Source organism: Candidatus Nanopelagicales bacterium (assembly GCA_018003655.1).
Classification (GTDB): Bacteria; Actinomycetota; Actinomycetes; order S36-B12; family UBA10799; genus JAGNDY01.
On the sequence record JAGNDY010000001.1, the window covers coordinates 1 to 115,005 of the forward strand.

General features: G+C 63.3%; 111 protein-coding genes and 2 tRNA genes (1 of these 113 only partly in view). 81 read left to right on the plus strand and 32 right to left on the minus strand.

The window, feature by feature from the left end; all coding sequences use genetic code 11:
- Positions 1-301: 301 nt before the first annotated feature.
- Together KAZ48_00005 and KAZ48_00010 are read right to left on the minus strand one after the other, a co-directional pair.
- Positions 302-934: a DUF4870 domain-containing protein gene (locus KAZ48_00005; protein ID MBP7971152.1), complete on the minus strand. Its 633-nt coding sequence runs from the start codon at positions 932-934 to the stop codon at positions 302-304.
- Between the two features lie 77 nt (positions 935-1,011).
- On the minus strand, positions 1,012-1,977 hold the full coding sequence (locus tag KAZ48_00010; protein ID MBP7971153.1) for a PrsW family intramembrane metalloprotease: 966 nt from the start codon (positions 1,975-1,977) through the stop codon (positions 1,012-1,014).
- Between the two features lie 61 nt (positions 1,978-2,038).
- Here KAZ48_00010 and hrcA point away from each other — a divergent pair, with 61 nt between their 5' ends.
- The 9 genes from hrcA (at position 2,039) to era (ending at position 9,611) form a co-directional block, all read left to right on the plus strand.
- Complete coding sequence (gene hrcA / locus KAZ48_00015; protein MBP7971154.1) at positions 2,039-3,082, plus strand: heat-inducible transcriptional repressor HrcA; 1,044 nt, start codon at positions 2,039-2,041, stop codon at positions 3,080-3,082.
- 84 nt (positions 3,083-3,166) lie between these two features.
- The gene (dnaJ, locus tag KAZ48_00020; GenBank protein ID MBP7971155.1) at positions 3,167-4,291 is read left to right on the plus strand and encodes a molecular chaperone DnaJ; all 1,125 of its coding nucleotides are present in this window, start codon (positions 3,167-3,169) and stop codon (positions 4,289-4,291) included.
- Between the two features lie 28 nt (positions 4,292-4,319).
- Positions 4,320-5,120, plus strand: a complete 801-nt coding sequence (locus tag KAZ48_00025) for a 16S rRNA (uracil(1498)-N(3))-methyltransferase (GenBank protein MBP7971156.1) — start codon at positions 4,320-4,322, stop codon at positions 5,118-5,120.
- A gap of 4 nt (positions 5,121-5,124) precedes the next feature.
- On the plus strand, positions 5,125-5,466 hold the full coding sequence (locus KAZ48_00030; protein MBP7971157.1) for a histidine triad nucleotide-binding protein: 342 nt from the start codon (positions 5,125-5,127) through the stop codon (positions 5,464-5,466).
- Positions 5,467-5,490: 24 nt separating this feature from the next.
- Positions 5,491-6,471, plus strand: coding sequence for a PhoH family protein (locus KAZ48_00035; protein ID MBP7971158.1), 981 nt, complete (start codon positions 5,491-5,493; stop codon positions 6,469-6,471).
- Positions 6,468-6,956, plus strand: coding sequence for an rRNA maturation RNase YbeY (gene ybeY / locus KAZ48_00040; protein ID MBP7971159.1), 489 nt, complete (start codon positions 6,468-6,470; stop codon positions 6,954-6,956). The genes KAZ48_00035 and ybeY overlap by 4 nt, the downstream gene beginning before the upstream one ends.
- Positions 6,911-8,314 (plus strand): HlyC/CorC family transporter, encoded by a 1,404-nt coding sequence (locus tag KAZ48_00045; GenBank protein ID MBP7971160.1) that lies wholly within the window; start codon positions 6,911-6,913, stop codon positions 8,312-8,314. The genes ybeY and KAZ48_00045 overlap by 46 nt, the downstream gene beginning before the upstream one ends.
- Positions 8,311-8,673: a cytidine deaminase gene (locus KAZ48_00050; protein MBP7971161.1), complete on the plus strand. Its 363-nt coding sequence runs from the start codon at positions 8,311-8,313 to the stop codon at positions 8,671-8,673. The genes KAZ48_00045 and KAZ48_00050 overlap by 4 nt, the downstream gene beginning before the upstream one ends.
- Before the next feature lie 2 nt (positions 8,674-8,675).
- A complete protein-coding gene (era, locus tag KAZ48_00055) occupies positions 8,676-9,611 on the plus strand; it encodes a GTPase Era (protein ID MBP7971162.1) in 936 nt (311 codons plus the stop codon).
- A 13-nt stretch (positions 9,612-9,624) separates the two neighbouring features.
- On the opposite strand, the gene KAZ48_00060 is transcribed toward era, so the two are convergent.
- Genes KAZ48_00060 through KAZ48_00070 form a run of 3 tightly spaced genes read right to left on the minus strand, consistent with a single transcriptional unit; the run spans position 9,625 to position 15,114 of the window.
- Positions 9,625-10,938 carry an AI-2E family transporter gene (locus KAZ48_00060; GenBank protein MBP7971163.1) on the minus strand — a complete coding sequence of 438 codons (1,314 nt, stop codon included), beginning with the start codon at positions 10,936-10,938 and terminating at the stop codon, positions 9,625-9,627.
- Between the two features lie 40 nt (positions 10,939-10,978).
- Positions 10,979-13,636, minus strand: a complete 2,658-nt coding sequence (gene otsB, locus KAZ48_00065) for a trehalose-phosphatase (protein ID MBP7971164.1) — start codon at positions 13,634-13,636, stop codon at positions 10,979-10,981.
- Positions 13,633-15,114 (minus strand): trehalose-6-phosphate synthase, encoded by a 1,482-nt coding sequence (locus KAZ48_00070; protein ID MBP7971165.1) that lies wholly within the window; start codon positions 15,112-15,114, stop codon positions 13,633-13,635. Before KAZ48_00070 ends, otsB begins: the two co-directional genes overlap by 4 nt.
- Before the next feature lie 58 nt (positions 15,115-15,172).
- Between KAZ48_00070 and recO the strand changes: the two genes are divergently transcribed.
- Genes recO through KAZ48_00085 form a run of 3 tightly spaced genes read left to right on the plus strand, consistent with a single transcriptional unit; the run spans position 15,173 to position 17,641 of the window.
- Entirely contained in the window at positions 15,173-15,904 is a 732-nt protein-coding gene (gene recO / locus KAZ48_00075) for a DNA repair protein RecO (GenBank protein MBP7971166.1), read from the plus strand.
- A gap of 40 nt (positions 15,905-15,944) precedes the next feature.
- Complete coding sequence (locus tag KAZ48_00080) at positions 15,945-16,727, plus strand: isoprenyl transferase (GenBank protein ID MBP7971167.1); 783 nt, start codon at positions 15,945-15,947, stop codon at positions 16,725-16,727.
- Between the two features lie 2 nt (positions 16,728-16,729).
- Positions 16,730-17,641: a cation transporter gene (locus tag KAZ48_00085; GenBank protein ID MBP7971168.1), complete on the plus strand. Its 912-nt coding sequence runs from the start codon at positions 16,730-16,732 to the stop codon at positions 17,639-17,641.
- Between the two features lie 47 nt (positions 17,642-17,688).
- Here KAZ48_00085 and KAZ48_00090 read toward each other — a convergent pair whose 3' ends face one another.
- Positions 17,689-18,084, minus strand: a complete 396-nt coding sequence (locus tag KAZ48_00090) for a transcriptional repressor (GenBank protein ID MBP7971169.1) — start codon at positions 18,082-18,084, stop codon at positions 17,689-17,691.
- Positions 18,085-18,131: 47 nt separating this feature from the next.
- Positions 18,132-18,434, minus strand: coding sequence for a hypothetical protein (locus tag KAZ48_00095; protein MBP7971170.1), 303 nt, complete (start codon positions 18,432-18,434; stop codon positions 18,132-18,134).
- A 169-nt stretch (positions 18,435-18,603) separates the two neighbouring features.
- Here KAZ48_00095 and KAZ48_00100 point away from each other — a divergent pair, with 169 nt between their 5' ends.
- From KAZ48_00100 to KAZ48_00120, 5 genes are all read left to right on the plus strand, one after another.
- Entirely contained in the window at positions 18,604-19,014 is a 411-nt protein-coding gene (locus tag KAZ48_00100) for an antibiotic biosynthesis monooxygenase (protein MBP7971171.1), read from the plus strand.
- Between the two features lie 92 nt (positions 19,015-19,106).
- The gene (locus tag KAZ48_00105; GenBank protein ID MBP7971172.1) at positions 19,107-20,486 is read left to right on the plus strand and encodes a glycine--tRNA ligase; all 1,380 of its coding nucleotides are present in this window, start codon (positions 19,107-19,109) and stop codon (positions 20,484-20,486) included.
- Positions 20,487-20,514: 28 nt separating this feature from the next.
- Positions 20,515-21,621, plus strand: a complete 1,107-nt coding sequence (dusB, locus tag KAZ48_00110; protein MBP7971173.1) for a tRNA dihydrouridine synthase DusB — start codon at positions 20,515-20,517, stop codon at positions 21,619-21,621.
- 110 nt (positions 21,622-21,731) lie between these two features.
- A complete protein-coding gene (locus KAZ48_00115) occupies positions 21,732-22,430 on the plus strand; it encodes a YdcF family protein (GenBank protein MBP7971174.1) in 699 nt (232 codons plus the stop codon).
- Between the two features lie 7 nt (positions 22,431-22,437).
- A complete protein-coding gene (locus tag KAZ48_00120) occupies positions 22,438-23,661 on the plus strand; it encodes a deoxyguanosinetriphosphate triphosphohydrolase (GenBank protein ID MBP7971175.1) in 1,224 nt (407 codons plus the stop codon).
- 9 nt (positions 23,662-23,670) lie between these two features.
- Here the strand turns inward: KAZ48_00120 and KAZ48_00125 are convergent, their stop codons facing one another.
- On the minus strand, positions 23,671-24,897 hold the full coding sequence (locus KAZ48_00125) for an aminotransferase class V-fold PLP-dependent enzyme (GenBank protein ID MBP7971176.1): 1,227 nt from the start codon (positions 24,895-24,897) through the stop codon (positions 23,671-23,673).
- 48 nt (positions 24,898-24,945) lie between these two features.
- On the opposite strand from KAZ48_00125, the gene KAZ48_00130 reads away from it, so the two are divergent.
- The 6 genes from KAZ48_00130 to KAZ48_00155 all read left to right on the plus strand — a co-directional run bounded on the left by KAZ48_00130 (position 24,946) and on the right by KAZ48_00155 (position 29,969).
- Positions 24,946-26,928: a DNA primase gene (locus tag KAZ48_00130; protein ID MBP7971177.1), complete on the plus strand. Its 1,983-nt coding sequence runs from the start codon at positions 24,946-24,948 to the stop codon at positions 26,926-26,928.
- Between the two features lie 67 nt (positions 26,929-26,995).
- On the plus strand, positions 26,996-27,502 hold the full coding sequence (locus KAZ48_00135) for a hypothetical protein (protein MBP7971178.1): 507 nt from the start codon (positions 26,996-26,998) through the stop codon (positions 27,500-27,502).
- 108 nt (positions 27,503-27,610) lie between these two features.
- Positions 27,611-27,683: transfer RNA gene (locus tag KAZ48_00140), tRNA-Asn, on the plus strand.
- Between the two features lie 111 nt (positions 27,684-27,794).
- On the plus strand, positions 27,795-28,655 hold the full coding sequence (locus KAZ48_00145; GenBank protein MBP7971179.1) for a MoxR family ATPase: 861 nt from the start codon (positions 27,795-27,797) through the stop codon (positions 28,653-28,655).
- 9 nt (positions 28,656-28,664) lie between these two features.
- The gene (locus KAZ48_00150) at positions 28,665-29,858 is read left to right on the plus strand and encodes a VWA domain-containing protein (protein ID MBP7971180.1); all 1,194 of its coding nucleotides are present in this window, start codon (positions 28,665-28,667) and stop codon (positions 29,856-29,858) included.
- A gap of 37 nt (positions 29,859-29,895) precedes the next feature.
- Positions 29,896-29,969 (plus strand) — tRNA-Ile (locus KAZ48_00155).
- 93 nt (positions 29,970-30,062) lie between these two features.
- On the opposite strand, the gene KAZ48_00160 is transcribed toward KAZ48_00155, so the two are convergent.
- Positions 30,063-30,575: a hypothetical protein gene (locus tag KAZ48_00160; protein MBP7971181.1), complete on the minus strand. Its 513-nt coding sequence runs from the start codon at positions 30,573-30,575 to the stop codon at positions 30,063-30,065.
- Positions 30,576-30,722: 147 nt separating this feature from the next.
- On the opposite strand from KAZ48_00160, the gene KAZ48_00165 reads away from it, so the two are divergent.
- Positions 30,723-32,075: a hypothetical protein gene (locus KAZ48_00165; GenBank protein MBP7971182.1), complete on the plus strand. Its 1,353-nt coding sequence runs from the start codon at positions 30,723-30,725 to the stop codon at positions 32,073-32,075.
- 16 nt (positions 32,076-32,091) lie between these two features.
- Here KAZ48_00165 and KAZ48_00170 read toward each other — a convergent pair whose 3' ends face one another.
- The 3 genes from KAZ48_00170 to KAZ48_00180 all read right to left on the minus strand — a co-directional run bounded on the left by KAZ48_00170 (position 32,092) and on the right by KAZ48_00180 (position 35,239).
- A complete protein-coding gene (locus tag KAZ48_00170) occupies positions 32,092-33,363 on the minus strand; it encodes a hypothetical protein (protein ID MBP7971183.1) in 1,272 nt (423 codons plus the stop codon).
- A gap of 142 nt (positions 33,364-33,505) precedes the next feature.
- Complete coding sequence (locus tag KAZ48_00175) at positions 33,506-33,700, minus strand: hypothetical protein (GenBank protein MBP7971184.1); 195 nt, start codon at positions 33,698-33,700, stop codon at positions 33,506-33,508.
- Positions 33,701-33,868: 168 nt separating this feature from the next.
- Complete coding sequence (locus KAZ48_00180) at positions 33,869-35,239, minus strand: glycosyltransferase (GenBank protein MBP7971185.1); 1,371 nt, start codon at positions 35,237-35,239, stop codon at positions 33,869-33,871.
- A 181-nt stretch (positions 35,240-35,420) separates the two neighbouring features.
- Here KAZ48_00180 and KAZ48_00185 point away from each other — a divergent pair, with 181 nt between their 5' ends.
- Positions 35,421-36,008, plus strand: coding sequence for a GNAT family N-acetyltransferase (locus tag KAZ48_00185; GenBank protein ID MBP7971186.1), 588 nt, complete (start codon positions 35,421-35,423; stop codon positions 36,006-36,008).
- Between the two features lie 22 nt (positions 36,009-36,030).
- Here KAZ48_00185 and KAZ48_00190 read toward each other — a convergent pair whose 3' ends face one another.
- Genes KAZ48_00190 through KAZ48_00215 form a run of 6 tightly spaced genes read right to left on the minus strand, consistent with a single transcriptional unit; the run spans position 36,031 to position 42,209 of the window.
- Positions 36,031-38,529, minus strand: a complete 2,499-nt coding sequence (locus tag KAZ48_00190) for a hypothetical protein (protein MBP7971187.1) — start codon at positions 38,527-38,529, stop codon at positions 36,031-36,033.
- Complete coding sequence (locus tag KAZ48_00195) at positions 38,519-39,502, minus strand: DUF1839 family protein (protein ID MBP7971188.1); 984 nt, start codon at positions 39,500-39,502, stop codon at positions 38,519-38,521. The genes KAZ48_00190 and KAZ48_00195 overlap by 11 nt, the downstream gene beginning before the upstream one ends.
- Positions 39,499-40,413: an amino acid--[acyl-carrier-protein] ligase gene (locus KAZ48_00200; GenBank protein MBP7971189.1), complete on the minus strand. Its 915-nt coding sequence runs from the start codon at positions 40,411-40,413 to the stop codon at positions 39,499-39,501. The genes KAZ48_00195 and KAZ48_00200 overlap by 4 nt, the downstream gene beginning before the upstream one ends.
- A 4-nt stretch (positions 40,414-40,417) precedes the next feature.
- Positions 40,418-41,572, minus strand: a complete 1,155-nt coding sequence (locus KAZ48_00205) for an acyl-CoA/acyl-ACP dehydrogenase (protein MBP7971190.1) — start codon at positions 41,570-41,572, stop codon at positions 40,418-40,420.
- A complete protein-coding gene (locus KAZ48_00210) occupies positions 41,569-41,814 on the minus strand; it encodes an acyl carrier protein (GenBank protein MBP7971191.1) in 246 nt (81 codons plus the stop codon). The genes KAZ48_00205 and KAZ48_00210 overlap by 4 nt, the downstream gene beginning before the upstream one ends.
- A gap of 14 nt (positions 41,815-41,828) precedes the next feature.
- A complete protein-coding gene (locus KAZ48_00215) occupies positions 41,829-42,209 on the minus strand; it encodes a holo-ACP synthase (protein MBP7971192.1) in 381 nt (126 codons plus the stop codon).
- A 196-nt stretch (positions 42,210-42,405) separates the two neighbouring features.
- Between KAZ48_00215 and KAZ48_00220 the strand changes: the two genes are divergently transcribed.
- Genes KAZ48_00220 through KAZ48_00240 form a run of 5 tightly spaced genes read left to right on the plus strand, consistent with a single transcriptional unit; the run spans position 42,406 to position 48,412 of the window.
- Positions 42,406-43,719: a lipopolysaccharide biosynthesis protein gene (locus tag KAZ48_00220; protein ID MBP7971193.1), complete on the plus strand. Its 1,314-nt coding sequence runs from the start codon at positions 42,406-42,408 to the stop codon at positions 43,717-43,719.
- Entirely contained in the window at positions 43,716-44,819 is a 1,104-nt protein-coding gene (locus KAZ48_00225) for a glycosyltransferase family 4 protein (protein ID MBP7971194.1), read from the plus strand. The genes KAZ48_00220 and KAZ48_00225 overlap by 4 nt, the downstream gene beginning before the upstream one ends.
- Positions 44,816-46,261 (plus strand): hypothetical protein, encoded by a 1,446-nt coding sequence (locus KAZ48_00230; protein ID MBP7971195.1) that lies wholly within the window; start codon positions 44,816-44,818, stop codon positions 46,259-46,261. Before KAZ48_00225 ends, KAZ48_00230 begins: the two co-directional genes overlap by 4 nt.
- Positions 46,245-47,252: a GNAT family N-acetyltransferase gene (locus tag KAZ48_00235; GenBank protein MBP7971196.1), complete on the plus strand. Its 1,008-nt coding sequence runs from the start codon at positions 46,245-46,247 to the stop codon at positions 47,250-47,252. Before KAZ48_00230 ends, KAZ48_00235 begins: the two co-directional genes overlap by 17 nt.
- Positions 47,253-47,287: 35 nt before the next feature.
- The gene (locus tag KAZ48_00240; protein MBP7971197.1) at positions 47,288-48,412 is read left to right on the plus strand and encodes a GNAT family N-acetyltransferase; all 1,125 of its coding nucleotides are present in this window, start codon (positions 47,288-47,290) and stop codon (positions 48,410-48,412) included.
- On the opposite strand, the gene KAZ48_00245 is transcribed toward KAZ48_00240, so the two are convergent.
- Positions 48,355-49,890 carry a polysaccharide biosynthesis C-terminal domain-containing protein gene (locus tag KAZ48_00245; protein MBP7971198.1) on the minus strand — a complete coding sequence of 512 codons (1,536 nt, stop codon included), beginning with the start codon at positions 49,888-49,890 and terminating at the stop codon, positions 48,355-48,357. The two genes, KAZ48_00240 and KAZ48_00245, sit on opposite strands and share 58 nt — an antisense overlap.
- Before the next feature lie 116 nt (positions 49,891-50,006).
- Here KAZ48_00245 and KAZ48_00250 point away from each other — a divergent pair, with 116 nt between their 5' ends.
- Both KAZ48_00250 and KAZ48_00255 read left to right on the plus strand, forming a co-directional pair.
- The gene (locus KAZ48_00250; GenBank protein MBP7971199.1) at positions 50,007-51,206 is read left to right on the plus strand and encodes a glycosyltransferase; all 1,200 of its coding nucleotides are present in this window, start codon (positions 50,007-50,009) and stop codon (positions 51,204-51,206) included.
- Between the two features lie 99 nt (positions 51,207-51,305).
- On the plus strand, positions 51,306-52,724 hold the full coding sequence (locus tag KAZ48_00255) for a hypothetical protein (GenBank protein MBP7971200.1): 1,419 nt from the start codon (positions 51,306-51,308) through the stop codon (positions 52,722-52,724).
- A gap of 3 nt (positions 52,725-52,727) precedes the next feature.
- Here the strand turns inward: KAZ48_00255 and KAZ48_00260 are convergent, their stop codons facing one another.
- Positions 52,728-54,221, minus strand: a complete 1,494-nt coding sequence (locus KAZ48_00260; GenBank protein MBP7971201.1) for a CoA-acylating methylmalonate-semialdehyde dehydrogenase — start codon at positions 54,219-54,221, stop codon at positions 52,728-52,730.
- Between the two features lie 100 nt (positions 54,222-54,321).
- Between KAZ48_00260 and KAZ48_00265 the strand changes: the two genes are divergently transcribed.
- Positions 54,322-55,119, plus strand: a complete 798-nt coding sequence (locus KAZ48_00265) for a glycoside hydrolase family 16 protein (protein ID MBP7971202.1) — start codon at positions 54,322-54,324, stop codon at positions 55,117-55,119.
- Between the two features lie 105 nt (positions 55,120-55,224).
- Positions 55,225-55,662, plus strand: a complete 438-nt coding sequence (locus tag KAZ48_00270) for an SRPBCC family protein (protein ID MBP7971203.1) — start codon at positions 55,225-55,227, stop codon at positions 55,660-55,662.
- 56 nt (positions 55,663-55,718) lie between these two features.
- Here KAZ48_00270 and KAZ48_00275 read toward each other — a convergent pair whose 3' ends face one another.
- Positions 55,719-56,024 (minus strand): antibiotic biosynthesis monooxygenase, encoded by a 306-nt coding sequence (locus KAZ48_00275; GenBank protein ID MBP7971204.1) that lies wholly within the window; start codon positions 56,022-56,024, stop codon positions 55,719-55,721.
- Positions 56,025-56,195: 171 nt separating this feature from the next.
- On the opposite strand from KAZ48_00275, the gene KAZ48_00280 reads away from it, so the two are divergent.
- Complete coding sequence (locus KAZ48_00280; GenBank protein ID MBP7971205.1) at positions 56,196-56,771, plus strand: J domain-containing protein; 576 nt, start codon at positions 56,196-56,198, stop codon at positions 56,769-56,771.
- A gap of 36 nt (positions 56,772-56,807) precedes the next feature.
- Here KAZ48_00280 and KAZ48_00285 read toward each other — a convergent pair whose 3' ends face one another.
- The 6 genes from KAZ48_00285 to KAZ48_00310 form a co-directional block, all read right to left on the minus strand.
- Positions 56,808-57,731 carry an SDR family NAD(P)-dependent oxidoreductase gene (locus tag KAZ48_00285; protein ID MBP7971206.1) on the minus strand — a complete coding sequence of 308 codons (924 nt, stop codon included), beginning with the start codon at positions 57,729-57,731 and terminating at the stop codon, positions 56,808-56,810.
- A gap of 65 nt (positions 57,732-57,796) precedes the next feature.
- Positions 57,797-58,240, minus strand: a complete 444-nt coding sequence (locus KAZ48_00290; protein ID MBP7971207.1) for an SRPBCC family protein — start codon at positions 58,238-58,240, stop codon at positions 57,797-57,799.
- A 137-nt stretch (positions 58,241-58,377) separates the two neighbouring features.
- A complete protein-coding gene (locus KAZ48_00295) occupies positions 58,378-60,273 on the minus strand; it encodes an acetyltransferase (GenBank protein ID MBP7971208.1) in 1,896 nt (631 codons plus the stop codon).
- 127 nt (positions 60,274-60,400) lie between these two features.
- Positions 60,401-63,529 (minus strand): error-prone DNA polymerase, encoded by a 3,129-nt coding sequence (locus KAZ48_00300; GenBank protein MBP7971209.1) that lies wholly within the window; start codon positions 63,527-63,529, stop codon positions 60,401-60,403.
- 53 nt (positions 63,530-63,582) lie between these two features.
- The gene (locus tag KAZ48_00305) at positions 63,583-65,151 is read right to left on the minus strand and encodes a DNA polymerase Y family protein (GenBank protein MBP7971210.1); all 1,569 of its coding nucleotides are present in this window, start codon (positions 65,149-65,151) and stop codon (positions 63,583-63,585) included.
- Positions 65,151-65,858 carry a hypothetical protein gene (locus KAZ48_00310; GenBank protein ID MBP7971211.1) on the minus strand — a complete coding sequence of 236 codons (708 nt, stop codon included), beginning with the start codon at positions 65,856-65,858 and terminating at the stop codon, positions 65,151-65,153. The genes KAZ48_00305 and KAZ48_00310 overlap by 1 nt, the downstream gene beginning before the upstream one ends.
- Before the next feature lie 154 nt (positions 65,859-66,012).
- Between KAZ48_00310 and KAZ48_00315 the strand changes: the two genes are divergently transcribed.
- From KAZ48_00315 to KAZ48_00325, 3 genes are read left to right on the plus strand one after another with little or no spacing between them, the layout of a single operon-like run.
- Positions 66,013-67,818, plus strand: a complete 1,806-nt coding sequence (locus tag KAZ48_00315) for a DUF2207 domain-containing protein (protein ID MBP7971212.1) — start codon at positions 66,013-66,015, stop codon at positions 67,816-67,818.
- 49 nt (positions 67,819-67,867) lie between these two features.
- Positions 67,868-68,434 (plus strand): LemA family protein, encoded by a 567-nt coding sequence (locus KAZ48_00320; protein ID MBP7971213.1) that lies wholly within the window; start codon positions 67,868-67,870, stop codon positions 68,432-68,434.
- Positions 68,435-68,439: 5 nt separating this feature from the next.
- A complete protein-coding gene (locus KAZ48_00325) occupies positions 68,440-69,288 on the plus strand; it encodes a hypothetical protein (protein ID MBP7971214.1) in 849 nt (282 codons plus the stop codon).
- A 43-nt stretch (positions 69,289-69,331) separates the two neighbouring features.
- Here the strand turns inward: KAZ48_00325 and KAZ48_00330 are convergent, their stop codons facing one another.
- Complete coding sequence (locus KAZ48_00330; GenBank protein ID MBP7971215.1) at positions 69,332-70,126, minus strand: SGNH/GDSL hydrolase family protein; 795 nt, start codon at positions 70,124-70,126, stop codon at positions 69,332-69,334.
- 217 nt (positions 70,127-70,343) lie between these two features.
- Here KAZ48_00330 and KAZ48_00335 point away from each other — a divergent pair, with 217 nt between their 5' ends.
- From KAZ48_00335 to KAZ48_00345, 3 genes are all read left to right on the plus strand, one after another.
- On the plus strand, positions 70,344-70,871 hold the full coding sequence (locus tag KAZ48_00335; protein MBP7971216.1) for a DUF3145 domain-containing protein: 528 nt from the start codon (positions 70,344-70,346) through the stop codon (positions 70,869-70,871).
- Positions 70,872-70,945: 74 nt separating this feature from the next.
- Positions 70,946-72,484, plus strand: coding sequence for an MFS transporter (locus tag KAZ48_00340; protein ID MBP7971217.1), 1,539 nt, complete (start codon positions 70,946-70,948; stop codon positions 72,482-72,484).
- A complete protein-coding gene (locus KAZ48_00345) occupies positions 72,369-73,259 on the plus strand; it encodes a pirin family protein (GenBank protein ID MBP7971218.1) in 891 nt (296 codons plus the stop codon). The genes KAZ48_00340 and KAZ48_00345 overlap by 116 nt, the downstream gene beginning before the upstream one ends.
- A 16-nt stretch (positions 73,260-73,275) precedes the next feature.
- Here the strand turns inward: KAZ48_00345 and KAZ48_00350 are convergent, their stop codons facing one another.
- Positions 73,276-74,034, minus strand: coding sequence for an IclR family transcriptional regulator (locus KAZ48_00350; GenBank protein ID MBP7971219.1), 759 nt, complete (start codon positions 74,032-74,034; stop codon positions 73,276-73,278).
- A gap of 113 nt (positions 74,035-74,147) precedes the next feature.
- Here KAZ48_00350 and leuC point away from each other — a divergent pair, with 113 nt between their 5' ends.
- The 3 genes from leuC (at position 74,148) to KAZ48_00365 (ending at position 76,959) form a co-directional block, all read left to right on the plus strand.
- Positions 74,148-75,560 (plus strand): 3-isopropylmalate dehydratase large subunit, encoded by a 1,413-nt coding sequence (leuC, locus tag KAZ48_00355; protein MBP7971220.1) that lies wholly within the window; start codon positions 74,148-74,150, stop codon positions 75,558-75,560.
- Positions 75,561-75,584: 24 nt separating this feature from the next.
- Complete coding sequence (leuD, locus tag KAZ48_00360; protein MBP7971221.1) at positions 75,585-76,172, plus strand: 3-isopropylmalate dehydratase small subunit; 588 nt, start codon at positions 75,585-75,587, stop codon at positions 76,170-76,172.
- A gap of 193 nt (positions 76,173-76,365) precedes the next feature.
- On the plus strand, positions 76,366-76,959 hold the full coding sequence (locus KAZ48_00365) for an HU family DNA-binding protein (protein MBP7971222.1): 594 nt from the start codon (positions 76,366-76,368) through the stop codon (positions 76,957-76,959).
- A 94-nt stretch (positions 76,960-77,053) separates the two neighbouring features.
- On the opposite strand, the gene cofC is transcribed toward KAZ48_00365, so the two are convergent.
- Positions 77,054-77,740, minus strand: a complete 687-nt coding sequence (cofC, locus tag KAZ48_00370) for a 2-phospho-L-lactate guanylyltransferase (protein MBP7971223.1) — start codon at positions 77,738-77,740, stop codon at positions 77,054-77,056.
- Positions 77,741-77,922: 182 nt separating this feature from the next.
- On the opposite strand from cofC, the gene KAZ48_00375 reads away from it, so the two are divergent.
- From KAZ48_00375 to KAZ48_00390, 4 genes are all read left to right on the plus strand, one after another.
- Positions 77,923-78,645 (plus strand): 1-acyl-sn-glycerol-3-phosphate acyltransferase, encoded by a 723-nt coding sequence (locus KAZ48_00375; protein ID MBP7971224.1) that lies wholly within the window; start codon positions 77,923-77,925, stop codon positions 78,643-78,645.
- 84 nt (positions 78,646-78,729) lie between these two features.
- The gene (locus KAZ48_00380; GenBank protein MBP7971225.1) at positions 78,730-79,746 is read left to right on the plus strand and encodes an NAD(P)-dependent glycerol-3-phosphate dehydrogenase; all 1,017 of its coding nucleotides are present in this window, start codon (positions 78,730-78,732) and stop codon (positions 79,744-79,746) included.
- Between the two features lie 15 nt (positions 79,747-79,761).
- Positions 79,762-80,874, plus strand: a complete 1,113-nt coding sequence (locus tag KAZ48_00385) for a D-alanine--D-alanine ligase (protein ID MBP7971226.1) — start codon at positions 79,762-79,764, stop codon at positions 80,872-80,874.
- Positions 80,871-81,587, plus strand: a complete 717-nt coding sequence (locus KAZ48_00390) for an N-acetylmuramoyl-L-alanine amidase (protein ID MBP7971227.1) — start codon at positions 80,871-80,873, stop codon at positions 81,585-81,587. Before KAZ48_00385 ends, KAZ48_00390 begins: the two co-directional genes overlap by 4 nt.
- Positions 81,588-81,596: 9 nt before the next feature.
- Here KAZ48_00390 and KAZ48_00395 read toward each other — a convergent pair whose 3' ends face one another.
- Positions 81,597-82,082 carry a DUF3515 domain-containing protein gene (locus KAZ48_00395; GenBank protein ID MBP7971228.1) on the minus strand — a complete coding sequence of 162 codons (486 nt, stop codon included), beginning with the start codon at positions 82,080-82,082 and terminating at the stop codon, positions 81,597-81,599.
- Positions 82,083-82,086: 4 nt separating this feature from the next.
- On the opposite strand from KAZ48_00395, the gene KAZ48_00400 reads away from it, so the two are divergent.
- A complete protein-coding gene (locus KAZ48_00400; protein MBP7971229.1) occupies positions 82,087-83,097 on the plus strand; it encodes a thiamine-phosphate kinase in 1,011 nt (336 codons plus the stop codon).
- Positions 83,098-83,139: 42 nt separating this feature from the next.
- Here KAZ48_00400 and KAZ48_00405 read toward each other — a convergent pair whose 3' ends face one another.
- Positions 83,140-83,331, minus strand: coding sequence for a 50S ribosomal protein L28 (locus KAZ48_00405; protein MBP7971230.1), 192 nt, complete (start codon positions 83,329-83,331; stop codon positions 83,140-83,142).
- A gap of 316 nt (positions 83,332-83,647) precedes the next feature.
- Here KAZ48_00405 and KAZ48_00410 point away from each other — a divergent pair, with 316 nt between their 5' ends.
- The 32 genes from KAZ48_00410 to whiG all read left to right on the plus strand — a co-directional run.
- Entirely contained in the window at positions 83,648-85,309 is a 1,662-nt protein-coding gene (locus KAZ48_00410; GenBank protein MBP7971231.1) for a DAK2 domain-containing protein, read from the plus strand.
- 45 nt (positions 85,310-85,354) lie between these two features.
- The gene (gene recG / locus KAZ48_00415) at positions 85,355-87,598 is read left to right on the plus strand and encodes an ATP-dependent DNA helicase RecG (GenBank protein ID MBP7971232.1); all 2,244 of its coding nucleotides are present in this window, start codon (positions 85,355-85,357) and stop codon (positions 87,596-87,598) included.
- 2 nt (positions 87,599-87,600) lie between these two features.
- Positions 87,601-88,170 (plus strand): 16S rRNA (guanine(966)-N(2))-methyltransferase RsmD, encoded by a 570-nt coding sequence (gene rsmD / locus KAZ48_00420; GenBank protein MBP7971233.1) that lies wholly within the window; start codon positions 87,601-87,603, stop codon positions 88,168-88,170.
- Between the two features lie 87 nt (positions 88,171-88,257).
- Complete coding sequence (coaD, locus tag KAZ48_00425; GenBank protein MBP7971234.1) at positions 88,258-88,743, plus strand: pantetheine-phosphate adenylyltransferase; 486 nt, start codon at positions 88,258-88,260, stop codon at positions 88,741-88,743.
- Between the two features lie 46 nt (positions 88,744-88,789).
- Entirely contained in the window at positions 88,790-89,473 is a 684-nt protein-coding gene (locus KAZ48_00430) for a hypothetical protein (GenBank protein ID MBP7971235.1), read from the plus strand.
- 166 nt (positions 89,474-89,639) lie between these two features.
- A complete protein-coding gene (locus KAZ48_00435) occupies positions 89,640-90,218 on the plus strand; it encodes a DUF177 domain-containing protein (GenBank protein ID MBP7971236.1) in 579 nt (192 codons plus the stop codon).
- A gap of 3 nt (positions 90,219-90,221) precedes the next feature.
- Positions 90,222-90,398, plus strand: coding sequence for a 50S ribosomal protein L32 (rpmF, locus tag KAZ48_00440; GenBank protein MBP7971237.1), 177 nt, complete (start codon positions 90,222-90,224; stop codon positions 90,396-90,398).
- Positions 90,399-90,416: 18 nt separating this feature from the next.
- Positions 90,417-90,707, plus strand: coding sequence for an acyl carrier protein (locus KAZ48_00445; GenBank protein ID MBP7971238.1), 291 nt, complete (start codon positions 90,417-90,419; stop codon positions 90,705-90,707).
- Positions 90,683-91,426 (plus strand): ribonuclease III, encoded by a 744-nt coding sequence (locus KAZ48_00450; protein MBP7971239.1) that lies wholly within the window; start codon positions 90,683-90,685, stop codon positions 91,424-91,426. Before KAZ48_00445 ends, KAZ48_00450 begins: the two co-directional genes overlap by 25 nt.
- Positions 91,410-92,303, plus strand: a complete 894-nt coding sequence (mutM, locus tag KAZ48_00455; GenBank protein MBP7971240.1) for a bifunctional DNA-formamidopyrimidine glycosylase/DNA-(apurinic or apyrimidinic site) lyase — start codon at positions 91,410-91,412, stop codon at positions 92,301-92,303. Before KAZ48_00450 ends, mutM begins: the two co-directional genes overlap by 17 nt.
- Positions 92,304-92,486: 183 nt before the next feature.
- On the plus strand, positions 92,487-92,708 hold the full coding sequence (locus KAZ48_00460; GenBank protein MBP7971241.1) for a hypothetical protein: 222 nt from the start codon (positions 92,487-92,489) through the stop codon (positions 92,706-92,708).
- Between the two features lie 90 nt (positions 92,709-92,798).
- Positions 92,799-96,380 (plus strand): chromosome segregation protein SMC, encoded by a 3,582-nt coding sequence (smc, locus tag KAZ48_00465; GenBank protein MBP7971242.1) that lies wholly within the window; start codon positions 92,799-92,801, stop codon positions 96,378-96,380.
- Positions 96,381-96,431: 51 nt separating this feature from the next.
- A complete protein-coding gene (ftsY, locus tag KAZ48_00470) occupies positions 96,432-97,580 on the plus strand; it encodes a signal recognition particle-docking protein FtsY (GenBank protein ID MBP7971243.1) in 1,149 nt (382 codons plus the stop codon).
- Between the two features lie 215 nt (positions 97,581-97,795).
- Complete coding sequence (locus KAZ48_00475; GenBank protein ID MBP7971244.1) at positions 97,796-99,175, plus strand: ammonium transporter; 1,380 nt, start codon at positions 97,796-97,798, stop codon at positions 99,173-99,175.
- On the plus strand, positions 99,172-99,510 hold the full coding sequence (locus KAZ48_00480; protein ID MBP7971245.1) for a P-II family nitrogen regulator: 339 nt from the start codon (positions 99,172-99,174) through the stop codon (positions 99,508-99,510). The genes KAZ48_00475 and KAZ48_00480 overlap by 4 nt, the downstream gene beginning before the upstream one ends.
- Positions 99,511-99,659: 149 nt before the next feature.
- Positions 99,660-101,048: an ammonium transporter gene (locus tag KAZ48_00485; GenBank protein ID MBP7971246.1), complete on the plus strand. Its 1,389-nt coding sequence runs from the start codon at positions 99,660-99,662 to the stop codon at positions 101,046-101,048.
- Positions 101,048-101,386: a P-II family nitrogen regulator gene (locus KAZ48_00490; protein MBP7971247.1), complete on the plus strand. Its 339-nt coding sequence runs from the start codon at positions 101,048-101,050 to the stop codon at positions 101,384-101,386. Before KAZ48_00485 ends, KAZ48_00490 begins: the two co-directional genes overlap by 1 nt.
- 3 nt (positions 101,387-101,389) lie before the next feature.
- Positions 101,390-103,696: a [protein-PII] uridylyltransferase gene (locus KAZ48_00495; GenBank protein MBP7971248.1), complete on the plus strand. Its 2,307-nt coding sequence runs from the start codon at positions 101,390-101,392 to the stop codon at positions 103,694-103,696.
- A 9-nt stretch (positions 103,697-103,705) separates the two neighbouring features.
- Positions 103,706-105,283: a signal recognition particle protein gene (gene ffh / locus KAZ48_00500; GenBank protein ID MBP7971249.1), complete on the plus strand. Its 1,578-nt coding sequence runs from the start codon at positions 103,706-103,708 to the stop codon at positions 105,281-105,283.
- A gap of 143 nt (positions 105,284-105,426) precedes the next feature.
- Entirely contained in the window at positions 105,427-106,098 is a 672-nt protein-coding gene (gene rpsP / locus KAZ48_00505) for a 30S ribosomal protein S16 (protein MBP7971250.1), read from the plus strand.
- Entirely contained in the window at positions 106,098-106,340 is a 243-nt protein-coding gene (locus tag KAZ48_00510) for an RNA-binding protein (protein MBP7971251.1), read from the plus strand. Before rpsP ends, KAZ48_00510 begins: the two co-directional genes overlap by 1 nt.
- Complete coding sequence (gene rimM / locus KAZ48_00515; protein ID MBP7971252.1) at positions 106,324-106,932, plus strand: ribosome maturation factor RimM; 609 nt, start codon at positions 106,324-106,326, stop codon at positions 106,930-106,932. Before KAZ48_00510 ends, rimM begins: the two co-directional genes overlap by 17 nt.
- Positions 106,933-106,937: 5 nt before the next feature.
- The gene (trmD, locus tag KAZ48_00520) at positions 106,938-107,675 is read left to right on the plus strand and encodes a tRNA (guanosine(37)-N1)-methyltransferase TrmD (protein ID MBP7971253.1); all 738 of its coding nucleotides are present in this window, start codon (positions 106,938-106,940) and stop codon (positions 107,673-107,675) included.
- A 95-nt stretch (positions 107,676-107,770) separates the two neighbouring features.
- Positions 107,771-108,127, plus strand: a complete 357-nt coding sequence (gene rplS, locus KAZ48_00525) for a 50S ribosomal protein L19 (protein ID MBP7971254.1) — start codon at positions 107,771-107,773, stop codon at positions 108,125-108,127.
- A 67-nt stretch (positions 108,128-108,194) separates the two neighbouring features.
- Complete coding sequence (gene lepB / locus KAZ48_00530) at positions 108,195-108,929, plus strand: signal peptidase I (GenBank protein MBP7971255.1); 735 nt, start codon at positions 108,195-108,197, stop codon at positions 108,927-108,929.
- On the plus strand, positions 108,929-109,678 hold the full coding sequence (locus tag KAZ48_00535; protein ID MBP7971256.1) for a ribonuclease HII: 750 nt from the start codon (positions 108,929-108,931) through the stop codon (positions 109,676-109,678). The genes lepB and KAZ48_00535 overlap by 1 nt, the downstream gene beginning before the upstream one ends.
- The gene (locus tag KAZ48_00540; GenBank protein MBP7971257.1) at positions 109,668-109,988 is read left to right on the plus strand and encodes a DUF2469 domain-containing protein; all 321 of its coding nucleotides are present in this window, start codon (positions 109,668-109,670) and stop codon (positions 109,986-109,988) included. The genes KAZ48_00535 and KAZ48_00540 overlap by 11 nt, the downstream gene beginning before the upstream one ends.
- Positions 109,989-110,088: 100 nt before the next feature.
- A complete protein-coding gene (locus KAZ48_00545; GenBank protein ID MBP7971258.1) occupies positions 110,089-110,475 on the plus strand; it encodes a YraN family protein in 387 nt (128 codons plus the stop codon).
- 5 nt (positions 110,476-110,480) lie between these two features.
- Positions 110,481-112,076 carry a YifB family Mg chelatase-like AAA ATPase gene (locus tag KAZ48_00550; protein ID MBP7971259.1) on the plus strand — a complete coding sequence of 532 codons (1,596 nt, stop codon included), beginning with the start codon at positions 110,481-110,483 and terminating at the stop codon, positions 112,074-112,076.
- Positions 112,073-113,194, plus strand: coding sequence for a DNA-processing protein DprA (gene dprA, locus KAZ48_00555; protein MBP7971260.1), 1,122 nt, complete (start codon positions 112,073-112,075; stop codon positions 113,192-113,194). The genes KAZ48_00550 and dprA overlap by 4 nt, the downstream gene beginning before the upstream one ends.
- 76 nt (positions 113,195-113,270) lie before the next feature.
- The gene (locus tag KAZ48_00560; protein ID MBP7971261.1) at positions 113,271-114,179 is read left to right on the plus strand and encodes a tyrosine recombinase XerC; all 909 of its coding nucleotides are present in this window, start codon (positions 113,271-113,273) and stop codon (positions 114,177-114,179) included.
- An 85-nt stretch (positions 114,180-114,264) separates the two neighbouring features.
- Positions 114,265-115,005, plus strand: partial view of an RNA polymerase sigma factor WhiG gene (gene whiG / locus KAZ48_00565; GenBank protein MBP7971262.1) — the 5' portion only. The gene runs 111 nt beyond the window's last position; only the first 741 of its 852 coding nucleotides appear in the window; the start codon lies at positions 114,265-114,267; the stop codon falls past the right edge of the window.

A 115,005-nucleotide genomic window follows, 5' to 3' on the forward strand; every position in this document is an offset into this window, starting at 1 on the left:
CGCTTGACCGTAAGCAGGTGGCGGCGTTCCACCATCACCCGGGGGCGGGGGGACGTTTTCAGACATGTTGTGGTCCTCTCTTGGGGGATGGCATCGGGTCACGCGGCTGCCATCCCTGGATGCTGACGATCCGCAAGATACCGCTCTTTGTCCCATCGCAGTGGAAATCTTGCCAGTAGCGGCGCGTCAGTATCAACGACCTCGGTCACCCGTTTGTCGAATGTTGCGTCACTCGACCACTTGAAGCCTGCTGACTATTGCCTATTGCCACGACCGACCAGTCCGGCGGCCGGGGATCGAGTTACTTAACGAACCGCAGGATTCCTGGGATTCGCCAGACGTCGCCGCTGTTGGCCTTGACGGCGCCGACGACGTTGACGATTAACGAAAGGACGCCGATCAAGATGCTGGCGAACCACACGATGAGGAACACGATCCCGGCGGCGGAACTGCTGGCGATCGAAACGACCACTGCAACCACTACCGCCGCGATCAACGCAGTGAATGTTGCAATGGCGACGGTTATCTGAAAGTTCAACGATTCCTTGGCGACGTCACGGACAAAAGCCGACCGCTCCTTGAGGACCAGCAGGATGATTAGCGGTGCTAGGAAACCGCCAATGATCGCGAGCAGATACGACATCATCGCCCAGGTTCGCTCGTCTTGTTGCGAAAAGGGGCGAGGGGCGGGTGCTGGATACGCGTATGGCGGCTGGCCCGCGTAAGGCTGGGCGTACTGCCCTCCTGGCGGATACTGACCCGGCTGGGCGTACTGCCCTGCCGGCGGGTACTGACCGGCTGGTGGATACTGCCCGCGCTGAAAGTAATCCGCGTACCGACCAGGTTGGTCGGACTGGCCGGGGTCACCCTGCGGCGTTGCGTCGGATGGGCCGGTTTCGGCTGGCTCACCGTTGGGCGGTTGATCCTGCGACATGCGTCCTCCGTGGGTTGTTTCAACCCATGCTAGTGCCGACATCCTGGGCAGTTGCTGGGAAATTGGTACGGGTTGTGTCAGGACGTTAGGGAAGTTCCGGACTTGGGACCGTGCGGAAAGCCATGGACCAGCGCCCGACCCTTGACCCACATCCGGTTCGCCAGCAAGATTCCGATCAGTGCGCAAGCCGTCAGCAGCGCCCAGGAGTACACCGCCACTAGGTGCACTTGACTGGCCGTCGGATCGGGCAACCTGCCAGCCTCCACCGCAGGAATTGAGACGGGCTGCCCAATGGTGATGTATGTGAGCGCGACCGCCAAACCAGCCGACGCATCCCAGACCGCGTGCAGCAGGACGACCACGCACCACCACCCGAGGACGCTGGCAGATACTCGCAACTTGTCGTTCCTCGCCGCAGCGAACAGTGCACCGCCCAGCAAGGCCGTCCACAATCCGTGCCCCACCGGCGTGAGTAGTCCGCGGACGAGCTGCGTCTCGATCACAGGCAAGAAGTCGGTGGCGCTCGGCTGAGCCTTGAGCAGCGCGTTGAACGCGTACCCTGCTGATTCGAAGGCCGCGAATCCGAAGCCAACGGTGGCGCCGAGCACCATTCCGTCGCGGCGGTGGTAGCTGGTGAAACCCCGTGCCAGCAGCCAAACGAGCACGATCTTGACCGTCTCTTCAATGACGGCGACCCCGGGGTAGAAGGCAAGCGGATGGTCGACCAGGAGCACCGTCTCCAGGAGGGCTGACACCACAACGCCGAGCAGACCAGCGCCGGCAAATGCGGTGACGAGCAAACGCACGCTCAGTTGGGACTCCTCGCCACCGGGGGCAACACCGGAGTACTGCTCGCGTTCGATTGCCCACAGGGTGAAGGTGACGGGTCCCAGGAAGCTGCCGGTGAATATCGCCGAGGGAATGAGCGAGGTCTCCTCGGTCCACCAGAGCACGGCGATCGTGACCAGCCACAGCAGAAACCCGAAGACGAGTACCCGCAGCCACAGGCGACGCTTACGGGTCGGCGGTGCGGTTGAGGTCATGATGGTTCACCCTAGGGTTGGACTGCTGAGCCGCGCTAGTTCGACAGATAGAGTCACGAGCATGACGGACGAGCGCAGACCTGGCTCAGATGAGCGCAAACTGGAAGTACTGCGCGCCATCATCGAGGACTTCGTCACGACGTCCGAGCCGGTCGGTTCCAAGGCAATCGTCGATCGTCACAGACTTGGTGTGAGTTCGGCGACCATCCGAAACGATATGGCCCTGCTGGAAGACGAGGGGTACATCGTTCAACCGCACACATCCGCTGGCCGAATCCCAACGGACAAGGGCTACCGGCTGTTTGTCGATCGGCTCTCGAAAGTCAGGCCACTGAGTCAAGCCGAACGCAAGGCGATTCATCTGTTTCTTGACCGGGCCATCGATCTGGATGACGTCATGGCCAGCACGGTCCGGTTGCTCGCCCAATTGACCAGACAGGTCGCACTCGTCCAGTACCCGTCGCTGACTCGGTCGTCAGTTCGCCACGTGGAGTTGGTGTCACTTGGCGGGACACGACTGCTGCTCGTGCTAATTGCCGACACTGGCCGCGTCGAGCAGCGGGTGGTCGAGGTGCCCGTCGGCATCGGCGAGGACTCTGTTGGTCGCTTGCGAAGCGCACTCAACGGTGCCGTCATCGGCCGTCAGTTCACAGAGGTGGGTGAGCGCGTCGCCGAGTTGCCAGGTCAGTTCAGCGATCAGGAGCGGTCCGCCGTGGCATCGGTGATCGCCACCCTGCTCGAAACGGTGGTTGAGCGGCACGAGGAGCGGATCGTCCTCGGTGGCACAGTCAACCTGGCGCGAGCTGGCGGCGACTTCTCCGAGACCCTCGAGCCGGTCTTGGAGGCCCTTGAGGAACAGATGGTGCTACTGCGGTTGTTGGGTGAACAGGCGGACGTTGAACAGCAATTGTCCGTCACGATCGGACATGAGAACTCAGTCGAGGGTCTTGCCGGTGCCTCGGTCATCACTGCGGGATATGGCAGTTCTGGCCAACACATCGCTCGGCTGGGGGTGGTGGGTCCAACTCGAATGGACTACCCAGGCACCATGGGAGCAGTGCATGCGGTTTCGCGGTACCTCGGTCGCATGATCGAGACGCAGTAATAGTTCCGTCGGCACCACCGAGCCAACGACAGTGACAACCAACGACAGTGACAACCAACCTCTACACGGCGGGATCGATAGACAGTGGCCACGGACTACTACGCAGTGCTCGGCGTTCAGCGCGATGCCACCGGTGAGGAACTCAAGCGCGCGTACCGCAAGTTGGCCCGCGAACTGCACCCCGACGTGAACCCAGATCCGGCCACCCAAGAGCGGTTCAAGGAAGTCACCGCCGCCTACGAGGTGCTCTCCGATCCGGCGAAGCGGCAAATGTATGACCTCGGCGGAGATCCTCGCGGCGGTCAGGCTGGTGGATTCCCAGGTGGCTTCGGCTTCGGCGACATCATGGACGCCTTTTTCTCAGGGGCAGGCGGTGCCGGCGGTGCGCGCGGGCCACGGTCACGCAAGCGCCGTGGCCAGGATGCGCTGATCCGGATGGAAATCAACCTGCAAGAGGCAGTTTTTGGAACGGTTCGGGACATCACCGTCGACACGGCGGTGGGTTGCACAACGTGCCACGGCGAGGGATCTGCACCTGGCACCGGCCGGGTGACCTGCACAACCTGTCAAGGTCGCGGCGAGGTCCAGACCGTGCAGCGGTCGTTCCTCGGCCAGGTGATGACGGCGCGTCCTTGCCCGCAGTGCGGCGGCTACGGGGATTTGGTTGCGGTGCCGTGCCCCGAGTGCGCGGGTGATGGCCGGGTCCGCACACGCCGAACCCTGACGGTCAAGGTGCCCGCAGGGGTGGACACAGGTACCCGGATCCAACTAACCGGTGAGGGTGAGGTCGGGCAAGGCGATGGCCCACCAGGTGATCTCTATGTCGAAATCCTGGAAGCACAGGACGAGGTCTTCCAACGGCACGGCGACGACCTGCATTGCACTGTGACCATCCCCATGACAGCGGCCGCCCTTGGCACCAGCATCTCGCTGGACACTCTCGACGGCCCAGAGCCGATCGACATTCGATCCGGCACCCAGTCCGGCACCGAGGTGAAGTTGAAGGGCCGCGGTGTGACCCACCTGCGTGCCAGTGGTCGTGGTGACCTCTTTGTTCACATCAGCGTCGAGACACCAACCAAAATCGATCCCCAGCAGCAGGCACTCCTCGAGCAACTTGCGGGTCTGCGCGGCGAGGAGAACCCAACCGGGCAGGTGACCGCCGGTAAGTCGGGGATGTTCTCGCGGCTGCGCGGCGCTTTCCGCTGATGCGCGCCGAGCGCGCACGAGTGCGCGCATGACCCCGGCCCTGTTCGTGATCGCCGAATCCGACTTCGCGCAGCTCACTGTCGGGTCGACGTACACCCTTGCCGGGGACGAGGGCCGCCACGCCGTTTCCGTTCGGAGGCTGAACGCGGGCGAGAAGCTGTGGCTCACTGATGGGGTCGGGAATGTGGCAGTGGGGGCTGTCCTGTCGACCCAGGGCAAGGATCGCCTCACGGTCGAAGTCTGCTCGCTGGTGACCGAGCAGCCAGCTTCTCCATCGGTCACAGTCGTCCAGGCCCTCATCAAGGGTGATCGCATGGACCGTGCGGTCGAGGCGATGACCGAGGCAGGCGTTGACCGGATCGTGGTCTGGGTAGCTGCCAAGAGCATCGCTCGGTGGCGGGTTGAGCAAGTGAACAAGGCCATGACGAAACTACGTCGACGGATTGTGGAGGCAAGCAAGCAGTCGCGTCGCCGTCACTTCCCGGAACTGTCCGGTCCGGTGGACACCGCCGCCCTTGCTGCGGGACTCGGCGATGGATCGCTCGTGCCGGGCAGCGGTCAGGTGCTGGTGCTTGTTCTCGATGAGCAGGCGCAGGAGACCATCGCTGACGTTGATTTCAGCCTGGCCAACCGAATCGTGCTGGTCGTCGGACCGGAAGGGGGAGTCGCTGCCACCGAACGCGCCCAACTCGCTGCCGCCGGAGCCCGCCTCGTGCAAATGGGGCCCACGGTTATGCGCGCGAGTACGGCTGGAACGGTCGCGCTCGGCGCGGTGATGGCCGCAGCGGGAAGATGGGCTCCTCCTGACATCTCGAACGTGCCAGACTGAGACCGTGAGTGACTGCCTTTTCTGCGCTATTGCGAGCGGGGACATACCCGCTACCGTCGTGTATTCCGACGACCAAGTCGTTGTCTTCCGAGACCTCAACCCGCAGGCTCCCACCCACGTGTTGGCAATCCCTCGGACCCACTACACGGACGCCGCCGCTTTAGCGACGGCTGAGCCCGAACTGGCCGGGGCACTGCTGGCGGCGGTAGGCAAAGTGGCCCGAGCGGAGGGTCTAGCTGACGGTTATCGCGTGGTATTCAACACCGGTTCACACGGTGGGCAGACGGTAGACCACGTGCATGCCCACCTGCTCGGGGGCCGACAACTAACCTGGCCACCAGGATGACGAACCGACCGAGATTGCGTGCGTATGACGACCACTGACACCAAAACCACCATCAAGGTCCCCTCATCTCAGTCGATGGTGTCGTTGCTCGGAGTCGGCGACGAGGTCCTGCGGGCCATCGAGACAGCGCTGCCGGACATTGAGTTGCAGGTCCGTGGCAACGAGATCACCGCTGTGGGTCCGACCGCCGAAGTGGATCTGGCCAAGCAACTTTTCGGCGAGCTTCTGATGGTGTTGCGATCAGGTCACTCGGTCACGCCCGATGCTGTGGACCGATCGATCGCGCTGCTCAAGTCCGACGCCGACGTGTCCCCGTCACAGCTCCTGACCGCCGGAATCCTGAGTAATCGTGGCCGTTCGATTCGACCAAAGACCCTCAACCAGAAGCACTATGTGGACGCGATTGACAAGCACACGGTCGTGTTCGGTATCGGCCCAGCAGGCACCGGCAAGACCTACCTGGCCGTGGCAAAAGCGGTCCAAGCGCTGCAGTCCAAGGCAGTCAACCGGATCATCCTGACTCGCCCGGCAGTGGAGGCGGGGGAGCGGCTCGGATTCCTACCCGGGACTCTGAGCGAGAAGATCGACCCCTATCTGCGACCGTTGTACGACGCGTTGCACGACATGATCGACCCCGATTCCATCCCCCGACTCATGACCAGCGGCACCATCGAGGTCGCTCCGCTGGCGTATATGCGTGGACGGACACTCAATGACGCATTCGTGATCCTCGACGAGGCGCAGAACACTACGCCGGAGCAGATGAAGATGTTCCTCACGCGGTTGGGATTTGGGTCGACGATCGTGGTGACCGGTGACGTTACCCAAGTAGACCTTCCGGGCAGCACACGTAGCGGACTGAGGGTCGTTCGCGACATCCTCAAGGGTGTGCCCGACGTTGAGTTCTGCGAGTTGACCAGCCGAGACGTAGTGCGTCATCCATTGGTCGGCCGCATCGTCGACGCCTATGGACAATACGACGAGGATCGGCACAGCCAGTCATGAGTATCGACATCGCGAACGAGTCCGGACAGGACTGCGACGAGGACTCCCTCGTCGCGCAGGCGCGGTTCGTCCTGGCGCGGCTGCGATTGCACCCAGACGCTGAACTCTCACTCGTCCTGGTCGATGAGGCCACGATGACCTCTCTGCATGAGCGGTGGATGGACGAACCGGGTCCGACCGACGTGTTGTCTTTCCCGATGGATGAGCTGCGGCCCGGACGCGACGACAAGTCCGCCGATGAGCCCGACGCCGGACTGCTTGGCGATGTGGTTATCTGCCCGTCCGTTGCCGCCAGGCAGGCCGAGGTGGCTCGCCATTCCGAGCGCGATGAACTCGGGGTGTTGCTTACCCATGGGATTCTGCATCTGCTGGGCTACGACCATGCCGAACCGGCAGAAGAGCGGCTGATGTTCGGATTGCAGGGCCAACTCGTCGCTGAATGGAATCGATCGACTTCCGCCCAAGCGGCTGGCGGCCCATCGTGAAGGGTGACGGCGAACTGCTGGTCGTGGCGGCCGTCCTGGTCGTGATCAGCATGTTCCTGGTGGCTATCGAGCAGGCGATGACCCGGGTCTCCAAGTCCCGTGTGCTGGACATGGTCAGCAATGGGGTTCGCGGTAGCGACCGACTCCTGGTCGTGATCAATGACCGCGCTCGGTACATCAACGTCATTCTCATGCTGCGGATGGCAACGCAGACCTTCGCGGTTGTCTTCGTCGCCGTCGAGGTGCTGCAGGAGTTTCCACAGAACAAATGGCGCGCGATTGCCGTGGCTGGCGTCTGCATGTGGCTGATCGGCTTTGTTGTGTTGGGAGTCGCGGCTCGAACGCTCGGCCAGCAGCATCCAGTCGGGTTCGCGTTGCGCGGCGCGCGCCTCGCGCGCATCTTGTCTTCCGTGAGCGGGCTATTGGCCAAGGTGCTCATCACCATCGGCAATGCCATCACCCCTGGGAAGGGATACCGGGAAGGTCCATTCGCCACCCAAGCCGAACTGCGCGAGATGGTCGACCTGGCGGAGGCCGACGATGTGATTGAAGCGGACGAACGTCAGATGATCCACTCGGTGTTTGAGTTGGGCGACACGATTGCTCGTGAGGTCATGGTGCCCCGCACCGAGATGGTCTGGATCGAACGCGACAAGAGCCTGCGACAGGCGCTGTCCTTGGCACTGCGTTCCGGGTTCAGCCGCATCCCCGTCATCGGGGACAGCGTCGATGACATCGTTGGCATCGTCTACATCAAGGACTTGGCCCGCCGGTCGTTCGAGCATCACAGTTCGGAGCGATCAGAGAAAGTCAGCAAGATCATGCGATCGGTGGCGTTCGTGCCGGATTCCAAACCCGCCGATGAGCTGTTACGTGAGATGCAGGCCGACCGAGTTCACGTCGCAATTGTGGTCGACGAGTACGGCGGCACCGCTGGCTTGGTGACGATCGAAGACATCGTGGAGGAGATCGTGGGGGAGATCACCGATGAGTACGACGTCGCCGAGACCCCGGAGTCGGAGGAGCTGCCAGACGGTGCCTGGCGCGTGAGTTCGCGGATGCAACTCGATGACTTGGCCGAGCTCTTGGAACTCGACATCTCCGAAGATGTCGAGGGCGTCGAGACCGTCGGAGGCTTACTCGCAAGGCGGTTGGGCTTCGTTCCGATTCCGGGATCCCAGATTGACGTTGAGGGTTACCACTTGATCGCAGAGTCGGCCGCAGGTCGACGCAACCAAATCGGGACAGTATTGGTGACATCAACCCCCGCGACACCACAGGCCACGTCGCCGTATTCCACATCTGATGAAGTAGCGAGTGACTCTGCTGACGCCACGTCAAACGCGGAGAGCGCATGAGCGTCGTTCGTGAAATCAGCGAGGAAGACAACAAACTGATCGCGCTCGCACGGGGCGCACGGGCCAGGGCCGGATCGCCCGAAGGGGCAGCCGTTCGCGATGACACCGGGCGGTCCTACTCGGCTGCCACCGTTGACCTGCCGAGCGTGAAGCTCACGGCCTTGCAATTGTCCGTAGCGACCGCGGCGTCGGCGGGTGCGGCTGGCTGCGAAAGCGCCGTCGTCGTCACCGGCGCCACTGCGGTTGACGCGCTCGACCTTGCTGCCATCCGAGACCTAGCAGGCGATGACGTGCCAGTGCTGCTCTGCGATCTACGCGGTGAGGTCATCGCGTCCGTGTCATCAGGGTCCGGCGCGTGAGCGTGGAGTCCGGGGCGGGCGCCGGCAGCTACCGCAGCGGCTTTGCCTGCCTGGTAGGTCGTCCTAATGCTGGCAAGTCCACCCTCATCAATCGGATGGTGGGGACGAAGATCGCGATCACCTCGGACCGCCCCCAGACAACCCGGCGAACGGTGCGCGGCGTTGTCACTCGGCCGGATGGTCAACTGATCTTGGTCGACACTCCCGGCCTGCACAAACCACGGACCCTGCTCGGAGAACGCCTGAATGACTTGGTCCGCACGACCTGGGTAGATGTCGACGCAGTCGGTTTCTGTGTTGCCGCGGATGAGAAGACCGGACCCGGTGATCGCAATCTCGCCCGGGAACTCGCGTCGGCCACCCGCAAACCGGTATTTGCTGTGATCACCAAGACCGACATCGCGACGCCGGCACAGACCGCCGAGCGGCTCGCGACCGTGCAGCAGATGTGCGTCGCGGAGGGTCTTGAGATCGCTCACTTCGTGCCGGTATCGGCGGTCAGCGGCAGCAACGTAGATGAGTTGACCGAACTGCTGGTGTCCGTTCTGCCGCTGGGACCGAGGCTCTACCCCGGAGACGAAGTGACCGATGAGTCGGAGGAATCGATGATCGCCGAACTCATTCGGGAGGCATCGCTCGCGGGTGTGGTTGAAGAATTGCCACACTCCATCGCGGTCACCATCGACGAGATGGCGATGCGCGAGGGTCGCTCGCCGGACAAACCGCTGATGGATATCCACGCCACCATTCACGTAGAGCGAGAAAGCCAGAAACCGATTGTCATTGGCCGACGTGGTTCGCGGTTGAAAGCGATCGGCATGCAGTCGCGCAAGAACATCGAACGCCTTGTTGGGGTGCCGGTCTACCTGGACATCCACGTTCGCGTCGCCAAGGAATGGCAACGTGACCCCAAGCAGCTACGGCGGTTGGGGTTTTAGACCACGGTTTGGGTCAGTCTCTGGTTGCTGGCGAGGCCGCGTCAGCCGCACCGGAGGCTGGCGGGGAGTTATCTTCCCGCTTGCGCACCTTTTTCTCGATGGCGTGGTGTTCGAGCAGTTCGTAGCGTCTGCCATAGGTCTCCACGATGGCCAGCAGCATCGCGGCGATCGGAATGCCGATAAGCGCACCGATGGGTCCGAACAGCGCTGCGCCAACGATGACGGAGGCGAATGCGACGGCTGGGTGAATGTCCATTGTCTTGGCGCTGATCTTGGGGGCCAGGTAGTAGTTCTCCAACTGTTGATACACAGTGCCAAAGATGACGATCCAGACAACATCCCACGGATCGTTGAAGACCGCGACCAAGCAGGGCAGGAGCAAACCAAGATAGGTGCCGAGGGTGGGAATGAACTGACTGATGACGCCGGTCCAGATTCCCATTGGCAGCCAGTAGGGGATGTCAATCAAGTAGAAGAAGGCCGAACTGACGACCGACAGCAGAATCGCCAGGAGGAGTCGGGAGACGACGAATCCGCCGGTCTTGCGAATGGCGATCTCCCACACTTGGTTGAACACCAACTGGCGACGCTGTGGCAGCCAGGACGCCACGGTGTCACGGATTTTGGGCCCCTCGGCGGCGAAGTAGTAGCCGAACAGCAGCAGCGTGAAGAACTGGAAGATGAAGCCGACAAGACTCGACAGGATCCCAAAAGCGCCGCCCGCCAGGTTCGCTGCGATATTGGCGACCTGGGTTGGGGAGACGTTGAGTTGCTGCTGAATCTCGGTCGCATCGAAGGTGGTGTCGAACGTTCGATTTACCCAGTCGACGATGTCGACCAACGACGATGGCACGGCGGTGATGAGCTGAGTCAGCTGGCTCACCAGCAGGCTTCCGAATGCCAGCAGGAATCCAACGGCAAAGCCAGCGAACAGGATCAACGTGAGCAGCGTGCCCAGCCGTCGGCCGATCCCACGCCGCTCCAGATAGCTGACAATCGGATCCATCGCGATCCCAAAGAGCCATGCCAACAGCAGGAGGAAGATGAAGTTGCCGAGTCTGCTGAAGGCCCAATCGCCGATCCAGACGACCACGACCAGCAGGAGCACGGTGATCGCGGAACGGCGAATCCAGCGTGGATCCATGGTGATCGACCAGCGCTTGCCGTTCGCGGGGTCCACGCTTGCATCAGTGGAAGGGCCCCCGTCGCCACCGTCGGAGCTGGTCGAGGGGTCGCTAGGCCCGTCCGACGAGTCCGAGTCGGCCTCCGGATCAGCCACATCGGTGGATTCGACGACGGTCGCGACGGGGCTGGAGGTCTCGGACATGACCCGAGTTTGCCGCAGGCGGCTATCGGCTGAGGGCGTGCTAGAGCGGCGTGTCGGCGCTGTTTTCCAGCAGCATCGCGCAGCGAATCAAACCCAGATGGGAGTACGCCTGCGGGTGGTTGCCCAGACCCCTGTCAGTGCCGGGGTTGTACATCTCCGGCAGCAGCCCAGTGGTGCCGGCACAGTTGAGGTACTGGGCGAACAGGTTGTGGGCCTCGTCCCACAGGCCCGCCATTGAGTAAGCCTCGACCAGCCAGCTGGTGCAGATGTTCATGCCGCCCTCGGTTCCGGGCAGTCCGTCGTCATGTCGGTACCGATAGACCGTTGGCCCGTCACGCAGGGAAGCCTCGACGGCTCGGATTGTGCCGATCGCGCGCGGGTCGCTGCCTTCGATCATGCCGGAGGTGATGACCGCCAGCACGCCGGCATCGACGTCCGTTCGGCCGTAGGCGGAGATGAATGTATTGAGTTCGGAGTCCCAGCCATTGGTCAGGATGTCCTGGCGGATGAGTTCGCGCAGTGCCACCCAATCGGAGCGCTCTGCCCGAGCCATGGCAATCACCTGGATTGCTTGGTCCACGGCCATCCAGCACATGACTCTGGAGTGGACGTGTTCACGGGGAGCATCGCGGATCTCCCAGATGCCGTGGTCCGGTTCGCGCCACCGTCGAGCGACAGCTTCGACGCAGGCGTTGACGGTCTCGAGGTCTCGGCCAGTCACGAATCCGCGAGCCGCTGCGGTCTCTGCGACCATCGCGCAGATGGGCCCAAACACGTCGAGTTGAACTTGGCCTTGGGCTGCGTTACCGATCCGCACTGGGCGACTGCCCGCGTATCCCGGCAGCGTATCGACCACCGCCTCCGGGCCCAGGATGGTTCCTTCCAGCGTGTAGAGCGGGTGGACCCGATCCGGGGCGGTCGCGACGTCCAAAATCTGGGAAAGCCAATCCATGAACGCATCGGCTTCCTTGGTGCTGCCAAGTTGGCTAAGCGCGCCCACGGTCATGGCAGCGTCGCGCAGCCAGCAGTAGCGGTAGTCCCAGTTCCGAATCCCGCCAATCCATTCGGGCAGGCTCGTCGTTGCTGCGGCCAACGCCGCGCCAGTCGGCTCGTAACACAGGGCTTTGAGGGTTAGGGCCGAGCGCACAACGCTCGCGCGGTGGTGCTCAGGCAGTTCCAGCGAGCCAACGAATGCCTGCCAGCGGTCGTGGTTGAACTCGCGGCGATCGGACTCAGGCACTGGATGTGGTTCAAGATCGTTGGTACCCGATCGCAACTCGACGACGTAGGTACCGCCAGCGGGATCGATGATCGCCGATGCGGTGGGGTGCGGCCCGACGTGGCTGATTTCCCAGTCCAGCCCGGGAGCGAAGAGGACGAGCGGATCGGAGGTGCCCATCACCCGGATGCCATTGTTGGTCGCCTCCAGGCTCACCGGCACCGCACCGAACTGTGGGCGTGGGGCGAAGGAGATCCACACCGGCGCCGTCCCGGTGATGGATCGGACGAGTCGAAGTTGCGATTCTTGCCCGGCAGTTCGGCGAGACGAATAGTCCAAGTAGTCGGTGACTGTGACCCCAGCCCACTTTGTCGCCACCGTCATGGTCTTGTTGACATAGTTCTGACTCAATGGCCGACCGGAACGGACGGGTTTGATTGTCAGATGACCAGCCTCCGGATCGCCCAGCAACCCAGCAAAGATGGCTGGCGCGTCCGGTCCGGGATGGCACAACCAATTGATGCTGCCGTCGGGGGTCAGCAGTGCGATGTCGATTCCGTCGCCGAGCAGCGCGTGGTCCTCGATTGGGACGGCGCTTGCCCCAGCGAGCCAGGCTTCGCGTTCTTCGCCGAGGACGGCCAAGGCCTCGATGACGTCCTGGGGACCATCGATGCGGTAGCCAGCCGCAGTCGCGCCCTCACCGACTTTGATACCCATGTCGCCGTCTGTGAGGGTCTCGAACACGTGCTCATCGGTCACGTCGTCGCCAATGAACAGGGCAGCGGTGGAGTCGTTGATCTCGCGCAGGTCCCGCAGCGCGCTGCCCTTGTCCGCGTCGACGATTGAGATCTCCAGAACCTTCTTGCCGGCCTTGAGAAAAGCCTCTGGATCGTTGTCGAAGTGCTCATGCAAAGCGGCGATGACAGCCTCGCCCGCGTCGTCGGCGGCACGGCGCACGTGAACGGCAACTGCAGCCGGTTTGAGTTCGAGTTGGACGCCCTTGACGTTTTCGGTGATCGCGACACATCGTTCGGTCACGCGAGCGAGCCGCTCGTCGGCGTCGTCGCCAGCACCGTGGATAGCACCAAGGTCGAACTCGGCTCCGTGACTTCCGACCAACTGAATCTCGGCCGGGAGTCGAGACATCGCGGCGAGGTCTCGCAGCGCCCGACCGGACACGACCACCACGGTCGTTGCGGGCAAGCCCGCTAAGTGGCGCAGGACATTGACCGCCTCCGGCAGCGGCCTGGCCTGGTTCGGGTCATTGACAATGGGGGACAGCGTGCCGTCGTAGTCACAGCCGATGAGCAATTGACCTGTTCGGGCGATGTCGCGTAGTGCCAGACGCAGGCCGGGGGCGATCTGCGAGGTGTCGACTCCGGAGAGCTCGTCCTCGGGTATGCCGACGGTGTAGGCAGCGGCCGCGCCGACATGACGTTCGGGCTCGCTGGTGGGTCCCGGGTCGATTGTCGAACTCATTCGGAGGGTTCCGCCTCACCGGTTCCATCGGGGAATTGCGCAGCATGCACATGGTCGGTGTGGGCCAGGGTCCCGAGGAAGTCCTGCGCCCAGCGCTGGACGTCGTGCTCCTGAACGTGCCGACGCATCGCCCGCATTCGCCGCTGACGCTCTTCCGGGGTCGCCGAGGCTGCTGCGACGACGGCCTCTTTCACGCCGTCGGCGTCATAGGGGTTGACCAACCACGCCTGGGGAAGTTCCCGAGCCGCGCCGGTGAACTCGCTCAGTACCAGCGTGCCGTCACCGTCGACGCGCGCGGTGACGTACTCCTTGCAGACCAGATTCATGCCGTCGCGCAGCGGCGTGACGAGCATGATGTCGGCGGCCTGATACAGCGCCACCAACTCCGCTAGTGGTAGCGAGTTGCGCACATAGTGGATCGCTGGCGCGCCGATCTGGCCGAGTTCGCCATTCGTATGGCCCACGATCAATTCGACGTCGTCGCGGATCCGCTGGTATTCATCGACGTTCTCGCGACTCGGTGTCGCAACTTGAACCAGGACCGTCTCATCCGGGTTGAGGCGGTTCTCCCGCAGGAGTTCGGTGTAGGCATTCAGCCGAACGTCGATGCCCTTCGTGTAGTCGAGGCGGTCAACCCCCAGCAGCATCGTCTTCGGGTTACCCAAGTCCTCCCGGATCTGCTTGACCCGGGCCGCGGTCGCCTCGTCGCGGGCGATCTCGTCGATGCGACCCACGTCCACGGAGATGGCGAAAGCGCTGACTTTTGCTTCGCGGCGGCCACCATGCGCGCCGGGCACCTCTACGACGTCGCCCTTTGCCGGCCAACCGAGTAGACGTTCGGTGACTGCTAGGAAGTTCCGGGCACCGCCGGTGGTTTGGAAGCCCACAAGGTCCGCGCCCAGCACGCCGAGCACGATGCTTCGGCGCCAGGGCAATTGCAAAAACAGATCAGGAGCGGGAAAGGGGATGTGCAGGAAGAAGCCGATCTTCAAATCTGGTCGCAACGAGCGCAACATCGCGGGGACCAACTGCAGTTGGTAGTCGTGTACCCAGACCGTCGCGCCCGGCTGCGCGGCCCTCGCCGCCGTCTGGGCGAACAACATGTTGACTCGCCGGTAGGCGTCAAACTGATGGCGGTGATAGCTAGGCGTGACGATCGCGTCGTGGTACAGCGGCCAGAGCGCTGAGTTGCTGAATCCGTCGTAGTACAACTCCACATCACGACGGTTAAGCGGCACTTCCAGGACTCGATAGTCGCGGTTGTCGTCGTACTCGGGAATGGGCGGAAGCTTGTCCTTACCGAGCTCGGCGTAGTGGCCGTTCCAGCCAATCCACGTACCGTCTCGGCCCTTTAACGACGGTTCGACGGCAGCAACGAGGCCACCCGGTGACGTCTTCCAGGTAGTTGATCCATCTGGCTTCTCAACTGCCTCAATTGGTAGTCGATTGGCAACCAGGACCAGATCATCACCAGACACGACTCCAAACTAGCGCGCCGGGTGATGTTCGCGCGAGCGTGAGGGGCAAACTGGCTTGGTGCCGACCTACCGAGAGACCGCCCTGGTCCTGCGTACGCAGAAGCTCGGAGAATCCGATCGGATCGTCTCGCTGCTGACCAAGGGGCGAGGCAGGGTCCGAGTTGTCGCCCGTGGCGTTCGCCGGACATCGAGTCGAATCGGTGCTCGGCTGGAACCGTTCGCTCTCGTTGACGTCCAGTGCTACGAGGGGCGAACGCTGGACTCTGTCACCCAGGTGGAGTCGTTGGCCAACTACGGAGCGACATTGAGCGGGGACTACGCCCGCTGGACCGCGGGCCAGGTCATGTTGGAGACCGCAGAGCGATTTACCAGTGAGGAAGGCGAACCCACGGTCCAGCAGTTCTTATTGCTTGTGGGCGGCCTGCGGTCGTTGGCGGCAGACGAGCATGAGGCAGGACTGATTCTGGACTCGTTCCTGCTGCGGTCGTTGTCCGTTGCAGGTTGGGCGCCCTCTTTTGAGGTGTGCGCCAAGTGTGGGGAGTTCGGGCCGCACCGGGCCTTCCACCCCGCCGCTGGCGGTGCCCTATGCGCGGATTGCAAAGTACCCGGATCATCGATGCCGTCGGCTGGAACGCTTGAGCTCATGGGCTCCCTGTTGGCTGGCGATTGGCAGGCCGCCGAGCAGAGCACGGCCCGACAACGGCGCGACGCCGCTGGGGTCACCGCCGCGTACCTGCAGTGGCACCTGGAACGCAACCTGCGGTCCCTGCCGCATGTTGAGCGCGCCTGAGACCGTTGAACAAGCGCGGTACCTGCCACACTATTGACCTATGGGGATGCAGCAGTACCGCACGCCGACACCCCACGTTGAAGGCGTCAAACCACCGGGCATTGCCCGCGCGGATCTGCCTCGTCACGTGGCGATCGTCATGGATGGCAATGGCCGATGGGCCAATCAACGGGGCCTGCCGCGGACAAAGGGCCACGAGGCAGGCGAACAGTCGCTGCTCGACTGCGTGAACGGCGCATTGGAGTTGGGCATCCCATGGTTGTCTGCCTACGCATTCTCGACCGAGAACTGGAAGCGTTCCCCGGAGGAAGTTCGATTCCTGATGGGCTTCAATCGGGACGTAGTTCACCGGCGTCTCGATGAGCTCGATGCGCTCGGCGTTCGAGTCAAATGGGCAGGTAGGCCGAAGCGACTGTGGCGCAGCGTCATCAACGAGCTCCAGGTTGCCGAGCAGCGCACCAGGAACAACACCGCGATGACATTGACCATGTGCGTGAACTACGGCGGCCGGGCAGAGATCGCCGACGCCGTGGTCGCCATCGCAGCACGCGTCAAGTCGGGGGACCTCGATCCTGATCGCATCGATGAGCGAACGGTCGCTCGCCATCTCTACGACCCGGAAATGCCTGACGTGGATTTGTTTATCCGATCGAGCGGCGAACAACGCACCAGCAATTTTCTGCTCTGGGAGGCCGCCTACGCAGAGATGGTCTTTCTCGACCACCTCTGGCCGGACTTCGACCGACGTCATCTGTGGTACGCGGTGCAGTTATACGTCAATCGTGAGCGGCGCTATGGCGGGGCGAAGGGACCGGCGGTCTAGCGATGGGAGCTGGTCACTCGCACGCGAGCGCGGCGCAACGCAACCGAGGATCCTTGGTTCTGGCCTTTGGGCTCGGCTTGTCCATTCTGGTCGTCCAGCTTGTCGGTGCGTTCGTGTCCGGGTCGCTGGCGCTGCTGGCAGATGCAGTCCATGTTTTTGCCGATGTGTTCGGCGTGGGACTGGCGCTCATTGCCGTGTCCGTCGCGAATCGGCCGACCAAACCTCGACGAACATTTGGCCTCTACCGGCTGGAGATCCTGGCCACGGTATTCAACGGACTGTTGCTGCTCGGACTGTCGATCTACATTCTGATCGAAGCGTACGACCGGTGGTTCCACCCATCAGAAATCAACGCGCCGGTGATGATTGCCGCTGCTGCCTACGGCCTGGTTGCCAACGCCGTGGCCGTGACCAAGCTGCGTTCCGGTTCCAAAGAGAGCCTGACGCTGCGTGGCGCTTACCTGGAGATGCTCGCCGACGCGATCGGGTCGGCGGGCGTGATCATCGCGGGCGTCATCATATTGACCACCGGTTGGACGCGTGCCGATTCGCTGGTTTCCGTGGGGATCGCCCTGTTCATCGTGCCGCGGACGCTGTTGTTGTTGCGCGACTCACTCGGGGTGCTGATGGAGAACGCCCCGCCTGGCCTGGACCTGGATGAGGTCCGGCGACACATGCTCGGCGTGCAGGGCGTGGTCGCTGTGCACGACCTGCACGCGTGGACCATCACCAGTGGCATGGCGTCGTTGTCCGCGCACGTAGAAGTCGAACCCGATCCATACGACGATGGGGCCGGCGCGGAGGTGCTGGGTCGGTTGGGTGTTTGCCTGCTCGACTGCTTCGAGATCAGTCACACGACGTTTCAACTCGAATCCGTTGCCCATGCCGAAGGTGAGGAAGGTCGCCACCCATAGCGGGGTGGTGGTGGGCGTTCTGGCCGACTGGATTCGGCCCGCTGGTGTCAGCCTGATTGACAGGCTGGGCAGATGCCGCTGATCTCGATGGTGTGATTTGGCTCGATGAAGCCATGCTCACCCGCGACGCGTACCGCCCAGCGCTCCACCGTCGGACCGGCCACTTCAACCGTGGTACCGCACCTACGGCAGACCAGATGGTGATGATGGCCGTCCGAACATGCGCGGTAGCGGGCCTCACCGTCCTCGCCGATGATGACGTCGACATCGCCGTCAGCTGACATCGCCTGCAGGGTCCGATACACCGTCGTCAGTCCCACCGCCTGGCCGCGTAGTCGCAGCAGGTCATGGATCTGTTGAGCGCTGCGAAAGTCGTCCACTTCCGTCATCGCGTTGGCAACGGCCGTCCGCTGACGGGTGGTTCGCCGATTCGGGGAGTTCATCGTGGTGTCGCGGGGTAGTCGCCCGAAGGCGGGCGCTTCACTCTCGTCTACTGGTGGCCGGTGAGGCGCCAGACTGCCGCTGCCGCGATGACGATGATGACCACCACGCGCAGCGCTCGCGCCGACGGCACAATCGCGGGCCAACTCAGCGCGACGAACCAACCGAGAATCGCTGCTAGGGCGACCAGCAGCAAACCGGCCCAACTGCTCGGCAGTAGCAAGCCGGTGAGCAGGAGTGCGCCCATGACGATTGGAACGATCAACCGGGGCAGTCGGTGGATCACCGTCAGGGGGCGCAGGCTGATGCGTTCGAACTTGATCCGTGCGGGGCTCTTGGTTGCCGCTGGCACACGCTGCGGTCGGGGACCAAGTGGCCGCGATCCGCTGTTTTTCCGCGGCGAGGACGCGCGGCCGGGTCCAGTTGAAGTACGAGGCATACCCCCTATGGTCGCTCATGACGCCTCGGCGCGGAAGAGTAGGTCTGCGACCCGTTGTCGATTCGGTCTTTGGTGTCGACTGATGCGCGCCTGTTTCCACCCTCAGAAAGGGCTTTCCGACATGTTGGTGATGCTGCGTTTCGGGGTTGACCAGAACGAACTGGATGCGTTCCTGGTCCAACTGCGCGCGGCCCTCGTGGTGCTGGCCAACCGACCCGGATACATCGAAGGATCAATTGGGCGGGCAACGGATCAACCGGGTCTGGTCCTATTGGCGACCCGTTGGCAAGACGTCGGCTCCTACCGGCGCGCGCTGGGCAACTACGACGTGAAGGTTGAGGTTGTGCCGCTGTTGTCGCGGGCGATCAACGAAGCTTCGGCCTATGAAGTAGTCCACACGCGTGACGAACATGGCGTGCACGAGGCCCCTAGCTCGCTGGCGACGGACGCCGGTTCGGTGCGCTTGGGTGAAGCCGCCGGGCCCGGCAGTTAGGCTTGCCCCGCGCCGGACTCGCGCAGCACCTCGATTAAGCAGCCCCGCAAAGCAACAACATTGGTGAGCAATATCGCCTGGATGGAGAACCTGTGGCCGACCGCGTCGATTCCGTCGTCAACCTGTGTAAGCGGCGTGGCTTCGTCTTTCAGTCGTCAGAAATCTATGGGGGAACCCGGTCGGCCTGGGACTACGGCCCACTCGGTGTGGAACTCAAAGAGAACATCCGTCGGCAGTGGTGGCAGAACGTTGTGCGCGGCCGCGACGACGTGGTGGGGCTGGACTCTTCGGTGATCTTGGCCCCACAGGTGTGGGAAGCATCTGGTCACCTGGAGGCGTTCGTTGATCCACTGACCGAGTGCCTCAAGTGTCACCGCCGTTGGCGTGAGGACCAGTTGATCGAGGCCTACGAAGAGAAGCACGGCCACGCACCAGAGGACGGGCTCGGCTCGATCGTGTGCAGTAACTGCGGGACCCGCGGGCAATTCACCGAACCTCGGCCATTCAACGGTCTGCTGCGCACCAACATCGGCCCCGTCGCCGACGACGCTTCGGTCCACTACCTGCGGCCAGAGACCGCACAGGGCATCTTCGTCAACTTCGCTCAGGTGGTCGAATCCACCCGCAAGAAGCCACCGTTCGGTATTGCGCAAACCGGCAAAAGCTTCCGCAACGAGATCACCCCGGGCAACTTCATCTTCCGGACGCGCGAGTTCGAGCAGATGGAGATGGAGTTCTTTGTCGAGCCTGGCTCAGATGAGGACTGGCACGAGTACTGGCTCAAGGCGCGGTGGGACTGGTACGTCGACCTGGGGATGAACCCTGAGAACATGCGGTTCTTCGACCACCCGCAGGAGAAGCTGTCGCACTACTCCAAGCGCACGGTGGACATCGAGTACAAGTTTGAGTTCGCCGGTTCGACGTGGGCCGAACTGGAGGGGATTGCGAACAGGACGGACTTTGACCTCAAGACCCATTCGCAGCATTCGGGCAAGGACCTGACCTACTTCGACCAAGCGAACAACGCGCGCTATACGCCCTTCGTGATCGAGCCCGCGGCTGGCTTGACCCGGTGCGTGTTGGCGTTCTTGCTGGACGCCTACACCGAAGACGAGGCGCCCAACACCAAAGGTGGTGTTGACAAGCGGACCGTATTGCGATTCGACCCGCGGCTGGCACCTGTCAAGGCGGCGGTGTTGCCGCTGAGTCGCAACGCCGACCTGTCGCCCAAGGCGCGAGATTTGGCTGCGAGCCTGCGCAAGCGCTGGAACGTCGACTTCGATGATGCCCAGGCCATCGGACGCCGCTACCGACGCCAGGACGAGATCGGCACCCCGTACTGCATCACTGTCGACTTCGACACGTTGGAAGACGATGCTGTGACGATTCGCGAGCGTGACTCGATGGAGCAGCAACGCATCGGGATCGACGCGGTCGAGGGCTGGCTCAGTGAGCGCCTGCCGTATTGCTGACCCGCCACCCCGGGTGGTGCTGGCGCCGATGGCGGGGATCACCAATAGCGCCTTCCGCCGGTTATGCCGTGAGTCCGGCGCGGGCCTGTACGTCAGCGAGATGATCACCTCTCGCGCCCTGGTCGAAGACAACGAACGTACCCGTCAGATGGCCTCGTTCGATCCGGACGAATCGCCCCGCAGCATCCAGCTCTACGGTGTGGATCCGCACACCGTCGCTGCTGCCGTGCGCATCCTGGTCGCGCAGGATCGGGCCGACCACATTGACTTGAACATGGGATGCCCGGTCGCCAAGGTCACCCGCAAGGGTGGCGGTGCGGCACTTCCGTGGAAGCTGGACTTGTTCGGCGAGATCTTACGCGGCGCGGTCGGGGCCGCCCGGCAAGAGGCCGAACGTCGCGGTGTTGAGCCGCCGCCGGTCACGGTCAAGATGCGGATGGGAATTGATGAGGACCATCTGACCTACCTGGAGGCCGGTCGGATCGCGGCGGCTGCCGGCGTTGCGTGGGTCGCGCTGCACGCCCGTACAGCCGCGCAGCTGTACTCAGGTCAAGCCGATTGGTCGGCGATCAGTCGGTTGGTGGACGAACTTGCCCCAACCGGCGTTCCGGTACTGGGCAACGGCGACATCTGGACCGCTAACGACGCGCTGGCGATGGTGGCCCAGACCGGGTGTGCCGGTGTGGTGGTGGGCCGGGGATGCCTCGGTCGACCGTGGTTGTTCGGGCAACTCGCCGATGCATTCGCCGGCGGCCCAATTCGCCCCGACCCGCGCCTTGGGCAGGTGCTGACCATCATGCGCAGGCACGCGCAATTGTTGATTGATTTGTTTGGGGAGGACCGGGGTTGCCGGGACTTCCGCAAACATGTCAGTTGGTACCTCAAAGGCTTCGTCGTGGGTTCGGCCATCCGCTCGCAGATGGGTATGGTCACTGATCTCGCGGAACTCGATTCGTTGATCGCCCAGATCGACCCCGATCAAGACTTCAACGCCCACGTCGCGGAGCTCCCGCGTGGCCGCACCAGCGGCGCCCGCCGGGTCGCGTTGCCCGACGGCTGGCTCGATGACCGGCTTCTGCATGGGGCGCAGGCCCGCGAATTGCGCGAGGCGGAAGTATCGGTGTCAGGCGGCTAAGAGGGCTCTGCGAGTAACGTCCGTCACATATTTGGATCAGGAACCTGCAAATCCTGGAGATCACGCGCGTATGAGGTTTACGGCTTGCGCGTACCTGTAACAATAGGAATATGCCCAATCCGACCATGATGCGCTCTGACGCGCACGTTCGGATCGTGGAGCCTCCCCGACCACGTTCGCGCGCACCACATTCCGGCTGGCCGTCCGCCTTCGGCATGATGGTTTTTGCCGCGATCGTTTTTCCCATCATCGTGGTGCTGGGGTCGGCCTACTACGTATGGAGCACGGGAAAAGTCCACGACGCAACTCCCACAGACGCCATCGTCGTCCTCGGTGCTGCCCAATTCGACGGCACGCCCTCGCCAGTCCTTAAATCTCGCCTCGATCACTCGCTGGACCTCTACCGCAATGACGTTGCCTCGCAGGTGGTCACCGTTGGTGGCAAGCAATCTGGTGATCGCTTTACCGAGGCCGGCGCTGGACGCCAGTACTTGATCGAGCAGGGTGTGTCTCCCGACCGGGTCGTCGCTGTCAAAGCGGGCACCGACACCATTGAGAGCCTGTCCGACGTGGCCAAACTGGCCGAACAGCGCGGCTGGACGTCAATCACGATCGTTTCCGATCCGGCTCACATGGCCCGGAGCAAAGCGATCGCCAATCGACTCGGCTTCGATGCCCACACCAACCCGACAATGAGTGGTGACGGTAGTCAGGTAACCGATTCCTATCTCGCCCGCGAGACGATGGCCTACCTTGGGTTTGAGGTCATCCAGCAGTGGAAGATCGACCCGATCGTCGGTCAGAGCTAGACCCGTCGTGGCGCAGCACTACTCCGAACAGGACTTCGCGCGGTTCGTCGTTGAAGCGCCCAAACGACCCGCCAGGACAGCGTTTGAGCGCGATCGTGCCCGAGTTCTGCATTCCTCAGCACTCCGCCGGTTGGCCGCGAAGACCCAGGTCGTTGTCGCGGGGGTCGCGGACTTCCCCCGCACCAGGTTGACGCACACACTCGAGGTCGCGCAGATCTCACGGGAGATGGGGGCTGCGCTCGGGGCTGACCCCGACTTGACCGACCTCGCTGGCCTCGCCCACGACCTTGGGCACCCGCCATTCGGCCACAACGGCGAGGACGCGCTGAACGCCATGGCGCACGCGATCGGCGGCTTCGAGGGCAACGCCCAGAGCTTCCGAGTCCTGACCCGCTTGGAAGCGAAGGTTACTGATGCGGAGGATCATTCTGTTGGCCTGAACCTGACCCGTGCCTCGTTGGACAGTGTGCTCAAATACCCGTGGCCCCGTCGGGATGGCGAGGGGAAGTTCAACGTCTACGCCGAGGACATCGACCTCTTCGACTGGGTACGACTCAACGCGCCCGTCGACGCGAGGTGCTTTGAGGCGCAGGTGATGGATTGGTCAGATGACGTCGCGTATTCGGTCCACGACGTCGAGGACGGGGTTCACGCCGGACATATTCAATTGGCTTCCATGGAGTCGTCCGTTGAGCGGCAAGCGGTGTGCCTGCTCGCACACGAGTGGTACGCCCAGTGGACTGACGTCGAGGAGTTGTTGCTGGCCCTCGATCGGATTCTCGCGCTGCCCTTCTGGCCGTCGGGGTTCGATGGCTCACCATCGTCACAGGTTGCGCTGAAGTCGATGACCAGCGAGTTCATTGGTCGGTTTGTTCGCGCGGCAATGACCGCCACCCGGGCACGCTCCGGCGAGGAGCCCCTCCATCGATACGACGCTGACCTCGTGGTTCCGCACGAGCAGCGCTGCGAGGTCGCGGTGCTGAAGGCACTGGCGAACCTGTTCGTCTTCCAGCGTCGCGACGCCGACGCCATTTACCAGCAGCAGCGGGAAGTGATCAGCGATTTGGTTACCGCGCTCAATGACCGCGGGGGATCGGCACTTGACCCGATGTTCGCGCCGAGTTGGGCCGCCGCTGGATCGGATGATCAGCGGTTGCGCGTTGTGGTTGACCAGGTGGCGTGCCTGACCGACCGGTCGGTACTGGAGTGGCACCACCGATTCTGTGGCTAGGGCGGTTAATCACCCAGCGCCGCCGAGCCTGGTCAGCCCATCGACGAGGGCATCGAGGTCCTGTTCGACGTTGTAGATGTGAACCGATGCGCGCAGGACGACCTCTGACTCATACCCGGCGAACACGCCCGGGTTGGTTGCTGCTCGGACCGCAGTCACCGTCACTCGCATGTCTCGAAGACCGCGCACCAGGGGCGTGGAGTCCTTGCCGACGCACGCGAAAACGACGATGCCACTTTGCTGCGTACCGGCGTCGAGGACTCGGACTCCGTGGGTGGCTCGCAGCTTGGTGCGCAACTGCTGGGCTAGCCAGTTGACCCGGTAGCGGATCGGCTCAAGTCCGATGCTCAACGCGTAGTCAGCCGCTGCGCCCAAGCCCAACACATTCGCGTACGACGTCTCGAAGTACTGGTACCGCTTGGCATCGACGGCAAGTCGATAACCGAACTTGCCGTCCCACGTCGAGCCGTGCATGTCCGTCGGGCTCGGTTCCAGCGAGAAGAGCGCCCGATCGGACACCGCAAGGAAACCCGTTCCCCGGGGAGCGCGGAGGAATTTGCGGCCGGTCGTTGACAGGAAGTCGCACCCGATCTCGGCCATATTGATGGGCAGTTGACCGACAGATTGACAGGCATCAAGTAGGTACCAGGCATCGCTTCCCGACGAACGAAGCGCCGCTCCGAATCCGACCGCATCCACGAGCAGGCCGTTCTGGCTCGGTGCATGGGTGATGGCCAGTACTTTGACTCGACCATCGATCAGTGCGTGCAGCGAGGTCGGGTCGGCGGTGCCGTCGGGCCCGTCGGGCAAAAACTCAACGTCGACTCCCTTGCGTGTCATCGCCTGCAGCATGGGCAGCACGTTGCTGGCGTACTCAGAACGCGTCGTCAAGATTCGGTCACCGGGCTCCAGCGGGATCGAGCTCAGCGCCCGGTTCCAGCCGTCGGTGGCGCTGTTCTGCAACGCCACGTGCTCGGCGGTTGTGCCCACCAACGCCCCCGCGGAGGTCGCCGCTGCAGCGATCCGATCAGCTGCCAACTCCGCTGCCACATATCCACCGACCTCGGCTTCCAGGCGCAGATGCGCAATGACGGTGTCGAGAACTCCGGCGGTGGGTAGCGCGGACCCAGCGCTGTCGAGGAACGACTGGTCGACGCAGGTCGGGGTGTCCCGGCGAACCTGCTCGACGTTGATCCCACTGGGGTCGGCGCCGGGATTGGCGAGCTTTTCAACCATCTGGCCATCCTGACCCAGGATGTCGGAATCGCCGTTTAGGATCGGGGTGTGCCGCGCATCAAAGACTCCGACGTAGTGCTGGTGCGCGAGCGGGCCCGCATTGATGACGTGATTCGGGAAGTTGTCACGCTCAAGCCAGCTGGCGGAGGATCGCTGAAGGGTTTGTGCCCCTTCCACGACGAGCGCTCACCCTCATTCCATGTCACCCCCTCGAAGGGGTTCTGGCATTGCTTCGGCTGCCAGGAGGGCGGCGACGTCATTGACTTCGTTCGAAAGATCGACCATCTGAGCTTCGCTGAGTCGGTGGAAAAGCTGGCAGGCCGCAGCGGCACGACTCTGCATTACGAAGAGGGCGGCGCTGCGCCGGATCGCCAACGCGGGCAGCGCACGCGCCTGGTCGATGCGCATCGAGCCGCAGCCGAATTCTACGAGTCGTTCTTGACGACACCGGACGCACGTATTGGCCGTGACTTCCTTTCCGAGCGCGACTTCGATCGGGAGGCAGCGGCGCGCTTCGGGGTCGGGTTCGCTCCCAACGGGTGGAACGGTCTGACCGACCACTTGCGAGGCAAGGGCTTCACCGATCAGGAGTTGATCCTCGGTGGGCTGGCAGTCGCGGGCAAGCGGGGTGCCTACGACCGATTCCGCGGCCGGCTGGTGTGGCCGATCCGCGATCTGTCCGGGGATGTCGTCGGTTTCGGTGCGCGCCGGCTGCGCGAGGACGACGAGGGACCCAAGTACCTGAACACCCCTGAGACACCGCTTTACCGCAAATCCCAGGTTCTGTACGGCGTAGACCTCGCCCGGCGGGAGATCTCCAAACGCCAGCAGGCCGTCGTCGTCGAGGGATACACCGACGTGATGGCCGCGCACCTGTCCGGCGTCGAGACGGCGGTCGCCACCTGCGGAACCGCCTTCGGCATCGATCACATCAAGGTTCTGCGCAGGCTGTTGATGGATCAGGATGAGTACCGCGGCGAGGTGATCTTCACTTTCGACGGCGACGCTGCCGGTCGCAAAGCCGCTCTGCGCGCCTTCAACGAGGATCAGCGGTTCGTCGCGCAGACCTTCGTCGCGATCGAGCCAACCGGCATGGATCCGTGCGATTTGCGACTCAAAGAGGGCCCCGAGGCCGTTCGCGAGTTGATCGCGCGCCGAGTTCCGATGTTTGAATTCGCGATCAAGGCGACATTGGCCGACTACGACCTTGAGACGGCGGAGGGGCGGGTAGCGGCGCTGCGAGCCGTCGCCCCAGTGCTCGGTGGCATACGCGACCAAGCCCTGCGGCCTGAGTACGCGCGCACAGTGGCTGGCTGGCTGGGGATGGAGAACGCCACGGTCAGCGATGCTGTTCGACGCGCCTTGACTAAGAACCACGCCAGCACCTCGACCAGTCGCGGCCCGGGGGACTCCGCGGGCACGCGTGGCCGCCGTGGCAGCGCTTGGTCCGGCACTGCTCCAGGGGCTGGCCCGGCGGGCGCTGGCGCGGGCGCGGATGTGGTCGATGTTCGCTCCGACTCGTCGGCCCTGCCAGCTCCGAATCCCCGGGGCACGGCATCGACGGTCGAACGCGAGGCACTCAAGTGCGGGTTGCAGATTCCCCAGCACTGCGCCGCCTGGTACTCCGCGGTTGAGTCGCCAGCTTTCACCGAGCCGGTGTATGCGGCCGTGCACGTCGCAATCACCGCAGCAGGAGCGCCCGGTTCGGTTGCCGACGGCCACCAGTGGGTCGAGGCAGTGCTCGCACAATGTCAAGACGACGCGTTGCGCGCGTATGTTCGCGAGCTCACGGTCGATCCCATGCACACCAATGTCGAAGATGACGAGAATGCTCGCGTCTACGCCGCCGCGGTCATCGCGCGGCTGCTGGAGATGGATGCAACACGACGTACCGTCGAGATCAAGGGCCGGTTGCAACGGACCAATCCCACCGAGGATTCCGCGACTTACGACAAGCTGTTCGCCGATCTACTCGCGCTCGAGCGGTATCGCCGTGACCTGCGCGAGCGCGCACTCGGTGAGGTCCAGTAGTGGCGGCACAATCTGACGGTTACCTACTCGTGGTCGTCATCGGGCGCCGGTTGCCGGGTGGCTGGTGATGGGGATCTTCTCCCGCGACAAGGCAACGTCGGAGGTCAAGGCGCTTGTCCCGAGTGGCGAGCGACTCCTCGGCTGGGCGACGGGTCCTGCGCGTCTGGACGGCCAACCAACAATCGTCGTGGTGACCGACGCCTCGCTCATCGCGCCGGGCTACCTCGCATCAGTGCCGTGGCAAGTCGTCCTAAGAGCTGCGTGGGACGAGCCGATCCTGGAGGTCGTCACGCTGCCGGGATCGGGAGGTACCGCGGTCACGCGAATCACCCTCGACCAACCCGGATCTGTTCCGCAGTTGGTGTGGGAACGGGTCAACTCGACGATCATCATGCAGCGGCACGTGGACCTGGTAGGCAGTTCCGGGGTCACGCTTGTCGCGCGACGAGAAGCCGATTCCGACGACGTCAACTGGCAGTTCGTTTTCGACGCCGGACTGGACCCCGCTGACGAGCAGTTACGCGAGCGCGCCGCAGAGGAACTTGCCATCATCCGAGACTCAGCTGGGATCTAGCCGGGCCGTTGTTGGGTTCCGGTCACACGGTGGTCGTGTGGGACCGGTTTCAAACCCGGCTGGTAGTCTCGCCCGCGGCGATGTCCTCGTGACGGATGCCAGCGTTATTCCCTCGTAGCTCAATTGGCAGAGCATCCGACTGTTAATCGGACGGTTACTGGTTCGAGTCCAGTCGAGGGAGCCCCCCAGCCACCTCCCTGCCGAAGTTACCCGGTGGTATGGCTGTTTCCCGGCAGGTTTTGCAGCCATACCACTGGGTAACTTTCGCAAGGGGCTGCCATACGATCGCGGCATGAGCACCGATGCGCGGCAGGCGGATTTGCAGGACTTCAGCGGCACAACCTCGTACCTCACCAATCCAGCGCTCGAGGCCGCTGTTCGATGTGCGTTGGTGTTGGAGAAGCCACTGCTGGTCCGAGGGGAGCCTGGCACGGGCAAGACGCTCCTCGCCGAGGCAGTCGCCGAAGCTGAGGGCCTGGAGCTCATCAGCTGGAACGTCAAGAGCACGACCCGTGCTCAGGATGGCCTGTACCACTACGACACGGTGCAACGCCTCTACGACAGCCGCTTCGGTGACCACGACGTCCGAGACATCCGCGAGTACATCCATATGGGCGCGGTCGGTCGGGCGTTTCAGTCCGACAAACGCGTGGTGCTACTGATTGACGAGATCGACAAGGCCGATATCGAGTTCCCCAACGATTTGCTGCACGAGCTTGACCGGATGCGCTTCACGGTGATGGAGACCGGCGACGAGATCGTCGCCAAGCAACGCCCCATCGTCATCATCACCAGCAATGCGGAGAAGGAACTGCCAGATGCGTTCCTGCGGCGGTGTGTCTTCCACTTCATCGACTTCCCAGATCGCGAACTGATGGCACGAATCGTGGAAGTTCACCAGCCGGGGCTCAACCAGCAACTGCTCGATCAAGCGCTCGACGCCTTCTACTCAATCCGCGACCTTGATCGCCTGCGTAAGCGGCCGAGCACCAGCGAATTGGTCGACTGGATCGCCGTGTTGCTCAGTCGTGGCCAGGACTCGGTGTCGCTGTCGCCGGACACCCCCTACCTCGGGACGTTGCTCAAGAAGGAGCAGGACCTGGAGGTCTTCAACGATCACGTCTCCGGTCGCATCCGTCCACGCTTCCGCTGACTGCGCCCGATGTTTATCGATTTTGTCTATCGGCTGCGGGGCCTCGGCGTGCCCGTGGGCGCCGGCGATGCACTGACTTTGGCCCAAGCCATGTCGGCCGGGCTGCACGACGATTCGCTCAACGGCTTCTACTACACAGCGCGTTCGGTGCTCGTTCATCACGAAGGTCACCTCGACGCCTTCGATCAGGCATTCATCGCGGAGTTCGGCGATGCCGATGGCGCGTTGCCACAATTGTCCGAGGAGCTGCGCAGTTGGTTGGACGAGGCCGCGCAGGCCGCCGCCGAGCGTGATTCCCAAGACGCACCGACCGAACTGCCTGACACCGCTGTGATCGACGAGCTGCTCCGCGAGTTTGCCGAGCGGATGAAGGAACAGACCGAACGCCACGATGGCGGCAACTACTGGATCGGCACCGGTGGAACGTCCAAGTTCGGCCAGGCGGGCAAGTCCCAGCAGGGCCTGAGCACGGGCAGCTCCGGAGGCGGGCGGTCGGCGCTGCATGTTGCCGATGCGCGCAACTACCGCCCGTACCGCTCCGATGTGACGCTGGACATTCGTCAGTTCGAGGTGGCGCTGAAGAGACTGCGCTCATTCGTCCGCGAGGGTGCCGAGTCCGAACTCGACATCGAACGAACAATCGACGCGACGGCGGAGAACGCCGGCGACATCGAGATCGTGGTGCGGCCGCCGCGCAAACCCGACACCCACCTGATCCTGATGATCGACGTTGGTGGCTCGATGTACCCGTACTCCGAGCTCATGTCGACGCTGTTCAGCGCGACCAAGAAGGCCACGCACTTCAAGGACCTGCGCACGTTCTACTTCCACAACCTGATCTACGGCAAGGTGTACGAGAGCGACCGGTTCACCGAACCAGTGTGGGTTCACGATCTGATGCGCCAATGCGGCTCGCACTACAAGTTGGTCGTGGTTGGCGACGCCTACATGGCGCCGTACGAGTTGTTCCACAGTTCGCAACTCAGCGAGCGCAACCAGTCCGCTGTGACCGGCCTGGAGTGGCTGGACATCCTGACCCGTCACTATCGCCAAAGCGTGTGGCTCAACCCAGAGCCGGAATCGCGCTGGAAGGGCAACACGATCGCCGACGTTGCCCGGATCTTTGACATGTACCCGATGACGGTCGAGGGCCTGACCGATGCGATGGCCCGGCTCAACCGCGGCACCACGTCGGTTCGTTAGGACGCCGAGCGCCAGCAGGTAGGGTGCGGGAGCGCAAGGGGCGGTAGCTCAGTTGGTAGAGCAGCGGACTCATAATCCGTCAGGTCCTCGGTTCAAGTCCGAGTCGCCCCACTCGCGTTGTAAAGGTTCGATTGATGCTCGACACTCTCGATCCATGCTTGTGGAGCTGTCCCATTTGGCGGCAGGGGGAGCGTGCTGCCGGAATCAGGAGTCGACCGTGAAGAAGATTTCCTTTGAACTGTCGGTGTCACCGGAGCGGTACACGCTGAACGTGTGACCTTCCCATTTGAAGGTTCGGGTTTGGTGGACGTCAAAGGTGTAGCCCGAAGCACCTGTTTCGGGGAAGACATGGATTGCTGCCATGACTGGACCGATTGCGGGGTTCGTCGCGAACGTCGTGACCTTGGAACCGCCGGGGTAGGTGACCCATCCGCTGACCGTGTTGTGACCGCCGTTGAACGTGGTCTGTTCGCCATTCGGGAGCTGCGTTTCCTGACGTCCGTAGATCGTCTCCTGAAGCGTGTCGATGGAGTGGCCCGTGTGGTTGATCACCGTCGTTGTCATACCGTGCCAGCCTGTTGCGCTGTCCGCACTAGAACTCCGGACTACCGAATCACTCGTGCTAACGGTGGCCGCGCAGCCGGTCGCACCAAGGCCAACAGCCAACGCGATCGCCGCGACGGCAGTGCTGGCCGTCTTGGTTCGGTTTCGATTCATGATGGCTCCGCTTCAGCTGACTTGCTCCCAGCCTTCCCTCAACCTGTGATTCCAAACGGATCGCCCCCGTCGTACCGGCGACACCAACATCGAACACGCCCGGCGAGGTCGTCGCTATCGGCCAAACACGCGGCTAGCGTCGTGCCCGTGGCTCGACCTTCGGCCAACTGCCGACCGTTGCTCGACGTGCGCAGCTATGCCCGCCCACTAGTTGGCGGAATTGTTGTGACATGCACCTTCGCGTTGGCCGCACCGTTGGCGTTGGCTGCCACACCGTCGGCAATTCCCGCAGGACTTCGAGCAGCACAATCCTTTGCCGCTCCGGGCTCGCTGCAGGACGACGTCGCTGCGGCCAAGCGGCAACTGTCTGCGGCGTCGGATCAAGTGCAGGCCGCAGACGACGCCCTCGACGCGGCGAGCGCCAAGCTGCCGGCCGCTAACCGCGCGATCCAGCGAGCGCAGGAAGCGCTGGCTGCCGCCAACCAAGCCGTCGAGGTCGCCAAACAAGCCGTTGCGCTCGCTCAGAAGGCCCAGCAGGCCGCCGCCGCAGAAGCCGCTGCCGCCGCAGCCAAAGTGAAGGCGCAACAGGAGCAGGTGCGGATCGCACAGGAGCAGGTCGACGCGATCAAACGCCAGATCGCGATGGTGGCACGGCAGGCTTACGTCTCCGGCAATGAGTCTTCCCAGTTGGCCATTGTGCTGAACACAAGCAGCCCAGATGACTTCGTCAATCGACTCGAATCGCTGAATCGCATCTCGCGAGGGAATGCGTCGCTGTTCGATTCGCTGAACCGGAAGAAGGCTGCGCTCGCGGCGACGCTTGAGACTCTGCAGAATCTCGAAGACGCGGCCGCTGCCAAGGAACAGGAAGCGCAAGACCGCGCCAATCAGCAGCAGGCCAAGGCGCAGATTGTTGTCGAGCGCGCGCAAGCGGTGGAGCAAGCCCGTACGGCAGCGCAGGCACGCAAGCAGGATGTCGTTCGGCTTATTGCGGCACAGGAGAGCAAACGAGTAGCAGCGTTAGGCCAACGTCGCAAGCTGCAGCGCACATACGAGTCGCTGCAAGACAAGCTGCTGAATCGATCCGGCGCTGTCCGAACGACTGGCACCCTCCGCACACCGCGCCAAGCCATCTCGTGGGGAATGAAGTGGCTCGGATCCGGCGCGAGTTATGACGGTTTGTGCCTGGGATTCGCCGATGACATGTATGGCGTACTGCCGGGACATCAACGCCAGGGGTCGGCGATCGAACAGTGGTACGCCGCCAAGCGGGCGGGTAAGGCCCATCCCGGCGACGGCACTCCACCAATCGGCGGCCAAGTCTACTGGGACATTCCCGGCTACCCGTACGGGCACGTCGCGACCTATGCCGGCGGTGGGATGTTCCTGACCACCAGCGCATTCAGCGGCAGCCGCGTTGGTCTGCGGACCTTGGAGTACATCAACAGTTGGCTCGGGGTGCGCGAACTCGGCTGGGCCGAGCCTTACTACCCCCGGTAGCGACCAGTCCAGACCGTCATCCGTCAGCGGATGTGGAAGGGTCTACGGTTCCTGGTGTAGGCAGCGAATCCACCGCCAGCGCCGGCCACACAGTCGGTGTCTCGGGTAGTCGAGTTCCTGACCAAGGCGCACGCACGGCATAGATCGACTGAGCCAATGAGATAGCCGATCCGGCGTAGACGCGGCGCATCTCGCTGAACTGTTGCCATGCGACGTCCAAGTCGTCAACCAGTTCGATTCCGGCGCGGCGCATGATGTCGCAGCCGTGGTCCCATTCGGACCGGGTGAGTCCGACGCCGATGGCGGCCTCATCTTTCGCTGAGCGCCAGCCCGATCGCTGGCTGTCGCGCGTTATCGCGTCAACGACGGCCCTCTCCTTGGCAGTCGCGTTGGGCCAGACATCCTGGGTCGGCCGAACATCGCGAGCAATGGTTTCTGTGCGCCGGAGGACGCCGGTCTGCAACTCGTGATGGCGAAGCACCGCGAGGGTCTGCGACCCCTCGGCGAGCCATCGAATAGCCCCTGACGTGACCGAAACGCCACGGACCGTCGAGATTCCGAGCGCTGCCGCGTCCAGAATGGCCAGGCAGGAAATCACCCAGTTCCGGCGACTGCTGCCGGATCGATATTGGTTCAGGATTGGGTTGGCTGACTGAGTCATCCGAACGTCGCTAGCCCAATCGATCCAATCGTCAAACCGGAACTCCTGTGGTTCGCCATCGGACAGCAGCGCCCAGCGACACATGATCTCCGGTCCCCAAGCAGGCTCGCCGGCGATAAGTGACAGCTTGTTGATGGCGCTCTCGCGCTGGGTATAGGCGTTCCCCAAGGTCAGCAGGTAACCGACCAGGATGGCAATGACGACCAAACCTGTGAATGCGGCGATGATCGTCAACACGACCTGCGCGAAGTTGACCGGCTCGACGATGCCGAGGGTCAACAGGGTGGCGCCAGCTTGGTAGAGCGAATCGTCGGTGCCGAGGCCGCTGACCGCAAAGAGCATCATGGCGAGCGCAAGAAGCAAAGCGATGATGAAGACCAGCAACTGAATGAGGATGGACGCGGGCCCGCTGGCAGCCAACACCACGTCGCGACGCCGGAAGCTGGTCCGACGAATCGCAATGGCTCGAAAGAGACGGCTGCTGAGCTCGTACGAGATTGACAGCACCCGGGCGTGGGTTGGCCGTGGCACCAACATGCTCGCGATGACGGCCCAGATCGTGGAACTGAACAGGGCCAACCCGACGAGGAACAACAGGATGTGGAGGATCAGCTCGTACACGGGCATACGGCCTGGACCTCCGATTCACCCCGACAGGGACAACGCCGGGAGCCTAGCGATTTCGCTGCCGGATCGCCTGCGGGGTGGGCGGATGGCAAAGGCCCCGTGACCGTCTAGCGGTCCGGGGCCTGAGCGGGTTCCTCAGTCGTCAGAGTTTGACGGCCTTGCGAACGGAACTGACAGCGTTCTTCGCCTGATCGCGCGCCTTGTGCAGGTTCGCGGTTATCTCGTCATTCTGGCCGCGGAACTCAAGGTCGCGGTTGCCGAAAGCAACTCCGACGACCTGCTTCGCCCGGCCGGTGATTCCTAGTGCGGTGTTCTTGGTCGCATCGACGATGCCCATGATGGTGCCCTTCTCTCGCGGTTGAGGGCCCTCGTGAGCGCCTCACTGACTGCCTACTCCTAGTGTGCTCGTCCCACTAACTTACTAAACCGTAGGTTTGTCGAAATCGCAGTGGCCTTGGTCACGAATCAGGTGGAAAATCTTGCATGGAACGGCCGCCGGTCACCGTCAGTCGGTGATGCCGAGGAGCACCGGGACGTCGTCGCTGCCGGTATCGCGGGCGTGCCTTAGTGAGGTTTTCAAGTCATGGCGCGCCCGCAAGTAGAACCATGGACCGCGGGCGAATCCCAGAAACTCCGTGCGGGACAGTTCTTTGGGGTAGTCGTCGGGCACGTGCGTATCGGCTTTGGCCGTGTGTTCCTGGCCGGCGGATCGACGGGCCTTGAAGTACAGGCGGGCACCGTCGGGAGCAACCTTGAGGATGCGCATCGCTGCTCCCTTGGTGTGGATAACCTGCTTGACCAAGAAGGCCGACAACCCGACGCCATATCCACGCATCTGTCTTACGAGTGCGTCGTAGGTCTCCCGGTGGAAGTGCCGGACGATCACCCGCGGTTCGTAGACCAGCACTCCGCCGGCGAGGATGGTCCGGCAGAAGACATCCAAGTCCTCCCCGGTGGTCAGTGCGGGGTCGAATCCGCCAATGTCCAATAGGCACTGGCGTCTGATCGCCATACAGTTTCCCGAGCCGAAGTGCCCTGCGGAGAAGGGGAAGAGTGGGCCTGCCTCGCCTTTGGGGCCAAGCGCGTAGATCGGGTCGCCAGTGGGTGCCAGCGACCAGACAAATCGTTGGTATCCCTTGTTGAACCCGCACGCCTGCTCGAACCATTGTTCGGCGCGAGTGGCCAGCGAACCGGCCATGACCAGGCCGTTGACTGCCGCGACTCCCGGCGACTCGGTGAAGACCGCGATGATGCTGCGAACCCAGGTCCGATCGACCAAGGCGTCGTCGTCGGTGAACAACAGGAGGTCGGTGGCGGCTGCCAGAGCCGCGGCGTTGCGGGCGTTTGAGACACCCTTGATGGGTTGGGCCAGGTAGCGAACACGTGGGTCGCCGATCGCCTCCACGACAGCCTTGGCGGCGCCGCTGGTTGGGTCGTTATCGACGACCAGCACGCTGTAGGCACCCTCGTAATCCTGATCGAGCAGTGCTCGGATGCAAGCTGGCAGCAGCGGGTGGGTGCCAAGGGTCGCGACTGCTGCGGTCGCGGTTGGCAACGGTGGTACGGGCCTCAGCGACCTCGCACACTGCACCTCCGTTGCAAGCGCTTGGGCAAGGGGAAGGGCCGCAAGACCATCGAGAGTCAGATGGCTGGTAAGAGCATCGGCGAAGGTCGCCGCAGCGATCGAGGTAACCGCGTGAGTGCCCCGGGCGGCGGTGTCCGCATCGATGACGAGGTCTCCGAGTGGATCACCGTGGATCCGGACAAGCAGTGACAGTGCACTGCCGTCGGCATCGGGCAGATCCGGCGCGCTGAGTTCGTAATCGGCGCAGAACAGGGGCTCACCGTCAGCCACCCCTGTTGTTGCGCCGTCCATGCGCTCCTCCGACTCCCGTGTTGAGTGGTTGGGTTAGATTGGTCAGCCACCATGATCGACTGGCCTGCTGGAATCCTTCCACGTCGATGGACACGAGGCGCGGTCGTGGCCGACCGACCGGGGGAGTTGCCCTCGTTGCGACGTCGACGCCTGGGATCAGCGAGCGTGTCATCATCGTCTGATGACGTCGACGCCGTTTGATCGTGACGCGCTGGGAACAGGCCGCACCCGCCTCGTCGCGCTCGAGGTTTCGCTGGCTGACGCTCTGCTCAAGACGTTCGCCGATGAACGGGTGTGGCGATGGATGCCCGCAGCCAAGCCGGCAGGTTCCGCCGAGATGTTGGAGTGGATTGCGGTGTGGCAGGACCGGCGTGCATCCGGTTGGGGTATCGCCTTCGCCATTGAATGTGATGGCGCGATAGTCGGCAGCACATCGTTGTACGACTACCAGCCAGCCAACGCGTCCGCGGAGGCGGGCTGGACGTGGCTGCAACCGAGCGTCTGGGGCACTGGGGTCAATCGAGATGCCAAGGTGGTGCTCTACGACTACGCGTTCAATGACCTCGGTTTAGGCCGCCTCGGCGTTCGCACCGACAACCTGAACACCGCTGCCCAGCGCTCGTTGGACTCGTTGGGTCTGCACCGTGAGGGTGTTCTTCGACGCCACATTCGGAGACCAGACGGAACGATGCGCGACTCCGTCTACTACTCCGTGTTGGCCGACGAATGGCCCAGGCTCCGAGCCAGCTGGCTATCGCGGGCCGGTTGACGCGTTGGCCACCGGGTCGCGCCTAGGCCTGTTCAACAACGATGGGGGTGTCGCCGAAGGCGTTGAGTGCCCGTACCGTCCCGGCAAATCGCCCATTGGCGACCTGCGAGGAAACCGCGATGGTGCGTGTCTGGCCCGGGAGCAGGTGGAACCACGAGTCACTAGCCGTCAAACCGGGAACATCGATCGCGACCCATTCGGCCAGCAGGTCAGCGGAGACCTGCACCAACCATTGACCCGCTGATACTTGTCGGGCTGTCGCCGACAGCGTCATCTCCCGCTGCTGACCACGCCATGGTGCGGCCAGCAGGTGAGTGCATGAGAACTCAGCAATCTCGGTGGTCAATGTCACCAAGACCGCGTCATACACCTGGGCGCCAAAGCGGTAGGCGTGGTTGATGTCACGGAAGCTGCCAATCAGGGAATCAAGGTCGAGTGTTAGCGACCCGTGCCCAGCGACTTCCACCTGTGTCGCCGCCTCGATAAGAACCCGGCCGCGGCGATCGACCACTGTTGCGGTCAACTCGCCAGCCAGGGTGTCCGGCGGATCGTTGAACACATGGATGGCCAGCCCTTCGAGGCCCTCGTCAGTGACGCTCACGCACACCGGGGCGAGCACTCGGGACAGGGCGTACATGGCGGACTTCGGTCGTCCCAATGAGTCCACCACACCCCAACCAGCACCTGGAATGAGGTCCCGCAGTGACAACACCAGGGCGCCGGCACAGGGTGATTCATAACGGCGCCACTCGGTGAAGGTCGTAGCCATCACGTGCGCGACAGCGGCTCGGCCGAGGTCCAGTGCTCGGGTCGGATCGCTGTAGCGAACAAGCATTGGATCGGTGTCGAAGAGTAGACGGGTGTAGAAGTCGCGAACGTCCTCGAAATCCCAGGAAGCGCCAGCGTCGCGTGGTACGGCTGCCTTCCAGTCGGGGCGCTGTCCAGCGGCCAGCGAACCACCGAAGTACTCATCGACGGTCTCGTTCTCAGGTGGATTCGAGAAGGCCAGACACTCGGTGGCAAACCGGACGTTCGCCAAGCGGGCGTCGCGCAGTGGCCGCAGGTACGCACCCACCCCGAAGTAGTGGGCGACCCCGGTGCTGCTGTGGGTAGGTAGTCCAGGTCCCGACGGACTCGATGTCACATAGGGAACGCCGGGCAGAGTCCGCGACACGACCGCTGGGATGATCTGGTGGATCGACGGCATGTCGTAGTCGGCGCGTTCCAGACCGAGCATCGCCGGTTGCTGTTCGGTCTCGCTACCGCCGCTGACGACCGCGATCGAGGGTCGGCCACTCAGTGGCGAGAGCACGCCAGTCACCTCCCGCCGCAGCGAGGCGAGCCAGTCGTCGTCACTTGGGGGGTCATAGGTAGTGATCATGGCGTCCTGCCAGACGAGGATTCCAAGCTCGTCGCAGCAGTCCCAGAAGTCCGGCGATTCGTACACCATCGTTCCCGGTACCCGAATCATGTTCATGCCGGCGGCTTTGACCTGCTGCAACGCGGACCGGTTCGCCTCAGGTCCGGCATTGAGTGAGACGACATCCGGCGGCACCCAACAGGCGCCACGGGTAAAAAGCGATACATCGTTGACGACCAACGTGAACCCGTCGTCGGTGGTGTCGGCTGCGATGGTCCGAAAGCCCACCCGGCCCAACATGAATGTGTCACCGCCAACATCCAACCGGGCGTCATAAAGCGGTTGGGAACCGTGGGTGTGTGGCCACCACAGGTTGACCGAGTCGAGCGTGACAGTGCCGCCGGTTTGAGCAGCCGTTTGCGTCTTGTTGACTGGCAGTTCCCACCTTGACTCACCGACATGCAGGGTCGCCGTGGCCGCTGCAACGGATCCGGTGAACGTTGCGTCGAGATGGACCTCGCCGCGTCCCGCGACCACCGCCGTCCGCAGCGTGTGGTGTTCGAGGGTGGGGGTGGTGATTTCACTAATCGTGATGGGCCGCCAGGGGCCGACTGGCGCAACGAATCCTGCCCACCCCGGCATGCGCCCTAGCGCCGTTGTGCGCCACCACCTCAAACCTCGAGCTGGTACGAGAGAACTGCGCCAACGCGGCCGCGGCCGTTTCTGTTTCAGCAGCGGGCCAAGGGCGTGGAAGTGGATCGCCAGGCGGTGGCTGCCCGGTGACATAGCTGCCGTGGCGTCGGCTTCCTCGAACATGGAGTCGCTATGCAGTAGCAATTGGTCGTCGAGCCAGACATCGGCGACCGTTGCCAGACCACCGAATTCGAATCGATATCGGCCACTGCTGCTCACCTCGATATCGGTGAGGAACCACCAGTCGAATGCGTCGTAGTCCAACTGCATCGCGGCCGCGATACTGTCCGCGCCCCGTACCGCAGCGGCGGCCGTTCCGGGAACCGCGGCAGGTCGTGCGGTGCTGTCCGCAAGGTTCAGCCCGGCGGGCTCGGTGACCTGGTTCGGCATCGTCTGAACGCACCGCCAACTGAGCTGGTCGCTTGTCAGGGTCAGGGGATTGGTCGCGGCAGCGCGGTCATTCGGCATGCCACTGCCTCATCAGGTTCATTGCCCGCGTCCAGGACTCGGCGATCGCGTCGGTCGATGCTGCCACGTCGACGACCCGACCGCGTGCGGCCCGAGCGAGGCGCAACTGCAACGCTTTCATCCCTTGCGACACCTCGCGGAAGTGTGCCGCGGCTTCGGCCAGCGCGGTTGCGCCCGCGACCTCACGGTCGACCAGCCAGGTGCAGAAATCCGCGGCCATCTCCGCGGAGACTCCGCATTGGCGCAACATGCCGAACGCGTACAGGTGAAACGACTCCAACCCCTCTGCACCGATGGTCGGCAGGTCGTCGGTGATCCTTGCGGCGAGCGCGAGAATGGGATTGTCGGTTGGGGCGAGACCGATGTGGTGTTTACCCAGCTTTACTGCAATGTCGACAAGATCGGTCTTGACTTCCATCCGAGACAGGTCGACCACTTCGACGTAGGGAACCAGGACGCGTGGGTCTGGATCGACCAAGTTGAAGATGCCGTCGAAGTCGTCGCCGGACAACGCGTAGTAGTCGGCGTTGTGGAAGTACTGCATGCGCCGCTCGGCGACGTCCACGAGATTGGGAACGATCGTTGTCTTGGCGTGGGCAAGCTGGTAGGACACTCCGCTCGTGTCCGGCAGGTAGAACGAGTCGACCTCAACGGTGAGCAATCGACCGAACTCGAGCTGGTCGAGCACATGGGTGAGAACGGGCTTCCAGAGGTTCAGCTCAGCGACGTCCACTCCGTAGAGATCGCGTAGATCCTCGGGCAGGTACTTCACGAAAGTCCATTGATCGCCGATGAACCCAGTGCTCAGTGCACAAGCACCAGCCGGATGCGGATCCAGTCCCAACGCGGACAGCACTTCGATCCACAGATCGATGTAGCAGTTGGTCTCGGTCCAATCCCGATCCTGGTTATGCAGGCGGTGGCGTCGGTAGGTGTCGACATCAATTGGCAACAGCGACACGGCCTGGGTCATGGCGAGATCAGTTCCCGGACTCGCTGTGGCCAGGTGGCGGTGTCCACGCCGTGCGTTGTGAGTAGTGCCAAGGCGATCCGCTCCATTCCAAATCCCACGCAGGAGGAATGCGCGATTGCTCCGTCGGCGCTGAAGATCCCGAATGGTTTCCCGAAGTGGTCCTCGTGGTAGTTGCACGACACCACCGCGGTCTGCTGACCGGGGAAAGTCTGGACCGTCAATTCGTACTTGAGTTCGCCGTCACGTTGGTTGACAGCCAGCATGCGCCCTGCCCGGCCAAAGAATGGGTCGTTGGCGACCTCTTTTGCTGGCTCGAGGTCCAAATCGGACAGCAACTGCAACCCTCGCGGGACCCACTCCTGCCGATGGGCCAACGCACCTTCCGGCGTGCCGATGTAGACGTATTCATGCATCCGGAACGCCTGCATCCGGGTCGGGTCCAACGATGGCTCGTGGCGGAAGCAGTAGCCGTAGACGTCGAGCTTACGACCCCCTTCTGGCAGCGTCCCGGCCATCAGCGGATAGGAGGGATGGCAGGCCGCCGGGATGAGCATCACTTCCGACGGCTCGAGCAAGTCCGTCCAGTCTCCGCCCTCGGCGTAGATCCGCAGCATCTCCTTGTGCGCGAGGTCGTCGCCGGTGAAGGAGTGCACCGAACCGGTGAGATCGGGGAATGACGCGAGGTAGTCGGTCTTCTGGAACACCACCTCGGGCATCACGGGCGGGAACCGCAAGACGGTCGCATTCTGATCCTGCCCCAAGTCGACGACGAGCCGGTCGATGCCCTCGATAATGCGCTCGAACGCTGCGGTTCGCGCGTAGAGGCCATCCACGGACGCAGGGATGAGGAGGTCCGCATCGACCAGTTCGGCACGGAAGGCCTGGTACTGCGGGGTCAAGTCCTCAGCCATTAAGTCAGTCCTTCGTCACGAGCAGCATCTGGGCGGTATTGAGCGCGATTCGATCGTTGTTGACCATGAGCGCACCGCCGTAGGAATCACGCAGTTGAAGTCCGAGACCGAACTTGCCACCGTTGCGGTAGCCCGCGATTCCGACGATCAGCAGTGCCTTGCTGACGACCTCCATGACCAACGTCGAGGCCGAGACTTTGACCCCGTTCATGATGATCGCGACTTTGGGTGAACTTATCGCCTCGCGGTCATCGCCGAGTTCGTCGAAGCGCCTCGCCGCGCTGGAGACCAGATCGACGAACTCTTGTTGGGTGGTCATCAGGTCGGCCAGGCGAATCGCGCCGGGGGGCGTCGTGCCAGGGGATCGACGTGCCGCCGCACGAATGAATAGGCGGGCGGTCTCCACAGCGGCGGTCGCGATGCCTAACCACACATGTCCCCACAGGGTGTGTGCGACTGGCAGCATTGTCTGGGCGGAAATGTCGCTGTAGGAATCGGGGAAGATGAGCGTCTTGGGACCGGTCGCGTTGAGGATGAAGCCCGGGCTGCACGTGCCGCGAAAGCCCAAGGTGTCCCACGAGCCCGTCGGTTCCAACGTCAGGCCGGCTTTGTCGCAGGCGACCAGCGATTGGTCGCTTGGCGGGCTGTCGGGGGTTCGACGCGCGGTCGTGAAGATGACGTCGGCGTACTCGCCGTAGGAAATCACCGGCGCGTCCTTGACCAGGACAAACTCGTCGCCGTCGACGTTGACAGCGCAGGTGCTGGAACGGACATCGCCACCGATGCCTTTCTCGGTGGTGGCGGATCCCAGCAGGAGCTGATCAGCAACCAATCGATCCTGTAGTTCCTGCAACGCGGGGGTGCGTTCGTGACGAACCAGGCACGCCACCTGAATTTGATGCATTGCAAAGATCATCGCCGTAGACGCGCAGTGCTGACTCAAACCGAGCACCGCCTGGCTCATCTCAGTGATGGAGGCGCCGCTGCCGCCCTCACTGACCGGAACCAGTGCGGACATCAGTTTTGCCTCGCGCAAGGCACTGATGGCCTCAATCGGAAAACGGGCGTCCCTGTCCACGTCGGCCGCTGCCGGGCCGGCGACCTCGCGACCGATGACAGCGGCGATCTCGACGATTGAACTGCTGCTAGGTGCACTCATGATTCACTCTGGATCTGCTCGACGGCTTCGCTAATGGCAGCAATGCTGGCGAAGGTGGCCTTCTTCAGCATTGCGTCGGGAAACTCAATGTCGAACTCGTCCTCAAGGGCCAGCATGACGTTGACGCTCGCATGAGAGGTGAGCCCGGCTTGATAAAGGTCATCTGTTGCGGCAATTGAATCCGCGCCACCCGGCAACTTGCCGTACTGGGCAATGACCGCACGTACTTGATCTTCACTCATCTGTCGGCTTTCTGCTAGGTGGCGATGACGACGGCTGTCGCCACGTCGTGCTCGTGGCTGACTGACAGGGCAAAATCCGATAGTTGATTTGCGTCCGCGAGTTCGCGCGCCGCGCCGCGCAGGTTTAGCTCGGTCCACCCCGAAGGATGAGAGCGAACCTCGATGCTGCGCCAGTCGGGTCCGTTCTCCGAGGGACGCAAGACCTTGATGGTCGCTTCCTTAGCTGCGAACCGGGCAGCCAATCGGAGCGACATCTGGGGCAGCGGCCCCGCGCAGGCAACGAGCTCCGCAGGTGTGTAGACACGTTGAAGGTAGCGATCACCAAAATCTTCGATGCTTTGGCGGACGTCGTTCGCGTAGACGACGTCGATGCCGACCCGGAGGTTCGAGGCCACGGACATGAAGCTGCCTGCCTTGTTCGCATGCGAGAAGTAGTTGGCGGAGCGATTACCGACAACGGTAGCGAGTCGCAGTCATCCTCGCTCAACTGAAGCGGCTTCCAGGCCACTGATAGTGGGAGGATGCCGCTATGCGCGCGCGTCTTTGGGTGATGTGCTCATGGGTGTCACGTGATTTCCGTTGTGGTGCACCGTGAGCGAGTCGAAACGTCGGCTCGTGGGCAACGCGACTGCACTCATGGTTGCGACCGTCTCCACCTCGGCCCTCGGCCTGGTCTTTTGGGCCGTCGCGGCTCGGTTGTACACAGCTGGCGATGTCGGGCTTGGCACCGCGCAGATCAGCGCCGCCACCCTTGCCGCGACCGTCGCACAGTTGAGTTTGGGTTCGTTGTTTCTGCGCTATCTGCCCCAAGCGGGTAAATACGCGCCGTGGATCGTTCGCCGAGTCTTCGCCGTTGTGATCGCGGCGTCGGTGCTGACTGCGCTCGCGATCGTCGTGCTCGGTTTTGCCGACCTTTACCTCGTCGACCTGACCGCCGCCATCGTGTTCGTGGTCGCGGTGCCCTTCCTCGCCCTCTTCGTGGTGCAGGACTCAGCACTGCTGGGTCTCGGCGCAGCCAAGATCATTCCGATTGAGAATGTGCTGTTTGCTGCCGGCAAGCTGGTGCTCCTGCCAGTGTTTGCCGTGTCTGCGGCATACATCGGAATATTCATTTCCTGGGTGATTCCGGCAATCCTGGCGGTAGTGGGAATTGCTATCTACTTGAGTCGAACCAAGCTCTCGAGCAACGCACTGGGTGAGGAGGGAATGCCGCTGCCCAATCGCAAGGTGCTGTACCCAATGGTGGGCAAGCAGTACGTCGGGACGCTGGTGAGCCAGCTGGTCTTCCTCGCCGTCCCACTGATCATCATTCACCGCCTGGGCGCCGATGAGAATGGCTACTTGTCGATCGCGTGGATGATTGGTGGAGCCTTCAACGCATTGACGGCGAACATCACCCAGTCATTCTCAAACGAGGTCCGCGGTGGTCAGCATGTGACCGTTGACCTGTTCAAGCGGCTGGCCCTGCTGCTGGCGGTAGTAGCCGGTCTGGGCGGACTTCTGTGTGCGGCGTTGGCACCCCTGATCCTGCGAATCCTGGCGCCAGATTTTGCCGAGCAATCCACCAATTTGTTGCGCTTGATCGGGCTGTCTGCACCCTTCCAAGCAGTAGTGCTACTGGTGGTCACTTTCTGGTGGTTGGAAGGCCGATTCGAGATCTTCGCAGTTATCCAAGGGCTCAATGCCGGTATCGCACTGGTGCTGACCTGGTGGCTCGCTCCCGACCTCGGCCTGAACTCAGCTGGCATTGCATTGCTGTCGACGAGTGTGGTCTTCGCGGCGGGCTGTGTGTGGCCGCTGGCCCGTCGGGTGATGATTATTCGCCGAGACGAAGGGCACGTTTGGACACCCGAACACGCCGACGCTTCGGCTGGACAGCAGCCACCGACGGGTGACTCGTCATGACGGCCTCAGTTCCTCGGGGCGGTGGGCTCGACGGGAACTATCGGCTGACCCTCATCTCCGACAGTGACGAGGTGTGGGGGGCAGAACTGTTCTTGGCGACGCTAGCTGCGGCCCTGCCAGAGGAGGTCATGGTGTCTGTGATCGCCCCGGCGGTGGTGCGTGATCGGATCGAGAAGGGCCGCAAACTCGTGCGTCGGGGCCGGTACGTCAAGTCCGTCAAGGCGCTTCGTGCGCAATTGCGGGGACAGGTGCCGGACGTGGTGTTGGTCAATGCAACTCATCCGCGTTCCTGTCGGCGGGCGCTGGTGGCCGCTCGCTCGTTGGGGATTCCGACGGTCGTGATCGATCATTCGCCCTATCAGGTCCTGACCAGTTCGGGCAAGGTCGCACAGCGGTTGATCTCGCGAACCGCGGCCCGGCGGTTAGCGGTCGGCTCAGCCACGGCGTCCGCGCTAGAACGGTCCATCGGCTTGGAACCCGGTGCGATTGGCGTGGTGCTCAACGGAACACCTGAGTGCGCTGCCTGTCCGCCGAGGGTTCGCGATGGCCAAGTCGTCTTGGGCACATTGGGTCGACTCTCGCAGGAGAAGGGCCTGCCAACGCTGCTGGCGGCGATGCCCGCGCTGCCCAGCCGATACGTGTTACGGATCGCCGGTAGTGGCCCGGATTCCAAAGCACTCGCCTCGGCGGTACAGGCTGCGGGGCTGGCCGATCGGGTGGATTTCGTCGGCTATTGCTCCGATGTGCGTGGTTTCCTGTGCGACATTGACGTGTTCGTTCAACCGTCATACTCCGAGGGGCTGCCGTTGACGATTGTGGAAGCGATGTTCTGTGGCCGGCCGGTGATCGCGTCCGATGTGGGCAGCATCAGCGACATCATCGACCAGGGTGTGACCGGTTGGCTCGTCCCGCCGCAGGAGCCGCAGGCTTTGGCCGACGCACTGCTGCTCGTCGGTGACGATCCAGCCTTGGCGGCGACCGTCGCAAGAGACGCTCGCAGCCTGGCAACACGGGAACTTAGCGACCAGCGGATGGCGACCCGCTACGACCAGATCTTCCGTTCTGTGTTAGGCGACGTGGCTGCGGTTGTGTCACCGTGACGGACACCGCCGTACAGTCGATCGCTTCCCGACGGGCGGCGGACACCCGATTCCTGCTGCCATTTGCCCCCAAAACTGCAGTGCTGCTTGGGACTCGCTCCGGTGACGCAGCGAGTTGGCAGGCCTGCGGAATCGATGTGCTGGCAGCGGACAGTGGCACCCCTGTCGACGTGGTCGTAACCGACTCGAAGTCCCTACCCACTGCCCTGCAGCTCGACGCGCGGGCACTGATCATTCATTCAAAGCGCAGACGCGGCAGTGTGCTGGTGGACGCCGACTGGCGGGTCGAGCGGTACCTGCAGATGACCGGTTCGGATGGGCCAATCATCATCGCAACGCCCACGCGTGACGTATTGCGATACCTCGCGGTGGAATGGTCGCCACCGACAACGCTGGTGCAGACGGTTGCTCGACTGGGGCTGCGCTCGGTCACCGCCACTAGGAGTCACAACCTGACAATCGCGACCCGAGAGGCGGGTTCACCGCAAGCACTGGCGGCCGGATGTGCAGCGGCCGGGCTCGCTCAGCCTGACGGCTTCTTCATGTTCTTCGGCAGCGGGAACGATCGTCAGCGGCCGGTGGCCTTCGCATTCCCCGCTGCTGGTCGCGACCCGGAGTGGTTGGTCAAGTGGAGTCGCACCGACAACGAACCCGAGCGCGGAAGGCACGAACGCCACGTACGAGCAGCGGTCGCCCGGTACCCCGACCTCAACGAACATGTGCCGAGGGATTTGGGTCGCCTGACCTTCGCCGGCTCACCCGCGTCCGTGGAGACGGTTGCCCCCGGCGTCTCGCTGGACGGGCTGTGGCAGCGCGGAGACGTTGAGAGGGCACTGGCGGTGGGGGAGCGAGTGCTGAAATGGCTGTGCGACTTGGCGCAGGCGTCCGCGGCTCCAGGTTCCGATGCCCGCGCCTTTGTCGTTGAGGACGCCGACGCGCTCGGGGTGGATGCGACACGACTGATTGATGCCATCGTTGACGTGCCGAGGGTTGTTGCCCACAACGATTTGGGAACTGTGAATGTGCTGACGGACGGATCCCGGTTCACCGTCATTGACTGGGAGGATGGACTCATCGAGGGCTTGCCGGTCGTCGATGTGGCCTACTTCGTGACAACGCTGCTGGCGATGATTCATGCGCCGAGCGAGCCACGAGAGCGAGCGCGCTGGTGCTGCGCCCTGTGGCGTGGAGAACTCCCGGAGTCGCAATTTGCATTCCGGTGGCTGCGGCGGGCGGCGGACGGGCTGGGTCTCGATGGTGTGCAGACCGGCGCACTGGTAACGATGTCCTGGCTGCAGGGAGCCCACTCGGCAGGTGACCGCGAGCACTTGCAGACGGAGCGAACCCCGCACTTGGGCTACTACCGTGGGTTTGTCACGCAGTACTGGTTGGACGATGATCGGCTCGGGTTGGGGTGGCAGTTTGATGCAACTGCGAGTTGAAACCGAGCTCGGGCGCTTTGCCGCACGGTGGGATGCGCTGCTTGATCAAGCGCCTCGGCCGTCTGTCTTCCTGCGCGCATGGTGGCTGGAAGCCGTCGCTTCGGGAACACCGCAATTCGTGCTCGTTTTCGACGGCGAGGACTTGGTCGGGGGCTGCCCCCTGCAGCAGGTCGACTGGCACGGGATCCCACTGCTCGAGTTCATGGGTAGCGGCCCGTTGGAAGCCGATCACCTAGATGTGGTCGTTGCGGCCGGCTTCGAGGATCAGGTGCGTGACAAGGTGTTCGCCTGGCTTGGCAGGCGAGGCTCCCGAGTTGTGGATTTGCGAGGGCTGAACGAACACGCGGTCTTGTTGTCCGGGCGTGAGGGAACAACTGCGGAGTTGCTGCAAGTCGCTCCCTTCTCCGATCTGTCCGGAGGCTTCGCTGAGTTCATGGCAGCGCGCTCCAAGAGCCTGCGTCGAGATATTCGACAGGCGCAGCGGCGGATGGAGGAAGGCGATGTCACATTCCAACTGTGTGGTCCGTCGGAGGCAGCGGGAGCGTTGAACGCACTGCGAGATATGCATGCCCAGCAGTGGGGCGACGAGTCCAGCTTTCTAGCCGGTTGGCCGCGTTTCCGCGCAGCTGCCATCGCCGGTTGTGAACGCGGAGAAGTCGTCGTGGGTCAGGCGACACTGCCCAGCGGCGAACCGATAGCCGCTGGCGTCGCCCTGCAATGCGGCTCCGTGATGTTCAACTACCAGAGTGGCCGGTCGCAAGACCCGCGCTGGACTGGCTCAGGGACATTCGTCGACGCTGCCTTGATGCAGGCCAATCCGGCGACAGTCGAGATGGATTGGCTTCGGGGCACCGAGAGGTACAAGTCCAAATGGGCAACCGGCGAGCGCCCGCTGTTCCGCCTGCGATTTGCGCACGGGTCGCGGGGATGGTTGGCGATTCAGGCATCGAAGATGCTGCACTCCTGGCGCGAGCGCAGAGCCAGGCGCTAGCGATTTTGGTGGTTAGTTCAGGAGAGGGCGGTTCGATGCAGGTACGAGTTGAGAGCGAGCTCGGGCACTTGGCCGCGCGGTGGGATGCGCTGCTTGATCAAGCGCCTCGGCCGTCGGTGTTCCTGCGCTCCTGGTGGCTGCAAGCGGTCGTGACCGGAACTGCGCAGTTTGTGCTGGTTTTCGACGGCGACGAACTGATCGGCGGGTGTCCGCTGCAAGAGGTCGAATGGCATGGACTGCCGCTCGTCGAGTTCGTTGGCACCGGGCCGCTGGAACCGGACCACCTCGATGTTGTGGCCGCTCGGGGCAAAGAGGTCCGGATCCGCGACGCGGTCCTGGCTTGGTTGCTGCGACCCGGTGCCCGAGTGATTGATCTACAGGGCTTGAACGCCGATTCGATCCTGCTCTCAGACCCCGATCAGCTGGCGGCGGCAGAGGTCATGGAAGCGGCGCCCTATGCCGATCTCGCTGTTGGGGTCGAGGCCTTCCTCGCATCAAGGCGCACCAGCATGCGCAGGCACTTCCGCCAGGCCGAAAGGCGGATGGAGCGGGCGCAGGTGGAGTTCCGCATGTGCGATGAGTTAACGATTGAGGCAGGGCTCGAGGCGCTGCGCAGCATGCACGAGCAACGGTGGGGAGATGAGTCGAGCTTCATCGCAGGTTGGGAGCAGTTCCGATCAGCCGCTTTGGCTGGGATCGCGATGGGGGAGGTTGTGCTGGCCGAGGCGCTGTTGCCGGATGGTCAACCGATTGCGGCGGCCGTTGTGCTCACCTGTGGAACGATCGCGTACAACTACCAGGCAGGCCGACTGCAGGATCAGCGGTGGACGCGCTCAGGCCAATGGTTGGATTACCGCCTGCTGGTGGCCCACCCGAAGTGGTCGGAGTTGGACTGGCTGCGCGGTGATGAGCCCTACAAGTCCGATTGGACGACTGATAAGCGCACCCTCTACCGACTGCGATTTGGCCACGGACCTAGGGCCAAGCTCGCGGTTGAGGCGTCCAGGGCGGTCACTTTCATCCACGAGCACGAACCCGGTCACCATGGCGATGCAAACGACAAGCATGAATCGGTGCCGGTACCGGCTACGGGGTCGGAGGGCTATCCCCGATCGGCCGGGTCGCCACCAGCGGCGACGGGCTCCGCTGGACCCCAGTGAGCGAGGGGTTGCAGCCGTCGGCGAATCCCGGCCGGACTCAGACCCAGCAACCACCGTTCGTCATTTGCGGTGAGCATCCCAAACAGCCTGTTCGCTCCGAACAGGAAAATAAAGTCCAGCACCGTGAAGACGAAGACGCCCGGCAGGCCACCCAGTAGCCGCAGGCCGACCAGGTTGCCGGCTGCCATCACCGCCGAGGCCGCGACTGCCACCCACACGCGGCCGAACAGGTCCCGGGGCTTGGGTGTGCGGCTCCAGGTGTAACCCACCACAACCAGACTGAACCCGACCTGGCCGGCGGTGTTGGCCATTGCCGCACCCCAGACTCCGTAGCTCTTGATCAGGGTGATTGACAGGCCGAGGTCGGCAATGCCGCCAACGATCATGGCGACGGTGATCGGCCGCAGCCGCCCGCGGGCTGACCAATACGTCTGGCACAAGGTCGCGACAGGGAAGACCAGACAACTCAGAGCCAGGATCGGAACAATGGCGGCGGCATCGGTAAACGCATCGCCGTACAACCACACAATGAACGGCGGAACAAGGGTTGCGGTGATGACGGCCAGGGGTGCAGATCCGGCCGCAATCACCCTTGCCGCGGGTTTCAGATGGGTCTGGCCGACGTTGCTGTCGCCAGCGCTGACGGCGCGGACGATCGTGGGAAACGCCGAGCCGATCAGAGAACCGGGAATGAGCAGGATGGCATTCACGATCATGAAGGCGACCGAGAACATGGCGATCTGGGTGTCCGTCTGCCACCTGGCCAGGAAGAACAACTCGATGCGGTTGAAGACGACTGCCTTGAGTGCGGCCTGCACCATGAAGGCCATGGCGAGCCTGGTTATACCTGGCTGCAGCGGCCAGCGTGGTCCTCGCTCGACCCGAGGCGCACTGCGGCGGATCACCAGCGCGAGGCAAGTCTCGGAGAAAGCGTAGGCAACGAACACGCCAGCTACGCCCCAGCCGGCAAGCACTGCCAAAACGGCGAGTACCGGGGCGACAGACTGCCAGATGATGTTGTGTCGGGAGACCGCCGCCCAGCCGAAGGCCGCGACGGTTCTGGCGCCGTAGTTCAGTGCTGCGGCATTGGCCAATGCCCAGATGGCACACGCCACCCAACTCACGATGTCGTCGGACCGCAAACCGATGGTCAGCAGAACAACGACGGAGATGCCGCCGCCGACCAGACCCGCGACGTTTGCCTGCCGGCTGAGCACCTCGACCATCGCCATATCGCCGACGGCTCGTGCTTCGGAAATCTGGCGTACCCACAGGCTAAACAGTGAACCGACTAGCAGGGCAGAGAGCAGTGCTTGAACGAACGCGATATACGACTGCTGACCCAACTCGTCCGGGCCCAGGAATCGTCCCAGGACGACCGAGACCATGGCGCCAGCCAACAGCGGGGTCAGGGTCGCTGCAGCGAGCCAGATGCCTCCCCGCCAAGGGGATTGGCCATCAACCTTGGTAGACGCCACGTGGAAATACCTGTCTGGAGCCGAGACGAGCAGGAGTCTGGACTCTAACGGTTCAATCGCGCGGAAAGACTGTCTTGTGGTGTGCATGACGGACGCGACGTGGGAGGCTGAGCCGTATGCTGAAAGCAAGATCACAACGCCGCGTGCTCGTGACGACGTGTGATCTTCCTTGGCCAGCGAACACCGGCAAGCGAATGCGATCACGACTGCTTTGCGAGGTTGCCGCCGAGTTCGGTGCCGTGGACGTGCTCGCACTCACCGAGATCGATCCGGCCCATCCCTCCGGTGCTGTGCCCGCTGAGTGGGGCACGGTCGATGTCACGGTGATGCCTCCGCAGGTGCGGTCGATGGCAACCGGGGTCGTGCGCGTGGCTACCCATTGGTGGCCCGGAGTCATCGCGATTCGGGACTGGTCGGCAGAGTTGGCATTCCTCCAGGCGCACGCGGGACAGTACGACCTGGTCATCTTTGGATCACTGGTCCACGCCGAGGCATTGGGGGAGGGTTCGACTGACCACGTCGTGGTCGACATGGACGACATCGAATCCGCGAAGATCACCGCAAACTTGGCCGTTCGTGGGCAGCAGCCCATGCCTGCGCACCGGCTCTGGCAACTGCGCGTCGATCGCAGGTTGTGGCGCCGGTTGGAACGTCGGTTCGTCACCTCCGCCGCGACGGCGTTGGTGGCCAGCGAGCTAGACCGGCGGCGGCTGGCCAAAACCAGGTCGTACGTCGTTCCCAACTACTACCCCGACGTTCATCCGATTGAGCCGTTGCCCCGGAACGCGTCGATCGCACTGGTCGGGAACTTCGCCTACCCGCCCAACCGAGATGCGGCGCAGATGGCGGTCAGCGAGGTGCTGCCGCTCGTGCGTCGCGAGGTCCCCGATGTGCGCCTGCGCATCGTCGGTCGGGCAGCGCAGACTCTGCCCGATCAGTTGCTCACGGCGGTGGGTGTGGACCTTGTGGGCGAGGTTGATTCAATCGCGACCGAACTGTCGCACTGCGCGGTTTCGCTGGTACCGGTCCGTTACGGCGGGGGCACTCGAATCAAAATCATCGAATCGTTTGCGCTTGGGGTGCCGGTCGTGTCGACCAGTGTGGGTTGCGAAGGCCTCGCAGCCGCACCCGGGATTGACCTGCTTGTCGCTGACGACCCGGCCGGTCTCGCACAGGAGTGTTGTCACGTCTTGGCTGATCACCAGCTGGCTTCCAAGCTGGCCGCTTCAGGCCGCGAACTGTTCGAGCGGGAGTTCTCCTACGCACACGCCAAGGCCAGCCTGCGAGTTGCCCTCGACCAAGCCATCGGCGGCTGAGCAGCGACGCGGTGCCCACGGCACCTGTCGGATGTCACGTGGCTGGTCGCAACGCGCTCTCGTTGCGCGTCGTGGGGGGTCTGCGGGCAGACTTCACGCATGACAGTCCATCTCGATCCGCGCATGGACCGCTCCCACGCGAATGGCGAGGTGGTGCGAGCCGCACTGGAATTGGCTGGCGCCTGGCCGGATCTGTCGACGGCCGACGTCACCTGGTTGTTGGCCGAATCGGTCTGTACCGCCGACAGGCCCTGCACCAGCACCGAATTGGCATTCTGGCTGACCGACGACACCGGAACACCGATTGTGGCCTCCGATCGGCTGGTATGGCGCGGACCGGAACCCCAGCATCTCCAGGACGTGTTCCTGCACCTGTGTCGGCACGAAGGCGCGACGGTCAAAGTGGCCGGCAAGTTCGCGGCGACCCCGATCGCGGCCTATTCACTGGCCAACGCCGTGCGGGTCGCTCCCGTGATGTTGCGCCGGGCGAAGAGCGCCAACCCAGTTCAGTTGCTCGACGATCACGAGGTTTCCGGGATTCGGCCCCCGCCTACCGCGTCAACCGGCCGACTTCGCGCGGTGTTCAGGCGGTGGACGCGTTCGCGTGAGTGGCGAGTCGCCGTGGCGCACGACGTGAATCTCGGTGACATGTTGGACGGCAGGCTGGGTAGCCCACTGTGGTGGATAGGACCGCGATCGTGGCGCAGGTTCTGGGCCGATCCGTGTCCGGTGATCGACGCGGACGACGTGAGGTGGATCTTCGTCGAGGAGTACGACCGCCTGGCGGGTCGCGGCTGCATTGTGGCTCTGAAGGTGCGAGGCGGCCTTGTCATCGAACGGCGCGTGGTGCTTGCCGATCGCCACCACCGCGCACTTCCGCGGATACAGCACGTCGAGGGCCGGTGGTTGGCGACGACCGACAGTTGCGAGTTCCCCAGCCGCGTATACACCTTCGAGCAGCTCGGTGACCGCTGGCTTGCCGTCGAAGGCGCTGTGCTGCCTGGTTTCCTCAGCGATCCGGAGCTGATCCGCACGCCCGATGGTTGGACCGTCACGGGGACTAACTGGCTGGAAGACGACAACGCCGTGTCCGAGACCTGGGCGTCGCCGGACGGGCCGCCATTTGAGTGGACCCGCCGCGACGAGCTCGGTTACGCCGACGCAGCGATCGCGCGCAACGCCGGCACCACCGATCCCGAACTCGGCGTGCGGGTAGCCCAGGACTCTGCGATGGAGTATGGCCGCAACATTGTGATGGGGCGGTTTCCGCGCTCAGCCGACCAACTGCCGCGCGCGGGTGCGCACGCCATGCGGGAGTACCCCGACAGGCCCGGGCGTCGCGGTGGCGCCCACACCCTGGCCTGGACCGCCGGAGCGCGCCTTGTCGCGACCGATATCTGGTGGGATCGCTTTGACCCGTTGGCCCGAGTCTGGCTGCGCCGCGACCAACGCCACCTGACCGCCTGTCGCGCTCAGACCAAAGCAGCCCACTCCACTGCGTGGGTCCTGCCGTCTTAACCGCTACCCGTTTGTCGGGAAGCCAAGATTGATTCCGCCGTGACTCGGGTCGAGCCAACGCGACGTCACGACCTTGCCGCGGGTGAAGAAGTGAACTCCCTCGGTTCCGTGGGCGTGGGTGTCGCCAAACAGTGACGACTTCCACCCACCGAAGGAGAAGTACGCCATCGGGACGGGGATGGGCACATTGATGCCGATCATTCCGACTTGGACCTCGTTCTGGTACCTGCGGGCGGCCCCACCATCGTTGGTGAAGATCGCGGTGCCGTTGCCATATGGATGATCATTGACCAGTTTCAGTGCATCCTCGTACGTGTCGACGCGGACGACCGATAACACCGGTCCGAAGATTTCATCGTGGTAGATCGACATGTCGGTGGTGACGTGGTCGAAAAGCGTGGGTCCGAGCCAGAAACCACCGGCGGCACCATCGGGTGCAACCTCGCGGCCATCGACCACCAGCGTCGCCCCTGCGGCGACGCCCGCATCGACGTATCCAGCAACCTTGTCTCGATGAACCGCAGAAACCAACGGGCCCATGTCGGAGTCACGTCGGCCGTCGCCGGTTCGCAGGGTCGCCATCCGGTCGCAGATCCGTCTGACCAACTCGTCCGCTACGTCACCCACGGCCACGAGTACCGAGATCGCCATGCAGCGTTCGCCCGCTGACCCGAAGCCAGCGTTCACTGCTGCGTCGGCGGCCAGATCGAGGTCGGCGTCGGGCAGCACGACCATGTGGTTCTTCGCGCCGCCAAGTGCTTGGATGCGCTTACCCGCCGCGGTTCCCGTCTCATAGACATACTTGGCGATCGCGGTTGAACCGACGAAGGACACGGACTTGATGTCCTCATGCTCCAAAATCCGATCGACGGCTTCCTTGTCGCCATGAACGACGTTGAACACACCGTCAGGCAATCCCGCCTCGGTCCACAACTGGGCTAGGAAGTTCGCCGGGGAAGGGTCCTTCTCGCTGGGCTTGAGGATGACCGCGTTGCCAGCGGCAATCGCGATTGGGAAGAACCACATGGGAACCATCGCCGGGAAGTTGAATGGCGAGATTATGCCGACCACTCCGAGTGGCTGGCGCATTGAGTAGACGTCCACTCCCGAGGAGACTCCCTCGCTGTACCCACCCTTGAGCAGGTGCGGAATCCCGCAAGCGAACTCGACGACCTCAAGTCCACGAGTGACTTCGCCGAGCGCGTCGGAGAGGACCTTGCCGTGCTCTGCTGTGATGAGCGCGGCGACCTCTTCCTTGCGCTCGTTGAGCAATTCCCGGAATGCAAACATCACCTGTGTGCGCTTGGTCAGCGAGGTGTTGCCCCAATCCTGCGCTGCTGCAGACGCTGCGGCCACCGCCTGATCAACGACGTCAACCGTGGCAAAGTCGACGGTGGCGCTGACCTCACCGGTTGCCGGGTCGAACACTTCCCCGTGGCGATCGGCGGTGCCGGCCCAGACAGAGCCGTTGATCCAGTGCGAAATTCGAGCAGTCATGGCCCGATTCTGCGACCTGCGGTGGTCAGACTCAAAACCGACCCCACCATTTGGCACGGCTGCGTCCCATCCATCCGGTCGGGAAAGGCAAGATGGTCAGGTGCACAAATGGGGATGGCCGCTGGCCGTGGCGATTGCTGCGATCCTCGGCGCCATCGTCACGTGGATTGCAGTCAGTCCCCGAGTGGCCAGCGTCCCAGTTCCGGCGGGGGAATGGGATCAGGTCTTTGAGGACTCTTTTGACGGGCCGGAAGTCATAGGACCGAGCGGCGGGCAGTGGGGTGCGTACTCGGGCCAACCCGGCGGCAACCAGTGGGGTTTGTGGAAGCCCGCGAACGTCTCGATCGGTGGCGGACAGATGACCCTCAAGACCACTCGAGAGGGTTCAAACTGGGTCACCGGCGGAGCCGGAAACCGGACGGTGCAGATGTTCGGCCGGTGGGAAGTACGGATGCGGATGCCGAATTCGCCATCCGTCAAATTCGTGGTCCAGCTCTGGCCTGAGGGCACCTGGCCGCCGGAGATCGACTTTGCCGAGGGTGGCGGGAAGAGCAAGGTCACCGATGGCTTCAGTGCTTACATGCACTGGGGCACCCCGGCGGACCAGAAGACCGGCAGCAAGTTGCAGACCGTGAATCGCCTCACCGGCATCGATATGAACGATTGGCACGACGTTGGAGTGATGTGGCGGCCGGGGTCGCTGCAGTACACCATCGATGGCCGAGTCTGGGCCACGGTCAACGGGCCGAATGTACCGGCCGAGAACATGTGGCTGGCAATCCAGACTGAGGGCGTTGTCCCGGCGAAAGCCAGTGATCCCCAGCCCCCGAATATGGAGGTCGACAACGTCAAGATTTGGAAGTGGAAACCAGCGGCAGGCGCAACACCGAGCAAGTGAGGCAGCTGTGAACGTCTCTAGCCGCGTTGTCGGATTGGGCAACTGCAGGTTCGACTCGTTACGCTGCCGTGGGCATGAATTGAACAGTCGAAGGGAACCGAGCACATGGCCGACAAGACCAACGGCGAGATCGTCATCACTGCCAGTCCGCAGAAGGTGATGGATGTCATCGCGGATCTCGTCGTCTACCCGGAATGGGCCGACGGTGTGGAGAAGATTGAGGTTGAGGCAACATTCGAAGACGGCCGACCCAAGCTGGCTCGACTGTTCTTCTCGTCTGGACCGATCAAAGACGAATTCGTCCTGCTCTACGACTGGCACGGCACTGATTCCGTGGACTGGGAATTGACCGAAGGCAAGGTCATCAACCAAGAACAAGGCACGTACACGCTCGCGGACAACGGCGATGGCAGTGTGACCGTGACATATGACCTGGAGGTCGGCATCAATATGCCGCTACCGGGCTTCGTCAAGCGAAAGGCCGCCAAGCAAATGGTCAAGGTCGCCCTTGATGGTTTGAAGAAGCGCGTCGAGAGTCTCTAGGCACGAGCAGTTCGCTCTCTTGGTTCGTCAGTTCGCCGCTGGCACGACTTCCTGGGTCATGGCTTTCCGGCAGAACTGACTAGGTCGAATTCCAGCAGGCTGGCCCCGGTTGCGACCGGTCGTTGCTTATTGCTTGCGTGAGCCTCCCGCGCTGGGCCGCCGGCCCAGGCCTGATAGGCATCCTCAGATTCCCACTGGGTATAGACGAAGTAGCGGTCCTCGCCGGCCGTCGGGCGCAGCAACTCGAATCGAATGAATCCGGGGGAGTTCTCCACACTGCCCAGGCGAGCTGCGAATCGGGCTTCAAGTTCGGAACCGGCGCCCGCGGGCACCTCGATTGCGTTGATCTTCACGATAGCCATGAATTCAGGCTAACTCAGGCGCCAGCAGCGTCGATGTCAGACCGAAGGTCCTCGCTGGCTGCGCCGCCGATAGCCGCAAGCAGACCGCGCCGGGCAAATGGGCGGGGAATGGTTCCCTCAGCAGTCTCGTTGGCCAATAATGAGCGCACACGACGGAGAGTGAGGCAGACAGTGAGCCGTAGGGAATTGTGGGATCAGGTCGACGGTGACCTGTACGCGATTCTCGGCGTAGTGCCGACGGCCACCGCAGAAGAGATTGCCCTCGCCTGGCGAACTGCCGCGAAACGCAGCCACCCCGACCTCGGCGGTTCGATCCCTGACTTCCAGCGCATCGAGATCGCCTACCAGGTGCTCTCCAACCCGCTCGAACGCAACAGGTATGACCGCGTGTTTGCCGCGACTGCGGCCTCGCCGAGGCAGGGTGCACCCGGTTCTGCTCCACCTGGTCACCGGGCAAACGGCCCTGGTAGTGCTCGCGCCCCCGGGTTCAGCGGGAGCTCCTGGGCCCCTCGCTCTAGCCAAAGCCCGTTTGCAAGCGGCAACTCTGTCCCCGATCCCTACGCGCTGCCGGACACCAGTTGGAGTACCTGGCAGATTCTGCTCGCGGTGCTAGCCGGGATTGTCGGGCTCGTCGTGCTCGTGCTCGTTTTCTTTGCCTCTGCCGGAGCGGTGTTTGTGGCTATCGCCCTTGTCACCTTGGGTATCGGATCCGTACTGCGCCGAAGCCGCAGTCGAGATGGCTTCTAGCCGCCGCCAAACAGTCGTCAAACTGCCGATCGATAGTCAGCTAGTGGGAGTCCCGGTACCGGTGTCGCGGCTCACGCGATCCCACAGTGCCTCCGCTTGGGCCTGACCTGTGATTGTCCACGGGACCTTGCTGGTCTGGCGGACCCTTCGGTCAAGCCAGAGTTTTCCGTTGATCGCCTCGGCCTCCGCAGCGTTGGTCAGCCAGCAGATCGTGTCCGAACCCTGTTCGGGGGTTCGCAGCAGCGGACCAACGATGGAGTGGAAGCGGGGAAGTGACGAGGCCACGCCGGGGGTGTCCGCCCAACCCGGGTGCACAGCGTGGAAGACGGCAACCCCCGGATACCTTCGGGCCCATTGCTCGGTGAGCACCACCTGTGCTCGCTTTGCTCGGGCATAGGCAACGACTCCGTCGTAGTCGTCAGCGGCCATCTGTACCTTCTGAGCGTCGAGCCGTTCTGAGTACATGCCGCCGGAGGTCATCGTCAGCACCCGAGAGCGACCCGATTGCCGAAACGAGGGCAACAAGTCGTGGGTCATCCGGAACGGACCGAGGACGTGGCACGCGTACGTCACCTCGAAGCCGTCAGAGGTGGTTGTGTAGTCAGCCAGCAGGGCTCCCGCGTTATGGATCAAGACATCAACTGGCCCTGCTTTTCGAACGGCTGCTGATGCGGTTGCCACTTCACCGAGTTCGGACATGTCTGCGATGACCACCTGGACGTGTCCATCACCGCGCCGAGCAAGGTCATGGGCGGTCGCTTCAGTCCGATCGGCACTGCGTCCCACGAGCACCAAGTCTGCGTTCAGCGACGCCAAGCGCTCAGCTGTTGCGCGACCGAGTCCGGAGGTCGGGCCAGTGATGACCACGCGGACTCCGGTCATGTCTGTCAGTGGGCCCCAGTGCTGGGTCTTACTCCGAGCAGCGAATCCCACGCTCGTGAAGCTCCCGGCGACCGTCACCTCGAGAGCCTTGTCGAGCAGATTTGCGCCGACCGAGCCAACTGAACCAGTCGACGGTAGGCCGATCATCGCGCTGCGGCGGCGCGCAATGCCCTGCGCATGCCCGCCTCTGCTCGTCGGCCGACGAGCTGGAACGTCACGTTGAGCGCCGGGTCGAGAACCTTGCGAAGACCGTTCAGTTCGAGCAGAGCGTCATACGTGACCGCCGATCCCAGCGGGGTCGGTGCCGTGCTAATCACGTCGTAGGAACGGAAGTCTCGGGTGCGGGCTTCCAACACCGCTCGATGATCAAAATCCCACTCAAGTACCTCATACTCAAGCGGGATGCGACGAGGCCCGAATGCGGTGACCACCCGGAATCGAGAACCGACGCCCAGCTGGCCGGAGTCGAGGCGCTCAGCTGAGACTACGCCGGGGTCCCAATCGGCGATATTGCTGAAATCGGCCACGAGGGCATGAGCCGCCGAGGGACTTGCTGCTGATTCAACGGTCGTCCGAAAGTGCGCCATTGAGCCACTATGGCAAGGTGCCGTGCGAGCTCCGACTCCGGTCTGTCCCCCGACGTCGTCGTCCGGATCGATCGCGACTGATGGCTGGCTTGCTCACGCTCTGCCGGTGGGGTGGCGGCGGCAGTTGGTTCCGGCAGTCACGGAGCCGTAATGGCGTCACCGATCGTGGCTGCGTAGGCCCGTCCCCCCGCCATCGTCAGGTGAGTGCCATCGAAGACGAAGTACTCCCGATGGCCTGCTGACGCTGCGGCCCAGTCGGCAACCCGCACGTTGGGGAACTGCGCAGCGGCCGCCTGGATCGAGTTATTCGAGTCGGCCATCCACTTGTTCGGCATGTGGGTCGAGACCAGCACCACCCGCTGGCGGTCGGAAAGGTCACGAAGAAGGGGGAACAGGTCCTGCTTGTAGGCCGGACCGTTAGTCCCGGCGTGTATCACGACGACCGATGCGAGCTTGCCGGCGGCCTTGCGTTGGCGAATGCGCTGGTACATCTCGGTGGCCTGCCGACTCACAGCCGCGTCAAGCGTGGCCTTGGGAAGATCGCGCTCGACTGCAACCCGAGCCCCGAGCATCACTGAGTCACCGACTGCGGTGACCTTCAGAGTGTTCAGGTCAGCGCCTGGACCAACGACTTGGGATGGGTCGGCCACGTTGCTATCAGTTGCATTTGTCGACTGTGATCCATCGGCCGTGCCGCTCTCCGTTGACGGTTGCTGCGGCGTGAGGACCTCGTCACCGACGGCGGTGGCTCCGCCGAGGTAGGTGTTGGCGTCAACGGGGGTGATCGAGCGCACGCCCATTGTCAGGCCGGCGATCAGGGTGAAGCTGGCCGCAGCGACGATCGCCACTCGACCGATCGCGAAGGGAATCCCTTCGCTGCGCCATTGCTGCCAGATGCGACCGAGCGCACCGTCGCGGACTGGCATTTCGACGTAGCGGTAGGAAAGCTCCGCCAGCAGCAATGTCAGCGACATCTGCAGGATGAACGCGGCCAGGCCGGTCCAGCCGATATCAATGCCAGGGCGCAGCACCATGAAGATCGGCCAATGCCAAAGGTAGAGGCCGTAGGATCGCTCGCCCAGGTATCGCAGTGGCTGCATACCCAGGATCTGCGACGCCGAGACGGCGGGGTGGCTGGCTACCGCGATCAGAACCGCACAGGCGACTGAGAAGATGAGGAATCCACCTCGGAACAGCAGTGTCGACCCCTCGGCGACATTGGCGTAGGACCAGATGATTGCCGCGAGGGCGCCAGCGCCAATTGCGGTGAGGATCGCCGTCGGCGCGAGCGCAAGTCGGCGGGGTAACGCTGACGGTCGCCACACCGTGGCAAGTGCGGCGCCGGCCAGGATTCCCATGGCGTGTGTATCGGTACCGAAGTACAGCCGGCTCGGGTCGGCCTCGCCAGGCATGTTCATCACGAAACTGAGCACCGTCATGAGCAGGGTGGAAACGATCGCGCCGATGATGGCCACGCGCCGCACACCGCCACGACCGCGCCAGCGATAGGCGAAGAACAGTACTGCCGGCCAGATGACGTAGAACTGCTCTTCGATCGCCAACGACCACAGATGCAGCAGCATGGGTGGTCGGCCGGTGGCCTCGAAATACGACTGGCCGCCGAAGATATTCGCCCAGTTGGTCACGTAGGTGAGGGCGGGAAGTACGTCTGTGCGGAAGCGTTCTGCTGCGTCGTGGGCGAACAACAGGACAAGTACTGCCGTGAATGCCAGGACGAGGAAGAGCGCTGGAAGCAGCCGCCGTGCCCGACGCAGATAGAACTGGCCGAACTTGATCCGCCCGTACTGGCGCATCTCCGTCAGCAAGATGGAGGTGATGAGGAAGCCGGAGAGGACGAAGAAGACATCGACGCCGAGGAATCCGCCGGGTAGCCAGGTGGCCGATCCGTGGAAGACGAGCACCCCGAGGACAGCGATCGCGCGGATGCCGTCGAGGGCGGGAATGTGTTTGGGGGCAGGCCACGAGGACGGGGGAGCGCTAGGCGCGCTGATCCGCGGCATCGTTTGTGTCATAGGACTTCCCGGCCGTTGTGCTTGTCGTCTCGACGAGCGTAGAACCCTGCGTGCCGTCGGCTGGGTATTGACAGGGCCGACTCAAGGCGGATATAGGTGCGGAGTCCGACGGTGGGCGTTGGCGCGTTCAATGGAAGTCCCGAGACGCGGGCGCGGCGGTGATCTGCAGATCCTCAAGCTCGCGGGCGACGATGTTGATGGCGCCGTCAGCGCTCTCCACGGTGCCGCGGACGAGCATGGCCACGGACGTGCGCGCAATGCTGCGCTGCTTGGTCCAGAGGTGTTGGGAACACACCACGTTGATCAGACCGGTTTGGTCCTCCAGATTGATGAACGTCACGCCCGCCGCCGTCTCGGGTCGCTGCCGGTGAGTCACGATTCCGGCCACGGTTACCCGGGAACCATGCCGACGGCCGACCAGTTCGGCTGCCGGCACAACGGGGTAGCCGACGAGCCGCTGGCGCAGCAACTCCATCGGGGAGGAGTCCACTGTGACTCCGGTGGTTTCCAGATCGGCGATGAGTAGGTCATCGGCCGACATCGTCGGCAGCGTGGGCGCTTGATCCCCGATGGCCATGTCGGCGAACTGGCCTGCGGTGTGGCTACTGACAGCGCCAGCGCTCCAGAGGCTGGCCCGACGGTCGTTGTTGTCGAGGCTGGCGGTGGCCCCAGCCGTTGCCAACACCTCAAGTTGGGAACGACTCAATCCGGTGCGGACAGCCAGATCATCCAAACTGCGGAAAGGGGATTCAGCGGCTATCCGCGCTGCGACCTCGGCCCCAATCCCCTTGATGCTGGTGAGTCCTAGCCGCACGACGGAGGCAACAGGATCACGGGCAAGCGTTGCCTCGGCGTGACTGAAGTTCACGTCCGGCCGAGCCACGGTGACACCGTGCCGACGAGCATCAGATATCAACGTGGCAGGTGACCAGAAGCCCATCGGCTGGGAATTGAGCAAACTGGCCAGGAAGGCTGCCGGATAGTGCAATTTGAGCCACGAACTGGCGTAGACCAGGTAGGCAAACGAGGCGGCGTGTGATTCTGGGAACCCGAAGCTGGCGAATGCGGCCAATGAATGAAAGACCTGATCAGCGACTGAGCCGGTGAGCCCTCGCTCGGCCATGCCGGCATAGAGGCGTTCCCGCAGTGCCTCCATCCGCTGGGCGGACCGTTTGGAACCCATTGCCTGGCGCAACTGGTCGGCGTCGGCTGGGCTGAAACCGGCGACATCGATCGCCATCTGCATCAGCTGCTCCTGGAAGATTGGCACGCCCAGGGTCTTGCGAAGCGAAGGTTCCAGGAGGGGATGCAGGTAGGTGATCGGTTCCTGGCCGTTGCGTCGCCGCAGATATGGGTGGACGGAGCCGCCCTGGATAGGTCCTGGCCGGATTAGCGCCACCTCGACGACTAGGTCGTAGAAGTTGCGAGGCTTGAGGCGGGGAAGAGTCGCCATCTGCGCTCGGGACTCGATCTGGAAAACCCCGACCGTGTCTGCCGCGCAGAGCCGTTGGTAAACCGCGTCCTCCTGCGGCATGGTCGCCAGATCGACGCTGACGCCGTGGAAGTCCTTTACCAAGTCCATGGTCCGGTGCAGCGCCTCCAACATCCCGAGGCCAAGTAGGTCAAATTTGACCAGGCCAACGGCGGCACAGTCCTCCTTGTCCCACTGCAGCACGGTTCGCCCCGGTGCGGTCGCCCACTCAACCGGACACACCTCGATCACGGGGCGATCACAGATGACCATGCCCCCCGAATGCACGCTCAGGTGTCGGGGGAAGTCGAGTAGCTGACCGGCCAACGTGACCACTTCCGGTGGAATCGTGGACTCGGGAGTCAGGCTCGAGTGGGAACGACCGTGGTACTCCATGCTGGAGGTCCAGGAGTCGGCGCTGCCCTGTTCGTACCCGAGTGCCCGGGCGGCATCGCGAACCGCCGAGCGAGGCCGGTAGGTATTGACGTTGGCAACCTGCGCGGCGTGATGGCGACCGTGTCGTTCGTAGACGTATTGAATGACTTCTTCCCGACGCCCACTCTCGATATCGATGTCGATGTCCGGCGGGCCATCGCGAGCGGGGGAGAGGAACCGTTCAAACAGCAGGCCGAGTGCCACCGGGTCGCAGTTGGTGATTCCCAGCGAGTAGCAAACCGCCGAGTTGGCGGCCGATCCTCTGCCCTGACACAGAATGTCGGACCGTCGACAGAACTGCACAATGTCCCAGACGATAAGGAAGTAGCCGGGAAAATCGAGATCTTCGATGATCGCTAATTCGTAGTCGATCTGCTTCCACGCGCCGGGTACCCGTTCGTGATCGCGAGGACCGTAGAGAGCGGTAGCGCCGACCTCGGTCAGTTCCCGCAGATAGCTCGCCTCGTTGTGACCGTCGGTGACGGGAAAGTCGGGTAGGCGGGGAGCCACTAGTCGCAGATCGAAAGCGAGTTCCTGACCAAGCGCGTGGGCGCGATCCACGGCACCGGGGTAGGCAGCGAATCGACGCCGCTGTTCGGCCGCCGAGCGCAAGTATCCAGCCGGTGAAGCGGGCAACCAGCCATCCATCGCGCCAAGGTCTCGGCGAGCCCGGATTGCTGCGGTCGCGGTCGCAAGCGGGTGTTGCCCTGGGCTCGCGTAGTGGGCATTGGTGGTCGCAACGGTCGGCAGATTCCGCTGTTGCGCGAGGCGAGTGAGTTCGTCGTTGCGGTCATCGTCGGTCGGGTCGTGGTGATTCCACAGTTCCACCATGAGGTTGTCGCGGCCGAACACCTCAATGAGCTCGTCCAGTGCTCGACCGCCGCTGGCCGAACCTTGCCGTGCAAGTCGGTTCGGCACAGTTCCCTTCCGGCAACCGGTCGACACCAACCATTGATCGTCGTGCGCATCGGCCAAGTCCCATAAGTTGAGAACCGGCCTGCCCTTGGATCCGGCCAGATTGGCAGTCGCGATCGCCCGACTGAGGCGTGCGTAGCCGACCGGATTACGAGCCAAGACGAGTAAATGTTCACCCTCGGGGTCGGCTAAACCATTAGGTCGTTGGGTGGCGCCGATGGTGAGTTCAGCGCCGAACACGGTGGGTAAGCCGACTTTGCGAGCAGCCTCAGCAAATTTGACGACGCCATAGAAACCGTCATGGTCGACCAAACTCAAGGCAGATAAGTCGAGTCGGACCGCCTCGGCGACCATGTCTTCCGGTGAGCTGACGCCATCGAGGAAGCTGAAGTAGGAATGGGCATGAAGCTCGGCATACCCGCTGCTATCAGCCATTGATTCTTCCTCGCTGACGGCGCTTCGTCGCAGTAGTTCGCCGACGTGATGACCTAGTCATAAGTGGCCTCGATCCACCATTGGTTGCTTCGCACGATGCAGAGATGGGCACTGTGATCGGTGGCCTCCCGGTTGGTGGTCAGCAGTTGAAACCGTGCCTGCCGACGATGGGTGGGTGGGTCCCACCAACGTTCGTCGGCGAGCCAGGGCCCGGCCCAGGCGGTGATGGCTCGCCACTGCCCGCCAGGTACCTGGATGCGCGTGGGGGTATCGCTGATATCGCCTCGACTGCTGATCCCCACTGGGCCGTTGCCACCGTGGACCTTCACCGGAACTGGCACCGGATGGATCAGAGCGGGGGCAGGCGGTGGAATCACCCCCGGCCACGGCATGGTTGGTGGGGCGGTCGGAGTCGGTTCACCCCAGGGGACGAGTTGCGTCTGCTCGGTGGGGGAGCGCCCACCCCGTGTCACCGCAGTCATGACGCCATCGGGGCCGAGTAGGCCGCGCACTCGATCAATCCCACGGATAGCTCGACGATCCCGCTCGGACAGTTCTCCCCAGAGGCTGATCTGTAGGTCGGCACAGTCGGCGACCTCGTCGGCCGCCAACCGCAGTACGGCGATGCCAGCGGTGGGAACGGGATCGCTTCCACCCGGCTCAAGCCAGCCCGTTAGTTGCCAGCGAACACGCTCCACAATGGTGCTGACATCGAACACTGTGGTTGCTCGCCACAACCGTGACAACACTTCCGCGTGTTCGGTCTCTACCTCGATTCGTAGCTGCGTGCAGGCTAAACCGCGGCGGGTCAATAGTGCGATGAGGTCCTCTGCCAGTGGCCGCGCGGCGAAAGCTGCCATCGCAACTTGTTGTGCGGGTGGGTCTAACTCCGTGCTGACCAGCAATGGTTCGGCCTGCTCGTGGATAGCCAATGGTCGATCGGTAAACCCAGCCGCCAGGCGATGGGCGGCGGCCGCTGCTGTGCCAAACCGGGACAGGACCGCAGCTGCTGGTAGCGCGGCGAATTGGCCTAGCGTGTGCAGACCGAGCCGACGCGACAAGGTGGTGAGTTCATCAATGCCAAGGGTCGCGATCGGGAAGGGCGCCAAGAAATCGCTGGTCTGACCGGCCGGGACTACATGGACCGGAGTTGGTGGCTGATCCGGTGGTTGAGTGCTGGCGGCCAGTTGAGCAGCGAAGCGACTGTCGGCAAGGCCAATCCGAACCAGATCGGTGCCTTCTGGTAGCACCTCACTGACTGATTGCTGCAGTCGTTGCGCCAACTGCGATTCGTCGCCGTAGTAGCGTGCCGGCCCATCCGCCGCGATAGTGCACAGCCCGGGACTGGTCACCTCAAGTCGGGGGACAGCGAGGGTCAGGGCAGCGACCACAGGCTCAAAGGAGGTGATGTCTCGTTGCGGTTCGTCATCGAGGATGACGACGAGGGGGCTGTGCCGCTTCGCCTCTCGCCGACGTTGTCCCACCTGCACGCCCTCTCGGCGCGCTGCTGCCGAACAGGCCACTACCTGTCCGCCGGTGATAACTGCGACCGGTTCGGTGGGCCGATACCCGGCAGCCGTCACTGACCAGTCGGGAAACCACGCGGCGAGGAAACGCGCCATCAGCGACCTGCCCGTAGTTGACCCACTCGCCGTGGGCCGTTGAGGCGTCGACCGGCAGTCGCAACGGTGATGCAGCGATGGCGGAGGGAGCCGTGCCCCACCCGCAGACCCTGCCAATCGACCTCGGTTGCCTCGACGGTGAGATCGGGGGACTCCGGCCAGCAGGCGGTCGGTGAAGTTCCTGGGGACATGGCGGTCGATGTCCAGCCGTCCACGATGATCAACACACTCTGTCGCTGCCGAGCGCGAGCAAGTAGTCGCCGAGCATCGGTTGGGCGACAACGCTTGGGTGGGCTCAACACCACGATGTCCAGGCAGTCCAGCAGCGCCGCGGTGACATCGAGCCAAGGTGTTCCTGGATCGGGGACTAGCGCCAAATGATCTAGCGTGACACCAAGTTCTGCCGCTGCCAGTGCACTCAACTCGGGAATTCCGATTACTGCTGCCCAGCTTCCAGCCGCCATGGGCCCGGCAAGTAGTCGCAGGAGTAGTGAGGTTCGACCGGATCGGCCAGCGACCCCGACGCAACCACCCCGTTTCAAGACCCCACCAGGCAACAACTCACCCAACTCCGGAACGAGTTGAAGGTGGCCGTCGAGAACCGCTGAGCTGTTCGGTTGTTCGCCAGGGCGGTAGCTAACCGGACGCGCAGAATCGATCAATTCAGCGGTTTTCGCCGGTAGAGGGGTAGCCGTAGCGAGTGCCATGAAGGAAGTTTATCGAACATATGTTCGAACACCATGGTCTCTTTGGCCCATTTAGGGGATGGTCGGCTGCGATTGCTCGTGAGTCAAAGCAATGCAAGAGGAATAGACTGATCACGCCCAGTGGGTGTTGGGTTGCTTGGCCGATGGGAGTGTCATGTCCGGTAAGCGAGTGTTCTTCTTAGTTCTGCTGGTCGTTGGGGCGCTGATCGGTCTGCTGCACCCGCTGGTTACCGGCAGCAGTTCCAGCGGAACTGTCTCCGAAGTGACCACCATCAGCAAATACACCGGCGACATTCAGGTTGCTGCCGACGGCAACATGACCGCCACCGAAACCATCGCAGTGAACTTTCCCGTTGCCCGCCATGGCATCTTCCGGTACTTCGACGTCCAAGATCCTTCTGATCCGCACGTCCGCTACATCCCCACGATCAAGTCGATCACCATGGACGGCGCCGCTGCGCAATACAGCACGAGCTGGGAAAAGGGTAAGCAGTTCTACGTCGCCAAAATCGGCGATCCCGATGCCTTACTCAATACCGGCACGCACACCTACGTCATTTCCTATTCGATCCCCGGAGTCATCTCACCGACGAGCGCCGGCAAAGACAAAACCTTCGCCACGACCATGGGGACCGCTGCAACGCCGCCCCAATCGGTCTTCTTCTGGAATGTGATCGCCAACGGATGGCAAATGACCATCAAGCAGGCAGATGTTCAGATTTCGCTGCCCGCCGCGAGTGAGCAAGTGCAGTGTTCCGCTGGCACCGGCACCGGCGCCAACGCAGCCGCAGGACCCTGCAAGGTCACCGGTGCCGGCACGCAGACCCTGAATGTCTCGGCCGCCGGGATCCCACCATTCACTGGCATGACTGTTCGGGCTGGCCTGCCCACACCGGCCCCCGCGCGCACGACCGTGCCGTGGTCGGTGGCGTGGGATCCCATCCTCGGCCGCAACCTGCCAGTCGTCATCATCGTGGTCCTACTCACTGGCGTGGGCCTGGTGGTCGGTTTCCTCTGGGCCCGCAAATCCAAGGAGGACGAACCGGGTTTCCCTGTCATGTATGCGCCACCGGAAGGCCTCGGCCCACCTCAGGTTGTATACATGGCCAGCGAAGAGACTGGCAAGCACGCCCTGGCCGCGACGTTGTTCTACTTGGCGGACAAACGCCTGGTCACGTTGGAGCAGCGGGGCGACAAGTCCTGGCTGGTAACCGGCGCTGGCACACCGGAAATGTGGAACGGCATCGACGGAACCACCATTGCCGTCGCCACCAAACTGGGGGTCACGGCACCGGGATATTGGTTCCTGGCCGACCGCACCAAGGCCTCTGGTGAGGTTCTTGCTGGCGCAAAGTCAGAAATCGGCAGCGCGACGAAGAACTGGGCCAAGAGCGGCGGATTCGTCAAGACCAGTGGCATCGAAATGCTCGGCAAAGCACTCTGGTTCGCCGCTTTCGTCCTCGCCATCGTGGGCTTCATTGGTTTTGTCGGGCCAACGATGCTTGGCTTGCCCTTCGCCGGATTCGCCATCGGTGGGTTCGGCCTGCTGGCCACCGGCGTGGGCACCCGCCGAACAGACACGGGCCGGGACTTGTGGTCGCGCTCGGTCGGATTCGAACGGCTCCTGTCGACACCGTCGTCGCAGGATCGGTTCGATTTCGCCGCCAACAAGGATCTGTTCATCAGCTACATCCCGTTTGCCGTTGCGTTCGGTGTGGCGGACAAGTGGGCAGAGAAGTACCGGATGTACACCAACAGCGAACCTCCGCTGCCCTTCTGGTACCCGTACGGCTACGGGGTATGGGGCAATCCGTACGACGCGGGCGGTAGTTTCGGTTCTGACTTCGACTCCACGCTGTCTGCTTCAATCAGCACCTACCAAGCCTCGCAGTCCTCATCCAGTGGTGGCGGCGGCGGAATGGGCGGCGGCGGCGGCGGTGGCGGCGGCGGGTCCTGGTGAGTCCACGTAACGATAGGTTTCGACTTCAGAGCGAACGGGAGTGGTCCGAATGACGATAGTCCTGATCATCATCATCGTGTTGATCGTGCTGGCAGCGATCTTTGCGGTGGTTGGCTTCAACAAGCTTCGCAGAGCTGATATCTCGGCCCAGGAGGCGCTCGGCGGCATCGACGTGCAATTGACTCGCCGTGCTGACTTGGTGCCCAACCTGGTCGAGACAGTGAAGGGCTACGCCTCCCACGAGAAGGGCGTATTCGAGGCCGTGACCGAGGCTCGGGCGCAGGTCAGTAAGGCGGCCGCCAGCGGCACTGTCGAACAGAAGGCAACCGCCGAGGCAGCGTTGGATCGTTCTCTGGTCAACGTCATGGCGGTAGCGGAGAACTACCCCGACCTCAAGGCGTCGACGAACTTCCTGCAACTGCAGGGCCAGCTCAGCGACACTGAGAACCAGTTGGCGTTCGCCCGGCAGTACTACAACGACGCTGTTTCCCGCCTGAATACCCTGGTCGTGACGATGCCATGGATGTTCTTCAACGGGTTCGCCAAAGTCAGCAAGCGCGACTTCTACCAGGCGCCGGAAGGCCAGGCCTCGCCGCCACAGGTGTCGTTCAGCTAGGCGGAGTGGCCACCACGATGTCGTCGGTGGATGCCGCGTCATCACCAGCGGAGGCTTGGTACCCGGGCAGTCCCTACGACCCCGACGATTCAGTACCCGGGTTGACCACGCCGTTGCCCTTCTTCTTGACCGACCATGCGCGGTCGATTGCCACCTTTGGTTGTCTGGCGGCGGCGTGGCCGTGGTTGTCCACCGCGCCGAGGGCCCACGGTCAGCCAGTGTTGGCGCTGCCCGGCTTCGGCGCCGGCGACATCTCCACTCTCCCTTTGCGCCGTTACCTGAAGAGACTCGGATACAACGTCTCTGGGTGGGGCTTTGGGGTCAACGTTGGTCCGACGCGCAGAGTGCTGAAGGGTCTACTACCGCTCGTCGAGCAGTTGGCTGACCAGTTTGGCCAGCCTGTGTCGATCGTGGGCTGGAGCCTAGGAGGTGTATTCGCCCGCGCGGTCGCCCGGCAGACCCCGGATGCTGTTCGCCAAGTGATCACCATGGGTAGCCCGTATGCGCTGAACCATCCGCGGCAAGCCCGCTCCGTGCGCCTGTACTCTCGGTTCACTCGCTTCCACGCGTTGCCGCACGAGATGCCCGAGCATGAGTCCGTGCTGCCGCCACTGCCGGTGCCCTCTACGTCGATCTACTCACGCCTCGACGGCATCGTCGATTGGCGCGCTTGCGTCGAACCAGCCGACGACACCCACGAGAACATCTCCGTCTGGTCGAGTCACCTCGGCTATGGCCATGACCCTGCGGTGCTGTGGGCTGTGGCTGATCGGCTGGGTCAACGCGAAGGAACCTGGGAGCAGTTCCGGCCACCGTTGGTTGCTCGCGCGCTCTATCCCACCCCGTTTGGGTAGCTGGCCTCGCCAGCGCTTGGTGCCTCGACCGGTATCCGTTTGACTACATCGGTTCGAAGGTGGGGCGCTTGGGGTCAACGTCGTCGCCGGAGCTGCGGCCGGTGACCCGGCGACCGATCCAGGGGGCAAGGTGTTTGCCTGTCCATCGGGCATGGCCGCGCAGGGCCTGGGCTCGGGAGAGCGGGTCGGTGGGTTCCAGCGGTGCCCGCCAGGATCCATCGCCGAGTCCGAGGACCTCCAGCGCGGCCGCGGCGGCTCGCTCGTGTCCCGAAGCGTTGAGATGGAGTCGGTCCTCGGCCCAGAAGCGCGGATCATCGAAAGCTGTCTCCGGCCAGAAGTCGAGCATGTAGCACTGCTGGTCATGGGCTATGGCGAGCAGGATCTCTCGGTACTCAGCGAGCCGTCTGGTGATCGTGCGCAGACTGGCTGATCGCCGGCTTGGGTTGCCGAATGACACGAGTAGGACATCGGTACCGTGTGCTTTCGCGTCGCGAACGGCGTCCTCCATCAACTCGGCAGTAGCGGGTAGGTCCCAGGACGTGCGCATCGCGTCGTTGACACCAGCGGCGATGCTCAGCAAGTCAGGTTCGAGGGCGATAGCAGCCGGAACTTGCTCGCTCACGATCGCTGGAACTCTTCGACCTCGGATCGCAAGGTTCGCGTAGTGGAAATCCGGGTTGATAGCGCCGAGCTGCTCGGCGAGCCGGTCGGCCCAACCGCGGTGGCGGCCGTCGGTTCCGGGATCCTCGAGGCCTTCGGTGAAGGAATCACCTACCGCTACAAAGCGGCTCCACGTGTGTGGCGCCTCGTTCGGAGGCCCGTCGGGGGTTGAGATCATCCCGACAGGCTAACGAGCCGAACCGATCGAGCCGCATTGGCATCGGCCGATCGTCTCGGGCACTCGTCGAACCATCCGAACCGGGAGCCACGCCAGTGGCCAGAGGGTTGGGGAATCGAGATCGCATGGGTATGCTGCCACAAACGCCTGGACTTCAAGGGCTCACAGGACGCTGGGGAAGGCGAACCTGAGAGCAAGGAGGTCAAAGGTGTCAGTCATGCACCCTGTTTCGGTGCGGAGTGGTTCTGACGTGCCCGCTTTGCGTGGTGTGGTCTTCATTCACTCCTGCCCGCGATCCTTGCTGCCCCACGTCGAATGGGCACTGGCCAATCTGCTCGGAACGAGCTTTCGGCTCAACTGGTCCGCGCAGCCCGTCTTGCCGGGGACTCATCGCGCGGACTCCGCATTCACGGCTGCAGCCGGAATGGCTGGCCAGATCGCGTCAGAACTGCGGGCTTTTCCGGGGCTTCGCTTTGAGGTCACGCAGAACCCAGGAGTTCACACCGAAGGGGAGCGGTACGCCTGCACGCCCAGCCTGGGAATCTTCCGTGGGTCAATGGGTGCTCACGGTGACGTCGTGGTCAACGAGGAGCAACTGCGGTCGGCGATGTCGAGGGCATCCGGTGGTGCGGACCTGGCGTCGCAGATTCAGGCGCTGATCGGCACGGCGTGGGACGAGGAGTTGGAAGTGTTCCGATACGCCGGGGACGGCGCACCGGTGCGCTGGATGCACGACGTCGGCTAGATCCCTGTCTGCAGTGTCTGCAGTCAGTTCTGGTCACTGGGTGATCATTGGCTTCGTTGCACCATGATGGGCCGGTGAGCCAGGAATCCGTGCCGGTCGGGCAGCGAGACCCGCGCAGGTGGTGGGCCCTAGCTGCTCTGAGCCTGGCAGTTCTGCTGGTCGCGGTCGATAACACGATTCTGGCGCTGGCAATTCCGAGCCTGTCTGCCGATCTGGCTCCAACTCCCACCGAGTTGCTGTGGATCGGCGACATCTACTCGTTCGTGCTCGCCGGTCTGCTCATCACGATGGGCAACATCGGCGACCGCATCGGACGCAAGCGGTTACTGATCATCGGACTGGTGTTTTTCGGGCTGGTCTCGGTGCTCGCGGCGTTCTCGCCGACAGCAGCCACGCTGATCGCATCGCGGGCGCTGCTCGGCGTTGCTGGCGCGACGCTCATGCCTTCCACACTGTCGCTTATTCGCCACACCTTTCCCGACGCCAAGGAGCGAAGCTTCGCAATCGGGGTATGGGCCGCCGTGGCTGCTGCCGGTGGTGGACTCGGTCCGTTGCTCGGCGGCGTCCTGCTGGAGCACTTCTGGTGGGGTTCGGTGTTCTTGGTCAACGTGCCCATCGTGATCGTGATCATTGGCATCGGCTGGTGGGCGCTGCGCGAGTCGCGCAATCCGAACCCGGGGCCGATCGACCTTCTCAGCGTGGCGCTCTCGCTGGTGGGAATCATCGCGTTCATCGCCGGTGTCAAGGAACTGGCGATCTCCGGGCTGGGGAACACCGATGCGTGGGCGATGCTGGTGGTCGGGATCGCGTTGATGGTGTGGTTTGCGCGTAGACAGTTGTATCTGGAAACCCCCTTGATCGACATCAGGCTGTTCAGGATCCCGGCCTTCGGCGGAGCGGTTTCCGCCGACCTGATCAGCGTTTTCGGGCTGATGGGGGTGTATTTCTTCCTCGCTCAGCAATTCCAGCTTGCCCTTGGCGATAGCCCGTTGCAGGCAGGCTTCCAGTTGCTGCCGGCAGAAATCGGCGCGCTCGTCGGCGCATTGAGTGCGAGTCGCATCATCGCCATCTATGGCCGGCGGATGGCAATTGGTGGTGGCATCACCCTGGGTGCGTTCGGTCTGTTGATCTTGGGCCTGGTTCACGCGACTGGGGTTGCACCGGTGACCTTCGCGATCGTGCTGGTCGGCCTCGGCTTCGGGGTCTCCCTCACCGGGACGTCGGATGCGATTCTGGCGGCGGCCCCACCGGATCGGGCGGGTGCTGCCGCAGCGGTGTCCGAGACTGCCTACGAGCTAGGCGCCGCGCTCGGAATTGCCATCCTGGGGACCGTCCTCGGTGCGTACTACCGGGCAATTGTGGTCGTACCGGCGGGCTTGCCAACCGATGCCAGCGCGGCAGTGGACGACTCCCTGAGCTCAACCGTTGGGGCAATAGCGGAGCAGCCGCAAGACATTGCCGACCAGATGTTGCTCGCAGCCCGCACGGCCTTCACCGATGCCTTCAGCGTCACCAGCATCGTTGCCGCAGTCATCTGTTTCGCAGGTGCCATCGTCGCCTTCCGAGTCTTGCCGACCAAGGCGGAGGAACGGCAGGTCCTCATTGACCACTGAAGGCGGGGGCGCTCGGTCGGGCCGTGTTGGCGCCAAGGTCGTCGTCGTGCCGGCGCTCCAGCGTTTCTCGACAGACACGCAGTGGCTGACCTCGCGGCACTCGTTCTCGTTCGGGCAGCACTACGACCCCCTGAACACTCACTTCGGCCATTTACTCGTCTCAAACGATGATGTCGTTGCGCCGGGAACCGGGTTTGACACCCACCCGCACCGAGACATGGAGATCGTGACCTGGGTCCTGTCTGGTTCCTTGGTTCACCAGGACTCAGCGGGAAACAGCGGAGTTATCTACCCGGGCCTGGCGCAACGGATGAGCGCAGGACGGGGGATTCACCACTCGGAGAAGAACGACTCGTGGCGGATCGACGGTCACGAACACGCCGAACCAGTGCACTTCGTGCAGATGTGGGTCGCACCCGAGCAGCGTGGAATCGAACCTAGCTACCAGCATCTCGACATCTCCAACGAGCTTGATGGGGGCGAACTCGTGGTGGTCGCGTCAGGACTGCCCAAGCACGCCGACGTCCGTGCCATTGCCCTTCGTCAGCGGGGCGCGGGTCTACTGGCCGGCAGACTCCCGGCGGGGCGGCGCAGTCAGTTGCCGGACGCACGGTTCTTGCACGTCTTTGTTGCGCGTGGGCAGATTCAACTGGAAAGTGGGCAGATCCTGCTCACCGGCGATGCGGCCAGGATTACCGATGCAGGACAACTCAGCATAGTCGCGGGCGAACCCGGTGCCGAGGTCTTGGTATGGGAGATGCACTCCTCGCTGTAGCCAACGCCTGTCGGCGCTACTTGCGTCTGGCTGACGACCCACCAGGAGAACCTCGCCGAGCAGCTTCGGACAGCTTGTCCGCCGCCGCCAACACCTGTGCCGCGTGGAGCCGCCCGGGAGTTCGGCTCAACCGCTCCAGTGGGCCACTGACGCAAATCGCCGCGATCACGCGCCCGCCGGAACCACGAATGGGCGCTGACACACTGGCGACACCCGCCTCGCGCTCGGCAACGCTTTGTGCCCACCCGCGCTTCCTGACCGTGACCAACTCGCTGGCAGAAAAGCGCGCGTCCTGCAGGCCATTGTTGATTCGCTCGGGATCTTCCCACGCCAGCAGCACTTGAGCAGCTGACCCTGCGTTCATGGAGAGAACTGATCCAACCGGGACGGTGTCGCGCAGGCCTGAGGAACGCTCCGCCGCCGCAATACATATCCGTTGGTCACCACGGCGCTTGTACAACTGGGTGCTTTCGCCCGTCTGCTGGCGCAGCACATTGAGGATCGGAGCGGAGGCAGCCAGCAGTCGATCGTCGCCACTGGCAGCGGCGAGTTCCGCGAGGCGGGGCCCGAGGGTGAAACGACCCTTGGCGTCACGGCCGATGAGCCGATGGTGCTCCAGGGCCATGGCGAGTCGATGCACGGTAGGCCGGGGGAGTTTGGTCGTTGAGACCAGCCCCGCAAGGTTTAGTGGCCCATCTTCGAGGGCACCAAGCACTAGGACGGACTTATCAATAACGCCCACCCCGCTGCCGGCCGAATCCTCGAAAATGTCCATACAATGATACTGCTGTCTCGCATAGTGAGACGTCAAGTCCACGAATGGGTGAAAGGGTGCGCACAATAGCGATCCGCCCGCCAACGACGGGTCTTGGTCGAGCAGGAGGAATCATGGGCCGCACATTGGCGCAGAAGGTGTGGGATCAGCACGTTGTCCGGAGTGCGGCTGGCGAACCAGATCTGCTCTACATCGACCTTCACCTCATCCACGAGGTGACCAGTCCACAGGCATTTGATGGCCTTCGTGAGGCTGGGCGTCCGGTGCGTCGCCCCGAGCTGACGGTAGCGACCGAGGATCACAACGTTCCGACCGTGGATATCGACAAGCCGATAGCCGATCCCGTATCGCGCACCCAGGTGGAGACCCTGCGACGCAACTGCGAGGAGTTCGGCGTGCCCATCTATTCGCTGGGAAACGTTGAGCAAGGCATCGTGCACGTCGTCGGTCCGCAGTTGGGTCTTACTCAACCGGGCATGACGGTCGTGTGCGGGGACAGCCATACGTCCACACACGGAGCGTTCGGTGCCTTGGCATTCGGCATCGGAACCAGCGAAGTCGAGCACGTCCTGGCGACGCAGACCCTGCCGTTGAAGCCCTTCAAGACAATGGCGATAACTATCGATGGTGCGTTGCCGGAGGGTGTCACGGCCAAGGATCTGATCCTGGCGGTGATTGCCGAAATCGGCACCGGCGGTGGCCAGGGTTTTGTCCTGGAATATCGCGGAGAGGCAATCCGAGCCCTGTCCATGGAAGCCCGAATGACGATCTGCAACATGTCGATCGAGGCCGGAGCGCGGGCAGGCATGATCGCGCCTGACGAGACGACGTTCGCCTATCTGGCGGGTCGACCCAAGGCACCGGTGGGCGCGCAATGGGATGAGGCGATGGCAGCGTGGCGAGCTTTGTCCACCGACGATGATGCCGAGTTCGACGCTGAGGTGGTCATCGACGCGTCCTCGCTCTCGCCATTCGTCACCTGGGGCACCAACCCGGGCCAGGGCGTGCCCTTGTCGGCGAGCGTGCCAAACCCGGCTGACTTTACCGATCCCGGCCAGGCCGCTGCGGCCCGTCGAGCACTTGAGTACATGGGACTCGAAGCCGGAACACCACTTCGAGACATCGCCGTTGACACGGTGTTTCTTGGCTCGTGCACGAACGGTCGGATCGAAGACCTGCGAGCGGCGGCCGACGTTGTCCGCGACCGCAAGGTGGCAGACAACGTCACCATGCTGGTTGTCCCTGGCTCGGTTCGGGTGCGCCTTGCTGCCGAGGCCGAGGGCCTGGACAAGGTATTCATCGAAGCGGGAGCCCAGTGGCGTCAGGCGGGTTGCTCAATGTGTCTGGCGATGAATCCGGACAAGTTGACCCCTGGCGAGCGGAGTGCCTCCACCTCGAATCGCAACTTCGAGGGTCGGCAGGGGCCTGGCGGGCGAACGCACCTCGTATCGCCGCCAGTCGCGGCCGCCACCGCCGTCCTTGGCCACCTGGCCGCACCCACCGACCTTGAGCCGCTGGCCGGCTGACGGTCAACAGACTGAGGAGTTGTCATGAAGAAGTTCACGGTTCACACCGGCGTTGGAGTCCCGTTGCAACGCAGCAACGTCGACACCGACCAGATCATCCCGGCCGCCTACCTCAAGCGGGTCACTCGTCACGGATATGAAGATGCGCTCTTCTCGGCTTGGCGCAACGATCCGGATTTCGTGTTGAATGATCAGGCGTTCAGTTCCGGATCGGTGCTGGTGGCCGGACCCGAATTCGGCACGGGGTCCTCTCGCGAACATGCTGTGTGGGCGCTACAGGACTACGGCTTCAAGGTCGTGTTGTCGAGTCGGTACGCGGACATCTTCCGTGGCAATGCGGGAAAGGGTGGACTGCTTGCCGCGGAGGTTGACCAAGCGGTGATTGAGCGATTGTGGCAACTCATGGCCGAGCAGCCCGGTGCGCACATCACGGTCAATCTGGTGGAGCGTCGAGTCCAAGCAGACGGAATTGATGAGCCGTTCATCATTGATGACTATGTGCGATGGCGATTGCTGGAAGGTCTCGATGACATTGGTATCACCTTGCGCCATGAGCCGGACATCACGGCTTTCGAGGCATCGCGGCCGTCGTACTTGCCGACGACCATCTGAAGTCATTCGGTGCGTTCTCGTTGCCTGTTGATCTCGGACGTGGAAGCATGGATGCGCTGTGCGGTAGGCACTTGTGGCGATCTTTCGTCGGGAGCGGTTACGGCGTGGCATCCAATTAGACCTGTGTGCTCCGTCTAGCCTCGCGCTTGCCGGGCACAACAGCCCGGAGAAGCCCCCCGACGGAGGATTTGTTGTGAACAAGGCAGAACTCATTGATCGTGTTGCAGAACGACTAGAGCTCAATCGCAAGCAGGCGCAGGACGCGGTGGAAGAGGTCATTGGTTCCATCCAACAGGCAGTCGCGAGCGGTGAGAAAGTTGCGATCACCGGATTCGGAATCTTCGAGAAGGCGTCGCGACGTGCACGTACGGGGCGCAACCCGTCCACGGGTGCCATCGTCAAGATCAAGGCGACCCACGTTCCACGCTTCCGCGCCGGAGCGGAGTTCAAGAGTGTGGTGAAGACCGGCCGTGCCGCCGCTGCGAAGAAAGCAGCACCGGTGAAGAAGGCAGTGGCGAAGCAGGCGGCGGCAGTTAAGAAGGCCGCACCAGCCAAGAAGGCGCCAGCTAAGAAGGCGCCAGCTAAGAAGGCACCGGCGAAGAAGGCACCGGCGAAGAAGGCGCCAGCTAAGAAGGCGCCCGCCAAGAAGGCGCCCGCCAAGAAGGCACCGGCGAAGAAGGCACCGGCCAAGAAGGCACCGGCCAAGAAGGCACCGGCCAAGAAGGCACCGGCCAAGAAGGCACCGGCCAAGAAGGCACCGGCCAAGAAGGCATCAGCCAAGAAGTGACGTAACGACTTGGCAACAACGCAGGAGCGGGATCGGACCCCAAGGTTCGATCCCGCTCCTGCGTTGTTGGGCGCTTTAAAACCCCGAGCGCGGTTTAGTCCAACAGCAGCGAACCCTGCTGACGCAGGACCCGTCGACTGTTTGGGCCGAGTCCTGATTCGGCAGCGCGCCGGAGATCGTCCGCTGTGTCGACGTCGAGACGAAGTTGCGCGGGAGTGCCGACCGTCAAATCTCGAGCACCCGACCGACGATGCTCCGCGGCCGATCCATCGCCAAACATCGGGCGGAGGAGTTGGTGCGTGTTAGCGGTCAATACCGTGGTGCCAGTGCCTGAATGGTCCGAGACGAAGCAGCGCGGGTAACTGGCCGCCGATGCCAGGGCTTGGTCGATGCTCTCAGGTGTCGCGCAAGCTAGATCGCCCGCAATCACAGCCAAGCGTGCACCCGCGTCCAGTTGGCGGATCCAGTCTTCCGCTCGCCCAAGCGCGGCGTTCAACGAACTGCGTGCGGAATCTGCGCCCTCGTCATCGCGGTCGGTGATTGCTTGCGCCCCCGCTGCTCTAGCTGTCGCCAAGACCGTTGCGTCACCGGAAACAACGAAAACGCGAGTGACGCCTGACGCGGTCAGGCAGGCGTGCAGGACATCCTTGGCGAACGCGAGGGCCAGTGGTGCTCGCTGGCCATCGTGGGATAAACCAAGGCGGCTCTTTGCACGTGCGAGTTCTTTGACCGGCACCACGACGGTCCATCCGCCGCTGTTGTTTGGTTGCTTCGGGTGCACCGTGGAATGGTGTCACTACGGTTCGATGACATCGATGGCGCGTGGCACCGATGTCGGTATTCGGATCGACACAGCGACACAAACCCGGCACGATCAGGCGCAACTAGAAAGGGGGAGATCGCCAAGTGGGAGCGCGCAGGCACGGGGCTCGACACCTCGGTCCGTTCTATCGGTTTGCGGTCATGACCATTGCACCGTTCATGACAGTCTGGACCCGTCGTGAACGCCGCAACCTCGAGATCCTCAGCGCAACCTATCCACCCAACGACGGCGTCATCGTGGCGATCAACCACATGTCCTGGTTCGACCCGATGAATGTGTGCCACACGCTGTGGGACGCCGGGCGGCCACCGCGATTCATGGCCAAGGAGAAGCTGTTCCGGGTTCCTTTTCTCGGACAGATCATGAGCGGCGCAGGCCAGATACCGGTCTTCCGCGAGTCCGACGACCCCAGGGCTGCAATCAGCGCCGCGATTGACGCCATCAACGCGGGCGAGTGCGTCGTCGTCTATCCGGAGGGAACCATGACGCGGGACCCCGAGTACTGGGTCATGAAGGGCAGAACTGGAGCGGCCCACTTGGCGCTGGAGACCGGTGCCCCGGTCATCCCGATGGCCCAGTGGGGTCCCCAGGAGGTGATGGGCGCTTACAAGAACGAATTCAAGATCCTTCCACGCAAACTCATGCGCACGAATGTTGGTCCGCCTGTTGATCTCGACGACTTTCGCGGGAAGGAGATCACCCGCGAGTTGTTACATGAAGCCACCGACCGGATCATTGAAGCGATCACCGTTCTGCTGGCGGAGTTGCGCGGTGAAGACGCACCCCCCGATCATCTTGACTACCGAGAATGGCGCAAGGCCCAGGCCGGAGGTCAACCCGGTTCAGCCACAGCGAGCACATAGCCCGCGACCAGCTAGGCAGTACTACCGACCAGACAGCAACACTCAACCAAAAGAACCACCGAGAAGCACGACAGGAGTCAAGCGATGACACGGGTAACGATTATGGGTAGCGGCTCGATGGGAACTGCCATGGCAATGGTGACCGCTGACGCTGGCGGTGAGGTCGTGACCTGGGCATTGGAACCTGAAGTCGCCGATAGCATCACGCGCTTGCACGAGAACAAGGTCTACCAACCCGGTTTTGAGTTGCCCCCGAGCATTACGTCTACCACTGACCCCGAGGAGGCGCTGCGAGACGCGGAGATCGTCCTCCTGGCGATCCCCTCTCAAACATTGCGTGAGAATCTGAAGGCTTGGAAGAGCTTCATTCCGGAAGGCGCGATCCTGGTCAGCCTGATGAAAGGCATCGAACTCGGAACCTGCCTGCGGATGACCCAGGTCATTGCGGAGGTCGCTGAAGTCTCGCCCGAATACGCCGCCACAATGTCAGGCCCCAATCTGGCCCGAGAGATCGTCCAGCGCCAGCCCGCTGCGACCACGGTTGCGTGCGCGAGCCCCGAGAATGCGCAGAAGTTGGCCCTCGCCGTCACCACGGCATACTTCCGGCCCTACTGGACCCCCGATGTGGTGGGCACCGAGCTGGCCGGGGCGGTCAAGAACGTCATCGCGTTGGCCAACGGCATGGCCTACGGAATGGGATTCGGTGAGAACTCCCAGGCATCCATGATCACCCGTGGTTTGGCTGAGATGTCGCGCCTCGGCGCAGCCCTCGGCGCGAATCCGCTGACATTCCTCGGTCTTGCCGGGATCGGCGACATGATCGCCACCTGCACATCACCGCTGTCTCGTAACCGCACGTTCGGCGAGAACCTGGGCCGCGGGCTCACGGTCGAGGAGACCATCGAGCAAACCAAGCAGACGTGCGAGGGCGTCAAAAGTTGCCAGTCCGTGCTGGACCTCGCCACCCGCAACGGTGTCGACATGCCCATCACCGAACAGGTCGTCCAGGTGGTGCACCACGGGATGCCGCCTCGGGAGATGCTGGGCAACTTGATGTCGCGCGACCCGAAGGCGGAACAAGGAAGCGGTGCAGCGGAATAGCCAGCCGCGGCGCGTATGGTCTGCACCGTGACGTCTGTCGGCTCGAATGTGCGCGTGCGCGTTGCGGTCATTTTCGGTGGCCAAAGCAGCGAGCACAGCATCTCTTGTCTGTCGGCAGCCAGCGTCTTGGCCGCCATCGACCGGACACGGTACGACGTTACGGCAGTCGGGATCAGTCGGACCGGTTCTTGGCACCGCGTCAGTGATGACCCAGCCGACTGGGCTCGCCAGGGTGACAATTTGCCCAGCATCACCGGTGATGAGCCTGCCGCGACGATCGGCTTGGGTCCCAGTGCCACGGCCGGATCTGCCTCGACGATCGATGTCGATGTTGTGTTTCCTGTTCTGCACGGTCCCTTTGGCGAGGACGGCACGATCCAGGGTGCGCTGGAACTGGCCCACGTGCCTTACGTGGGTTCCGGTGTCCTTGCCTCGGCAGCCACCATGGATAAGCAGACGACCAAACTCCTGCTGGCCGCCTTCGGACTGCCGGTCGGCCGTTATGTTGGAATCAGCGACAGCAAATGGACCAGAGACCGCGAGGAGGCGCTTGCGCAGATCGCAACGTTGCGGTTCCCTGTCTTCGTCAAGCCGGCACGGGCTGGATCAAGTGTTGGCATCTCCAAGGTGCACGACCTCGATGCTGTTCCAGCCGCCATCGAGGAGGCCCGCAAACAGGATCACAAACTGATCATCGAAGAGTCGGTGGAGCACGCTCGAGAGATCGAATGTGGGGTCTTGGCCAGCCTGGGCTACGAGCCACCGCTGTCCAGTCGTTGTGCGGAAATCACTGTCCATGGCGGCCACGAGTTCTACGACTTCGCGGCAAAGTATCTGGACGACTCCGCGACCCTGACAGTCCCGGCTGATTTACCCGAAGCGGTCCATAAGGAACTCGGCGAACTCGCCGTTCGGGCGTTCGATGCGCTGGGATGTGACGGTCTGGCGAGGGTCGATTTCTTCCTGACCGAGGACGGTGATGCCGTCATTAACGAGATCAACACCATGCCCGGCTTCACGTCGATCTCGTTGTTCCCACGCATGTGGCAGGACTCAGGCGTCTCCTACCCCGAACTCATCGATCACCTCATCAAAATCGCCTTGGAGCGAGGGACGGGCCTGCAATGACCACGGTTCGAACGTTTGCCACAGTCGGAGTTGCCGCGGTTTCACTACTTCTCGGCGGCATGGTTGGTGAGCCTGCCTTCGGCATAGCATCCATGACCGCGACCGGACCTGCGGCCGAACGCCTGCCGACAATCGCCGGTGCGCCCCGGCCAACGATTGTCGCTGACCCGATTCCCTACGGAGCCAAGCGCAAGCGCCAGATGGCCGGTTACGCGTGGCGGCACTATCGCACGAGGACGTGGAGACTGACCACCGTTAGGCAAATCGTGCTGCACTACACCGTCAGCAACGACTACACCTCCGTCCACAACTTCTTCGCAAACAACTCTCGCGGGCTGGGCCCAGCTGGGAGCAAACCGGAAAGTCCAGGCAACTGCACACACTTCGTCGTCGCAAAGTCCGGCAGGATCTACCAGCAAGCGCCCCTGCGGATCATGTGCAGGGGGGCGATCGGACTTAACCACCGCAGTATCGGCATCGAGTTCGTCGAGATGCGTTCAGCGAACAACATCCTGGCCCGCAAACGACAGGTGCGCGCAGGCCAGGCCCTCGTTCGGTGGTTGCAGGCGAAGTACCGGGTGAGGTCCTCGGACGTTATTGGACACGCCATGGTCAATCGGTCCAGGTTCTTCGTTGACTACGAAGGCTGGCACAACGATCACTCCGATTGGCGCACCGGCCAGGTACGCAAATTCCGCCGTGGTTTGCGGTAACGGCACGTGCTACGAGGCTCCCGGATCCGACGCGGTCACGGCGGTCGCCAAATCGACGAGGGCGTTCGTCTCGGGTTGGTACTTGGCCGGGACTGACACCTCCACGTTGGCCATTCGGCCCGTCGTCGTGAATCGGTACCCGGCCGAGAGCTGTTCTGGATACCAATCGACACCGTTGATCGTGATCAACTCGCTCGTCGGAGTCAGACCCGCCGGTTGGTCCACACCGCATCGCAGCGTTATGGGTGGCGAGCCCCAGGCGGCAGTGGTGCTGATCTGAGGGTCTGTGGTTCGCCGTCGCTGGCCGTCTACCTCGGTCGGCAGTTGGCCCGACAACGCTGTGCAGACGTCCTGAATCTGGGGGGCGGTCGGAGCGGGCGCCGGCACTGCGACCGGTCGCGAGCACCCTGCGAGAACGAGTATCAATGCCGTCCCAAGCCCTAGGTGGACGCGACCAAGAGCGGCCCGGCCCATGATTGCCGACGGTCGGTACACAAGGATGAGCGTAGACGCGTGTGACATTGACAGGGGAGCAGCCGTGGATGAGGTAACACCCGATCAGTTGGTTGGTGACCTCGGCGAGCACCAGCTGATCGATGTATTGACGCGGCGACTGGAGCAGAACGAATCGGTGCTCGTCGGCCCCGGTGACGATGCCGCGGTCATTGCTACCCCCGATGCACGCTGCGTCGTGAGTACGGACTTGATGGTGGAAGGCAAGCATTTCAAGCGGGAGTGGTCTCGTGGGCACGACGTTGGCCGTCGACTGGCCGGCGCCAACCTCAGCGACATCTGCGCCATGGGTGCAGACCCGACTGCCTTGGTTGTTGGTCTCGTGCTCCCAGCGACGACGACGGTAGCTTGGGTGCTGGACTTCGCCGACGGCCTCGTCGTGGAGTGCCGAATGGTGAATGCCGCGGTGGTGGGTGGCGACCTTTCTGGTGGTGCCGCAATCACGGTGGCGGCAACGGCGCTAGGCGATCTTGGCGGCCGTGACGCGGTCCGTCGAGCTGGGGCCAAACCAGGAGATGTAGTTGCGCTGGCTGGCCGCGTTGGCTGGGCTGCTGCTGGATTATTCATCCTTGGCCGCGGATTCACTGCACCGAGGGCATTGGTCGCCGCCCACCGGTTCCCGGAACCGCCCTACGCGGCCGGGAAGGCGGCTGCGTTGGCGGGAGCGACATCAATGATCGATGTCAGCGATGGTTTGGTCGCCGACATCGGCCACCTTGCCCGCGCATCGGGGGCGGTGATGGCGGTCAGCACCGACTCGCTACCCGTTGATGCACCTGTCCAGGACGCCGCCTCAGCGTTCAACGCCGATCCGATGGACTGGATTCTAACCGGCGGAGACGACCACGGCCTCGTGGCAACATTCCCACCAGGCATCGTCATGCCGGAAGGATTCCGACCAATAGGAGTGGTGGAGGAGCTTGCGGGACGCTCACCGGAGGTTCGTGTTGACGGTGCGCAGTGGCAGAGTCCGGGCGGTTTTGACCACTTCAGCTAACGGGGGTCACTGACTGGTCGTTCGGTTGCGAAGTCGACGACGTCAGACGGCGCGGGTGACCTTGCCAGCCTTGAGGCAAGCAGTGCAGACGTTCAATCGCTTCGGTGCTCCACCAACTAGTGTGCGCACGCGCTGGATATTGGGGTTCCAGCGGCGCTTAGTGCGTCGGTGTGAGTGCGAGATGCTGTGGCCGAAGCCTGGGCCTTTGCCGCACACGTCGCAATTCGCAGCCACGGTTAACTCCTGTTGATCGTCTCATTGCCGTTGATCCAACGGCAATCACAGTTACGGGGCGTACGGCCGCGCCAAATCCGATGCGACCGTGCCTTGGGTTGTCTACTCAGTCGTTCTGGGCTTGCTAGTCACTCTGTGCTTACTTGTCGTTCTGGGCTTGCTTGTTCTCAGTCCTACTTGTGGGCAGGGTGAAACCCACGCTCCTGTCAAAGCGTACCCGAGGGGTGCAAGATGCAGGCAGTCAGGCGTCTGATCGGACTAGGCTGCTGGGACTGATGAGAACGCGCCCGCACGAGCAAGGCTGGACGGAGACGGTATGAGCGAGTCACTGGACGCCTCGGTAATCCGATCGTGGGCTTTGAAGTCACTCGAGGGTCTGGGCGAAACCCGTGCGGAAATCGACGGACTCAACGTTTTCCCGGTCCCTGACGGTGACACCGGCACGAACCTGTTCCTCACGATGGAGTCGGCCTTTCAAGCGGTAGAAGTAGTCATGCCGGAGGCTGTTGTTGCCGGAGCTGCCCTGCCACCAGCGGGTGCGGTCATGAAAGCGTTTGCCCAGGGAGCGCTGCTCGGTGCCCGGGGTAATTCCGGCGTCATCACCAGCCAGCTTCTGCGTGGGTTTTCCGATGTCGTCAATGGGGCGGTCAACGGCACACCCTTGCAGGCCAGTGGGCTCGTTGAGGCGCTCACGTTGGCGTCCGAGCTTGCCTACGGAGCGGTTGGCGAACCTCGCGAGGGCACGGTGTTGACGGTATCCAGAGTTGCTGCCGAGTCGGCCAGCGCGGCCTTGGCGGACGATCCGAGCGCAGGTCTGACGGCAGTTGCGGCCGCAGCCGTGGATGGTGCACAGATTGCCCTCGATGACACGCCAAATCTGCTGCCAGTACTCAAAGAGGCCGGTGTCGTGGACTCCGGGGGACGCGGATTGGTCGTCATTCTGGACGCATTGCTGGAGGCGATCACCGGCGAGCATCGGGCGCGCCAAGAGTACGCGCGCGCTGACGCGTCAATGACCATGGAAGCTCACACGGTGACCTATGGAGGCCCTGGTTACGAGGTCATGTACCTGCTCGAGAGTCGGGACTCAGCGGTACCGGCGCTGCGAACTCAGCTCGGCGCGCTCGGGGACTCCCTGGTCGTCGTCGGCGGTGACGACCTGTGGAACGTGCATGTGCACGTCGACGATGTCGGCGCGGCCATTGAGGCAGGTATCGAGGCCGGTCGGCCGTACCGGATCAAGGTCACCCACCTTGAGCAAGCCGAAGCGATTTTGCGGTCTGGCCGAGGAGAGTCCGTGGCGGACTCAACGCGACACGGTCGGGGTCTGATCGCGGTCGCGCACGGACCAGGAGTGAAGCAACTGCTGTTGGAAAACGCCGTCACCGTCGTTGACGCACTGCCCGGTCGTCGGCCATCGACGGCCGAGTTGCTCGATGGAGTCGCCCGATCTGGTGCCCGTGAGGTGGTGCTGTTGCCCAGCGATGGTGACACTCGGACTGTCGCGGAGGCCGCAGCGGAGCAAGCGCGCGAAGATGGTCTGCGAGTCGCCGTCATTCCCACGCGGTCCATCGTTCAGACGCTGGCCGCCGTGGCCGTGCATGATCAGGGCGCACACTTCGATGATGCAATCGTCTCGATGGGACGTGCGGCGGCCGCCACCCGCTACGGAGCCGTGACCGTTGCCGTGAAGGATGCGGTCACCACTGCCGGGACCTGCCACGTGGACGACGTTTTGGGTCTGGTCGACGGCGACATTGTCGAGATCGAGGATTCGCTGATCAGCGCCGCCGATCGGGTCATCGAGCGCATGCTCGCCAGTGGCGGCGAGCTGATCACCGTGGTGTCTGGCCAGGATGCCGACGCGAAGCTCGTCGCGTCGGTCGTCGCCACCGCGGAGCGGGTCAATCCGGACGTTGAGGTTGAGGTTATCGAGGGTCGCCAGCCGCTATGGCCGCTGATCCTCGGCGTCGAGTAGGTGGCGTTACACCCCGATCGGCAACCCTTGGGTAAGGATGAGCCGGTGACCGGTTCAGGCGTGCAACTGTCGACGCCACTACGTGACTGCGTCGGAGGCAGAACGGCCAAGGCGCTGGAAACTGGCTTCGGGATGACAACGGTTCGGGACCTGTTGCTGCACGCGCCCAGGCGCTACGTCGAACGCGGTCAACTCAGCGATCTGTCATCTCTGCACGAGGGTGATGAAGTGACCGTCGTGGCCGAAGTTCGGTCCGCGAGAGTCAAGCCGATGCGTGGCGGTCGCAACCAGATGCTGGAAGTCATCGTGACCGACGGGACAGCAGAGTTGAGTCTGACGTTCTTCCGACAGGCCTGGCGGGCCAAGGATTTGAGCCCCGGTCGGCGTGGGCTCTTCGCCGGGAAGGTGAATCGGTTCAACCGACGCCTGCAGCTGACACACCCCGACTATCTGATTTTGTCGGAGGACGACGCGGCCGCCGCTGGCATCGCTGCTGCGCGAGACTTTGCCGGCTCGCTCATTCCGGTCTACCCAGCAACAGGATCGATGAAGACGTGGAAGATCTCCAACGCCGTGACGATCGCCCTCGACCAGGTCGTGTGGGAACTCGAACCGGACCCGCTTGGGCAGAAACTTCGGGAGCGACACGGCTTGGTCGACGCTGCTTGCGCATTCGAAGGCATCCATCGGCCCAAGGACATGGCCGATGTGCGCGCGGGTCAACGACGGTTGCGATGGGAGGAGGCCCTCGCGCTGCAAACTGTGCTGGCGGTCCGTCGATCGCAGTGGCGGGCACAGCCAGCTGTCGCGCGATCAGGTGGTGAGGGCGCCCTGGTGGCGGCGCTCGACGATCGATTGCCATTTGAGCTAACTGCGGGTCAGCGCGAGGTGAGCAAGGAGATCATGGGGGAGTTGGCATCAGTACACCCGATGCATCGACTCCTCCAAGGGGAGGTGGGTTCCGGGAAGACGATCGTGGCGCTGCGTGCGATGCTCGCGGTGGTGGAGTCCGGTGGCCAAGCGGCGTTACTCGCCCCCACAGAGGTGCTCGCGAGCCAGCACTACCGATCAATCACCACCGTGCTCGGCCCGATTGCTGCCCGGGGGATGTTAGGCGGTGACCAGGCAGGTACCGAGGTCGTCCTCGTCACCGGATCACAGCCGACGGCGGCCCGCCGTGGCGCGCTGCTCAAAGCCGCCAGCGGCGAGGCGGGAATCGTCATCGGAACGCACGCGCTGCTGGAAGACCGCGTCGTCTTCGCAGATCTTGGTCTGGTAGTGGTCGATGAGCAACACAGGTTCGGCGTGGAACAGCGTGCGGCTCTGACGGGCAAATCCATCGACGGTTTACGTCCCCATGTGCTGGTCATGACGGCAACGCCGATCCCGCGCACAGTTGCGATGACGGTCTTTGGTGACCTTGAGACCTCGACGTTGCGCGAGTTGCCGGCCGGACGCACGCCCATTGCTACGCATGTCGTGCCTGTTCGAGAGAAGCCCGGGTACCTGACTCGGACCTGGGAGCGAATCCGCGAGGAGGTCGCCCGAGGCCGACAGGCGTACGTGGTCTGCCCGAGAATCGGCTCCGCGGAGGATTCCGATGAGGGGCTGGAGCCGATGGTGGACGTCGGTGGGGACGGTGATTCACCGCCAGCCGCGGTGGTGACCGCCAGCGTTGAGGAGACGTTGGAACAACTATCCCGCGGGCCGCTGGCTGGCCTTCGGCTTTCCGCGCTGCACGGCCGAATGTCCGGAGAGGACAAGGACCTGACGATGCGCCGGTTCTCCGGCGATCCCACCGCCGCTGACGGGCTCGATGTACTGGTCTCGACGACCGTGATCGAGGTCGGAGTCGACGTTGCCAATGCGACGGTCATGGTCATCATGGACGCCGACCGGTTCGGTGTCTCTCAACTGCATCAACTCCGGGGCCGGGTAGGCCGCGGGTCAGAACCAGGCTTGTGCCTGCTCGTGACCTCCACAGAAGCCGATTCCGCTGCACGGCAGCGACTGGAGGCCGTGTCGGCCACGACTGACGGTTTCGAATTATCCGTACTGGACCTGCAGAATCGGCGGGAAGGCGATGTCTTGGGCGCCGAACAGTCTGGGCGCAAATCGTCCCTGCGCAGCTTGTCGCTTCTGCGCGACGAGCTGATCATCGCCGACGCGAGGCTAGAGGCGGTCTCAATCGTTGAGGCCGACCCGCAGTTGACCAAGACGCCGGCCTTGCGTGACCTCGCGGCGCAGATCGTCGGGCCGGATGCGGTGGACTGGTTGGATCGGTCGTAAGGATGCCAAGGATCATCTCCGGCTCGGCTGGAGGCCGCCGTCTACTCGTTCCCAAGCATGGGACGAGGCCCACTTCCGATCGGGTGCGGGAGTCGCTGTTCTCTTCGCTTGATCACCGACTCGGGGGTTGGCAGGGCCTGCGAGTGCTCGACTTGTTCGCCGGCTCGGGTGCGCTGGGCCTGGAGGCGTTGTCGCGGGGTGCTGCCCACGCAACTCTGGTCGATTCTGCCCGCGACGCGGTTCGGCTATGCCGAGAGAACGTCGGGAAGACCGGGCTGCCGGCTGATGTCGTGAGTTCCGATGTGACGCGTTACGTCACCCGGCCGGGCGATTCACGGTTTGACGTGGTCTTCGCTGATCCGCCCTACGACCTGCCCGCCAAGGTACTGGAGAGCGTGCTGATCAACCTGGCCACAAACGGCTGGTTAGCCAGCGACGCCACCTTGATCCTTGAGCGCGATGCTGCCGATTCCCAGATCACCTGGCCACCGGGCTTCAGCCAGGTGGCCGAGCGCCGGATGGGCGACACGATGGTGAGATTCGCCCATTGGACCGATCTCGATGGGAATTAGTGAACAATAGGCTCACAGGCGGTCCGGCCAAGCCGGGCGACGTCCGGCAAAACGACCGAAGTGAGCGATCGAACGGAGTGCCGCCAGGTGCGCAAAGCAGTGTGTCCCGGGTCTTTCGATCCGGTGACCTTCGGTCATCTGGACATCGTCAGTCGAGCGGCATCGCTGTTCGACGAGGTCACAGTCGCGGTTCTCATCAACAAGCGGAAGGCGAGCTTGTTCACCGTCGACGAGCGGATCGAGATGCTCAAAGAGGCCACGGCCGATCACGAGAACGTCGTGGTCGATGCCTTTCACGGGCTGTTGGTTGACTTCTGCCGCGAAAAGCAGATCTCCGCGATCGTCAAGGGCCTACGGGCAGTCAGCGACTTCGACTACGAACTGCAGATGGCGCAAATGAATAACCGATTGACCGGCGTGGAGACGCTCTTTGTTTCCACCAACCCGCTTTACAGTTACTTGTCCTCTTCCCTGGTCAAGGACGTCGCCACGTATGGCGGCGACGTCACCGGTCTCGTCCCGGACGCGGTACTCGAACAGATGAACGTGAAGTTGGCCGAGCGCGGTCAATAGCGACTAGTGACCGACGATCCTCCACCGGATCGTCAGGAAGGCAGACATGGACATTCACGATCGCCTTGATGACATTGCCAGCTTGCTGGAAACGGCACGCGCGGTGCCACTGTCAACGTCTTGCGTGGTCCCACGGCATGAGGCACTGGACCTGATCGAGGACGCTCGCGCCGCCTTGCCCGATGCCATCGTGGAAGCGGACGACATTCTCGCCGAGCGTGAGGACCTGCTTGAGGAGGCCCAACGCGAGGCTGGCGAGACTCTTCACGGCGCCCACGCCGAGGCGACTCAGTTGGTGACGGCGGCCCAACAAGACGCCGACCGCATCGTCGACAACGCCCGCTCCGACGCCGATGAGTTCCTTGACCGTGCGCGCGCTGAGGGTCGGCGGATGATTGACGAGCAAGAAGTCCTGATCATCGCCCAGCAGGAGGCGGCCTCGCTCATCGAGGACGCCGAACTGCGGGCGAGGGCTATCGTTGAGGACGCTGCCCAAGAGGCGGAGGCGCTGGCAGCCCAGGCTCGCGAACAGACATCCGCCGAACGACTGCAGACCGACGAGTTCGTCGATGGAAAGCTCGCGGACCTCGAGGAGTCGCTCGCGACCTCGCTATCGGCGGTCCGTCGCGGACGCGACCGCGTCCATGCTCGGCGCGCGGCTTTTGATCCCGTCGACTTGCGTTCGTCGAACGAGGACCCAGCCATGATTTTCGATCAGGTCTTCGAATGAGCTCGCGCTAGCGACGCGGGCGTCACCCGTAGCGGCTACTTGCCCGCTACCCGATCGGCGAATCCGCACGTGGCCGCGAGGGTGCGTACCGGATTTGTCGGGCTGCTAGCCTTAGACCACGTCCTCTTTCATGGATTGATCCATCCACACTGCCGCGGGAGCCATTGTGTCAGCCCTCGACGGTCGCGCACCGTTCGTTCTTGATGTCCGAGAACTAGGTCGTCGCGCCGGCGCGATGCTGACTTTGGCGATCACGCAACCGGCACCGGCGGATCTGCACAATCCCATGATCGGGGTTCCCGAGGGATCCGATGTTGCCATGAACCTGATGGCCGAGTCGGTGATCGAAGGGGTGCTCATCACGGGCACCGTCGAGGTGACGATCGCTGGCTCATGCAGCCGGTGCTTGGAACCGGTGACCGATTCACTTGAGGTCGACATACAGGAACTATTCCGGTACGCCGACCTCGACGACGGCAACGAAGACGACGACAACGAACTGCCGACGCTCGACGACGATTTGATCAACATCGAGCCGACGCTTCGCGACGCGGTTGTGTTAGCACTACCGCTCGCACCGGTGTGTAGCGAGGAATGCCAGGGTCTGTGTCCCGACTGCGGGATCCGCTTGGCTGACGAACCTGGGCACCAGCACGAACAGCTCGACCCACGGTGGGCCGCGCTCACTGGGCTGTTGACCGAGACCAACAGCGGCGAGAGCCGCGAAGAAGATGTGAAGGACTGAGCAGTGGCTGTCCCCAAGCGCAAGATGTCGCGAAGCAACACCCGTTCCAGGCGATCGCAGTGGAAGGGCAAGCTGCCGCAGATCAACAAGACCGTCCGCAACGGACGCACCGAGTACTCGGTGTCGCACCGGGTCGATTCAGACGGCCGTTACAACAATCGCCAGGTCCTCGAGGACTAATCGACCGTTCGAGTCGTTATGGCGCAATCAGCTGAGCCGCAGGATCATGCTCCGGTCATTCCATCCTCGATGGACGTGACCTGTCGAGCGCTCGCGCACGTCTTGGACATTTCGCCAACCAACCTGCGCGCTGACACTCCGCTAGCCGACATCGGCGCGGACTCGGTGGCGGTCATCGTCTTCGCCGACGTTGCGCTCGGGTTTGGCGCCTATCCCGGTGCGCCCAGGATTCGCGTCGACAATGACGCCCTGCGAGTCGCGGCATCGGTCGGCGATCTTGCTGACTGTCTTACGGTCAGCCAACCGTGAAGACCGATAGCGGGCCGCTCGCGCAGATCATCGGCGTGGCACTGTCTCCGGCGTTGCTCAGCTTGGCGCTGACTCACCGATCGTTCGCCTACGAGAATGGCGGGATCGCCACCAACGAACGGTTGGAGTTCCTCGGCGACTCGGTGCTGGGCCTGGTTGTCACCGACACGCTCTACCGGGATTTTCCAGAACTTCCTGAGGGTCAACTGGCGAAGATGCGGGCCTCCATCGTCAACTCCAAGTCGCTTGCTCAGGTTGCCCGGACAGTTGGCCTCGGCGAGTACATCCGGTTGGGCCGAGGTGAGCTGGGAACCGGTGGAGCGGACAAATCCTCAATCCTGGCCGACACGCTTGAGGCGGTCATCGGCGCCGTTTATATGGAATGTGGTCTGGAGGAAGTCAGAGCCCTCCTGCACCGGCTATTCGATCCGGTAATCGAGCGCGCCGCTGGTCTCGGCGCTGGCCTCGATTGGAAGACCAGCCTGCAGGAGTTATCGGCCACCTGCGGCCTGGGGGTGCCCGAATATATGGTGACCGATTCGGGACCCGATCACAGCAAGAGATTCGCAGCGCACGTGAGGCTTGGTGACACCGACTACCCATCACGTCCAGGAGGGTCAAAGAAGGAGGCCGAGCAGCGCGCTGCGGAGGCAGCCTGGAAGCACATCGACCGTGCCCGAGGCGGTCACGCGGCGGACACGGATGCCAGAACTTCCTGAGGTCGAGGTTGTTCGGCGAGGGGTCGACGATTGGACTACCTCGCGGCGGATCGAGACGGTTTCGGTCCATCATCCGCGGGCGGTCCGCCGACATCTGGCGGGGCCGCAGGACTTTGTCGGCCGATTAACGGGCGCATTGGTGCGTGGAACGGGCCGCCGTGGCAAGTACATGTGGCTTGACCTGGACTCCGGGGATCTGCTGGTGGTTCACCTGGGGATGAGCGGCCAGTTGCGCATTGTCGCGCCGGGCACCATCGCCGACCCGCACCTGCGTGTGCGGATAGGTTTCGCCGACGGCCGCGACGAGCTGCATTTCATCGATCAACGAACCTTTGGCGCTCTCTTCCTCGACCAGCCCGTCGGCCCCGACGGGGTGCCCTCCCGAATTGCCCACATCGCTCGGGACCCGTTCGATCCGCTCTTCGATGCCAGCGAAGTCACGCGACGAATCAGGTTGAGTTCGAGTCCGATCAAGGCGCTCCTGCTTGACCAGAACATCGTGGCAGGCGTCGGCAACATCTATGCGGACGAGGCTCTGTGGCGCTCCAAGATCAACTGGGAGCGACCCGGCCGAAGTCTGCCAACTGCCAGGGTCAAGCATTTGTTGGCTAACGCCGCGCAGGTGATGACCGAGGCGCTTGAGGTCGGCGGGACGTCCTTCGACGCCTTGTACGTGAACATCAATGGCACTAGTGGCTACTTCAGTCGCAGTCTGGTTGCCTACGGGCAGGCGGGGATGCCGTGCCCGCGGTGCGGGACGGTGATCATTCGGGAGAGGTTCGCGAACAGGTCGTCCTTCCGCTGCCCACGGTGCCAACGGCGTTCACGGCGACCGGTGACGGGCGGAGGCAGGGCGGCGAGCAGCGTCGGCGATTGAGCCGGACCAGGTCAGCGATCCTCACCTGACGTCGACGCGATGATCGTCACGTCGTGTTGTGCTTGACGCTCTGCGGGGGGACTGTCACCCTGAGGTTCAGGTCAGAACACTCACTGGCGTCGTCAAGGTTGTCGAGATGGCCGGGTGTTTCCAATTGTCGTCATTTGGTCTCAAGGGAGAGTCATGGCTAAGGCCCTGCTGGGTCACGTCGGAAGCGACCACCTGTTGCGCGGCGAGGTGCTGAGCTTGCGCGCGCGTGTTCGCCAACTAGAGGCGGAAATCGACCAACTGCGCTGCGAACTGGCCGCCCAGTCGGTCGCCTTAAATTCAGTCGTCGATGTCAAAGACGCCGACCTGCATGCCGAGCTCGCTGGTCTCGATCACGCCACGCCTGCACTGGCCTAACCAACAGATAGTCGATTCGCGGTTACGCTGGGGTCTCTTCCCCGCATTATCCGTCGATGGCGCGCGCCATCATGATCGGCTGGAGTGGGCTTGCATCTCAAGAGCCTGACCATCAAGGGTTTCAAATCCTTCGCGTCAGCAACCACGCTGGACTTCGAACCGGGAATCACCTGCGTGGTGGGCCCGAACGGTTCAGGCAAGTCCAACGTTGTGGATGCCATCGCCTGGGTCATGGGAGAGCAGGGAGCCAAGTCTCTGCGTGGCGGCAAGATGGACGACGTCATCTTCGCCGGCACCTCCGGTCGTGCGCCACTCGGGCGAGCCGAGGTTATCCTCACGATCGACAACAGCGACGGCGCTCTGCCGATCGACTACACCGAAGTGACCATTGCCCGCACCTTGTTCCGAACCGGCGGATCTGAGTACGCGATCAACGCCACGCCCTGCCGCCTGCTCGACGTGCAGGAGTTGCTGTCGGATTCAGGTATTGGCCGCGAGATGCATGTCATCGTCGGCCAAGGTCGGCTCGATTCGATTCTGCACGCCACTGCGGAGGATCGCCGCGGCTTCATCGAGGAGGCAGCCGGGGTTCTCAAACATCGCAAGCGCAAGGAGAAGGCGCTACGCAAGCTTGACGCGATGTCGGCGAATCTGACCAGGCTGCAAGACTTGACGGGAGAGCTCCGCCGTCAACTCAAACCCCTCGGACGCCAGGCTGAAGTGGCCCGCCGGGCGCAGGTCATTCAGTCCGATGTCCGGGACGCTCGGTTGCGCCTTTTGGCCGACGACCTGCTCCTGCTCCAAGGGGCGCTGCAGCAAGAGGAAGCCGACGAGGCGATGTTGCGTGAGCGGCGCGACTCGCTGGAGAAGCAGCTCAATGACGCCCGTGATCGGGAGTCATTGGTCGAGGCCGCAGTCAACGATGAGGCACCGCAACTGCAACGTGTGAACGACGTTCATCTGCGGTTGACGGCTCTTCGTGAGAGGTTCGCCGGGTTGATCAGCCTGGCCAGCGAGCGAGCCAAACACCTCGACGAGGTGGAGCTGGAGCGGGGTGGGTCTGACCCCGACGAGTTGGATCGGCAGGCAGATTCGCTCGCCGCCGATGCGCAGACGTTGGCCTCGCAGATCGCGACACTCGAAGGTGCCCTGACCGAACGAGTGACCGAATCCAGCGCCGCCGACGACGAACTTGCCACGGCTACCGCCCTGGTTACCGAGCTCGAGGCCGCGCGGGCGAAGCGGCGCGAGACCCACGCGCGCTTGGAGGGTGACCTGCGAACGGCCACCTCCGTGGTGACTGCGCGCGAGGCCGAACTTGATGGACTAACCGAACAGTTGGCGCAATCCGAGCGACGCCTCGTCCCGCTTCGCAACGAGGTCGATCGGCTGACCACGTCCACGCAGCCTGAGCAAGCCTTGGTCGCTCCAGTTCAGCGCCGCCACGATGAGGCGGTCGCCGAGAGGAACGTTGCCCACGCCGCTGTGGAAGCGGCTCGGGATGAGTTCCAGCGCGCTTCTCGCGATCACGCAGGAGTCTGCGCGCGGATTGAAGCGCTGACGATGAGCCTCAAACAGGGCGGGCCGCAGTCGCTCGACGATGCCCCGGTTCGGCTGCTCGGACTGGTCTCAGACGCCCTCCGGATCGATAGCGGCTGGGAGACTGCGGTCGAGGCTGCGCTTGCGTGGACAACGGATGCTCAAGCACTGGCAGTCGCCGACATCGCGGACGCGGTCGCCACCCTGCGCCACATCCGGAACGGCTCGAACGGGCGCGCCACGCTGGTTATCGCCAACGAAGACCCTACACGCGAGTTCGCCGGTAAGGCGCCGCTGTCCGAAGGCACTTGGGCGGCGACTGCTATCTCTGCTGCTCACGCCGACGGAGCCGCCCGGGTGGCAGCGGCTGTGCAGCGGCTCCTGGGTAACGTCGTGTTGGTCGATGATCTGGAGGCTGCGGCACGGGTTGTCGCTCGCGAATCCGGTGTGGTGGCCGCAACCCGCGGCGGTGACATCTTGTCCCCCACGGCTGCGTCCGGTGGCGACGCCGCCGCCGGTCGGCTGCTGCTGATTGGCGAGGTGCAGTCCGCCGAGGCCAAGGCACATGGCCTGTCTGTCGGATTGCCTGTGCTGGAACGGAAGTTGACGCAGGCGACCGAAGCTTTTGAAGACGCCCGCGGCCAGGTCAAAGCAGTTGCCCAAGAGGTTGCCGCAGTCTCGGCCGAGGCGAGCGCACAGGCCTCGGAACTGACAGTTGCCAACTCACGATTGGCAAGTGCAACCGAAGAGGCCGACCGCCTATCTGCAGCTGAGCAGCGTGCCCGGTTGGCCATCCATGCCGAAGTGCAGGCAGTTGAACTGGCTCGGCAGCGACTCATCGACCATGAGCAGTCGCAGTCGCAATCTGAGCAGGTGACCCTGGACGGTTTGCCGAATCTCGATGAACTCAGAGAGACTGTGGTCCTGCGACGCCAGCAGGAGATGGACGCGCGGCTTGCCGTGCGCACGGCGCAGGAGCGCAAGGCAGCGATCGAGGCACGGGAACGGGATCTGCGAACCAGCGCCCACGCCGAGCGGGAAGCATCGCAGCGAGCGATCGAGGCCCGCGCACAGCGCGTCGCCCGCGCCAAGACAGCCGTTCGAGTGCTGGACGTCGCCCGCGCGGGTGCCGGTCTTGTTGAGCAGGCGTTGTCGCAATCGGCGGTGCGCCGCCTGGCCGGGGAGCAAGCGAGCCAGGAGCGCACCCAGGAGTTGGCGGGGCTCAGATCGACAATTCGGGAGTTGGCCGGTCACATTGCCGAACTGACCAGCGATGTCCACCGCGACGAGATCGCCCGTGCCGAGCAGCGACTGCGGGTGGAGCAGTTGGAAGCCAAGGCGCTGGAGGAGCATGGTGTTGGCTTAGCGGAATTGATTGCCGAATACGGCCCGGAAGTGCCGGTACCGCCGTCAGCAGCTGCGCCGGGCGACGAGGTCGATCCGGAAGAACCCGAACCTCAGCCCTACCCGTTTGTGCGTTCCGAGCAGGAGAAGCGGCTGCGGCTCGCGGAGAGGTCCATGGCGTTACTCGGTCGGGTGAATCCATTGGCGCTTGAGGAGTTCGCTGCCATGGAGGAGCGCCATGTGTTCCTCACCACCCAACTCGAGGATCTCAAGCAAAGCCGCAGGGACTTGCTCGACATCGTCGCCGAGGTCGATGAGCGGGTTCAGCAAGTCTTCGCAGAGGCTTTTGCCGACGTAACCAGAGAGTTCAGTGAGGTGTTCGAGCGCTTGTTCCCAGGTGGCGAAGGCCGCCTGGTCTTGACCGAGCCGGATGATCTGTTGGCGACCGGAGTGGAAGTTGAAGCACGACCGGCGGGCAAGCGGGTCAAGCGCCTGTCGCTGCTTTCCGGCGGTGAGAGGTCACTGACCGCGGTCGCGTTCCTGGTTGCACTGTTCAAGGCCCGACCTAGCCCGTTCTATCTACTCGACGAGGTCGAAGCTGCGCTCGACGATGTCAACCTCGGTCGCCTCATCGGACTGCTAGCTGAGTTGCGCGACACCAGCCAGCTGCTGGTGATCACTCACCAGAAACGGACGATGGAGATCGCCGACGCCCTTTACGGAGTCACCATGCGTGAGGGTGTGACGCAGGTAATCAGTCAGCGGATGCGGGAGCTGACTCCCGCGTAGTTCCGCACGACAACAACATGGTGGAACACTGTCCTCGTGGACTCCATCGTGCTGTACATCATTATCGGCGTTGTCATCCTGCTGTTCCTCGCGGTTGCCGTCGTTGGACTTGTTCGCGGCCGTGGCAAGCAAGGACCTCCCAAAGGCCTGACCGGTGGGGGAGCGTCCACCGATGAGGTGCAGACAGGCGTCCAAGTGCCCGCGCCGCGCGGCGTTGAACCGGAGACTCCGGACACCGGTGAGGCCGCCGCCGGGGTTGGTCTGCTTGAGCGACCAGAGGCAGCAGCGGGTCGGTTGGCGCGGCTGCGGGCGCGGCTGGCCGGCAGCAGCAAACTCGGCCAGGGGCTGCTCGCCCTGCTCTCGCGTGGACAGTTGGACGCCGACACTTGGGATGAGATCGAAGAGACGCTGCTGATGTCCGATCTCGGCATTGGGCCAACGACCGAACTCATGGAGCGCCTTCGGACGGAAGTGAAAGTCCAGGGCACCCGCGACCCGGTCGAGATCAAAGCGATCCTGCGGGCCGAACTCCTCCGACTCATCGACCCGCAGATGGACCGATCGCTCGCTGACAAACGAAACATGGTCCTCGACGTTCCCGCCGTCATGCTGATCGTGGGGGTCAACGGGACGGGCAAGACGACTACCACTGGAAAGCTTGCCCGACTGCTCGTGGCCAGCGATGAGGACGTGGTCTTGGGCGCGGCCGACACCTTCCGGGCGGCTGCTGCCGAGCAACTGACGACGTGGGGTCAGCGCGTAGGTGTGCCGGTGGTTCGCGGACCAGAGGGCGGGGATCCCGCATCCGTCGCATTCGAGGCAGTCACCGCGGGAATCGAGAGTGAGTCCGACGTGGTGCTGATCGACACTGCAGGCCGGCTCCATACCAAAGTCGGCCTCATGGACGAGCTCGGAAAGGTCAAGCGAGTCATCGAGAAGCAAGCGCCGGTAACCGAGGTGCTGCTGGTGCTGGACGCGACAACTGGTCAGAACGGCCTGACTCAGGCCAGGGTCTTCGGTGAAGTGGTCAACGTGACCGGTGTCGTGCTCACCAAGCTCGACGGCACCGCCAAGGGCGGCATCGTGATCGCCGTGCAACGTGAACTCGGCGTTCCGGTCAAACTCGTGGGCCTGGGCGAAGGTCCCGACGACCTGGCTGCGTTTGAGCCAGAGGTGTTCGTCGACGCCATGCTTGGCTGAGTCGCGCCTGTGCACACCACAGTGGGCAACCGCGCCGGACAAGCAATTCTGAACGCCCGACACATCGTCGTAACACGGCCGAGGCGACTGCAACGCCGGTGAAACAACTCCCTTCATAACGTCACTTGCCGGAAATGCCGCCGGTGACTTTGCGAAACAGCCTTTCCGCAGAGTTGCCGCTGTCAACCCGGATAGATTCTGAAAGGAGTTGGGAGATGCCGGAAATTAGTGCCGGTGATACAGCTTGGGTCCTGACGAGTGCTGCACTCGTCCTACTGATGACCCCAGCACTCGCGTTCTTCTATGGCGGCATGGTTCGCATGAAGAGCGTTCTGAACATGATGATGATGAGCTTCGGTGCGCTCGCCCTCATCGCCGTGATGTGGGCGTTGTGGGGCTATTCAATGGCGTTCGGCAACGATGTCGGCGGCAAAGGCTTGGTGGGCGACCCGTTCCAGTACTTCGGGCTCAAGGGCCTGATGAACCAGGCGATTCTGCAAGGCACCACGGACGCGGGGGAGATAATTCCGGGAACCGGAATCCCAACCTTCGCCTTCGTCGCGTTCCAGGCAGTGTTCGCCATCATCACGGTTGCGCTCATTTCCGGTGCGATCGCCGACCGCGCCAAGTTCGGTGCCTGGATGGTCTTCGCCGGGGTCTGGGCGACAGTGGTCTACTTCCCGGTCGCTCACTGGGTGTTCGCATTTGACGACGTCACCGGCACCGGTGGTGGTTGGATCGCCAACAAGCTCGGGGCGATCGACTTTGCCGGTGGTACAGCGGTTCACATCAACGCAGGTGCTGCCGGCCTCGTCCTCGCACTCATCCTTGGCAAGCGGATCGGCTTCGGAAAGACTCCGTTCCGTCCACACAACGTGCCATTCGTGATGCTCGGCGCCGGTCTGCTGTGGTTCGGTTGGTTCGGTTTCAACGCCGGATCCGCAATTGCCGCCAACGGCACCGCCTCGATCGCCTGGGTGAACACGCTGGTGGCAACAGGTGCTGCCGCACTTGCGTGGATCCTCGTTGAGAAGATCCGCGACGGACACAGCACCTCGTTTGGTGCCGCGTCCGGTGTGGTGGCTGGACTGGTCGCAATCACGCCAGCTTGTTCATCGGTGAACACCCTCGGTGCGATCGCCGTCGGCGTTGCCGCTGGCGTCCTGTGCGCCCTGGCTGTCGGACTGAAGTACCGCTTCGGTTACGACGATTCGCTCGATGTCGTCGGTGTCCACCTCGTCGGTGGTCTGACCGGCACACTGCTCATCGGGCTGGTTGCCACAGACGAGGCGCCAGCAGGTGTGAGTGGGCTGTTCTACGGTGGCGGCTTCGATCAGCTGTGGCGGCAGGCAGTCGCTGCCGGTGCGGTCCTTGCCTTCAGCATGATCGCCACCTTCATCATCGGAATGGCCATTCACAAGACGATGGGCTTCCGGATCAGTGCTGACGATGAGCAGGCCGGTGTGGACATCACGACCCACGCCGAGACCGCGTATGAGCTCAACGACGCAACCTTCGGGGGCAGCTTCGCCAAGAGCCCGGGTGGCGTAGCAGTAGGCGCGACTTCCGATTCGAAAGAAGGTGCATCAGCATGAAGTTGGTAACCGCAGTCATCAAGCCGTTCAAGCTCGATGATGTCAAGAACGCTCTGGAGGCCTATGGCATCCACGGTCTGACGGTGTCGGAGGCCAGCGGCTACGGCCGCCAGCGTGGGCACACCGAGGTCTACCGGGGGGCGGAGTACACCGTCGACCTGGTTCCCAAGGTGCGAGTCGAGGTGCTGGTCGATGACAGCGACGCCGACAGCGTCGCCGACGTGATCATCAAGAGTGCTCACACCGGGCGTATCGGTGACGGGAAAGTCTGGCTCATCCCAGTCGATTCCGTAGCCAGGGTGCGCACGGGCGAGCGCGGTCACGACGCCCTGTAGTCCCCGGGTCGCCTGAGTTGTCCGCAGGCGTTCCCGCCGGGTGACAAGGCCGCCAGATCCACCCTCTCCCGTTCGGTGGATCTGGCGGCCGAGTCACTTCGTGTAACACGGACGTAACAATGGACACACTCACGTAATCCACTCCCGCGATGCTGCCCCGACGTTTCTTTGAGTTGGGAGAGCTCGTGGGGAACTTGCTAGCTAGTGCAACTGTCAGTCCAGGGGATACCGCGTGGGTGCTCATCAGCGCCGCACTGGTCTTGCTGATGACACCGGGACTGGCCCTCTTTTACGGGGGCATGGTTCGGTCCAAGAACGTGCTGAACATGATCATGATGAGCTTCCTTTGCATGGGGCTCATCACCGTCATCTGGGTGATCTACGGCTACTCCGTGACGTTCGGTTCGGACCAAGTCGATGGATTGATCGGTGGCTTTGAGTACATCGGACTGAAGGGGACGCTCGATGCAGTGGTGGGGCCGGAAGGATCGCAGATCCCGCTACTGGCGGTCGCCGTTTTTCAACTCACATTCGCCATCATCACCGCAGCGTTGCTGTCAGGTGCGGTCGCCGATCGCGTCAAGTTCAGCGGCTGGACAATCTTCATCGGCTTGTGGGCGACCGTCGTGTACTTCCCAATCGCCCACTGGGCGTTCTTCTTCGATGGAGGCAGCGGCGGTTGGATCGCCGATCGGCTCCAGGCCCTGGACTTTGCCGGTGGAACAGCCGTCGAGATCAACTCCGGTTTCTCCGCGTTGGCGCTCGCCCTCGTGGTCGGTAAACGCATCGGTTGGCGTCGTGAACCCATGCGCCCGCACAACCTCCCGCTCGTACTCCTCGGGGCAGGACTGCTCTGGTTCGGCTGGTTCGGGTTCAACGCGGGGTCGGCGCTGATGTCCGGCCAACTGACCGCGACGGTCTTCATGAACACGCAGATCTCGACCGCGACGGCCGCATTGGCCTGGGTCGCTGTCGAGCAATTCCGTGACGGTCGACCCACCACGCTCGGGGTCGCGTCCGGTGCCGTGGCTGGTGCCGTTGCCATCACCCCCGCCTGTGGTTACGTCAACCCGATGGGTGCGATGCTCATCGGTCTGCTCGGTGGAGCTATCTGCTCGCTGGCCGTCGGTCTCAAGTATCGGTTTGGGTACGACGATTCCCTTGACGTCGTTGGTGTTCACGGCGTCGGCGGATTGGTGGGAATGATCAGTATCGGCTTGGTCGCCACCACCACCGCGAACGCGGCCGGAGGCGACGGGCTACTGATGGGTGGTGGCTTCGGTCTGCTAGGCAAGCAACTTGTCGCATCCTCGGTCACATTGGTCTACGCATTCGTCGTTACCGGCGTGCTGGCGTTTCTGGTCGAGAAGACGGTCGGTCTGCGCGTCTCGACCGACGATGAACGCGTCGGCCTTGACGTCACCCAACACGCCGAAAGTGCGTATGACTTCGCCGGCGCCTCGGGCGGGGTGTTTGCTGGCACCGGACATCACGGATTGACAGATCCACAATCGCGCACAAGGGAAGGGGACAACTGATGAAGCTAGTCACAGCGGTCATCAAGCCGTTCAAGCTTGAGGACGTCAAACTGGCGCTTGAGGCCGAGGGCGTCGAAGGTTTGACCGTGTCGGAGGCAAGCGGACATGGCCGCCAGCGCGGCCACACCGAGGTGTACCGCGGCGCGGAGTACACCGTCGATTTGGTGCCGAAGGTTCGGGTCGAGGTTCTGTGCGCCGATGAAGACGCAGACCGCGTTCTCGACGCCGTGGTATCGGGCGCCAACACCGGTCAGATCGGTGACGGGAAAGTCTGGATCACGCCGGTGGAGCAGGTCATTCGGGTCCGCACGGGTCAACGCGGCGACGAAGCGTTGTAAGTCATGGAATATGCGATTGCTCGCAAGGAGTTGCTGGAGCGGCCCGGTCGAACCGGACCGGCATCCCGCAAAGCTCTGGTCGGCCTTACCGATGACTGGCTGCGAAGCATTTTCGCTCAGTCAGGCGCGGCGGAGGCCGGTTGCGCGCTAGTCGCAGTCGGCGGGCTCGGTCGCGGACACCTGGCTCCCGGCAGTGACCTGGATCTACTGCTCCTGCATCCGGCCGGAGCGCAGGTGGGGGAGATCGCGGAGCGGATTTGGTACCCCGTTTGGGACGGTGGCGTCCGCCTGGACCACAGTGTCCGTACCCCCGCCGAGGCGCGTCGACTGGCGGGCAAGGACATCAAGGTGGTCCTGGGGTTACTCGACGCTCGCACGGTGGTCGGCGACGACGAACTGACAGCGACCCTGCGGTCTGCGGTCTTGGAAGACTGGCGAGCGCTGGCTCCTCGGCGACTGGAGGAGTTGCACGGCGCAGTCCTGGGTAGGGCTCAACGCAACGGCGACCTGGCCCACTTGTTGGAGCCGGACCTCAAGGAATCCTACGGCGGTTTGCGCGATGTCACCGTGCTGCGCGCAATCGCTGCCTCCTGGATCGTCGATACCGAGGCACGTTCCCTCGATGCTCCCGTCACGGCGTTGCTCGATGCCCGAGATGCCCTTCATCAGGTGACGGGCCGAGCCAACGACCGCCTGACCCTGCAGGAGCAGGGACCGGTTGCCAACCTCCTGGGAGACCAGGACTCCGATGTTCTGCTTCGTCGTGTCTCGGCCGCAGGCCGGTCAATCGCCTATGCCTGTGACGTCGCGTGGCATCGCGTCGACCGAGTCACGAGTAAGCGTCGCATCAACCCGATTCGAAGGCTCCGGGGCGGACGTCCAGAACGTGCGCCGCTGGCCGACGGCGTCGTGGTGCAAGACGGCGAGGCGGTTCTGGCTGTGGATGCGCGTCCGGACAGGGACCCGGTCCTGATGTTGCGCACGGCGGCCGCAGCTGCGCAGGCAGGCTTGCGTTTGAGTAATCACGCCGTGGAACGACTGGCGACAGAGTCCGCTCCGATGCCCTCACCATGGCCCGTCGCCGCCCGTGACTCGCTCGTTTCGCTCATCGGCGCAGGTCGGTCCGCGCTGCCGGTGTGGGAAGCCCTCGACCAAGCGGATCTCATCACCAGGCTGATTCCGGAGTGGGAGGTCGTGCGAAGTGCTCCTCAACGCAACCCGGTTCACCGGTTCACAGTCGACCGGCACTTGGTCGAGACGGCCGCGAACGCCTCGTCACTGACCCGACGAGTCTCTCGACCCGACCTGCTGTTGGTCGGTGCTTTGCTACACGACATCGGCAAGGGCCAGCCGGGTGACCACACCGACGTGGGCGTTGGGATCGTTGAGCAGTTGGCTCCCCGACTTGGGTTCAACGAGCAGGACAGCGCGATCCTGGTGTCGCTAGTGGCCAACCACCTGTTGCTGCCCGACACCGCGACGCGACGGGATCTGTCCGACCCGACAACGGCCCAGACAGTTGCCGACGCTGTTGGTTCCATCGGAGTCCTCGACTTGCTCGATGCATTGACCAGAGCTGACGCAGCCGCAACGGGTCCAGCCGCATGGAGTCAGTGGAAGGCTGGGCTGGTCGACGAGTTGGTGGCCCGCACACGTGCGGTTCTGGCGGGCTCGCCCGTACCTGAACCACCCGTTCTGACCGAAGCTCAACACGAGCTTGGCCGCTCGGAAGGGGTGCGGGTGGCGTCGGAGCAATCCAGTGGCGCCTGGGAAGTGACCGTGGCAGCGGACGACCGGGTCGGACTACTTGGCACAGTCGCCGGGGTGATGGCGCTGCATCGACTCGCTGTGCGCTCAGCGCGCACCGAGACGGTTGGTCAACGTGCCGTTACCGTCTGGACGGTTCAGCCGGAGTTCGGTGATCCACCCACCGTCGAGCAGCTGCGCGCGGACGTCCGACTGGCACTCGACGGTCGCCTCGATGTCGCTGGGAAGCTCCGTGAGCGTGCGGCGGCTTACGCTCGCACTAAAACCGACAACCCGGCACCCCCAGTCATCGAGCTCTTTCCGGAGGCTTCGTCTCGATCCGTTGTGATGGAGGTGCGCGCACACGATGCACCAGGCCTGTTGCACACGATCGGCTCGGCGATCGCGTCAACCGGGGTCGACATCGCCGCAGCACAGGTCGCCACCTTGGGCTCGGACGTGGTTGACGTCTTCTACCTCGGTGTGGGCGGGGGACAGCCAAGCGACGCGCATATCCAGCGGGTCAGCCAAGCGGTGCTGTCGGCGTTGGAGTCGGCGGGATAGCGTGGAGCCGTGTTCAACACGCTCTCTGATCGCCTCAGTGCGACATTCAAGAATCTCCGCGGCAAGGGACGTCTGTCCGAAGCCGACGTAGATGCAGCCGTGCGGGAGATCCGCACTGCCCTGCTGGAGGCAGACGTATCGCTTCCCGTGGTGCGGGGTTTCTGCGCGAGGGTTAAAGAGCGCGCACTGGGTTCAGAGGTTTCCGGCGCGCTCAACCCGGCCCAGCAGGTCGTCAAGATCGTTCACGATGAACTCGTTGCGGTGCTTGGCGGAGAGACGCGCCGTCTGCGCTTCGCCAAACACCCACCGACGGTCATCATGCTCGTTGGCCTGCAGGGCGCCGGAAAGACGACCCTCGCAGGCAAGCTCGCCAAGTGGCTTGACGGCCAAGATCACCGCACTTTGCTCGTCGCAGCGGACCTGCAGCGGCCCAACGCGGTCGACCAGTTGACGGTGGTGGCCGAGCGCGCAGGCGTGGGAATCTTCGCTCCCGAACCGGGCAACGGCGTCGGGGACCCAGTTGCCGTGGCCCAGGCGAGCATCGTGCATGCCCGCGATCAGGCCTACGACGTGGTGATCGTCGACACGGCCGGACGGCTCGCTATCGATGCGCAGATGATGGGTCAGGCCCGATCAATCCGCGATGCCGTGGAGCCGAACGAAATCCTCTTTGTCGTTGACGCGATGATCGGCCAGGACGCCGTCAACACAGCAGTCGCTTTCGAGGAAGGCGTGGGCTTCGACGGGGTTGTCCTCACCAAACTCGACGGTGACGCGCGTGGCGGCGCTGCGTTGTCGGTCCGAGAGGTGACCGGTCGGCCGGTGATGTTCGCATCAACCGGTGAGGGTCTCGGCGACTTCGAGCAATTCCACCCGGATCGGATGGCAAACCGCATCCTCGATATGGGTGACATGCTCACGCTGATCGAGCAGGCAGAGAAAGCATTCGATGCCGACGAGGCGGCTCGCATCGCCGGCAAGGTGGCCTCCGGGGACGACTTCACCCTTGAGGACTTCCTGCAGCAGATGCAGGCGATGAAGAAGATGGGGTCCCTGGGAAAGCTGATGGGAATGCTGCCCGGGATGGGCGACATTCGCAAGCAGCTTGAGAGCGTCGATGATCGCGACATTGATCGCATTGCCGCGATCATCCAGTCGATGACACCAGCTGAGCGAAACAACTCGAAGATCATTGACGGCTCTCGCCGGGCGAGGATCGCCCGGGGCTCTGGTGTCGCCGTCAGCGAGGTGAACAACCTGCTGACCCGGTTTGTTGAGGCCCAGAAGATGATGCGCCAGATGGGCAAGGGTGGCGGCATGCCGGGCCTGCCCGGAATGCCTGGGGCCGCTGGGAAGAAGTCCCGCGGACGGACGGCTCCCCCGCCGAAGAAGAAGAAGGGTCGCAGCGGAAATCCCGCCAAACGAGCTCAGCAGGAGGCCGAAGGTCCCGCGCAACCGACCGCCCCGGCGGTCCAGGGCAGCGGCCTGATGGCCGGTGGGGGAGCGGTTCCCGAGGCCGATCCCGCCGCCGTCGCCGAGTTGCCGGAGGAGTTCCAGAAGATGCTCGGGGGATTCGGTAAGAGCTAGCTTGCGGGCCTCTGGCACAATAGGCACGTCGAACTGGGTTCATTCGGCCCTCTCACCGAAATGGACCCGATCACGCACCAGCCACCGCGACCCCACTCGCGTTCCCGGCAAAGTGCAAACCAACGCAGGAGATACCCAAACTCGTGGCTGTCAAAATCAAGCTCAAGCGGCTCGGCAAGATCCGCAACCCGCAATACCGAATCGTCATCGCCGACGCGCGCAACAAGCGCGACGGTCGAGCGATCGAAGAGATCGGCCTGTATCACCCCAAGGAAGAGCCCTCGCTGATCAAGGTCGACTCTGATCGAGCGCAGTACTGGTTGTCCGTCGGTGCTCAGCCGACCGAGGCAGTTCGCGCGATTCTCACGGTCACCGGCGATTGGCAGAAGTTCAAGGGCCTGCCAGGTGCGGAAGGCACGCTTCGCGTGGCCGAAGCCAAGGCCGACAAGCTCACAGCGTTCGCGGCTGCGGTTCAGGATGGCGAGAAGGCCAAGAGCGAGCCCAAGCCGAAGCTGAAGAAGGTCGCGGAAAAGACTGACCAAGCTCCCGACGAGGTTGCTGAGAAGACCGAGACTGCTGAGAAGACCGAGACTGTGGAGACCGAAGCTCCTGCCAAGACCGAAGCTGCCGCCGAGACTGTGGCCGAGAAGGTCGAAGAAGCTGTGGAGACTGCGGTCGAAAAGGTAGAGGATGCTGCCGAGGCCGTCGGCGAGAAGGTCAAAGAGGTTGTTGAGAAGGTCGAGGACGCCGTCAAGAAGGACGCTCCCGAGGCAACTGACGCGCCCGACGAGGCCGACGCAACCAAGGAGGCCTAGTGCTTACCGACGCGCTTGAGCATTTGGTTCGCGGCATCGTCGAGCACCCCGATGACGTGGATGTCAGCAAGGGTAACGGTCGTGGTCGCGGCACCTTCATCGACGTGCGGGTGCACCCCGACGACATGGGCCGCGTCATTGGTCGATCGGGTCGAACGGCGACCGCCTTGCGCACCGTGATTGGTGCGTTGGACCGTCGCGGCCCCGTTCGAATCGACTTCGTGGATGTCGACGGCCGGTAGCCCACCACCAACTCCCCAGCCAGGCTCATCGGAGCACTTCGACTGGGTAGTGGTGGGAAAGATCGGGCGCGCGCAAGGAATCCGCGGAGACGTCGGCGTCGGACCGCGGACGGATTCACCGGAGGAGCGCTTCGCCACGGGAACGGTCCTGCGCGCTGGCCAGCCAGCAATCGCAGATCTGACGGTGGCCAATCACCGGTGGCATTCCGGCCGGCTGATCGTGCACTTCGAAGGTATTGACGATCGGACTGCGGCGGAAGCAATTCGGGGGTCGCTCCTGGAAGCCCTGATCGATACCAGCGCCACACCCGCGGATCCTGACGAGTACTACGACCGTCAGTTGGTCGGTCTGTCGGCGGTCACAATTTCCGGTGAGCAACTGGGGATTGTCACGGAGGTGGTCCACCTCCCGAGCCAGGACTTGTTGGCGATCACCGCTGCGGACACCGGTCAACTGCTCGTACCCTTCCTCGCTCACATGGTGCCGAATGTGGATTTGGTCGCTGGCGTCGTGACAGTCGATCCGCCGACTGGGTTGATCGAGAGTCAGGCTCCAAACGCGCCCGCATCGACCGACGATTTGCTGGCGTAGTTGGCATGCGAATCGACGTCGTCACCATCTTCCCCGACTACCTGCAGCCGCTACGGCTGTCGTTGCCGGGCAAAGCGATCGAACAGGGCGTTGTTGAGCTGCACGTCCACGATCTGCGCGACTCCACCCATGATCGACACCGGACCGTGGACGACACCCCGTACGGCGGCGGTCCTGGGATGGTGATGAAGCCGGAACCGTGGGGAGAGTCCCTCGACCGAATCATCGAATCGGGTCCGCCGGATACCCTTCCGACATTGATCATTCCTACTCCGAGCGGTGCCCAGTTCACGCAGCAGATGGCTGCTGAACTGGCGCAGGTGCCATGGCTGATCTTCGCCTGCGGTCGCTATGAAGGCATCGACGCTCGCGTTGGGCAGCACTACGCACAGGGCTGCGATATCCGGCAATTGAGCATCGGCGACTACGTGCTGGCCGGCGGCGAGGTTGCGGCACTCGTGATCAGCGAGGCTGTGATTCGGCTGCTCCCCGGGGTACTTGGCAATAGCGACAGCGCAAGTGACGACAGCTTCGCGCCGGACCGCTCGGCCGGGGCGCTGGAAGGCCCGACCTACACCAAGCCTGCGGTCTGGCGGGGATTGGAGGTTCCACCGGTGCTGACGTCCGGCGACCATGGCGCGGTTGCCGACTGGCGGGTGGAGCAGTCACATCGACGGACCCGGGAGTTTCGACCGGAACTGACCGATGTGGCACACTTGGGCGAAGCCACAAGCGAGTCTTGACCTGCCACAGGGGGTCACGTCGCCGGTGTGGCACATCCATGTCCTACTCATGAATCACTGCGTCGACCTGTGGCGCCGGAGTGCAGGAGAACTTGATGAACACCCTTGACGACGTTGACGCCGCATCATTGCGCTCGGATATCCCGGATTTTCGACCTGGAGATTCACTAAAGGTCCACGTCAAGGTGGTGGAAGGTACGCGATCGCGTATCCAGATCTTCGCCGGCGCGGTGATCCGACGCCAGGGCGGCGGACTGCAGGAGACCTTCACTGTCCGCAAGGTCAGCTTCGGCGTTGGCGTCGAGCGCACCTTCCCACTGCACTCGCCGATCATTGATTCGATTGAGGTCGTCAGTCGTGGCGATGTTCGCCGCGCGAAGCTTTACTACCTGCGCGATCTGCGCGGCAAAGCTGCCAAGATTCGCGAGAAGCGCGACAACACCGCTAAGTAATCTCCTCGGTGGTTCGGTCACGTCACAGCACCCGGCAGCGCGCCGAATCGATATTTGAGGAGCTTCAGTGACCACGAGCGAGATCGCCACCCCGCCCAAGAAGGGAAAGGGTGGGGTTTGGGCGCTGGTTCGTGAGATTGTCATCGTGCTCGTTTGCGCCTTGGTGTTGTCGGTGCTCGTTCGAACGTTCCTGGTACAGGCCTTCTACGTGCCGAGCCAGTCCATGGAAAACACCCTGATGCCCAATGACCGCATCGTGGCCTCGAAGATCACGACGGCGATCTCGGGTGTGACGCGGGGAGAGGTCGTTGTGTTCCGCGATCCGGGAGGCTGGCTTCCGGAAAGTGACACGTCGGTTGGGCCCGTATCCAAGGGCCTTGAGTTCATTGGTCTGGTTCCGTCCACCTCCGGAAACGACCTCGTCAAGCGGGTGATCGGTATTGCCGGAGATCACATCAAGTGCTGCAACCAGCAAGGCCAGATCGTGCTCAACGGCGTCGGCCTCGATGAACCCTTCATCAAGCCCGGGTCAGGCACGGATCAGGTCCCCTTTGACATTGTCGTGCCCGCCGACTCGATCTTTGTGATGGGCGACAACCGCGGGGCGTCCGCCGACTCGCGCTTCCACCTCTCGGTCAACGACGGAGCCGTGCCGCTCGACGATGTGGTCGGTCGGGTCGTGCTGAAGGTCTGGCCACTCGACAAGTTCGGAACGGTGGGAATTCCCGAGACGTTCAAGAACCCGGCACTGAACAACCAACCGACATCCGGACCAGGTGCCAGCCCGAATTCGGGAAGCTAGTGACGGTTCGGCTTCCCTCCCGCGCGCCTCGCCGTCGAGTTACCTCCGATGGCAGCGATACCTATCGATATGAGCGTGCCCTTGCGCGAGCGGGGTTCACGACAGTCGCTGGAGTTGACGAGGCCGGGCGGGGCGCATGTGCTGGTCCACTGGTCGTTGCGGCCGTCATCCTGGGCAGCCGCGCCGGTCACTACCCAAGAATCGAGGAGTTGACGGACTCCAAATTGCTCAGTGCTCCAGCCCGTGAACGTGTGTACGACCGGGTGGTCGAGCGTGCGGCCGCCTGGTCGGTCGTCGTGATCGATGCACCGGAGATCGATCGAATCGGACTGCACGTTGCCAACATCGAAGGGATGCGGCGGGCACTCGCGCGCACCAACGCGACCGCCGACTACGTCCTGTCCGATGGCTACCCGGTTCCCGGTATTCCGGCGCCCAGCCTCGGAATGTGGAAAGGCGACCGAGTCAGCGCATCGGTCGCGGCGGCGGGTGTCATCGCCAAAGTGACGCGCGATCGCATCATGGTGACCCTGCATGAGCGTCGGCCCGAGTATGGTTTCGACGTTCACAAGGGCTACGTGACGTCCGACCATCGGCAGGCCCTGGGCAATCATGGGCCCTGCGACGAGCACCGGTTCTGCTTCGAACCAGTCAGGCTCGCAGCGTCCGTGCCGCCGTCACGCGCGCGACCCGACGCCCAGGACGACGAGCAAGCGACGAGAGAACGGAGTCAGCGGTATGGGTGCTGAGGATCTCGAGCGGTACGAAACCGAAGTCGAACTCGCGCTATATCGCGAGTACCGCGACGTGGTCGGGCTTTTCTCCCACGTGGTGGAGACGGAGCGTCGGTTCTACTTGACTAACGAGGTGGACGTCAAAGTTCGTTCCACCGACGGTGGCGAGGTCTTCTTCGAGGTCACCATGTCTGACGCATGGGTGTGGGACATGTACCGACAGGCTCGATTCGTGAAGAGGGTTCGCGTGCTGACCTTCAAGGACGTCAACGTCGAAGAGCTGACCCCGCCCGAGTTGCCGGTAGAACCCAGCACTCAGGAGTAATCCACACTCTCGGTCGGCGGACGGACTTGTCCACCGGTCATGCAGCTTCCCGTGCTGGGTCTGCCGGACTCATCCAAGCTCACTGTCGGGGGTGGGCAACATGGATGAAAACGGGAACACGGTGCGGTCGTCGAAGGCCAACGTCGCGTTGGGCCGCTACGGCGAGGACGTCGCCGCTCGATATCTGCGTGGTGCGGGCTTGCTGGTCATCGATCGCAATTGGCGTTCGCGCAGCGGCGAGGTCGACATCGTTGCCCTCGATGGGGACATCTTGGTCATCTGTGAGGTCAAAACGCGGTCGAATCACCGTTTCGGCGGTCCAGTCGCCGCCATCACCTCGACAAAGCTGAGCCGACTGCGTCGCCTTGCTGGCGAGTGGATCGCGGCCCACCCGCAGCCGGTCAGTGGGATTCGAATCGACGTAGTCGCCGTCATGCGGCCGAGCAGAGGCGCCGCGCACGTCACGCACCTGGTCGGTGTTCAGTGACGTCGCTGGCCAGGACTCATTCGGTAATCGTTCATGGAGTCACTGCCCATGTCGTCGAGGTGCAGGCGTCGTTGTCCCCGGGTCTGCCCAACATGTCCTTGGTGGGTCTGCCAGACACTGCACTGAAGGAGTCCCGTGACCGGGTGAGGGCGGCCGTGGTGAATAGCGGGCTCAAGTGGCCGGAGGCACGCATCACCATCGGTTTGAGCCCCGCTTCGCTACCCAAGCGCGGTACCGGCCTCGACGTGGCCATTGCGCTCGCGGTATTGGCGGCGAATGCACAACTTCCCGCCGACCAAATTGCCAGAGTTGTCGTGCTCGGTGAGTTGGGTCTCGACGGTCGTATCAGGGGCGTGGCCGGTGCGCTGGCCGCAGCGCTGGCCGTTCGCCAGCGGGCAAGTACTTCCTCCTTGTCCGGTGTGATGATCCTGGGACCGGTGGACGCGGCTGCAGTAACGGCCGTTCCTGGACTGGAGATCCTTACCGCGCCGACCCTGCGCGTTTTGGTTGCCCGCCTACGCGGGGAGCAGGAGCTCGATGAGGACGTTCACATCGACCAGCAGCCCATCGACGCCGAGCACACAACGACTAGGAACTCGTTGTCTGTGCGGGGGGCGTCGGTGGCACCGGTCGATCTGCGCGACGTGGCTGGACAGCAGGAGGGCAAACGGGCGCTTGAGATCGCGGCGGCTGGTGGACACCACTTGGCGATGCTCGGTCGAGCGGGGGTTGGCAAGACGCTGTTGGCAGAGCGGCTGCCTGATCTGCTTCCGGACCTGAACATTGAGGACTCTCTCGATGTGACCGCGATCCATCAACTCGCTGGCAGCCCTGCTTCGGTCGGGGGTTCGCTGCTCACACGACCCCCTTGGTGCGCGCCGCACCACACAGCCACCAGACCGGCCTTGGTTGGCGGCGGCAGAGAGGACAAGCCCACGATCGGCATGGCGACGCTGGCGCACCGAGGGGTGCTCTTCTTGGATGAGGCTGCGGAGTTTGAGCCCGCCGCTCTGGACGCCTTGCGTGAGCCGCTTGAGTCCGGGGAGGTGTCGATTGCCCGAGCGGGCTTCCGGATGACCTTCCCAGCCAGATTCCTGCTGCTGCTGGCCGCCAATCCCTGTCCGTGCGGAAACGCGCTGGATCCCAATCCCTCCGCCACCTGTCGCTGCACTCCCCACCAACGTCGTCGATACCTGGCCAGGCTGTCAGGCCCGCTGATGGATCGACTGGATCTGCGCGTGGTCCTGACCAGGCCGACCATCGCGGAATTGAAGGGACTAACCGGCTCGGGACAAAGCACCAAGCAGGTCGCTGATCGGGTAAGGGCCGCGCGAGAGCGATCGCGGCATCGGATGAGCGAAACTCCGTGGACACTGACGGCCCAAGTGCCCGCCCGGGAACTGTTCGCTCGCTGGCCCCTGCCCACGAATAGCCAGCGTCTTATCGATCAGTCCTGCACGCGCGAGAGTGTGCGCGGCCGGGACCGACTCCAACGAGTTGCCTGGACCATCGCCGACCTCGATGGGCATAGGCAGCCGACGTGCACCGATGTCGATCAGGCCATCGCTCTGCGCGCCAGCGATCAGGAGTGGACGGCATGAGTAACGCTGACGTGCTGGCACGGTTGGCGCTCAGTCACTTGGTTGAGCCGGCCAACGAGCGGATTGGGCGGGCACTGCTTGATCACCAAGCCGATGAAGTTGTGGCGCAAATGACCCGCGGGCGCGGTCATCGCCTAGGTCTTGCCGACCTGCAGGAGCGCTGGGACGGCCGCGACTGTGTTGCCTCGGCGCAGCGCGAGTGGCAGCAGGCCGAACAACTTGGGGTCGACCTGATCGTCCCAGGCAGTCTCGGTTGGCCAACGCAACTCGACGACCTCGCAGCGACGGCGCCATTGGTCCTCAGATCGAAGGGATCAATCCCGATTCGGCAAAGCGCGGCCCGCAGCGTCGCCATCGTGGGGGCTCGCGCGGCCACCCGTTACGGCTGCGCGGTTGCCGATGAGTTGGCCGCAACACTGGCGGGGCGCGGGTGGTGTGTGGTGTCGGGTGCCGCCTTCGGAATCGACGCGGCCGCCCATTTCGGTGCGCTGGCGGGCGGTGGCCAAACGATCGCGATCAGTGCCGCCGGCGTTGATCGGCCAGCGCCAGTAGCCAACTCCGGCCTGTTCCAACGCATCTACGCCTCGGGGGCGGTCCTCAGCGAGGTTCCGTTGGGGGCGCGCCCGAATCGGTCACGCTTCCTGGTCCGCAACCGGCTAATCGCCGCGCTGACCAGGGCGGTGGTAGTTGTCGAAGCCGCCATGAAGTCCGGTGCCAGATCGACCGCTGCGCAGGCATCGGCTCTCGGACGCATCGTCGCGGCGGTTCCGGGGCCGATCACGTCGGCGATGTCCGTCGGCTGTCATTCACTTATCCGCGAACAGCAAGCAGTACTAGTCAGTTCCCCGGCCGAAGTCGTGGAGCTGCTCGCACCGGTGCAGACCGCGCTGGACATCAACGGACCCACTGCGGGGGCGCAGTCAGACTGTCGTGACGTGCTCGGTGTGCTGGAGGCTGACCGACCAGCGGGAGTCGACGCGCTCGGGCAACTGGTGGGGCTTTCCGCACCGAGGACGCTGGCGGCGCTCTGCCTACTTGAGCAGTCGGGCGGCGCTTGGCGGGACCGAGACGGTTGGCGCGCAGCGAATTGGGGTCCAGGACCGCTCGGCTCCGGTTGACTCAGCCGAACGCGGGCACCACCGTATGGGTGTGTCGGCAGAAGAGACAGAGCCCCCAGCGGTCAGTCCAGAGTGGATGGCCGTGATTGAGGAATTCTGCGAACACCTCAGGCTCGACAGTGGCAAGAGCGACAACACGGTGCGTGCGTACCGTGGCGATCTCGCGGACCTCGCCGCCCACGCGACTGCGCAAGGACTGACCAACCCAGCGGGTCTGACCCTGCTGCGCCTGCGGGGGTGGCTAGCGGCGCTGGACCGTAGAGGACTCTCCCGCACAACCATGGCTCGACGGGCTGCCACGGCCCGCGCTTTCACTGGGTGGGCGTGGCGTAACGGAGTTATCGCTCAAGACGTCGGCGCGCGGCTGGCATCGCCCCGGCTGGAGCGGGGGTTGCCAACGGTTCTCAAGGAAGAACAGGCCCGCCAAATGATGCAAACAGCAGCTGCCGACATCGATGTGTCCGACCCCGCCCGGCGTCCAGAGGCACTGCGAGATGCCGCGATCCTTGAACTGATCTACGCGACCGGCATGCGTGTGGGTGAGTTGTGCGCGATTGACCTGCCAGAACTGGATCACGAGCGGCGAACGGTCAGAGTCGTCGGCAAAGGCGATAAGCAGCGAGTCGTACCGTTTGGTATCCCGGCGAGCCGGGCCCTGAACGAATGGCTTCGGGACGGTAGACCAGATCGGGTGACTACGGACAGTGAAGACGCCCTGTTTCTCGGCTCCCGCGGAGGACGCATCGACCCTCGGGTCGTCCGCGGTGTTGTTTCTGCTGCTGCGAAACGACTTACTGGTGCGCCCCACCTTGCGCCCCACGGCTTGCGCCATTCAGCAGCGACGCACGTGCTTGAAGGGGGAGCTGATTTGCGAACCGTCCAAGAGTTGCTCGGTCACGCTACTCTGGCGACAACTCAGCTATACACACACGTTTCCGTTGAGCGCTTGAGGTCGGTATATGAGCAGGCACATCCGCGCGCGTGAGTCGGCGAAGGCCACCGTGGCCGTCGGCTCTCGGGATGGGTCTGCCCAGACTGCGGCGCCCGCCGACACCGCCAGTGGGTTCCCAATGAGCAGGGTTGGCAAGGTGAGTTCCGAAACGGTCTCCACGCACGCGGACCTCGCGGCAGCCGAAGCCGAGGAGTCAGGGCGCGAAGCGGAGAGAATGCTTGCCCAGCTGTGGCGCGACTACAAGTCCGCGGGTTCCATCGATCTGCGCGAACAGCTGATCCTGCATTACTCCCCACTGGTCAAGTACGTGGCTGGCCGAGTCGGCGTCGGGCTACCGAGCAACATCGATCAGTCCGATCTGGTGTCCTACGGGATCTTCGGTCTGATCGATGCGATCGACAAGTTCGACCTTGAGCGCGAGATCAAGTTCGAGACCTACGCGATCAACCGGATTCGTGGCGCAATCATCGACGAGTTGCGCAGCATCGATTGGATCCCGCGCTCCGTTCGCACCAAGGCGCGCGACGTTGAGCGCGCGTACGCCGAGCTTGAGGCAAAGCTGCAGCGGACCCCGAGCGACTCCGAAGTCGCCGACGAACTGGGTGTGACCAAAGAAGCGCTGCGGCGGATCTTCTCGCAGGTTTCGTTCGTCAACGTGGTGGCGTTGGATGAACTACTCCACATCGGTGGCGAACGTGGCGACAAGGTGACCCTCGGCGAGTCCCTGGTCGACGCGAAAGCCGAAGATCCGGAATCGGTCTTCGAAGTGGAAGAGACCCGCTACATCCTGGCCGACTCGGTCGGTGCGCTACCGGAGCGCGAGAAGATCGTCATCACGCTGTACTACTACGAGGGCTTG

What these genes read in the sequence shown, in the direction of transcription:
- KAZ48_00005 (MBP7971152.1), bottom strand. Translation starts at nt 934, where the DNA reads ATGTCGCAGGATCAACCGCCCAACGGTGAGCCAGCCGAAACCGGCCCA.
- KAZ48_00010 (MBP7971153.1), bottom strand. Translation starts at nt 1,977, where the DNA reads ATGACCTCAACCGCACCGCCGACCCGTAAGCGTCGCCTGTGGCTGCGG.
- hrcA (MBP7971154.1), top strand. Translation starts at nt 2,039, where the DNA reads ATGACGGACGAGCGCAGACCTGGCTCAGATGAGCGCAAACTGGAAGTA.
- KAZ48_00025 (MBP7971156.1), top strand. Translation starts at nt 4,320, where the DNA reads ATGACCCCGGCCCTGTTCGTGATCGCCGAATCCGACTTCGCGCAGCTC.
- KAZ48_00035 (MBP7971158.1), top strand. Translation starts at nt 5,491, where the DNA reads ATGACGACCACTGACACCAAAACCACCATCAAGGTCCCCTCATCTCAG.
- ybeY (MBP7971159.1), top strand. Translation starts at nt 6,468, where the DNA reads ATGAGTATCGACATCGCGAACGAGTCCGGACAGGACTGCGACGAGGAC.
- KAZ48_00045 (MBP7971160.1), top strand. Translation starts at nt 6,911, where the DNA reads ATGGAATCGATCGACTTCCGCCCAAGCGGCTGGCGGCCCATCGTGAAG.
- KAZ48_00050 (MBP7971161.1), top strand. Translation starts at nt 8,311, where the DNA reads ATGAGCGTCGTTCGTGAAATCAGCGAGGAAGACAACAAACTGATCGCG.
- KAZ48_00060 (MBP7971163.1), bottom strand. Translation starts at nt 10,938, where the DNA reads ATGTCCGAGACCTCCAGCCCCGTCGCGACCGTCGTCGAATCCACCGAT.
- otsB (MBP7971164.1), bottom strand. Translation starts at nt 13,636, where the DNA reads ATGAGTTCGACAATCGACCCGGGACCCACCAGCGAGCCCGAACGTCAT.
- KAZ48_00080 (MBP7971167.1), top strand. Translation starts at nt 15,945, where the DNA reads ATGGGGATGCAGCAGTACCGCACGCCGACACCCCACGTTGAAGGCGTC.
- KAZ48_00085 (MBP7971168.1), top strand. Translation starts at nt 16,730, where the DNA reads ATGGGAGCTGGTCACTCGCACGCGAGCGCGGCGCAACGCAACCGAGGA.
- KAZ48_00090 (MBP7971169.1), bottom strand. Translation starts at nt 18,084, where the DNA reads ATGAACTCCCCGAATCGGCGAACCACCCGTCAGCGGACGGCCGTTGCC.
- KAZ48_00100 (MBP7971171.1), top strand. Translation starts at nt 18,604, where the DNA reads ATGCGCGCCTGTTTCCACCCTCAGAAAGGGCTTTCCGACATGTTGGTG.
- dusB (MBP7971173.1), top strand. Translation starts at nt 20,515, where the DNA reads ATGGCGGGGATCACCAATAGCGCCTTCCGCCGGTTATGCCGTGAGTCC.
- KAZ48_00115 (MBP7971174.1), top strand. Translation starts at nt 21,732, where the DNA reads ATGCCCAATCCGACCATGATGCGCTCTGACGCGCACGTTCGGATCGTG.
- KAZ48_00125 (MBP7971176.1), bottom strand. Translation starts at nt 24,897, where the DNA reads ATGGTTGAAAAGCTCGCCAATCCCGGCGCCGACCCCAGTGGGATCAAC.
- KAZ48_00135 (MBP7971178.1), top strand. Translation starts at nt 26,996, where the DNA reads ATGGGGATCTTCTCCCGCGACAAGGCAACGTCGGAGGTCAAGGCGCTT.
- KAZ48_00145 (MBP7971179.1), top strand. Translation starts at nt 27,795, where the DNA reads ATGAGCACCGATGCGCGGCAGGCGGATTTGCAGGACTTCAGCGGCACA.
- KAZ48_00150 (MBP7971180.1), top strand. Translation starts at nt 28,665, where the DNA reads ATGTTTATCGATTTTGTCTATCGGCTGCGGGGCCTCGGCGTGCCCGTG.
- KAZ48_00160 (MBP7971181.1), bottom strand. Translation starts at nt 30,575, where the DNA reads ATGAATCGAAACCGAACCAAGACGGCCAGCACTGCCGTCGCGGCGATC.
- KAZ48_00170 (MBP7971183.1), bottom strand. Translation starts at nt 33,363, where the DNA reads ATGCCCGTGTACGAGCTGATCCTCCACATCCTGTTGTTCCTCGTCGGG.
- KAZ48_00175 (MBP7971184.1), bottom strand. Translation starts at nt 33,700, where the DNA reads ATGGGCATCGTCGATGCGACCAAGAACACCGCACTAGGAATCACCGGC.
- KAZ48_00180 (MBP7971185.1), bottom strand. Translation starts at nt 35,239, where the DNA reads ATGGACGGCGCAACAACAGGGGTGGCTGACGGTGAGCCCCTGTTCTGC.
- KAZ48_00185 (MBP7971186.1), top strand. Translation starts at nt 35,421, where the DNA reads ATGACGTCGACGCCGTTTGATCGTGACGCGCTGGGAACAGGCCGCACC.
- KAZ48_00190 (MBP7971187.1), bottom strand. Translation starts at nt 38,529, where the DNA reads ATGCCGAATGACCGCGCTGCCGCGACCAATCCCCTGACCCTGACAAGC.
- KAZ48_00195 (MBP7971188.1), bottom strand. Translation starts at nt 39,502, where the DNA reads ATGACCCAGGCCGTGTCGCTGTTGCCAATTGATGTCGACACCTACCGA.
- KAZ48_00200 (MBP7971189.1), bottom strand. Translation starts at nt 40,413, where the DNA reads ATGGCTGAGGACTTGACCCCGCAGTACCAGGCCTTCCGTGCCGAACTG.
- KAZ48_00205 (MBP7971190.1), bottom strand. Translation starts at nt 41,572, where the DNA reads ATGAGTGCACCTAGCAGCAGTTCAATCGTCGAGATCGCCGCTGTCATC.
- KAZ48_00210 (MBP7971191.1), bottom strand. Translation starts at nt 41,814, where the DNA reads ATGAGTGAAGATCAAGTACGTGCGGTCATTGCCCAGTACGGCAAGTTG.
- KAZ48_00225 (MBP7971194.1), top strand. Translation starts at nt 43,716, where the DNA reads ATGACGGCCTCAGTTCCTCGGGGCGGTGGGCTCGACGGGAACTATCGG.
- KAZ48_00235 (MBP7971196.1), top strand. Translation starts at nt 46,245, where the DNA reads ATGCAACTGCGAGTTGAAACCGAGCTCGGGCGCTTTGCCGCACGGTGG.
- KAZ48_00240 (MBP7971197.1), top strand. Translation starts at nt 47,288, where the DNA reads ATGCAGGTACGAGTTGAGAGCGAGCTCGGGCACTTGGCCGCGCGGTGG.
- KAZ48_00250 (MBP7971199.1), top strand. Translation starts at nt 50,007, where the DNA reads ATGCTGAAAGCAAGATCACAACGCCGCGTGCTCGTGACGACGTGTGAT.
- KAZ48_00255 (MBP7971200.1), top strand. Translation starts at nt 51,306, where the DNA reads ATGACAGTCCATCTCGATCCGCGCATGGACCGCTCCCACGCGAATGGC.
- KAZ48_00260 (MBP7971201.1), bottom strand. Translation starts at nt 54,221, where the DNA reads ATGACTGCTCGAATTTCGCACTGGATCAACGGCTCTGTCTGGGCCGGC.
- KAZ48_00270 (MBP7971203.1), top strand. Translation starts at nt 55,225, where the DNA reads ATGGCCGACAAGACCAACGGCGAGATCGTCATCACTGCCAGTCCGCAG.
- KAZ48_00275 (MBP7971204.1), bottom strand. Translation starts at nt 56,024, where the DNA reads ATGGCTATCGTGAAGATCAACGCAATCGAGGTGCCCGCGGGCGCCGGT.
- KAZ48_00290 (MBP7971207.1), bottom strand. Translation starts at nt 58,240, where the DNA reads ATGGCGCACTTTCGGACGACCGTTGAATCAGCAGCAAGTCCCTCGGCG.
- KAZ48_00295 (MBP7971208.1), bottom strand. Translation starts at nt 60,273, where the DNA reads ATGACACAAACGATGCCGCGGATCAGCGCGCCTAGCGCTCCCCCGTCC.
- KAZ48_00300 (MBP7971209.1), bottom strand. Translation starts at nt 63,529, where the DNA reads ATGGCTGATAGCAGCGGGTATGCCGAGCTTCATGCCCATTCCTACTTC.
- KAZ48_00305 (MBP7971210.1), bottom strand. Translation starts at nt 65,151, where the DNA reads ATGGCGCGTTTCCTCGCCGCGTGGTTTCCCGACTGGTCAGTGACGGCT.
- KAZ48_00310 (MBP7971211.1), bottom strand. Translation starts at nt 65,858, where the DNA reads ATGGCACTCGCTACGGCTACCCCTCTACCGGCGAAAACCGCTGAATTG.
- KAZ48_00315 (MBP7971212.1), top strand. Translation starts at nt 66,013, where the DNA reads ATGTCCGGTAAGCGAGTGTTCTTCTTAGTTCTGCTGGTCGTTGGGGCG.
- KAZ48_00320 (MBP7971213.1), top strand. Translation starts at nt 67,868, where the DNA reads ATGACGATAGTCCTGATCATCATCATCGTGTTGATCGTGCTGGCAGCG.
- KAZ48_00330 (MBP7971215.1), bottom strand. Translation starts at nt 70,126, where the DNA reads ATGATCTCAACCCCCGACGGGCCTCCGAACGAGGCGCCACACACGTGG.
- KAZ48_00335 (MBP7971216.1), top strand. Translation starts at nt 70,344, where the DNA reads ATGCACCCTGTTTCGGTGCGGAGTGGTTCTGACGTGCCCGCTTTGCGT.
- KAZ48_00345 (MBP7971218.1), top strand. Translation starts at nt 72,369, where the DNA reads ATGCCTTCAGCGTCACCAGCATCGTTGCCGCAGTCATCTGTTTCGCAG.
- KAZ48_00350 (MBP7971219.1), bottom strand. Translation starts at nt 74,034, where the DNA reads ATGGACATTTTCGAGGATTCGGCCGGCAGCGGGGTGGGCGTTATTGAT.
- leuC (MBP7971220.1), top strand. Translation starts at nt 74,148, where the DNA reads ATGGGCCGCACATTGGCGCAGAAGGTGTGGGATCAGCACGTTGTCCGG.
- leuD (MBP7971221.1), top strand. Translation starts at nt 75,585, where the DNA reads ATGAAGAAGTTCACGGTTCACACCGGCGTTGGAGTCCCGTTGCAACGC.
- KAZ48_00375 (MBP7971224.1), top strand. Translation starts at nt 77,923, where the DNA reads ATGACCATTGCACCGTTCATGACAGTCTGGACCCGTCGTGAACGCCGC.
- KAZ48_00380 (MBP7971225.1), top strand. Translation starts at nt 78,730, where the DNA reads ATGACACGGGTAACGATTATGGGTAGCGGCTCGATGGGAACTGCCATG.
- KAZ48_00385 (MBP7971226.1), top strand. Translation starts at nt 79,762, where the DNA reads ATGGTCTGCACCGTGACGTCTGTCGGCTCGAATGTGCGCGTGCGCGTT.
- KAZ48_00390 (MBP7971227.1), top strand. Translation starts at nt 80,871, where the DNA reads ATGACCACGGTTCGAACGTTTGCCACAGTCGGAGTTGCCGCGGTTTCA.
- KAZ48_00400 (MBP7971229.1), top strand. Translation starts at nt 82,087, where the DNA reads ATGAGCGTAGACGCGTGTGACATTGACAGGGGAGCAGCCGTGGATGAG.
- KAZ48_00410 (MBP7971231.1), top strand. Translation starts at nt 83,648, where the DNA reads ATGAGCGAGTCACTGGACGCCTCGGTAATCCGATCGTGGGCTTTGAAG.
- rsmD (MBP7971233.1), top strand. Translation starts at nt 87,601, where the DNA reads ATGCCAAGGATCATCTCCGGCTCGGCTGGAGGCCGCCGTCTACTCGTT.
- KAZ48_00430 (MBP7971235.1), top strand. Translation starts at nt 88,790, where the DNA reads ATGGACATTCACGATCGCCTTGATGACATTGCCAGCTTGCTGGAAACG.
- KAZ48_00445 (MBP7971238.1), top strand. Translation starts at nt 90,417, where the DNA reads ATGGCGCAATCAGCTGAGCCGCAGGATCATGCTCCGGTCATTCCATCC.
- mutM (MBP7971240.1), top strand. Translation starts at nt 91,410, where the DNA reads ATGCCAGAACTTCCTGAGGTCGAGGTTGTTCGGCGAGGGGTCGACGAT.
- KAZ48_00460 (MBP7971241.1), top strand. Translation starts at nt 92,487, where the DNA reads ATGGCTAAGGCCCTGCTGGGTCACGTCGGAAGCGACCACCTGTTGCGC.
- KAZ48_00475 (MBP7971244.1), top strand. Translation starts at nt 97,796, where the DNA reads ATGCCGGAAATTAGTGCCGGTGATACAGCTTGGGTCCTGACGAGTGCT.
- KAZ48_00480 (MBP7971245.1), top strand. Translation starts at nt 99,172, where the DNA reads ATGAAGTTGGTAACCGCAGTCATCAAGCCGTTCAAGCTCGATGATGTC.
- KAZ48_00485 (MBP7971246.1), top strand. Translation starts at nt 99,660, where the DNA reads ATGCTGCCCCGACGTTTCTTTGAGTTGGGAGAGCTCGTGGGGAACTTG.
- KAZ48_00490 (MBP7971247.1), top strand. Translation starts at nt 101,048, where the DNA reads ATGAAGCTAGTCACAGCGGTCATCAAGCCGTTCAAGCTTGAGGACGTC.
- KAZ48_00495 (MBP7971248.1), top strand. Translation starts at nt 101,390, where the DNA reads ATGGAATATGCGATTGCTCGCAAGGAGTTGCTGGAGCGGCCCGGTCGA.
- rimM (MBP7971252.1), top strand. Translation starts at nt 106,324, where the DNA reads ATGTCGACGGCCGGTAGCCCACCACCAACTCCCCAGCCAGGCTCATCG.
- trmD (MBP7971253.1), top strand. Translation starts at nt 106,938, where the DNA reads ATGCGAATCGACGTCGTCACCATCTTCCCCGACTACCTGCAGCCGCTA.
- rplS (MBP7971254.1), top strand. Translation starts at nt 107,771, where the DNA reads ATGAACACCCTTGACGACGTTGACGCCGCATCATTGCGCTCGGATATC.
- KAZ48_00540 (MBP7971257.1), top strand. Translation starts at nt 109,668, where the DNA reads ATGGGTGCTGAGGATCTCGAGCGGTACGAAACCGAAGTCGAACTCGCG.
- KAZ48_00545 (MBP7971258.1), top strand. Translation starts at nt 110,089, where the DNA reads ATGGATGAAAACGGGAACACGGTGCGGTCGTCGAAGGCCAACGTCGCG.
- dprA (MBP7971260.1), top strand. Translation starts at nt 112,073, where the DNA reads ATGAGTAACGCTGACGTGCTGGCACGGTTGGCGCTCAGTCACTTGGTT.
- KAZ48_00560 (MBP7971261.1), top strand. Translation starts at nt 113,271, where the DNA reads ATGGCCGTGATTGAGGAATTCTGCGAACACCTCAGGCTCGACAGTGGC.